At 40.2% G+C, this 106,365-nt stretch carries 102 protein-coding genes, 1 pseudogene and 2 riboswitches; of the genes and pseudogenes, 64 read left to right on the top strand and 39 right to left on the bottom strand.

The window, feature by feature from the left end:
• Window positions 1-144: pseudogene (locus tag H5119_RS20400) on the top strand (IS982 family transposase); the annotation flags it as partial.
• 241 nt (window positions 145-385) lie between these two features.
• Here the strand turns inward: H5119_RS20400 and H5119_RS02605 are convergent.
• Entirely contained in the window at window positions 386-967 is a 582-nt protein-coding gene (locus H5119_RS02605; RefSeq protein WP_077538208.1) for a superoxide dismutase, read from the bottom strand.
• 265 nt (window positions 968-1,232) lie between these two features.
• On the opposite strand from H5119_RS02605, the gene H5119_RS02600 reads away from it, so the two are divergent.
• A complete protein-coding gene (locus H5119_RS02600; RefSeq protein ID WP_004335359.1) occupies window positions 1,233-1,571 on the top strand; it encodes a Grx4 family monothiol glutaredoxin in 339 nt (112 codons plus the stop codon).
• A gap of 76 nt (window positions 1,572-1,647) precedes the next feature.
• Here the strand turns inward: H5119_RS02600 and H5119_RS02595 are convergent, their stop codons facing one another.
• From H5119_RS02595 to H5119_RS02570, 6 genes are all read right to left on the bottom strand, one after another.
• A complete protein-coding gene (locus H5119_RS02595) occupies window positions 1,648-2,961 on the bottom strand; it encodes a PAS domain-containing sensor histidine kinase (protein ID WP_182701101.1) in 1,314 nt (437 codons plus the stop codon).
• A complete protein-coding gene (locus tag H5119_RS02590) occupies window positions 2,961-4,292 on the bottom strand; it encodes a sigma-54 dependent transcriptional regulator (protein ID WP_182701100.1) in 1,332 nt (443 codons plus the stop codon). Before H5119_RS02590 ends, H5119_RS02595 begins: the two co-directional genes overlap by 1 nt.
• Window positions 4,293-4,363: 71 nt before the next feature.
• Window positions 4,364-5,572, bottom strand: a complete 1,209-nt coding sequence (locus tag H5119_RS02585) for an ABC transporter permease (RefSeq protein ID WP_182701099.1) — start codon at window positions 5,570-5,572, stop codon at window positions 4,364-4,366.
• Window positions 5,573-5,583: 11 nt separating this feature from the next.
• On the bottom strand, window positions 5,584-6,897 hold the full coding sequence (locus H5119_RS02580; protein WP_182701098.1) for an ABC transporter permease: 1,314 nt from the start codon (window positions 6,895-6,897) through the stop codon (window positions 5,584-5,586).
• Between the two features lie 3 nt (window positions 6,898-6,900).
• Window positions 6,901-7,611, bottom strand: coding sequence for an ABC transporter ATP-binding protein (locus H5119_RS02575; RefSeq protein ID WP_077538203.1), 711 nt, complete (start codon window positions 7,609-7,611; stop codon window positions 6,901-6,903).
• Between the two features lie 50 nt (window positions 7,612-7,661).
• Window positions 7,662-8,915, bottom strand: coding sequence for an efflux RND transporter periplasmic adaptor subunit (locus H5119_RS02570; protein ID WP_182701097.1), 1,254 nt, complete (start codon window positions 8,913-8,915; stop codon window positions 7,662-7,664).
• 889 nt (window positions 8,916-9,804) lie between these two features.
• Between H5119_RS02570 and gltB the strand changes: the two genes are divergently transcribed.
• From gltB to H5119_RS02555, 3 genes are all read left to right on the top strand, one after another.
• Complete coding sequence (gltB, locus tag H5119_RS02565; RefSeq protein ID WP_182701096.1) at window positions 9,805-14,262, top strand: glutamate synthase large subunit; 4,458 nt, start codon at window positions 9,805-9,807, stop codon at window positions 14,260-14,262.
• A 9-nt stretch (window positions 14,263-14,271) separates the two neighbouring features.
• Window positions 14,272-15,687 (top strand): FAD-dependent oxidoreductase, encoded by a 1,416-nt coding sequence (locus H5119_RS02560; RefSeq protein ID WP_182701095.1) that lies wholly within the window; start codon window positions 14,272-14,274, stop codon window positions 15,685-15,687.
• Window positions 15,688-16,232: 545 nt separating this feature from the next.
• A complete protein-coding gene (locus tag H5119_RS02555) occupies window positions 16,233-17,252 on the top strand; it encodes a GGDEF domain-containing protein (RefSeq protein WP_259398943.1) in 1,020 nt (339 codons plus the stop codon).
• A gap of 19 nt (window positions 17,253-17,271) precedes the next feature.
• Here H5119_RS02555 and H5119_RS02550 read toward each other — a convergent pair whose 3' ends face one another.
• From H5119_RS02550 to nadK, 4 genes are all read right to left on the bottom strand, one after another.
• Window positions 17,272-17,583 carry a hypothetical protein gene (locus tag H5119_RS02550; RefSeq protein ID WP_077538198.1) on the bottom strand — a complete coding sequence of 104 codons (312 nt, stop codon included), beginning with the start codon at window positions 17,581-17,583 and terminating at the stop codon, window positions 17,272-17,274.
• Window positions 17,584-17,714: 131 nt separating this feature from the next.
• Window positions 17,715-19,388: a DNA repair protein RecN gene (gene recN, locus H5119_RS02545; RefSeq protein WP_182701094.1), complete on the bottom strand. Its 1,674-nt coding sequence runs from the start codon at window positions 19,386-19,388 to the stop codon at window positions 17,715-17,717.
• 75 nt (window positions 19,389-19,463) lie between these two features.
• The gene (locus tag H5119_RS02540; RefSeq protein WP_182701093.1) at window positions 19,464-20,009 is read right to left on the bottom strand and encodes a hypothetical protein; all 546 of its coding nucleotides are present in this window, start codon (window positions 20,007-20,009) and stop codon (window positions 19,464-19,466) included.
• 73 nt (window positions 20,010-20,082) lie between these two features.
• Window positions 20,083-20,967, bottom strand: coding sequence for an NAD(+) kinase (gene nadK, locus H5119_RS02535; RefSeq protein ID WP_077538195.1), 885 nt, complete (start codon window positions 20,965-20,967; stop codon window positions 20,083-20,085).
• A 338-nt stretch (window positions 20,968-21,305) separates the two neighbouring features.
• Between nadK and H5119_RS02530 the strand changes: the two genes are divergently transcribed.
• Both H5119_RS02530 and grpE read left to right on the top strand, forming a co-directional pair.
• Entirely contained in the window at window positions 21,306-22,271 is a 966-nt protein-coding gene (locus H5119_RS02530; RefSeq protein ID WP_182701092.1) for an HrcA family transcriptional regulator, read from the top strand.
• A 58-nt stretch (window positions 22,272-22,329) separates the two neighbouring features.
• Window positions 22,330-22,941 carry a nucleotide exchange factor GrpE gene (gene grpE / locus H5119_RS02525; protein ID WP_182701091.1) on the top strand — a complete coding sequence of 204 codons (612 nt, stop codon included), beginning with the start codon at window positions 22,330-22,332 and terminating at the stop codon, window positions 22,939-22,941.
• Window positions 22,942-22,971: 30 nt separating this feature from the next.
• Here the strand turns inward: grpE and H5119_RS02520 are convergent, their stop codons facing one another.
• On the bottom strand, window positions 22,972-24,174 hold the full coding sequence (locus tag H5119_RS02520) for a Bcr/CflA family efflux MFS transporter (protein WP_182701090.1): 1,203 nt from the start codon (window positions 24,172-24,174) through the stop codon (window positions 22,972-22,974).
• Between the two features lie 274 nt (window positions 24,175-24,448).
• Here H5119_RS02520 and H5119_RS02515 point away from each other — a divergent pair, with 274 nt between their 5' ends.
• Both H5119_RS02515 and H5119_RS02510 read left to right on the top strand, forming a co-directional pair.
• Entirely contained in the window at window positions 24,449-25,246 is a 798-nt protein-coding gene (locus tag H5119_RS02515; RefSeq protein ID WP_182701089.1) for a M48 family metallopeptidase, read from the top strand.
• Between the two features lie 105 nt (window positions 25,247-25,351).
• Window positions 25,352-27,253, top strand: a complete 1,902-nt coding sequence (locus H5119_RS02510) for a hypothetical protein (protein WP_182701088.1) — start codon at window positions 25,352-25,354, stop codon at window positions 27,251-27,253.
• A gap of 79 nt (window positions 27,254-27,332) precedes the next feature.
• Here the strand turns inward: H5119_RS02510 and H5119_RS02505 are convergent, their stop codons facing one another.
• Complete coding sequence (locus H5119_RS02505; RefSeq protein WP_077538190.1) at window positions 27,333-28,121, bottom strand: nucleoside-binding protein; 789 nt, start codon at window positions 28,119-28,121, stop codon at window positions 27,333-27,335.
• A gap of 142 nt (window positions 28,122-28,263) precedes the next feature.
• On the bottom strand, window positions 28,264-29,577 hold the full coding sequence (locus tag H5119_RS02500; protein ID WP_077538189.1) for a Na+/H+ antiporter NhaC family protein: 1,314 nt from the start codon (window positions 29,575-29,577) through the stop codon (window positions 28,264-28,266).
• A 372-nt stretch (window positions 29,578-29,949) separates the two neighbouring features.
• Here H5119_RS02500 and dapB point away from each other — a divergent pair, with 372 nt between their 5' ends.
• The 6 genes from dapB (at window position 29,950) to ribB (ending at window position 38,342) form a co-directional block, all read left to right on the top strand.
• Window positions 29,950-30,753 carry a 4-hydroxy-tetrahydrodipicolinate reductase gene (dapB, locus tag H5119_RS02495; protein ID WP_182701087.1) on the top strand — a complete coding sequence of 268 codons (804 nt, stop codon included), beginning with the start codon at window positions 29,950-29,952 and terminating at the stop codon, window positions 30,751-30,753.
• A 361-nt stretch (window positions 30,754-31,114) separates the two neighbouring features.
• A complete protein-coding gene (gene carA, locus H5119_RS02490; RefSeq protein ID WP_182701086.1) occupies window positions 31,115-32,251 on the top strand; it encodes a glutamine-hydrolyzing carbamoyl-phosphate synthase small subunit in 1,137 nt (378 codons plus the stop codon).
• 16 nt (window positions 32,252-32,267) lie between these two features.
• Window positions 32,268-35,486 (top strand): carbamoyl-phosphate synthase large subunit, encoded by a 3,219-nt coding sequence (carB, locus tag H5119_RS02485; RefSeq protein ID WP_077538186.1) that lies wholly within the window; start codon window positions 32,268-32,270, stop codon window positions 35,484-35,486.
• A 48-nt stretch (window positions 35,487-35,534) separates the two neighbouring features.
• Complete coding sequence (greA, locus tag H5119_RS02480; protein WP_007375825.1) at window positions 35,535-36,011, top strand: transcription elongation factor GreA; 477 nt, start codon at window positions 35,535-35,537, stop codon at window positions 36,009-36,011.
• Window positions 36,012-36,145: 134 nt separating this feature from the next.
• A complete protein-coding gene (locus tag H5119_RS02475) occupies window positions 36,146-37,189 on the top strand; it encodes a S66 peptidase family protein (RefSeq protein ID WP_182701085.1) in 1,044 nt (347 codons plus the stop codon).
• Between the two features lie 79 nt (window positions 37,190-37,268).
• Window positions 37,269-37,441, top strand: a riboswitch (FMN riboswitch).
• A 247-nt stretch (window positions 37,442-37,688) separates the two neighbouring features.
• Window positions 37,689-38,342: a 3,4-dihydroxy-2-butanone-4-phosphate synthase gene (ribB, locus tag H5119_RS02470; RefSeq protein ID WP_182701102.1), complete on the top strand. Its 654-nt coding sequence runs from the start codon at window positions 37,689-37,691 to the stop codon at window positions 38,340-38,342.
• Between the two features lie 80 nt (window positions 38,343-38,422).
• Here the strand turns inward: ribB and H5119_RS02465 are convergent, their stop codons facing one another.
• From H5119_RS02465 to H5119_RS02440, 6 genes are all read right to left on the bottom strand, one after another.
• Window positions 38,423-39,076, bottom strand: coding sequence for a nitroreductase family protein (locus H5119_RS02465; RefSeq protein ID WP_182701084.1), 654 nt, complete (start codon window positions 39,074-39,076; stop codon window positions 38,423-38,425).
• Between the two features lie 89 nt (window positions 39,077-39,165).
• Window positions 39,166-39,942, bottom strand: coding sequence for a glycine betaine ABC transporter substrate-binding protein (locus H5119_RS02460; protein WP_182701083.1), 777 nt, complete (start codon window positions 39,940-39,942; stop codon window positions 39,166-39,168).
• Window positions 39,939-40,493: a thioredoxin family protein gene (locus tag H5119_RS02455; protein WP_182701082.1), complete on the bottom strand. Its 555-nt coding sequence runs from the start codon at window positions 40,491-40,493 to the stop codon at window positions 39,939-39,941. The genes H5119_RS02460 and H5119_RS02455 overlap by 4 nt, the downstream gene beginning before the upstream one ends.
• Before the next feature lie 52 nt (window positions 40,494-40,545).
• Entirely contained in the window at window positions 40,546-41,652 is a 1,107-nt protein-coding gene (locus tag H5119_RS02450) for an L-dopachrome tautomerase-related protein (protein ID WP_182701081.1), read from the bottom strand.
• A gap of 211 nt (window positions 41,653-41,863) precedes the next feature.
• Window positions 41,864-42,154: a putative quinol monooxygenase gene (locus H5119_RS02445; protein WP_182701080.1), complete on the bottom strand. Its 291-nt coding sequence runs from the start codon at window positions 42,152-42,154 to the stop codon at window positions 41,864-41,866.
• Between the two features lie 27 nt (window positions 42,155-42,181).
• Window positions 42,182-43,207 (bottom strand): zinc-binding alcohol dehydrogenase family protein, encoded by a 1,026-nt coding sequence (locus H5119_RS02440; protein ID WP_182701079.1) that lies wholly within the window; start codon window positions 43,205-43,207, stop codon window positions 42,182-42,184.
• A gap of 133 nt (window positions 43,208-43,340) precedes the next feature.
• On the opposite strand from H5119_RS02440, the gene H5119_RS02435 reads away from it, so the two are divergent.
• A complete protein-coding gene (locus H5119_RS02435; RefSeq protein ID WP_182701078.1) occupies window positions 43,341-44,276 on the top strand; it encodes a LysR family transcriptional regulator in 936 nt (311 codons plus the stop codon).
• Between the two features lie 93 nt (window positions 44,277-44,369).
• Window positions 44,370-44,714, top strand: a complete 345-nt coding sequence (locus H5119_RS02430; RefSeq protein WP_182701077.1) for a cupin domain-containing protein — start codon at window positions 44,370-44,372, stop codon at window positions 44,712-44,714.
• A gap of 90 nt (window positions 44,715-44,804) precedes the next feature.
• On the opposite strand, the gene H5119_RS02425 is transcribed toward H5119_RS02430, so the two are convergent.
• A complete protein-coding gene (locus tag H5119_RS02425) occupies window positions 44,805-47,954 on the bottom strand; it encodes an efflux RND transporter permease subunit (RefSeq protein WP_182701076.1) in 3,150 nt (1,049 codons plus the stop codon).
• 2 nt (window positions 47,955-47,956) lie between these two features.
• The gene (locus H5119_RS02420) at window positions 47,957-49,135 is read right to left on the bottom strand and encodes an efflux RND transporter periplasmic adaptor subunit (protein ID WP_138585444.1); all 1,179 of its coding nucleotides are present in this window, start codon (window positions 49,133-49,135) and stop codon (window positions 47,957-47,959) included.
• Between the two features lie 168 nt (window positions 49,136-49,303).
• Here H5119_RS02420 and H5119_RS02415 point away from each other — a divergent pair, with 168 nt between their 5' ends.
• Window positions 49,304-49,567: a YkgJ family cysteine cluster protein gene (locus H5119_RS02415; protein WP_182701075.1), complete on the top strand. Its 264-nt coding sequence runs from the start codon at window positions 49,304-49,306 to the stop codon at window positions 49,565-49,567.
• Between the two features lie 160 nt (window positions 49,568-49,727).
• Here H5119_RS02415 and H5119_RS02410 read toward each other — a convergent pair whose 3' ends face one another.
• Entirely contained in the window at window positions 49,728-51,581 is a 1,854-nt protein-coding gene (locus H5119_RS02410) for a TonB-dependent siderophore receptor (protein ID WP_182701074.1), read from the bottom strand.
• Between the two features lie 340 nt (window positions 51,582-51,921).
• Between H5119_RS02410 and H5119_RS02405 the strand changes: the two genes are divergently transcribed.
• On the top strand, window positions 51,922-52,410 hold the full coding sequence (locus H5119_RS02405) for a peptide-methionine (S)-S-oxide reductase (RefSeq protein WP_182701073.1): 489 nt from the start codon (window positions 51,922-51,924) through the stop codon (window positions 52,408-52,410).
• A 380-nt stretch (window positions 52,411-52,790) separates the two neighbouring features.
• Here the strand turns inward: H5119_RS02405 and H5119_RS02400 are convergent, their stop codons facing one another.
• The 4 genes from H5119_RS02400 to H5119_RS02385 form a co-directional block, all read right to left on the bottom strand.
• A complete protein-coding gene (locus H5119_RS02400) occupies window positions 52,791-53,342 on the bottom strand; it encodes a DUF4136 domain-containing protein (protein ID WP_077539042.1) in 552 nt (183 codons plus the stop codon).
• Between the two features lie 140 nt (window positions 53,343-53,482).
• Window positions 53,483-56,257, bottom strand: coding sequence for an ATPase (locus H5119_RS02395; protein WP_182701072.1), 2,775 nt, complete (start codon window positions 56,255-56,257; stop codon window positions 53,483-53,485).
• Entirely contained in the window at window positions 56,254-56,817 is a 564-nt protein-coding gene (locus H5119_RS02390; RefSeq protein ID WP_182701071.1) for a condensin complex protein MksE, read from the bottom strand. The genes H5119_RS02395 and H5119_RS02390 overlap by 4 nt, the downstream gene beginning before the upstream one ends.
• Window positions 56,818-56,822: 5 nt before the next feature.
• On the bottom strand, window positions 56,823-58,094 hold the full coding sequence (locus H5119_RS02385; protein WP_182701070.1) for a hypothetical protein: 1,272 nt from the start codon (window positions 58,092-58,094) through the stop codon (window positions 56,823-56,825).
• A gap of 222 nt (window positions 58,095-58,316) precedes the next feature.
• On the opposite strand from H5119_RS02385, the gene nhaD reads away from it, so the two are divergent.
• Together nhaD and lysC are read left to right on the top strand one after the other, a co-directional pair.
• Window positions 58,317-59,564 (top strand): sodium:proton antiporter NhaD, encoded by a 1,248-nt coding sequence (gene nhaD / locus H5119_RS02380; RefSeq protein WP_182701069.1) that lies wholly within the window; start codon window positions 58,317-58,319, stop codon window positions 59,562-59,564.
• A 101-nt stretch (window positions 59,565-59,665) separates the two neighbouring features.
• Window positions 59,666-59,838: riboswitch (Lysine riboswitch) on the top strand.
• Window positions 59,839-59,913: 75 nt separating this feature from the next.
• Window positions 59,914-61,317, top strand: a complete 1,404-nt coding sequence (gene lysC, locus H5119_RS02375) for a lysine-sensitive aspartokinase 3 (RefSeq protein WP_182701068.1) — start codon at window positions 59,914-59,916, stop codon at window positions 61,315-61,317.
• A gap of 59 nt (window positions 61,318-61,376) precedes the next feature.
• Here lysC and H5119_RS02370 read toward each other — a convergent pair whose 3' ends face one another.
• Window positions 61,377-62,135, bottom strand: a complete 759-nt coding sequence (locus tag H5119_RS02370; protein ID WP_182701067.1) for a 4'-phosphopantetheinyl transferase superfamily protein — start codon at window positions 62,133-62,135, stop codon at window positions 61,377-61,379.
• 141 nt (window positions 62,136-62,276) lie between these two features.
• Between H5119_RS02370 and H5119_RS02365 the strand changes: the two genes are divergently transcribed.
• Window positions 62,277-63,599 (top strand): sodium-dependent transporter, encoded by a 1,323-nt coding sequence (locus H5119_RS02365; RefSeq protein WP_182701066.1) that lies wholly within the window; start codon window positions 62,277-62,279, stop codon window positions 63,597-63,599.
• 95 nt (window positions 63,600-63,694) lie between these two features.
• Here the strand turns inward: H5119_RS02365 and H5119_RS02360 are convergent, their stop codons facing one another.
• Together H5119_RS02360 and H5119_RS02355 are read right to left on the bottom strand one after the other, a co-directional pair.
• Window positions 63,695-64,675 carry a 2-hydroxyacid dehydrogenase gene (locus tag H5119_RS02360; protein ID WP_182701065.1) on the bottom strand — a complete coding sequence of 327 codons (981 nt, stop codon included), beginning with the start codon at window positions 64,673-64,675 and terminating at the stop codon, window positions 63,695-63,697.
• Between the two features lie 81 nt (window positions 64,676-64,756).
• Complete coding sequence (locus H5119_RS02355) at window positions 64,757-65,317, bottom strand: glutathione peroxidase (protein ID WP_138585433.1); 561 nt, start codon at window positions 65,315-65,317, stop codon at window positions 64,757-64,759.
• Window positions 65,318-65,438: 121 nt separating this feature from the next.
• Between H5119_RS02355 and H5119_RS02350 the strand changes: the two genes are divergently transcribed.
• Window positions 65,439-66,320 carry an NAD(P)-dependent oxidoreductase gene (locus H5119_RS02350; protein ID WP_182701064.1) on the top strand — a complete coding sequence of 294 codons (882 nt, stop codon included), beginning with the start codon at window positions 65,439-65,441 and terminating at the stop codon, window positions 66,318-66,320.
• A 969-nt stretch (window positions 66,321-67,289) separates the two neighbouring features.
• Here the strand turns inward: H5119_RS02350 and sbcB are convergent.
• A complete protein-coding gene (gene sbcB, locus H5119_RS02345; RefSeq protein WP_182701063.1) occupies window positions 67,290-68,741 on the bottom strand; it encodes an exodeoxyribonuclease I in 1,452 nt (483 codons plus the stop codon).
• A 138-nt stretch (window positions 68,742-68,879) separates the two neighbouring features.
• Here sbcB and H5119_RS02340 point away from each other — a divergent pair, with 138 nt between their 5' ends.
• From H5119_RS02340 to H5119_RS02315, 6 genes are all read left to right on the top strand, one after another.
• Entirely contained in the window at window positions 68,880-70,106 is a 1,227-nt protein-coding gene (locus H5119_RS02340; protein WP_182701062.1) for a site-specific integrase, read from the top strand.
• A 1-nt stretch (window position 70,107) separates the two neighbouring features.
• Entirely contained in the window at window positions 70,108-70,650 is a 543-nt protein-coding gene (locus H5119_RS02335; RefSeq protein WP_182701061.1) for a hypothetical protein, read from the top strand.
• Between the two features lie 268 nt (window positions 70,651-70,918).
• On the top strand, window positions 70,919-71,113 hold the full coding sequence (locus H5119_RS02330; RefSeq protein ID WP_182701060.1) for a hypothetical protein: 195 nt from the start codon (window positions 70,919-70,921) through the stop codon (window positions 71,111-71,113).
• Window positions 71,114-71,569, top strand: coding sequence for a type II toxin-antitoxin system YhaV family toxin (locus H5119_RS02325; RefSeq protein ID WP_182701059.1), 456 nt, complete (start codon window positions 71,114-71,116; stop codon window positions 71,567-71,569). It begins immediately after the preceding gene.
• Between the two features lie 76 nt (window positions 71,570-71,645).
• Window positions 71,646-72,356 carry a DUF4760 domain-containing protein gene (locus H5119_RS02320; RefSeq protein ID WP_182701058.1) on the top strand — a complete coding sequence of 237 codons (711 nt, stop codon included), beginning with the start codon at window positions 71,646-71,648 and terminating at the stop codon, window positions 72,354-72,356.
• 348 nt (window positions 72,357-72,704) lie between these two features.
• Window positions 72,705-73,532, top strand: a complete 828-nt coding sequence (locus H5119_RS02315) for a hypothetical protein (protein WP_182701057.1) — start codon at window positions 72,705-72,707, stop codon at window positions 73,530-73,532.
• A 3-nt stretch (window positions 73,533-73,535) separates the two neighbouring features.
• On the opposite strand, the gene H5119_RS02310 is transcribed toward H5119_RS02315, so the two are convergent.
• Together H5119_RS02310 and H5119_RS02305 are read right to left on the bottom strand one after the other, a co-directional pair.
• Window positions 73,536-74,534, bottom strand: a complete 999-nt coding sequence (locus H5119_RS02310) for a RelA/SpoT domain-containing protein (RefSeq protein WP_182701056.1) — start codon at window positions 74,532-74,534, stop codon at window positions 73,536-73,538.
• 14 nt (window positions 74,535-74,548) lie between these two features.
• A complete protein-coding gene (locus H5119_RS02305) occupies window positions 74,549-75,169 on the bottom strand; it encodes a LexA family transcriptional regulator (RefSeq protein ID WP_182701055.1) in 621 nt (206 codons plus the stop codon).
• Window positions 75,170-75,357: 188 nt separating this feature from the next.
• Between H5119_RS02305 and H5119_RS02300 the strand changes: the two genes are divergently transcribed.
• Both H5119_RS02300 and H5119_RS02295 read left to right on the top strand, forming a co-directional pair.
• The gene (locus H5119_RS02300) at window positions 75,358-75,576 is read left to right on the top strand and encodes a YdaS family helix-turn-helix protein (protein ID WP_182701054.1); all 219 of its coding nucleotides are present in this window, start codon (window positions 75,358-75,360) and stop codon (window positions 75,574-75,576) included.
• Window positions 75,573-75,818, top strand: coding sequence for a hypothetical protein (locus H5119_RS02295; protein ID WP_182701053.1), 246 nt, complete (start codon window positions 75,573-75,575; stop codon window positions 75,816-75,818). The genes H5119_RS02300 and H5119_RS02295 overlap by 4 nt, the downstream gene beginning before the upstream one ends.
• Here H5119_RS02295 and H5119_RS02290 read toward each other — a convergent pair.
• Entirely contained in the window at window positions 75,796-76,107 is a 312-nt protein-coding gene (locus tag H5119_RS02290; protein ID WP_182701052.1) for a DUF1889 family protein, read from the bottom strand. The genes H5119_RS02295 and H5119_RS02290 overlap by 23 nt on opposite strands.
• 96 nt (window positions 76,108-76,203) lie before the next feature.
• Between H5119_RS02290 and H5119_RS02285 the strand changes: the two genes are divergently transcribed.
• The 7 genes from H5119_RS02285 to H5119_RS02255 all read left to right on the top strand — a co-directional run bounded on the left by H5119_RS02285 (window position 76,204) and on the right by H5119_RS02255 (window position 81,630).
• Complete coding sequence (locus tag H5119_RS02285; RefSeq protein WP_182701051.1) at window positions 76,204-76,497, top strand: AlpA family transcriptional regulator; 294 nt, start codon at window positions 76,204-76,206, stop codon at window positions 76,495-76,497.
• A gap of 9 nt (window positions 76,498-76,506) precedes the next feature.
• Window positions 76,507-76,911, top strand: a complete 405-nt coding sequence (locus tag H5119_RS02280) for a hypothetical protein (RefSeq protein WP_182701050.1) — start codon at window positions 76,507-76,509, stop codon at window positions 76,909-76,911.
• Between the two features lie 9 nt (window positions 76,912-76,920).
• Window positions 76,921-77,517 carry an SAM-dependent methyltransferase gene (locus H5119_RS02275; RefSeq protein WP_182701049.1) on the top strand — a complete coding sequence of 199 codons (597 nt, stop codon included), beginning with the start codon at window positions 76,921-76,923 and terminating at the stop codon, window positions 77,515-77,517.
• Between the two features lie 19 nt (window positions 77,518-77,536).
• Window positions 77,537-77,812 (top strand): hypothetical protein, encoded by a 276-nt coding sequence (locus H5119_RS02270; RefSeq protein ID WP_182701048.1) that lies wholly within the window; start codon window positions 77,537-77,539, stop codon window positions 77,810-77,812.
• Window positions 77,813-77,816: 4 nt separating this feature from the next.
• The gene (locus tag H5119_RS02265; protein ID WP_310737431.1) at window positions 77,817-80,384 is read left to right on the top strand and encodes a replication endonuclease; all 2,568 of its coding nucleotides are present in this window, start codon (window positions 77,817-77,819) and stop codon (window positions 80,382-80,384) included.
• A 39-nt stretch (window positions 80,385-80,423) separates the two neighbouring features.
• A complete protein-coding gene (locus tag H5119_RS02260) occupies window positions 80,424-80,582 on the top strand; it encodes a hypothetical protein (RefSeq protein WP_182701047.1) in 159 nt (52 codons plus the stop codon).
• A gap of 217 nt (window positions 80,583-80,799) precedes the next feature.
• Window positions 80,800-81,630, top strand: coding sequence for a potassium channel family protein (locus H5119_RS02255; RefSeq protein ID WP_182701046.1), 831 nt, complete (start codon window positions 80,800-80,802; stop codon window positions 81,628-81,630).
• An 84-nt stretch (window positions 81,631-81,714) separates the two neighbouring features.
• On the opposite strand, the gene H5119_RS02250 is transcribed toward H5119_RS02255, so the two are convergent.
• A complete protein-coding gene (locus H5119_RS02250; RefSeq protein WP_182701045.1) occupies window positions 81,715-81,957 on the bottom strand; it encodes an ogr/Delta-like zinc finger family protein in 243 nt (80 codons plus the stop codon).
• A 391-nt stretch (window positions 81,958-82,348) separates the two neighbouring features.
• Between H5119_RS02250 and H5119_RS02245 the strand changes: the two genes are divergently transcribed.
• The 3 genes from H5119_RS02245 to H5119_RS02235 all read left to right on the top strand — a co-directional run bounded on the left by H5119_RS02245 (window position 82,349) and on the right by H5119_RS02235 (window position 83,992).
• Window positions 82,349-83,002, top strand: a complete 654-nt coding sequence (locus H5119_RS02245; RefSeq protein ID WP_182701044.1) for a GIY-YIG nuclease family protein — start codon at window positions 82,349-82,351, stop codon at window positions 83,000-83,002.
• 59 nt (window positions 83,003-83,061) lie between these two features.
• Window positions 83,062-83,625 carry a hypothetical protein gene (locus tag H5119_RS02240; protein WP_182701043.1) on the top strand — a complete coding sequence of 188 codons (564 nt, stop codon included), beginning with the start codon at window positions 83,062-83,064 and terminating at the stop codon, window positions 83,623-83,625.
• 118 nt (window positions 83,626-83,743) lie between these two features.
• Window positions 83,744-83,992 carry a hypothetical protein gene (locus H5119_RS02235; RefSeq protein WP_182701042.1) on the top strand — a complete coding sequence of 83 codons (249 nt, stop codon included), beginning with the start codon at window positions 83,744-83,746 and terminating at the stop codon, window positions 83,990-83,992.
• Between the two features lie 65 nt (window positions 83,993-84,057).
• Here the strand turns inward: H5119_RS02235 and H5119_RS02230 are convergent, their stop codons facing one another.
• The 4 genes from H5119_RS02230 to H5119_RS02215 are packed head-to-tail and all read right to left on the bottom strand — an operon-like array spanning window position 84,058 to window position 87,669.
• A complete protein-coding gene (locus H5119_RS02230) occupies window positions 84,058-84,513 on the bottom strand; it encodes a hypothetical protein (protein ID WP_182701041.1) in 456 nt (151 codons plus the stop codon).
• Window positions 84,513-84,839, bottom strand: coding sequence for a phage holin family protein (locus H5119_RS02225; protein ID WP_064435750.1), 327 nt, complete (start codon window positions 84,837-84,839; stop codon window positions 84,513-84,515). The genes H5119_RS02230 and H5119_RS02225 overlap by 1 nt, the downstream gene beginning before the upstream one ends.
• The gene (locus tag H5119_RS02220; protein WP_182701040.1) at window positions 84,836-85,903 is read right to left on the bottom strand and encodes a phage portal protein; all 1,068 of its coding nucleotides are present in this window, start codon (window positions 85,901-85,903) and stop codon (window positions 84,836-84,838) included. Before H5119_RS02220 ends, H5119_RS02225 begins: the two co-directional genes overlap by 4 nt.
• Window positions 85,903-87,669 (bottom strand): terminase large subunit domain-containing protein, encoded by a 1,767-nt coding sequence (locus H5119_RS02215; RefSeq protein ID WP_182701039.1) that lies wholly within the window; start codon window positions 87,667-87,669, stop codon window positions 85,903-85,905. The genes H5119_RS02220 and H5119_RS02215 overlap by 1 nt, the downstream gene beginning before the upstream one ends.
• A gap of 205 nt (window positions 87,670-87,874) precedes the next feature.
• Between H5119_RS02215 and H5119_RS02210 the strand changes: the two genes are divergently transcribed.
• The 23 genes from H5119_RS02210 (at window position 87,875) to H5119_RS02105 (ending at window position 106,007) form a co-directional block, all read left to right on the top strand.
• Complete coding sequence (locus tag H5119_RS02210; RefSeq protein ID WP_182701038.1) at window positions 87,875-88,756, top strand: GPO family capsid scaffolding protein; 882 nt, start codon at window positions 87,875-87,877, stop codon at window positions 88,754-88,756.
• Between the two features lie 43 nt (window positions 88,757-88,799).
• Window positions 88,800-89,837 carry a phage major capsid protein, P2 family gene (locus H5119_RS02205; RefSeq protein WP_182701037.1) on the top strand — a complete coding sequence of 346 codons (1,038 nt, stop codon included), beginning with the start codon at window positions 88,800-88,802 and terminating at the stop codon, window positions 89,835-89,837.
• Window positions 89,838-89,922: 85 nt separating this feature from the next.
• Window positions 89,923-90,651, top strand: coding sequence for a phage terminase small subunit (gpM, locus tag H5119_RS02200; RefSeq protein WP_182701036.1), 729 nt, complete (start codon window positions 89,923-89,925; stop codon window positions 90,649-90,651).
• 110 nt (window positions 90,652-90,761) lie between these two features.
• Window positions 90,762-91,199 carry a head completion/stabilization protein gene (locus tag H5119_RS02195; protein ID WP_182701035.1) on the top strand — a complete coding sequence of 146 codons (438 nt, stop codon included), beginning with the start codon at window positions 90,762-90,764 and terminating at the stop codon, window positions 91,197-91,199.
• Window positions 91,196-91,669 (top strand): phage tail protein, encoded by a 474-nt coding sequence (locus tag H5119_RS02190; protein ID WP_182701034.1) that lies wholly within the window; start codon window positions 91,196-91,198, stop codon window positions 91,667-91,669. Before H5119_RS02195 ends, H5119_RS02190 begins: the two co-directional genes overlap by 4 nt.
• Complete coding sequence (locus tag H5119_RS02185; protein WP_182701033.1) at window positions 91,662-92,294, top strand: phage virion morphogenesis protein; 633 nt, start codon at window positions 91,662-91,664, stop codon at window positions 92,292-92,294. Before H5119_RS02190 ends, H5119_RS02185 begins: the two co-directional genes overlap by 8 nt.
• Before the next feature lie 21 nt (window positions 92,295-92,315).
• On the top strand, window positions 92,316-93,416 hold the full coding sequence (locus tag H5119_RS02180; protein ID WP_182701032.1) for a DUF2586 domain-containing protein: 1,101 nt from the start codon (window positions 92,316-92,318) through the stop codon (window positions 93,414-93,416).
• A gap of 8 nt (window positions 93,417-93,424) precedes the next feature.
• Window positions 93,425-93,874: a phage protein gene (locus H5119_RS02175; protein WP_182701031.1), complete on the top strand. Its 450-nt coding sequence runs from the start codon at window positions 93,425-93,427 to the stop codon at window positions 93,872-93,874.
• Window positions 93,874-94,494 carry a hypothetical protein gene (locus H5119_RS02170; RefSeq protein WP_182701030.1) on the top strand — a complete coding sequence of 207 codons (621 nt, stop codon included), beginning with the start codon at window positions 93,874-93,876 and terminating at the stop codon, window positions 94,492-94,494. The genes H5119_RS02175 and H5119_RS02170 overlap by 1 nt, the downstream gene beginning before the upstream one ends.
• Window positions 94,495-94,496: 2 nt before the next feature.
• Window positions 94,497-94,784: a putative phage tail assembly chaperone gene (locus tag H5119_RS02165; RefSeq protein WP_182701029.1), complete on the top strand. Its 288-nt coding sequence runs from the start codon at window positions 94,497-94,499 to the stop codon at window positions 94,782-94,784.
• Entirely contained in the window at window positions 94,760-94,948 is a 189-nt protein-coding gene (locus H5119_RS20760) for a DUF6890 family protein (protein WP_404936392.1), read from the top strand. The genes H5119_RS02165 and H5119_RS20760 overlap by 25 nt, the downstream gene beginning before the upstream one ends.
• Before the next feature lie 3 nt (window positions 94,949-94,951).
• Window positions 94,952-97,114: a phage tail tape measure protein gene (locus H5119_RS02160; protein WP_182701028.1), complete on the top strand. Its 2,163-nt coding sequence runs from the start codon at window positions 94,952-94,954 to the stop codon at window positions 97,112-97,114.
• Window positions 97,114-97,419: a DUF2590 family protein gene (locus tag H5119_RS02155; protein ID WP_182701027.1), complete on the top strand. Its 306-nt coding sequence runs from the start codon at window positions 97,114-97,116 to the stop codon at window positions 97,417-97,419. Before H5119_RS02160 ends, H5119_RS02155 begins: the two co-directional genes overlap by 1 nt.
• Window positions 97,419-98,570, top strand: a complete 1,152-nt coding sequence (locus tag H5119_RS02150) for a baseplate J/gp47 family protein (RefSeq protein WP_182701026.1) — start codon at window positions 97,419-97,421, stop codon at window positions 98,568-98,570. Before H5119_RS02155 ends, H5119_RS02150 begins: the two co-directional genes overlap by 1 nt.
• Entirely contained in the window at window positions 98,563-99,087 is a 525-nt protein-coding gene (locus tag H5119_RS02145; RefSeq protein WP_182701025.1) for a phage tail protein, read from the top strand. The genes H5119_RS02150 and H5119_RS02145 overlap by 8 nt, the downstream gene beginning before the upstream one ends.
• The gene (locus H5119_RS02140; RefSeq protein ID WP_182701024.1) at window positions 99,084-99,917 is read left to right on the top strand and encodes a phage tail protein; all 834 of its coding nucleotides are present in this window, start codon (window positions 99,084-99,086) and stop codon (window positions 99,915-99,917) included. The genes H5119_RS02145 and H5119_RS02140 overlap by 4 nt, the downstream gene beginning before the upstream one ends.
• Window positions 99,918-101,204, top strand: a complete 1,287-nt coding sequence (locus tag H5119_RS02135) for a hypothetical protein (RefSeq protein ID WP_182701023.1) — start codon at window positions 99,918-99,920, stop codon at window positions 101,202-101,204.
• Window positions 101,201-101,722, top strand: a complete 522-nt coding sequence (locus tag H5119_RS02130) for a hypothetical protein (RefSeq protein ID WP_182701022.1) — start codon at window positions 101,201-101,203, stop codon at window positions 101,720-101,722. Before H5119_RS02135 ends, H5119_RS02130 begins: the two co-directional genes overlap by 4 nt.
• A 139-nt stretch (window positions 101,723-101,861) precedes the next feature.
• The gene (locus H5119_RS02125; protein ID WP_182701021.1) at window positions 101,862-102,560 is read left to right on the top strand and encodes a hypothetical protein; all 699 of its coding nucleotides are present in this window, start codon (window positions 101,862-101,864) and stop codon (window positions 102,558-102,560) included.
• A complete protein-coding gene (locus tag H5119_RS02120; RefSeq protein WP_182701020.1) occupies window positions 102,557-103,039 on the top strand; it encodes a hypothetical protein in 483 nt (160 codons plus the stop codon). Before H5119_RS02125 ends, H5119_RS02120 begins: the two co-directional genes overlap by 4 nt.
• Window positions 103,036-103,731: a hypothetical protein gene (locus H5119_RS02115; RefSeq protein WP_182701019.1), complete on the top strand. Its 696-nt coding sequence runs from the start codon at window positions 103,036-103,038 to the stop codon at window positions 103,729-103,731. The genes H5119_RS02120 and H5119_RS02115 overlap by 4 nt, the downstream gene beginning before the upstream one ends.
• Complete coding sequence (locus H5119_RS02110) at window positions 103,713-104,660, top strand: hypothetical protein (protein ID WP_182701018.1); 948 nt, start codon at window positions 103,713-103,715, stop codon at window positions 104,658-104,660. The genes H5119_RS02115 and H5119_RS02110 overlap by 19 nt, the downstream gene beginning before the upstream one ends.
• A gap of 156 nt (window positions 104,661-104,816) precedes the next feature.
• On the top strand, window positions 104,817-106,007 hold the full coding sequence (locus H5119_RS02105) for a hypothetical protein (RefSeq protein ID WP_182701017.1): 1,191 nt from the start codon (window positions 104,817-104,819) through the stop codon (window positions 106,005-106,007).
• The last annotated feature ends 358 nt before the right edge of the window (window positions 106,008-106,365 follow it).

Genomic DNA, 106,365 nt, shown 5'->3' with positions numbered 1-106,365 from the left:
TCCTTCATTGAACATTCGAGACATCGGAGTATGAACGGCTTTATGTTGAATTTAGTGGCTGGATTGGTGGCTTATTGCTTTAAAGAAAATAAGCCACACCTTAATTTAACTGACGTAGAGCTTAATGCATTAGTTATCGCTTAAGCAGATCTCAGGTTACTTAACCTGAACTCTGGTTAAGGGATTTACCGGGCTTATTGCAAGTAAATTCAACGCAGTTAGCGCTGAATTTACTTGCTTGAGATAGATTTATCATCCAGAGTTCAGGTTACTTATTTCTGTTGGTTTAGATGGCGAATTACGTGAATATAAAAATGGCAGGTAGGCAATTAGAGACAAAAAAAGACGCTGAAGCGTCTTTTTTAAATTAGCGTTTAAAGGCTAATTAAGCGAAGTTAGCGTTCGCGAATTCCCAGTTAACAAGTGACCAAAAACCTTTAAGGTAATCTGGACGCACGTTACGGTAATCAATGTAGTAAGCGTGTTCCCATAAATCCACAGTAAGGATTGGAGTAACGCCATCATCTGTTAATGGTGTAGCAGCGTTAGATGTATTAACGATGTCTAGTGAACCATCAGCAAGCTTAACTAACCACGTCCAGCTTGAACCAAAGTTATTTACTGCTTTGTCGTTTAATGCAGTTTTAAACGCATCAAAAGAACCCCATTTAGCGTTAATTGCATCAGCAACTGCGCCAGTAGGCTCGCCGCCGCCGTTTGGAGATAAGCTGTTCCAGTAAAAGGTATGGTTCCAGATTTGTGCTGCGTTGTTAAATACGCCGCCTTCTGATGAACATACGATCTCTTCTAGAGATTTGTTTTCAAACTCAGTACCAGGGATCAAACCGTTAAGCTTAACCACGTATGTGTTGTGGTGTTTGCCATGGTGAAACTCTAGTGTTTCTTTTGAAATATGTGGCTCAAGTGCGTCGATTGCATATGGTAGTGACGGTAGTTCAAATGCCATTTTTTTATCTCCGTTTTCTTTGGTTGATAGTCCATTTGGTAATACGTAATGCCTGTTGAAACAGAGCACTTATCTATACCAAGCGGTAATATAGTGTTACTATAATTGTTGAGTATTTTACTCAAGTTTAAGCAAACAGCAATGCTATTGCGAAAGACTATTTCAATTGCGGCTTTATTTGCCCATTTAAGTTATATATTTATGGTCACGATGTGTTATTTTCAAGACCTAAGTGTATTTAGCTATCGTTACTTTGAGGTTGTAGATGGAAACCATTGATAAAATTAAACAGCAAATTTCAGAAAACCCAATAATCCTTTTCATGAAAGGGTCACCTAAATTACCAAATTGTGGTTTTTCTTCACAAGCATCACAAGCGTTAATGTCATGTGGTGAACCATTTGCATACGTTGATATTTTACTTAATCCAGACATTCGTGCTGAGCTTCCAGCATATGCTAATTGGCCAACATTCCCACAGCTTTGGGTAGATGGTGAATTAGTTGGTGGTTGTGACATTATTATCGAAATGTTTCAACGCGGTGAATTACAGCCGTTAATTACAGAAACTGCTGCTAAATATAAAGAAGCTGACGCAGAATAATCGATTAAAGGTTATTAAGCTTCTTTAAACACAAAGCCACTTTTAAGTGGCTTTGTTGTTTTTAATTTTCGTGAATTTATGAATAGGGAAGGCTTATCTGCACATTTAAGCCGCCCTCTATTTTGTTATGCAAACTGATATGCCCTTGATGCGCTTCTGCAATTTCTCTGCACAGGGCAAGCCCCAAACCGCTCCCCGTGCTTTTTGTTGAATAAAAAGGCACTAAAGCATTTGCCATTACTTGTTCGCTCATTCCTTTACCGCAGTCACTGACATTAATAACACACGCTTGTGTAACGCATTCAACCTGAATATGTATTTCGGTGATGTTAGAGCCTGACTCATGCGCATTTTTTAATAAGTTTATGAGCAGCTGCTCAAGCTGTGCTTGATCTGCTTGTAACTCATGGTGTGAATTTTTTATTTCGTAGCTAAATTGCCAGTGATTTTTTAAATCATTGAGCGTGGTTTGCCAGTTAATCTGTGTTTTTTGTGGTTGTGGTAACTTAGCAAATTTGCCGTAGCCTTGTACAAACTCAGTTAAATGGCTGATGCGTTCGTCAATCGTTGCAAATACACGAGCAAGACGAGGCTCGTCTACTTTATTTGCTAGCAATTGCGCGCTGTGCAGCATGGATGACATAGGACCGAGAGAATTATTTAGTTCGTGACTTATTATTCGTATTACTTTTTTCCAAACGGCTACTTCTTGGCGGCTGAGTTCACGGGTTAGCTGTTTAAATATATATAAATGATGCTTTTGGTTATTGAGTAAAAATTCTCCGGTGGCTAAATGCCAAGTTTGCGAGTCTTGATTCTCTATTTCTATATTAAAAAGACCATCAACACCGTGTTCGATGGCTGTTGTTAATTGCAGGGGCGAATTTTCGAGTAACTTACTCAGCTGCATACCTTCAAGACGAGTTGCGCTATTAAATAAACTACGGCTAATTAAATTGCTAAATACCACAATGTTATTGTCGTTAACCAGTAGCAGCGCTTGCGGGGAGCTTTGCAATACTTTGTCGAGCATTAATTCGCGTTGATAAATCCATTGTTTTTCTTGGCGAAGCTGTTTAGCCGTTTGATTATAAAGTTGGCACAATTTTCCTAGTTCATCGTTATTTTTATACGCGAGTAAACTAGATAGTTCGCCGTCTTTAAAATTAAGTAGCCCAGTTTCGAGCGATTGCATACCCTGCTTTATTGATTTAGTTAATACCTTAGAAAGTAATATGCTTAAGAATAATGTTAGCAGTATTAGAAGTGCAGTGTGATCCAACGTAAAGTTACTCAATGTAGCAATAGCAGCAACAGGGAGGGTGCTACAAAGTGCACAAATTAGTATAATTTTTTTACTTAGGGACAAATTATTAATAACGTTTAGCATCAATAATCAATCCCCATTTTTTGTAACCGCCTGTAAAGTGCTTGCCGGCTTAAACCAAATTTACGAGCAACCTTTGCGATAACACCTTGATGAGCGCGTATTGCATCTTCTATTTCTTGTTTAGTCGGCTCTGCTTTTATATCTTTATGCGCATTAATCGATGGCTGAAGCGCAAAGTCATTGACCGTAAGTGTGCCGCTGGGTTTTAGGACTGCGACACGTTTACAGGCGTTTTCCAACTCGCGAACATTACCAGGCCATTTGTAGTGTTTAAGTGCCTGCTCTGTATCTATATTAAGTTCTCGGTGCGGTAAAAAGTAACTAATAAGTGCCAAAATATCATCTTGCCTATCGCACAGGGCAGGCACATTGAGCTCAATTACGTTAAGGCGATAGTATAAGTCCTCTCTAAATCGTCCTTGTTGAATTGCTAGTAGTAAGTTTTCGTTAGTTGCTGATATAACGCGTACATTTACTTTGCGTGTTTGTGTTGAGCCTAAACGTTCAAATTCGCCGGTTTGTAGTACGCGTAGTAATTTCATTTGTCCAGAAAGCGGTAAATTACCAATCTCATCTAAAAATAAAGTGCCACCGTCTGCGGCTTCAAAGCGGCCAATGCGTTGTTTGGTTATACCTGTATATGCACCTGCTTCAGCGCCAAAAAGCTCGGCCTCTATAAGCTCTTGTGGCAGAGCGCCGGCGTTCACCTTAATAAATGATTGCGACACAAGCGGGGAGTTTTTTTGAATGATATGTGCAATGCACTCTTTACCACTGCCATTAGGGCCTGTAATTAATGCTGATATATCAGATTTAGCCACTTGCAGCGCCATCGTGATCAAACGCTCCATAGCGGTGCTTTTAAATATTAACCCAGCAAGATCTGCATTTTTAAATGTACCTTCACGTTCTTGTTGATGGCGGTTATGTGTCGCCACGATTTCTTTAGCATGGCCAAGTTCAATTAAGTTATTAATACAAATAAGTAATTTTGTATCGTCCCATGGCTTTGGTAGGTAGTCGGCAGCACCGGCTTTTACAAGCTCAATGGCGGTAGCAAGTTCGGTCCACGCTGTAATAAGTATAATAGGCAGGTGCGGGTTTATTTCTCGTAGTTCATAAAACAAGGTTTTACCTTCTTCGCCTGAGGTTGTGTCGCTGGTAAAGTTCATATCTTGAATTACAAGCGAAATTCGTTGATAACGCACTATTTGCAAAGCATCAAATGGATTTGTTGCCGTAACAACCGAAAAATCGTGAATTTCTAGTAACAATGAAAGTGCGTCGAGTACAGCTTGGTTATCATCAACAATGAGTATTTTATGAGTCATAGGTTATTTTTATAATTTTTTAAATGGCTACACTACTTTATAAGCAGTGTAGCATAGTGATTTACATATTATTAAATAGTACGAGTTGCGATACTTGGCGAAATATTAGCAGCGCGTTTGGCCGGCGCTAATACAGCAAGTAAGCTCATTAAAAATACGGCTATGGCGGTAACGGCTATATAACTTGGCGGCAGTGCTGCTACAGAAAAATACTGCATCAACATTTTTCCAAGCAGTATTGCTGTTACTACGCCTAAGGCTAACCCTAGGCTACAAATTAATGCATTTTCTACTAAAAAGTAGCTAACGATAGCTGATTTTCTTGCGCCAAGCGCTCTGCGTGTGCCAATTTGTTTAGTGCGTTTACTAATATTAAATAAGGTTAAACCAAAAATACCAAGAGCGGTTATAAGTACTAAAATAGTGATTAATACTATAAGCATACGCATCATGAGGCGGTCTTGTGCGGTGTACTCATTTTTTAGTTCATCAAGCCCTCTAATGTTATTAATAACGCGCTTACTGTAATTTGCAAGCATGGCATTTTCTATTTCTTTCATTACAGCTGCTCGCTGACCAGGCTCTGTACGAACGGCAACTTGTGTATAACTTTCTGCTTTAATATAAGGAATAAACGCAAAATTATCGGGTTTAGTGTCTTTGAGCCAAGGGCCTTTCATTTTTCCGATCACGCCAATAATTTTAAGTGGTAGGTCGCCAAAATAAACGATTTTACCTAAACCATCTCCCCCAGGGTAAAGCTCATCAAGTAGGGCTTTAGTGACGATAGTGACGTTGGTGCGCTTTTGTGTAATTTCGTTGGTAACCAGCACTTCATCGTCGGTAAAGTTTCGCCCTGCAATTAAGTTAACGCCATACGTATTAATAGCATGATCGTCTATAAAAATATAAGCGGCCCTGACACTTAAGCCTTCTTGTGGAGCAGGTTTTAAATTAAAGCTAGAGGCACTGCCACTGCCTGATAGCGGGATACTGCTGCTTAGTGCGGCATCGACTACGCCGGGCATTGCTCTGATCATGGTTTCATCAAGCTCAAATTGTTGACTCAAGTTAATATCTGTACCAAAAGTCATTACATTAAACTTAAATATATCTTGTTCAGGATAACCCGTTTCTTGGTTTAAATAACTAATTCTGTCTTGAATAATAAAGGCTGCATTACTGACGATAGCGGTGGTAATTGCAATTTGAATTAGCAGCAATACGGCGCCTACTTTTGAGCGACATAAGGCATTAAATATAGGTTTTATTTCTAACATTGTGACATTCCTTATTGGCTCTTTAGATAAATGGCAGGATTGGTTTTGCACACCAGCCAAGCAGGGTACAAACCAGCTAGAATACAAGTGGTAATAGCAATCAATGGCGCACTTAATAACATGGTTAAATCCATTGTGGCCAAGTTTTCATAGTAGTTGTAGCTTTGCCCAACGCCCATTAAACCTAGTTGCGCTAATACAATCCCTAGCATGCCCCCGATAAAACCAAGTACAGCGACCTCAACTAAGTGTTGTAAAAATATTTGCCTTTTACTGGCACCTAATGCACGCCTTACACCTACTTCTGGTGCTCTGCGCAAAAACTTAGCTAAAAGTAATCCTAAAATATTGGCTAAGCACACACCTAAAAACATGAAACTTAAGCCCACTAAAATTTTGTTGTCCTCGGTAACGACGTTGTTGTATTGCATCCATTGATTTACATCACGTAATTTATACCCCAATTCTTTACGGTTAAATCGCCCACGTTTTTGTTGTTCTTGCATATAGGCTACTAAATGATTTTGATAGGCTTGTTTTTGTTCTCGTGTATTGAGCTCTGCCCAAAACTGGATCCATACTTGCTCCGATTGCAGTTTATCTGCAAAAGTTGGCGTGTTTTCGTGCTTCCACCCATTACTATTGCCCCAACTAACGAGCTCCTTCGCTTTAATTAAACTAAAAGGCATAAATAATTCTTCTATTTTATTAAATGCGCCATTATTTAAGTCATAATATTTAATGTTAAGTGGCCAATGCTTAAGCACACCAACTACTTGATAGCTGGCATCGTCTAAATTGATAAGCTTACCTATGGGGTTTTTTCCTGCAAATAGTTTATCGTTTAGTTCTTGTGAAATAACAACCACAGGTGCGGCTGAGTCTTCTTGTTCTTTGCTCCAAGCCCCGCCGTACAAAAATGACAAATTAAACATGCTAAAAAAGTCAGGCGTTGTCATCCGCGCACTGCCAATAAAGGGTTTTATTTTATCTGAATCTAAATAAACTGAGAAACCGGTACGCATCATGGCAACTTTTCGCTCGGGACTGGGTGCCTTTACTAAATTTACGGCATCTTGGTAGGTCAGTTGTAGTGGTGTGTTATCTTCGGTCCACCATGTACTTCCGTCGTCCATTGTTTGCAATTGTACGCTGTAAAGTTGGTCGCTTTTTTCAGGAATAGGATCAGCCGACATCATGTGATACACACTTAAGCTCGTCATAGTGATGCCAATGCCAATAGCAATTGCCAGTACCATTAAAAAACTCACCAGCGGGGTGCGCTTAAAGCTGCGCCAACTTAAATCTAAGTAATGAATAAACATTGGCTAAACTCCTGATGCGGTTCTAATATTTGGCGCACCCTGATAAAGGGTGAAATCGGCAAGTTGTCCATCGACTACTTGAATATTACGCGGAGCTCGGCGCGCTAACTCGCTGTCGTGCGTTACCATTACAATAGTGGCGCCATCGCGATTTATTTGCTCAAGTAGCTCCATAACTTGGCGAGCCATTAAGCTATCAAGATTACCAGTTGGCTCATCGGCAAGTAAAAAACGAGGTTCTCCGGCAAGTGCACGTGCTATTGCAACACGCTGTTGTTGACCGCCCGACAATTGTTGAGGTAAGTGTTTAGCGCGAGATGCTAAACCAACTTGTTCAAGGCATTGCTCAATTCGACGTTTCCGCTCATTTGCTTTAATCCCTCTGTAGCGAAGAGGGACCTCTATGTTTTCATACAAATTTAAATCAGGGATTAAATTAAAACCTTGGAATATAAAGCCAATTTTTTGATTACGTAAATCGGCACGCTGGTTGTCATTTAAGCTACCGACGTTAACACCGTCAAGAAGGTATTCACCTTCGTTAAAAGGTTCCAGCATACCTGCAATATTTAAAAAAGTTGTTTTACCAGAACCACTCGGGCCTGTTACTGCAATAAACTCACCTTCATTTACTTGTAGATTAAAGTCGCGTAGTGCATGAGTTTGTACCATTTCAGTTTGGTATACTTTACTTACGTTGTTCATTTGTAGCATGGATATTCCTTAATTATTTTTACGTTGGTTGAGAACGTTATTTATTCTGTTTAGTTTAATAAAATCGTGTCGGCTTGTTTAAAGTTGCTGTAACTAGAAATAATGATTTCATCGTTTTCTTTAACACCGCTTAAAAGTTCAACCGCGTTAATGCTGGTGGCACCTGTAGTAATAGGTATGCGTTTTGCAATGTTGCCTTCTACCTTATAAGCAACAATTCCGCCTTGCTGCATAAAAGCGCCGCGTTTTACTTGCATTATGTCTTGGCGGTTATCGAGTAAAATACGTGCTGTTAAACGCTGATTTTGACGAATGTTATTACTAACTCCATCAAAGCGAACGCGCGCTGTGACTTCTCGGTTATTTACCTCGGGTGATATAGCGGATAAAACACCCATCACGGTTTCACTGCCTAACTTAAGCTCTACTTCCATACCGAGTCCTAATTCGTTGGCATAACTTTCAGGTACTTGGAGTTCTGCTTCAAAATTACTTAAATCAACGAGTGTCATTAGTGGCTGGCTTTGTGTTACGGCGGCTTTTTGTTGCACTAATAGGTTACCTACGATCCCTGTAACGGTCGCTTTAATTGATAAATTGCTTACTTTTCGATTTAAATCATCAACGATAAGCTGCTGACGAGTCACATCACTTTTAGCGGCTTGTGACTCGAAGGCGAGTGTATCTTTGGCAAGTGATACCTCTTGTTGTGCATGCTTATAGGTGAGTTTTGCTCGGGATAGATCATCAACTGCTTTTTCAAGATCAATTTGGCTAATTAAGTGCTTTTGTATTGATAACTGCGCTCGACGATTTTCACGTTTGGCTGCGTTTAGTTCTACCTCAGCCATATCAAGAGTTTTATTTAATGCCAGTGTTTGGCGCCTTGCTTGCAGATGTTGTCTTTGTTGTTCACCTTCGAGCCTTTTAAGTACAGACTCTTGTTGCTTTAATTCATTTGTCAACTCTGGACTTTGAAGTAGCGCAAGTGTGTCACCTTCTCTTACGGTATCACCCGCTTTGACTTTTAAATCTATAAATCCCCGTTCAGGGCTATACATTTGGGGGGCATTTGCTGCAACAATTTTACCGCTGGCAGCGATATCCCGTATGAGCGTTTTTACTTGAACTACTGCAATTTGTAATTTTGCGCGACTAATTGATGTGTCTGCACCGTTGCCTGCCATTAGAGTTTGAATACAGACAAAGCCGATTAGCAAGCTAATCACACTAGCAATAATGTATTTTTTATAATTAATAGCTGCTTTTACCTGCACGTCTTGTGCACTCGTGTCTTTAATCATCGTAAATCCTATTTTGTATACTTTTCGCAAAGCAGCACAACCGTCGCGCAGCATATAGCGGCGATAGGCGATACCAAAAATAAACTGAGGGTAAACATAGTTATTCCAATTAGCGAATCTATGGTGTTCTATACCAGTAATATGCCAACATTTAAGAGTTTGAAATATAATAGATTTTTGTTATTTACGAGATTGTTAATACGTACGCGGACATAAATAGTGTCCGCTGCGGACAGTTCGGTAAATAAAAATTCACTATTAAAAGACTAAAATGACACACAAATTAATAACTAACTTGAGCTCAGGTTAAGAGATTTACTAACGTATTGAATCATGGTGATATTTAAATTTATTTTCTCTAGCCAGAGATTTTCAGTGAAAATAAGGCGAATTTACGCGTCAATAGCTGGCCTATTGCAAGTAAATTCAACGCAGTTAGTGCTGAAAATAGTTGCTTGAGATAGATTTATTATCCAGAGTTCAGGTTAGCTATACTAATTACAAGTAAATAAGAGAGATGTTAAGTCGTAAAGTGATGCAAATACCATAAAACTATCTAAATGTTAATTGTATTCGATAAGTTATACTGAATATTTATTCACTGAATGGTTGGTTTACGCTTACGTAAACTGCCGCTTTTTGTTTACCTGTTTTTACAAAATGTTAAACTTGACACCAGTGTCATGAAAAAATAACCGCCAAAACACCGCTAAATGTTAAAAAAATAGATGTAAAAGAAATCTTGCCATCAAGTGAGAAATATTCAAGAATGTGAATATGTATTCAAAGTGCTATTGACTCTATTTAAGATAGAGGCTAGTTTTGACCGGCTGTTAGCAAATCGTCGAGCAGTTCATTCACGCTAACAGTGCAGCAAGGGGAGGGGTCTATGTTATATGACTCAAAGTTAGAAAAAGAAAATTGTGGTTTTGGCTTAATTGCCCAAGTTAATGGTCAGGCTAGTCATCGGCTTATTCGCACCGCGATTACGGGGCTTGATCGTATGCAGCACCGTGGCGGTATTTCTGCTGACGGTAAAACAGGTGATGGCTGCGGTTTATTATTGCAAAAGCCAGACAGTTTTTTTCGTGCTATTGCTGGTGAGCACAACTGGCATTTAGGTAAGAATTATGCTGTGGGTATGATTTTTTTAAATTCAGATCCCGTTTTAGCACAGACTGCAAAACAAATACTTAGCGAAGAATTAGAAAAAGAAACGCTAAATATTTTAGGTTGGCGTGTGGTGCCAACCGACCCATCAATGCTGGGTCCAATTGCTGTACAGCAATTACCAGGTTTTGAACAAATTTTTGTTAGCGCGCCAGAAGGTTGGCGCTCTAAAGATTTAGAGCGTCGCTTATACATAGCGCGCCGCCGTGCTGAAAAGCGCATTGTTGATGACGAAGCTTTTTATATCGCAAGTCTATCTGGTTTGGTAACTATCTATAAAGGCTTAATGATGCCTGCAGATTTACCTAATTTTTATCTAGATTTAGCTGATATTAGAATGACCAGTGCGATTTGTGTTTTTCATCAGCGTTTTTCTACTAATACTCAGCCGCGTTGGCCTTTAGCTCAACCTTTTCGCTATTTAGCACACAATGGTGAAATTAATACTATTGAAGGTAACCGCCAGTGGGCACGCGCACGTTCGTATAAGTTTGCGTCACCGCTTATTCCTGATTTACAAAGCGCAGCGCCGTTTGTAAACGAAACCGGTTCTGATTCATCAAGCCTAGATAACATGCTTGAGTTGTTTTTAGCTGGTGGCATGGATTTATTCCGTGCTATGCGCATGCTTGTGCCACCTGCGTGGCAGAAAAACCGCGCGATGGATGACGATTTACGTGCATTTTATGATTTTAACTCGATGCACATGGAACCATGGGATGGCCCAGCGGGTATTGTTATGTCGGATGGCCGCTTTGCAGCCTGTAACTTAGACCGAAATGGACTGCGCCCCGCGCGTTATGTAATTACACAAGATGGCTTTATTACCCTTGCATCAGAAGTGGGTATTTGGGATTACACAGCCGATGAAGTGGTAGAGAAAGGCCGCGTAGGACCAGGTGAACTGTTAGTTATAGATACTAAGCTTGGCAAAATTTGGCACTCTGATGAAATCGATCAAGATTTGAAATCTCGTCATCCTTATAAGTCATGGCTTGAAGAAAACGTTAAACGCCTTACTCCGTTTGAAGAACTTACAGAGCAAGATGCGGGTAATCGCTCGTTTGATGATCAAACACTGGCTAAATACCAAAAAATGTTTGGTTATACCAACGAAGAGCTTGATAGCGTTATTCGCGTAATGGGTGAAAACGGCCAAGAAGCAACCGGCTCAATGGGTGATGACACGCCATTTGCTGTGCTTAGTGAAGGGCATCGTTCACTTTATGATTACTTCCGCCAAAAATTTGCGCAAGTAACAAACCCACCTATCGATCCACTGCGTGAAAATCATGTAATGTCACTTGCAACCTGTATTGGTAGTGAGCAAAATGTATTTAACGAAACAACAGGCCACGCTAAGCGCCTACAGTTTGATACGCCAATTTTAATGTACGCAGACATGCAGCAATTATTAAATGCTGATGAAGCACATTACAGCTACTGTAAAATTGATATTACGTATACAGTTGACGAAGGCCTAGAAAAAGCAGTATCGCGAATTTGTGATATTGCGCAGAAAAAAGCAGCGTCTGGCTGTATTATGCTGGTACTAACAGACCGTAACTTTGATGATATAAATTTACCTATTCCAGCAGCTATGGCTGTGGGCGCGGTGCAAAACCGCCTCGTTGATAATAATCTTCGCTGTGAATCAAATATTATTATTGAAACCGGTAGCGTGCGTGATGCGCACCAGTTTGCTGTGTTATTAGGTTTTGGTGCAACGGCAATTTACCCGTACCTTGCATATGAGTCGTTAGTTGCAATGAGCGACAGTAAAATTATTGATAAGTCGTATTGCGAAGTGACACTTGCGTACCGTAAAGCCATTAATAAAGGCTTATACAAAATTATGTCTAAAATGGGCATAAGTACCGTGGCTTCTTATCGTTGTTCAATGTTATTTGAAGCAGTGGGTCTATCTGATGCCATTGTACAAATGTGCTTTAAAGGCGTGGCAAGTCGTATTCAAGGCGCCTGTTTTACAGACTTTGATGACGATCAGCAGAGCTTGCACAAACTTGCTTTAAGTAAGCGTAAATTATTAAGCCACGGTGGTTTATTTAAGTACGTTCACGGTGGTGAGTATCATGCTTATAATCCAGATGTTATTCAAACACTGCAAAAAGCGGTTCGCTCAGGTGATTATAAAGACTACAGTGCGTACACTGATTTAGTTAATAATCGTCCAATAGCAACGCTTCGCGATATGTTAGCGCTTAAATTACCTGAACAAGGTATAAGCATTGATAAAGTAGAATCTGCAGAAAACCTATATAAGCGTTTTGACTCAGCAGCAATGAGTATTGGTGCCTTATCGCCAGAGGCGCATGAGGCACTAGCAATTGCAATGAACCGCTTAGGGGGGTGTTCAAACTCAGGTGAAGGCGGCGAAGATAAACTACGTTATGGTACCGAGAAAAACTCGCGTATCAAGCAAGTGGCTTCAGGTCGATTTGGTGTAACGCCACATTATTTACGCAGTGCTGACATCATCCAAATTAAAGTGGCGCAAGGTGCAAAACCAGGTGAAGGCGGGCAGTTACCAGGTGAAAAAGTGACACCTTATATTGCAAAGCTGCGTTATTCAGTACCAGGTGTTACGTTAATTTCGCCACCACCGCATCACGATATTTATTCAATTGAAGATTTAGCACAGCTGATTTTCGATTTAAAACAAGTAAACCCAAACGCACTTATTTCTGTAAAACTGGTTTCAGAACCAGGCGTAGGAACCATTGCAACAGGTGTTGCTAAAGCCTATGCCGATTTAATTACTATTTCTGGCTATGATGGCGGCACAGGCGCAAGTCCGCTTACTTCTGTTAAATATGCTGGTAGCCCTTGGGAGCTTGGTCTTGCTGAAACGCAGCAGGCACTTGTTGAAAATGGCCTTCGTCATCGTATTCGCTTACAAACAGATGGTGGCTTAAAAACAGGTTTAGATATTATTAAAGCCGCTATTTTAGGCGCCGAGAGCTTTGGTTTTGGTACAGGTCCAATGGTTGCGCTTGGTTGTAAATACTTACGTATTTGTCATTTAAATAACTGTGCAACGGGTGTTGCAACACAAGACGAAACACTTCGTCAAAAGCATTACCATGGCTTACCAGAAATGGCGATGAACTACTTTAAGTTTATAGCGCAAGAAGCGCGTGAGATTATGGCAAGTTTAGGGGTTGCAAATTTAACAGACCTAATTGGTCGACTAGATTTACTAGAAGAAATTGAAGGTAAAACAGCAAAACAGAAGAAAATCGATTTATCATCTGTTATTGCTCAGCCGAATAACCCAACAGGTGAAACACTGTATTGTAGTGCACCTAATAGCTCGCATTATTTAGGAAAGCTTAATGAGAGCCTACTTGCTAAGGCGCAAGAGGCAATTGATGCTTCAAGCGGTATTTCACTGGTGAGCCGTATTTGTAATACCGACAGATCGGTCGGTGCAATGCTTTCGGGCTACATTGCTGATAAATACGGTAACCAAGGCATGGCGGCAGATCCTGTAGCAATTGAGCTACACGGTACTGCGGGTCAATCATTTGGTGTGTGGAATGCCGGTGGCCTTGAAATGACACTGGTTGGCGACGCTAACGACTACGTAGGTAAGGGCATGGCAGGTGGCAAGCTAGTTATTCGTCCACCACTTGGCTCGTCTTTCGAAAGCCATAAAGCCACAATTGCAGGCAACACGTGTTTATACGGTGCAACAGGCGGCAAACTGTTTGCTGCAGGTTGTGCTGGCGAGCGTTTTGCAGTGCGTAACTCAGGTGTGCAAGCCGTTGTCGAAGGCGTCGGTGATAACGGTTGTGAATACATGACTGGCGGCGTTGTATGTGTACTTGGCAATGTAGGCGTTAACTTTGGTGCGGGCATGACCGGTGGCTTTGCGTACATTTTAGATGAACGTAATGACTTTGAAAAACGCATTAATCCAGAGCTAGTAGAAATAGTCACACTTGAAAAGTTAACATCGCATCAAGAGCATTTACGCGGCTTAATTGCTGAGCATTTAGAGCTTACGGGTTCGTGCAGAGCAGAGAGCATTTTGGCTAACTTTGAATTGTACTTACCGATGTTCAAATTAGTAAAACCAATATCCAGTGACGTAAAAAGTTTACTCGGGCACCGCGCCCGCAGTAGTGCTGAACTACGTGTTCAAGCGCAATAAGGGGGCCGTATGAGCGAAAATGTATATCAATTTATAGACGTGCAGCGTGTAGACCCGCGCAAAAAACCAATTTCGTCACGTAAAAAGTCTTTCGTAGAAATTTACGAACCCTTTTCTGAAAATCAAGTTAACTCACAAGCTGACCGTTGTTTAGATTGTGGTAACCCATACTGTGAGTGGAAATGCCCAGTGCATAACTACATTCCACAATGGTTAAAGTTAATACGTACGGGCCGCATTATAGAAGCAGCTGAGCTATCTCATCGTACCAATAGTTTGCCAGAGGTTTGTGGACGTGTTTGCCCGCAAGACAGACTATGTGAAGGCGCGTGTACGCTCGATGAGGAGTTTGGTGCGGTTACAATTGGTAATATCGAAAAATATATTACTGATGAGGCATTTAAAATGGGCTGGAAGCCTGATATGTCTTATGTAACATGGACCGACAAAAAAGTAGCCATTATAGGTGCAGGCCCAGCAGGATTAGGGTGTGCTGATATTTTGGTGCGTAACGGCGTTAAACCAGTGGTGTTTGATCGTCATCCAGAAATTGGCGGACTGCTCACCTTTGGCATTCCTTCTTTCAAGCTTGAAAAATCAGTAATGCAAAAGCGCCGTGAAGTATTCACTGAAATGGGCGTAGAATTTAAGTTAAATATTGAAGTAGGTGTTGATATTAAGCTTGAGCAAATTTTAGCTGATTACGACGCTGTATTTGTAGGTGTGGGTACGTATCAAAGTATGCGTGCAGGTCTTGAAAATGAAGATGCAGCTGGTGTACACGATGCTCTACCATTCTTAATCGGTAACACTAACCGCGTGATGGGTTACGACGAGACAAATCAACCTTGTATAGATATGGCTAATCAAAAAGTAGTTGTACTAGGTGGTGGCGATACGGCAATGGATTGTGTGCGTACATCTATTCGTCAAAATGCAGCTAAAGTAACATGTGCGTATCGTCGTGATAAAGAAAACATGCCGGGCTCTAAACGCGAAGTTAAAAACGCGAAAGAAGAAGGCGTGATATTTACGTATAACGTTCAGCCTAAAGGCATTGTACTGAACGATAAAGGGAAAGTAACCGGCGTTAAAATGGTTAAAACTAAATTAGGCGAACCTGACGAAAAAGGCAGAAGCCGCGCTGAAGAGGTGCCTGGCTCAGAGCATATTATTGAAGCAGACCAAGTTATTATGGCGTTTGGTTTCCAACCTCACAAAATGGATTGGTTAGAAAAGTACGATGTAGAGATAAACCACTGGGGCGGTATTAACGCCCCAGAGCACGGTGAATTTACACATCAAACCACTAATCCGAAAATATTTGCAGGTGGCGATATAGTGAGAGGATCTGATTTGGTTGTCACCGCTATTTTTGAAGGACGTAATGCAGCTGAAGGTATTATGGATTATTTAAAAGTGTAATAACGTTATTTATTTTTATGCTAAAGAAAGCAAACCTTAGGGTTTGCTTTTTTGTTTTATAATTTATTTTATACCAATCTGCTTAAATATAGGGTCAATTTAACGACGTTATGGAGGGCTTTAATTCATTTAACTTTTCAAATGGTTATGTCGGTTGGTATTACAAGCTTTATAAATACAAAGAGAGAAATAAATAGCAATAACGGCATAATTTTTTATGTTTATATATTAATTCACTATGTTTATGCCTTGATTTAAAAAGCAAGGGAGTCCAAAATTAAAATTGCTTATTAAACGTTTGTGCTAATCACAAATGTTAATATCATTAAAAACTAAGCAACAAAGAGTAAATTGACCCTAGGCAGAATCCTTCAGGCTGCGCATGTTTGGCATTTATCCTACGCTATCCTATTTATGGGGAATAACCACGCTACATAGGCTCTGCCTTGCCTAAATACCAAATAGTCTGCTGAAAATTTAACCTCGAAAGATAAACAGGCTCTAATATTAAACTTATAATTTAACAAAAGAAAACTCTCTTAATTATGTACGAATATTCAGACAAAACGGAAAGAACACTAATTGTAAGACTGTTTTCATTAATAGGCTTTATAGCGACATTTTCAATGTCTTGCATTGCGTTTACTAATGGCGAACATTTACTTTTTATGATGCTATTGTGCTCATCTTTTATTTATATGTGGGCATTGATTAGTTATATAAACGTTGAAAAATCTGCAAATACAATTCTTTATAATCTATACGTTTTAATGATTTATTTGGTGCTCACAGGGGGGGTTGAAGGGACTGGACCTATCTGGATATTTATTGTTTCTCCAGTCACATTTTCTATTCGAGGATTAAAGCGCGGTACTTTTGATATTGTTTTATTTTTGATTGCGGTAATTTTAGCGTTTTATTTTGCTGACGCCTTTGATATTTATAATTACGAACCTAATCAATATACATATAGAGTACTGTTTTCATTTGTAATTGTTGCGATGTTAAGTGCTTTTTATGAGTACACAAGAGAAAAATATAATGACAAGATTATTGCTTTAAGCCAAAAAAATGAGGTGTTAGCCACAATAGACCCACTAACTAACTTGCCGAATCGACGGTATACAATGAAGAAGCTAGAAGAATTTAAGCTGGCTTTATCACGAGACCAAACCCCTTTTGTTATCATGCTTTGTGACGTAGATAACTTTAAAAAAATTAATGATGTGTATGGTCACGATATTGGTGACGAAGCGCTTACTCATTTAGCGAATACGTTAAAGCAAAATATACCAGATAAAGCACTTGTTTCTCGTTGGGGAGGGGAGGAGTTTCTAATTGCAATACCCAACGCAGTAAAAGAAAAAGGGGTAGAGGTTGCCAATAAAATACATGCTTCGCTTAAAAACAACTCAATATGTGAATTGCCAGAAAGTGTCAATTTGACAATTAGTATAGGTGTTATTCAGTGTCAAGAAGCGCGTTCTATCGATCTTGATATTAAGCACGCTGATGAATTACTTTATACAGCAAAAGAGCAAGGAAAAAACAGAACTTGCTCTTAATCATGTTTTTGGGTGTCGCTTAATCCATAGAAAAATAGTCAAGAGACGGTTTTATTTTAGCTATACGGCGCTTTACGCTCATATAACATAGTAAGTTACAAATTACTTGTGAAGCTAAAATGCTCCAGTAGCCAATAACGCTATTATCAGAAGTATTCATCAGATAGATTACCCCTACAGCTGTTTGTAGTAATAAAACAACATTTAAAAACCGGAATAAATGTTGTTTAAATTTAGTGTGTTTAAAGCGACTAAAGAGAGTTAGAAAAATACTTAATGTTAGCAATAACCAACCCACAACAAAGCACATAAAAAGTAAATCACTTGCCATTTCACTTATCCTTATACCAATCCGTAATAATACTTAATCAATTGAGGGGATGTAACTACGTTAAAAATTTCTTATACAGAACAAATGTATAGAAAAACTTAAACAGAGTGCCCCGTAATTATTTTGTTGGTTTAAGCGTGCGCTTTTATTAATTCTTTTGCGTTTGCTTTGGCTGTTTTACTTACGTTATCGCCTCCTAATAATCTCGCTATTTCATTTACTCGACCATCTTTATTTAAAGGCAACATATTGGTAAACGTTTCGCCTTGTGCAATTTCTTTCGCTACAAAAAATTGCTGGTGCGCACTACTAGCGACCTGCGGTAAGTGGGTGACACAAATAACTTGAGTAGACTTACCCAATTGACGTAAAAGTTTGCCTACAGCCGATGCGGTAGGACCCGATATACCCACATCTACTTCATCAAAAATGAGTGTTGGCGTTGTTACTTTTTGCGCGATGATCACTTGAATAGCAAGGCTGATACGCGAAAGTTCACCACCTGACGCTACTTTTGCAAGAGGCTGGAGCGGCTGACCAGGGTTGGTTGACACTAAAAAAGATACATTGTCGTAGCCTAAATTATTTGGCACACGATCTGTTTCTTGAATTAAAGCTATCTCGAATACACCGTTTTCCATTGAGAGATTTGCCATACTTTCACTGATCAAGGTATTGAGTGTATTGGCATACTCTTTACGGCTTTGACTTAGTTGCTCACTTGTTTGCTGATAGTGTACTAGCGCATTTTCTATTTCAGATTCTAGTTGTTCCAACCGAGAGTTATTATTACTAATTGATTCTAACTCCTGTGAAATAGATTGATGAAACTCAACAAGGGCTTGTGGTTTTATATGGTGCTTACGCGCTAAATCCATTGCACCGCCTAGCCTATTTTCTACTTCAACTAAACGAGCCGGATCTAAATCAGCTTGCTCAGTATAACTACGTACTTCACGGCTTGCTTCTTCTACTTGAACCGCTGCTTCAGCAAGTAAGGCAGCAACACTGGCTAAGCTTTCGTCGTACTGAGCCAGCTCTGTAAATTGTTGAGCACTGTGTTGTAATAACGAACATGCATTTTGTTCATCACTTTCGTATAAATGTTGTAGTTCACGCTGACAGGCTTCTAAGATAGTTTGGCTATTGCTGAGTTTGTAATGCTCTGCTTCTATTTGTTCAAACTCGCCTTCTTGTAATGCAAACTCGTCGAGTTCAGCAACTTGGTATTCTAGGAGTTGTTTTTGGGCTGCCTGCTGTAATTGCTGTTGTTCTAGATGTTTAAATTCTTTTTGTAAACTCGCAAATTGTTTATAGTTTTGACTAACACTATTAACTAGGTGGTGATGCCCTGCATAGGCATCAAGTAGTTGTAGTTGATGTTCGGCTTTCAAAAGGTGCTGGTGCGCATGTTGCCCATGAATAGAAATAAGATATTGGCCAAGCTCTTTTAATTGAGCAGCAGTGACTGCACTGCCATTAATGTAGCTTTTACTACGACCATTTTTACACACCACTCGTCGTAACAAGCATTCGTTATCGGCATTACCTAACATGTGATGCTCTAAAAAAGCTTGTGCAAGCGGAAGGTCACTTAAATCAAACTGAGCGCACACTTCTGCTTTGTCGGTATTGGGGCGAACCGCAGAGGCTTCTGCGCGTTCACCTAAGCACAAAGAAAGCGCATCAATAGCAATAGACTTACCAGCACCTGTTTCTCCGGTAATGGCGGTCATGCCGCTTTGCCACTCTGTGCTTAAATTACTTACGATTGCAAAATTTTTAACTTCTAAACCAATTAACATACTGTTTATCCATCCAGTCAATTAACTGTTAATTTATACAGTGTTTTGGTTTTTTGCAAATTAATTTTTTATTATTTAAGCAGCATTGGCTTCTTGAGCTGATTGTTCTTCATTCGATATTTGCTGTGGCATGTTATTTTCAGCGGGCTCAGCAAGCTCAGCAGTCCTAAGAAGAATAATTAATGAGGGGAGGGTCTCAGTGTAAAAAACTTTGTTGTATAAGATCCCTTGTGGTGGAAGCTCAGATACAAAGTACTGTATGTTATCAGCGAAAGTACTGCTTGATGATGTTTCGTAGGTTTTACTCAATTCATGAGACAAAATATTGATAAGTAAATCGGTGATACTTTCTAATTTTTGCAAGTTTTCGTCTGTATGACCCTGTACCACAAAAAAATTATTTACAATGGCTTGTATTTTAGGGACATATTTAGGGCGGATCACTTTTGCTTCTAATAATTCGTTCAGTTTGAGTTTTAAACGCAGACTTGTTTTGGATACTCGATCATTAAAAAGCTTTTTCTTAGCTTCAATTGCTATACGACGATTTTTTTCTACGACTAAGTAGCTACCAAGTAGCGTTATTAATAATAAGAATGTAAAAAATACAACATACGTCATTACTACTAGTTCCTAAAAGATAATTTATTATTTTAGTATATTTTGCTCGAAAGTATTACGCTTGGCAATAAAATTAGTACAAACGGCTACCCCAATTTAATTTTGTGCGCAAAACGTTATAGTAAGAGTAATTTTTTGGGTGAATTAAACGCAGTTTTTTATCGGCTTTTTTAATTACCACTTCATCACCAGGTAATACCGCAAGTACTACGTGACTGTCGCAACTAACTTGTAAGCTATCTGTATTTTCGAGGCTGAGCTTTAAACGTACTTCGTTATCGGCATCAACAACTAGCGGTCTACTCGACAATGTGTGTGGAAACATAGGTACCAGTGAAATAGCATTGAGTTCAGGCGTTAAAATTGGACCACCGCCTGAAAGTGAATAAGCCGTGGAGCCTGTTGGTGTAGATACAATTAAGCCATCTGAACGCTGCGAAAATACAAAGTCATGATTAATAAAGGCTTCAAACTCAATCATGTGCGCGACTTTGTCAGCATGTAAAACGGCTTCGTTTACTGCTGAATTTGCACTTTTTAGCTCATTATGACGATATACTTCTACTTCTAATAAAAAGCGTTTTTCTTCAATAAAATCACCGCTTAAGACTTGCTCCAAACTGGGTTCAAAGCCTTCAGGGTTCAAATCAGTTAAAAAGCCTAAATTCCCTCTATTTACACCAATTACAGCGACATCAAAACGGGCCAGCACGCGAGCAGCCCCTAGCATGTTGCCATCGCCGCCTACTACAATAGCAAGATCAGCTTGCTCACCTAAATCAACTAACTTAACGAGCTTATTATTAGGCACATCCACTAATTGTCCGCCAGTGCGTTTTTCTACAATAACTGCAAAACCAAGCGCAAGTAAAAATGTATGCAGGCGTTGTAGTGTTGCCGCAGCCCCTGGGTGATTTGGTTTGCCAATAAGGCCAATGGTTTTAAAAGGAGAGTCCATAATGTACACACGGTAAGTTTTAGTCTTTGTAGAGTAACCCAAAAGAGAAGTGTTTGAAAATACAGATTTTAGCTAAATTAATACGACTTAATTACACCACTAACGAGGGCGTGTTGATCTTTGTGGATTGAAATTTGTTTAATCTAGGGGTGATTTAATCGCGGCGCGAGATTTGTAACCTAGTGGGCTCGGTAGTTGCTCCTGCGTTTCTCTAATGGCTGACATCAATGTAAAAATCGCGCAAATCTTCCGCGTCCTGCTAACACGCCCTAATTATGTTACTAGGTTGCAGCAAGCTATGGACTTGAAATAACAGTAAACGCCCCGATATATCAATCATGCAACAAGATGTAGATAACATGAAACTAAATCCACGAGATCAGCAAATTTTTTCAGCTGTTATGAATATGTACTGTAATGGTGAGGGGTTACCCGTGCCATCAACAAAAATTGCCAAACTTAAAGGCATGGCTGTGTGTTCGGCTACGGTACGTAACGCTATGGCTCGTTTAGAAAAAGTGGGCTTACTGTATTCACCTCATACATCCGCAGGCAGAGTGCCTACAAATGAAGGGTTTGACTATTGGTTTGATGAGTTTTTTACCCTTGGCGACATCGCTAATTATTGGCAACCAGAGCAAGCCCAGCTTGTTGAACTAGCCCATGGGTTAAGTCAAAAATATCAAGTGTGTTGTTGTGTTGGCTTACCACAAGCAAGTTCGCAGCAAGTATTTAGAGTAGAAGTGCTTGATTTTGATTCAACCGATTGGCTAATTTTATTAATAGACAGAGCAGGGCAGAGCCACAATATTTGTATTGATAAACCTCACGATTCATCAGACTCTGTTCGTTTTCAGTTTGCAACATGGCTGAATACTGTATTTAGCCAACAAACCTTAATGGAAGGCTTGTATCGTATGCAAGCTATGGCCAATACGGCTCCCCGTAATTGTCATGATTCACTTAATCAATGGACACGCCAGCTAAGTCAAAAGCTAGGTTCAGATAACAGCATAGTCGTAGGCGAAAACTATCTTTATAAACAAATTGATTGTGAACAAAGCTTAAATGTTGGCGTTTCATTTTTAAATTATGTTGAAGATAAGCTGGCTTTTAAAAACGGCTTATCGGTACTTAACAGCGAAAAATTACCTTTTACTGAGTGCGATGAATTAATTGTAATAAGTGTGCCGTATTTTCAAAATCAAGAATACCAAAGCCGCTTTTGTATAATTTGCCCTAAATCAGCGCAAATTGAAGAAATAATTCAAGAATTTAAATTAATTGAGACATCTAACTCTTGAATCTTTTTATTCAATCCCCATAATTACCGCAGATGAAAAGAATTGGAGCACGTATTTTATGTCTGAGCAGACACAAAACCCTGAACAAGAAGTAGAATTGAACGAAGAAATCTCAAAAATGCAGGCTGATGTAGAAGCTGCTGTAGAAGCCGCCGAGCAACATGCAGAGCAAGAGCAAAGCCCTGAAGCTGAGATTGCAATGCTGTATGCAGAGCTTGAAGCCGCTAAGCAAACTATTGCTGATCAAAAAGATGGTGTTGTTCGCGCAGCCGCTGACGTAGATAATATTCGTCGTCGTGCAGCACAAGATGTAGAAAAAGCGCATAAATTTGCACTAGAAAAATTTGCTAACGAATTACTACCTGTAATTGACAACCTTGAGCGTGCTATTGAATTTTCTGATAAAGAAAACGACACGTTAAAGCCGTTGCTTGAAGGCATTGATATGACAGTTAAGAGCTTTAATGACGCTGTATCTAAATTTGGTGTTGAAATTGTAAACCCACAAGGTGAGCAGTTTAATCCAGATTTTCATCAAGCAATGTCTATTCAGCCAAGTAATGATGTGACACCAAATACAGTGCTTGCTGTTATGCAAAAAGGTTACACATTAAATGGTCGTTTATTACGCCCTGCGATGGTTATGGTTTCTAAAGCGGCTGATGCTTAATTTAGCCCTTTAATGAGTTTATAAAATGCCTCATAACGAGGCATTTTTTTTGTCTTTCAAATAGTGGAACCACTGCACTAGAATCGTTAAAACGACTGCGCTGAACATCAGGCTCGAAAAAGGCACAGCACTTTTTGCATGCATAATGGCCAATAGTGGGCCAACTAGGGCACCACTCCCAAAGCGCAGAGTGCCAATAACCGCTGTAGCCGTCCCTGTATTTTTCTCAAACTTCATTAAAATTAGTGAGTCGGCATTACTTGCCGTGATACCTAAACTCATCATTAGCGGTGCAATGCTTGCCACAATGTAATAAAGCGGCATGTGCAGTAAGCTAAATGTTAACAACGCACCACCTGAAAGCAATCCACATATTAGGCCGTAGTAGAGCATTTTACGCGAGCCAATACGCGGCACTATACGCGTGTTCAAAAAGTTACCAAACATAAGCGCCATTACGTTAAAAGCAAACAATACTCCAAATAATTGCTCCGATACTTTAAATAAATCAAGGTATACAAAAGGCACTGAAGTTAAAAAGCAAAAAAAGCCGAACGATACAAACATAGAGCTTAAAATATCTGCACGAGCTTCTTTATTGCTTAATATTATTTTGTAACTATCGAAGAAAAGCGCTAAACCTTTTTTTTCATTTGTGTGGATTGGAATATCGATTAAATACACTTGTACAAAGGCTAAAATAATAAAGCTATATGCAGCTAGCACTAAAAAAATAGTCGACCACAAAGAAACCCCTAAAATTAATGAACCAATAGAAGGCGCAAGTAATGGGGCTATCATCATGATCATAGACACATAAGACATGCCCTTAGCCGTATTTTTCTGATACATATGCCTAATAATGCCAGGGACAACCACTGTGGCGGCTGCACCTGTGAATGCTTGTATTGCTCTTAGTATCCAAAAAGCGTGTATTTCGGTGGTAAATGCGAGTGCAAGTGAGCTTGCACCAAATAACGTTAAACCTATTTTAGCAAGTTTACGACGACCAATTTGATCGGCTATAGGCCCAAAAAAGAGCATACCTAATGAATAGCCCGCTAAATAAATGCTTAGAGAGATTTGCACATTTGGCATGCTTGTTTGTAAATCGTTTGCAATGACCAACATTGCTGGTAAGTACATATCAATAGCCAATGGGGTAATTGCTACAATACTGGCTAACAAAGGCAATAAAATACGGGTATTAAAAGACGAGACCGCGGCGTCCATGTATAAACTCAATCATTACTAAAACAAGGCTTATAGTGTAACAGGGCATTGTATTTTGATAAACTTAGTTTGCCTGCTAAGTTTATCATTTCATCGTGTATTGTCAGTATTCATGTGTTGTTATTGCTTTTTTTTGGCAAGAACATTCAACAGAGCCATGATTTATTAAAAGCCAAATGCACCCTAATGCAGCCACTCGCAAAGCAAATATTTAAAACGGGCACTGCGTTTGCTATTCTACAAGTAATAAAAAATAATGAGTTGGAAAAATACAATGAAAAAATTAGTACTTGCCGTACTCGCCACGGCGGTTTTAGCTGGCTGTAAAACATCACCGACAGGGCGCACACAAATAGCACTTTACTCAGATCAACAGATGAGCGAAATGGGCACTGCGAGTTTTGCTGATATGAAAAAAAATCAGCCAATCAATAAAGATTCAAAAACAAATGCTTATGTAAATTGTATTGCTGAAAAAGTAGTCGCCGTATTACCTAAAGAATATGCATCTCAAAATTGGGAAGTGGTTGTATTTGAAGACGAGTCAGCCAATGCGTTTGCATTGCCTGGCGGTTACATTGGCGTGCACACAGGCCTATTAAAAATAGCCACGAATCAAGATCAATTAGCAACCGTGCTCGGACACGAAGTAGGTCACGTTATTGCTGAGCATTCAAATGAACGGGTCTCACAAAGTTCTATTTTACAAACAGGTATGCAGCTTGGTAGTGCAGCACTTGAAATGGGTAACATACAATACCGTAATGAAATTATGCAAGGTTTAGGCTTAGGTGCGCAGTACGGTGTTGTTTTACCATTTAGTCGCTCTCATGAATCAGAAGCGGATGAAATTGGTTTAGATTTAATGGCACAAGCAGGTTTTAACCCTCAAGAGTCAGTAACACTTTGGCAAAATATGGGAAAAGCAGGCAGTGGTGCAACACCTGAGTTTTTATCAACTCACCCTGCACCAAGTAATCGTATTAAAAACTTACAAGCGCAAATGAGTAAAGCACTCGGCGAGCAAAGTACAGCTAAAACACAGGGTAAAAACCCGCAGTGTAAGCTTTAACAAAACCTTATAAGCTCGTTTAACATTAGTTTGCGGGCTTAATCAAACTAACTTGAAAATGAAAATATGTCGTTTGTAACAGGCTAAAAATAGGAAAATCCAAGGATGAAAAAAATAGTAGTAATCACTAGCGTTGTTTTGGTAAGTCTAATTACGGCTTTTAGTATATTATCCAGTAAGCATCAAAATTCAACCCCACTTACACAAGCAGAAGCTAAGGTTGATATTAAAAAACTAAAAGCTAATTTCGGGAATAACACAAACGGCAAAAATATTTATTTTAAACAACCATTTCCTACTGATATCCCGACTGATGCTCAATGCGAAGAGCTAAATTATACACAGTATCAGCTACGAGATAATAATAAGCGTGATATTGAGTTCAAAGCTTTACAAGCATTTAAAAATGGGTATACGGCAAAGCAGGTAGCCGAGGCTATATGGTTTTCGAGTCACTGGTCAGTAGCTAAAGACTGGTATGATAAAGCGGCATTAGCAGAGTCAGTTGAAAAGTTGCTGCCTATTTTGCAATCAATACCAAATAGCGAAAGGTTAATCTCTCAATACAGTTACGTTAACGCACCTGACACAAACATAACAACAGTTGTCGATTACACAGGCTCATTAGATATACTTTGGAAAAACTTACCTACAGATACGATTTACAAAAAGGTCAACTCAACAAATACCCCTGCAGTAGAAATTTTTAACGAAATTGAACGGACTTTTTCAGAAATTCCATATGAGGTACTTAATAATAATCAACTTTCTCCTTTAAATTCAATTTTAAATCTGTTGTTGACTAAACAGCAGCTACAATCCGCTATTCTGCTTTTGCAGCGTTACCCTGATTTAATGTTATCTGATGTAAACTTCGATAATAAATTAGCATTAACTTTTCTCACTATTATAGGTAGTGAAGATTATGAAATTACTGATCTAACAGAGCATCAATTGTTCTTCACTCTTTTAGGGTTATTAAAGAAGCAGGTTTTTTATCAAAAAGTTACACACCCTTGGTTTAGTAACGAAGAAGTCAATAAGGGCGTTGAGAAATTAAATGACGAAGGCATAGTTATTAAAATTGTTTTAGTCGATGATATAGAGAAACCGAATCCTATATTGCAACTAAACATAAAAGAATCTGAATTAACTGCCGAGCAACAACTGAGCCTCAAAAAGTGTCAATCAACGAAGGATTGGTTTACAAGCCGTGAATTAACACTCAATGAAATTGAAACATTTATAGACCAACCTTTTATTGCAAAGATTAAATCTTCACCTGAGTTTGAGCACTGTAAAAATAAAAAAGTTTTACAAAACCTACCGTTAATAAAAAGTCAATTTGCTGCAGTGAGTAAGGTAATTAATCAAGCAATTGGTAATCAAAACTCCTCGTTGGAAGAACTCGATTTAGAATCCTTAGATTTACCTGTTTTGTTACCTGAAACAAAATCTATTTTAGCCGTTTTTATTGCTCGAGATTACCTACAAGCAACTAGCTTAAATGAGCAAGAAATTATAGCTAGACTAAGTAATGTAGGTTTGAAACCGGTAAGTAGCCATTCTGAATTGTTAGGAGAATTTGCAGGATTAAAAGGAGTAACTTTGTGGCTTAATTCATTAAATTTTGAGCAGTTAAAAGATGCGCAGGTTTTATTGAATAGATTTGCAGCTGAAGGCGTTTTTGAGCCCTTCGCGATATTAAACACTAGGCTGGGTGGCGTTGTTTTCAATGATAATGAACTGGATCCTCTTTATTTCTTTATCCAAAATTATTCAGCACTTTCTATTCATTCCGGTGATCCAATTACCTATGAAAATAAGAAAAATAAAGCATTTATAGACTTTTTTAATCGCAATGGAGTTCACATTGAACCGCAACACCTTCGAGCTGCATTTGCTCTCAAAATCCGTTATAGAGAAAGCTATAATCGTCTGATAAATTACTTTCCTGAGTTAGAAGTAAAGAGTGGGGAAGACTATTTCTCAGTTAATTGCCGGTAGGTTAATACTTGGATAAGATATATAGTTTTGAACTTAAAAAAGTGCGAAATGGTTCGCACTTTTTAATTTACTTTGTTATTTAAAATGTCCACTCTACATGTATTTGCGGAACCGACTCGGTCACTTCGGTACCTAGCTTGTTGTGCCAGTATTGCAGCTCCATACCAAGCAGTAAGGTATTCTCTTTCATTGCTAGGGCATGGCCCATATCCCAGACCAAAATAGGCTGGGCGAGTATCCACGCTTCTACGTTGTTACCAAACTCATCTTCACGCTTTGCAATGTATTCGGCATGCCCTTTAAAACTAAACTTATGAGAGCCAATAGTGAAAGGGTATTCAAAAGCGACATCAAACATCCAGCTATTTGTTTCAATAGGTGCGCCGCCTTTAGCAACACCCTCGCTGTCGTCAATATAGGCTGTAACAAGTGTAGATAAAAAATTAAATCCAGGTACATCCCAGCTTAGTTTTACACCGGGTAAGTATTTGACTACTTTGGCATCGTGCGCAACATTAATTCCAGCCGTTAAACCAACATCTAACAAGCTACCGGTGCCTACTCTTTCATCATAAAGTGCAGATAAACTGACGGTTGAGTATCCCTCGCCGTAAAAATCATCATCTTGGTAGCCATCGTCCTTTACGTCGTTACTGTAATCAATAAAGAAAAAATTATCACCAAACTCATAGCCAGAAGCATGCTGAATAGAGTAAACGGTTGTGTTTGATTTTTTCTTAGTAAAAGGGTTTTTTTGAGCGCCATTATTAACGTGTAATGCAGTACTGCTCCAACTTGCAGCCAAAGCAGACGATGTTAATGCAAGCGAACACACGCTAAGCAGAGGAAGTAGTGTTTTAAATTTCATAATGATTTATAACTATAATGTTAGGTTATCTGGTAAGCGGCAATTATAGCAGAGGTGATTGATTTGTTGAGTGTTAATTTAACATATGTTGCAGCTACCGGTAATGCTGCAACATAATTACTCGTTAATATATTACGCTTTATTACGCTTTATTACGACGCAAGCAAATAATAGCAATGGCAGTAAAGGCTAGAATAAAACAGTAATAAGAGGACGTTGATACTTCCCACGGACTAATTTTAAAGGTAGCACCTAACAGAAGTGCTTGCGCGCCATAAGGCAGTGAGCCCTGTGTTACACAAGCAAATATATCCAGTAAACTCGCAGAGCGTTTACCGCTTATTTCACCGTCATCAGCAAGCTTTTTGGCAATAGGTCCCGCGACAATAATCGACACTGTATTATTCGCAATACACACATTACTTGTCATAACGAGAGCTGCAATACCTAATTGATCTGCCACTTTGCGGTGCCATTTGGCAATGATTTTTGTAATTGCTTGAATTTTTTGAGCGATGTAATCAAGGCCACCATTAATACGAATAAATTCAGATAAGCCACCAATAAACATAGAGAGTAAAAATATCTCCTGCATATCGGTAAAGCCTTTGTAAATATCTTTTACAAAGCTTGCGCCTTCATAACTTCCTGTAAAGCCCATAAGTGCAGCGAAAATAATACCACTAAATAACACCACAAATACGTTCAAGCCAGCAACTGCTAACACTAAAATAAAGGCATACGGAAGTACTAACCAAATATCGTAATCCTTGGTTTCAACAACTTGAGCAGCAGGTGTTAAATAAAACAACAAGCCAATAGTCAGTATTGCAGCAGGGACTGCAATTTTAAGATTTTCTTTAAACTTGTCTTTCATTTCACAGCCCTGTGTACGTGTGGCTGCAATAGTCGTGTCTGAAATAATCGATAAATTGTCACCAAACATGGCGCCTGATACGATTGTACCGGCCATAAGAGCAGGATCGATACCTGTTTTAATTGATACCGCATAGGCAATCGGACCAATGGCACCAATCGTTCCCATTGACGTTCCCATTGCGGTAGAAACAACGGCCGCAATTAAAAACAAACCAGGGAGTAATAAAGCTGGCGGAATAAGCGATAAGCCAGCATTAACGACCGCATCTACACCACCTGTTGCACTTGCAACGGCAGAAAATGCCCCAGCAAGTAAGTAAATCAAACACATGGTAATAATATTGTTGTGGCCTGCGCCTTTTATAAAGGTTTCGACGCATTGATTAACCGTGCCTTTGTTTAAAATAAAGGCCAGCATAATGGCAGGGAGTATAGCCACTGGAGCAGGAAGCTGATAAAAAGCGTAATCAACCCCTTGTGATTGCAAATATAAACCTGAGCCTAAAAACAGAGCGACAAAGGTTAAAAGGGGTAGTAAAGAAAGTATTGCTTTGTTTTTGTTAAATGATGGCTGCATCATAATCCTCGAAACCAGTTAATTTACAACAGCCAAAAATTTCTCTTTTAGCTGAATTTAGCAAACCGCCTAACTGAGTTAATCAATAACAAAGTTAGATGAATGCAGCGCCCGCAAGCCAAAGACCAAATCGACGCGAAAGAGAAGTTTAAATGTATAGATGGCTAAAGTAAACTGGTATTGTTATTATTATTTAATTAAAGGCTTACCTGACTATTGCATGACTTTTAGATAATATCTACAAAGCAACGCGATTTTCAGCGATTAATATTTATCCAACTGCATAAAAATGCCCAAGCGCGTATTTGCGATGCTCCGGATATATACTCAGATTAGTAAAAAACGGATTCAAATTTAAATTAGGTAAAAACAATGACTACAAATCGAATAGGTGTTTTTGGTGCTAATGGCAGAATGGGCTTAGCTCTATTAGAAGCCGCGACAATTAAAGAGCAAACACAACTTACAGGTGCATACGTTCGCAGCAGTTCATCGTTATTAGGCATTAATGTAAACCAGATAAATAGTGCAGCCGATAAAAATATAAGCTTTAGCGATGAAAGTACAATAGATAATGTAGATGTTTTAATCGACTTTACGCTTCCAGCTGGAATGAAAAACCATTTAAAAATTGCTTTGACACACAAAATTCCTATGGTTATTGGTACAACCGGTTTAACAAGCGATGATATGGCGCAATTACACGATGCAGCTAAGCATATTCCTATTGTATTTGCGCGAAATTACAGTGTAGGCGTCAATGTATTACTGAACCTTGTGCAAACAGCTGCAACTAAATTGGGTGATGATTTAGATATTGAAATATTTGAAGCACATCATCGGCACAAAATAGATGCGCCGTCGGGTACAGCACTCGCAATAGGCGAGTCAATCGCACACGCTAAAGGCTGGGATCACGACGAAGTTGCTGTATACGACCGCAGCCAAGTGGAAACTGCTAAATCGCAAAATGAGATTGGTTATTCGGTACTAAGAGGAGGCGATATAGTAGGAGAACATACCACCTATTTCGCTACAATGGGCGAAAGGCTCGAATTAACCCATAAAGCGAGTTCAAGAATGACCTTTGCACTAGGCGCTATAAGAGCTGCAGGCTGGTTGAGAAATAAACCTGCAGGACTTTATGATATGCAAGATGTGTTAGATTTAAAGTAGTTTAGTTACTTTTTTAGCTGTTTGGAGTCATTTTCACCTGAAGCCAGTTATTTGTTACAATTTACCAAATAATGTTAGACCTAAATCACAACTTAATGTAATATACAGCCAATTTGCCAAAAATTACTAAATGCGTGTTTCCAATTATACCCAAGTGGCTAGTAAATCCTGGGGTTCAGTGGGAATGAAAATAGTTTTAGGCAAGAAAAAATGTTGAAGGTTTAGTGGTTTACATCGGCTTCATTTAAGACTGCGTAAAACAATTTAAGCTCACAGAAATCTGGTTTTGACGATCCCTCTGGGTATTGGCGGGGTGTTAAGCAATTGCTTACTCCCGTTTTTTACTGTTAGGAGGTTTAACTTGACTAAATCCGCTCTGTTAGTCCTAGAAGACGGCACAGTGTTTCGCGGTACTGCAATCGGCGCTGACGGCATGTCAGTCGGTGAAGTAGTATTCAATACGTCTATGACTGGTTATCAAGAGATTTTGACTGATCCATCATACGCGGAACAAATCGTAACTTTGACGTACCCACATATCGGTAATACGGGTACCAACAGCGAAGACGAAGAAGCGAATCAAATTTGGGCTAAAGGCCTAGTGATCCGTGATTTGCCACTGCTAGCGAGTAATTTTCGTAACGAGCAATCGTTAGATGATTACTTAAAAGAACGTAATATTTTAGGTATTGCGGACATCGACACCAGAAAGTTAACTCGAATTTTGCGTGATAAAGGCGCACAAAACGGGTGTATTATTGCTGGTAGCGAGCTAGACGAAAATAAAGCGCTACAAGCCGCGCAAGCCTTCCCAGGCTTAAAAGGTATGGATTTAGCAAAAGTTGTCTCAACCAAGGAAAATTTTGAGTGGCGCGAATCAAGCTGGACATTAGGCGAAGGATTTAAAACCCTTGATGCTGCTGATGAAAAGTTTCATGTTGTTGCCTACGACTTCGGTGTAAAGCGTAGTATTTTACGTATGCTTGTAGACCGTGGCTGTAAACTTACAGTCGTACCCGCGCAAACCTCTGCCGCTGATGTACTGGCTTTAAACCCTGATGGTATCTTTTTATCTAATGGCCCTGGCGATCCTGAGCCATGTACTTACGCTATTGATGCAATTAAAACCTTTTTAGAAACCGACACACCTATTTTTGGTATCTGTTTAGGTCATCAGTTATTAGCGCTTGCCTCAGGTGCTAAAACAGAAAAAATGAAATTTGGCCACCACGGCGCTAACCATCCAGTTAAAGATCTAGATCGCAATGTAGTAATGATCACCGCACAAAACCATGGTTTTGCTGCGCAAGAATCAAGCCTACCAAGTATACTTCGTGCCACGCACAAATCGTTATTTGACGGCACGCTGCAAGGTATTCATCGCACAGATAAACCTGCGTTTAGTTTTCAAGGCCACCCTGAAGCTAGCCCTGGTCCGCACGATGCAGCCCCATTATTTGACCACTTCATCGATTTGATGCAAGCGCGTAAACACTAATTTAACTGGAGTAATAATGCCAAAACGTACCGACATAAAAAGCATTCTTATCTTAGGCGCAGGCCCAATTGTAATTGGTCAAGCGTGTGAATTTGATTACTCTGGTGCTCAAGCGTGTAAAGCACTTAGAGAAGAAGGCTACAGAGTTATATTAGTTAACTCAAATCCAGCAACTATCATGACCGACCCAGATATGGCCGATGCGACGTACATCGAACCAATTCATTGGGAAGTGGTAGAAAAAATTATTGAAAAAGAAAAACCAGATGCGGTACTGCCTACAATGGGTGGTCAAACAGCATTAAACTGTGCACTTGATTTAGATAAGCACGGTGTATTGGCCAAGCACGGCGTTGAACTTATTGGTGCAACGGCAGATGCAATCGATAAAGCAGAAAACCGTGAACGCTTTGACATTGCAATGAAAAACATTGGTCTAGAATGCCCTCGTGCTGAGATTGCTCACACAATGGCAGAAGCTAAAGACACAATGACCCGCATAGGTTTGCCATGTATTATTCGTCCATCTTTCACTATGGGCGGCACCGGCGGCGGTGTTGCTTATAATATGGAAGAGTTTGAAGAAATTTGTGAACGCGGTTTAGATCTTTCACCAACAAGCGAATTGTTAATTGATGAATCGCTGATTGGTTGGAAAGAGTACGAAACAGAAGTTGTACGTGATAAAAACGACAACTGTATTATTGTTTGTACGATTGAAAACTTTGACCCTATGGGTGTGCATACAGGCGATTCAATCACTGTTGCACCTGCGCAAACGTTAACCGACAAAGAATACCAAATTATGCGTAACGCCTCTATGGCAGTATTGCGTGAAATTGGGGTAGAAACGGGCGGTTCTAACGTGCAGTTTGGTATTAATCCTGAAGATGGCCGTATGGTTATCATTGAGATGAATCCACGTGTATCACGCTCATCGGCACTTGCCTCAAAAGCAACGGGTTTTCCAATTGCTAAAATTGCAGCAAAACTAGCCGTCGGTTACACGCTTGATGAACTTCAAAACGACATTACTGGCGGTAAAACACCTGCGTCGTTTGAGCCTTCAATTGATTATGTTGTAACAAAAATTCCTCGTTTCAACTTTGAAAAATTTGCTGGTGCGAACGATCGTTTAACCACGCAAATGAAATCGGTTGGCGAAGTAATGGCGATTGGTCGTAACCAACAAGAATCATTACATAAAGCATTACGTGGTCTTGAAGTGGGCGCAACAGGTTTTAACCCGATAGTTGCACTTGACGACCCTAAAGCGAAAGAAAAAATCATCCGTGAACTACGCGAGCCAGGTGCTGAGCGTATTTGGTATATTGCCGATGCAATGCGCCATGGTATGAGCGTTGATGATGTTTACGAGCTGACTAAAGTTAACCGCTGGTTCTTAGTGCAAATAGAAGACATTTTAAAAGACGAAGCTAAAATTGCGGAAGTGGGGATGGCAGGCTTAAATGCTGATTTCCTTCGCAAACTTAAACGTAAAGGTTTTGCAGATCCGCGTATTGCCGAAATTGCGGGTGTATCTGAAGCTGAAATTCGTAAAAAGCGTCATTTATTAAATATCGTGCCAGTATATAAACGAGTTGACACGTGCGCCGCAGAGTTTAGCTCAGACACGGCTTACATGTACTCAACTTACGACGAAGAGTGTGAAGCTAATCCAACAGATCGTGACAAAATCATTGTTATTGGTGGTGGACCTAACCGTATCGGTCAAGGTATTGAATTTGATTACTGTTGTGTACACGCCTCGCTTGCGCTTCGCGAAGACGGTTATGAAACCATTATGGTTAACTGTAATCCTGAAACGGTATCGACCGATTACGACACATCTGACAGGTTATACTTCGAACCAATTACACTTGAAGACGTGCTTGAAATTGTACGTGTTGAAAAGCCTAAAGGCGTTATCGTGCAGTATGGTGGTCAAACACCACTTAAACTAGCACGTGAGCTTGAAGCCAACGGTGTGCCAGTGATCGGTACTTCACCTGATGCGATTGACCGTGCAGAAGACCGCGAGCGCTTCCAACAACTTGTTGAGCGTTTAAATTTACTTCAGCCAGAAAACGCAACAGTAACATCAACGGAAGAAGCATTACTTAAATCGGTTGAAATTGGCTTCCCATTGGTTGTACGCCCTTCGTATGTACTCGGTGGCCGAGCAATGGAAATTGTATACGACGAAGACGATTTACGTCGTTACATGACCGAAGCTGTGCAAGCATCAAACGAAGCGCCTGTATTATTGGATCGTTTCTTAGATAACGCGATTGAAGTTGACGTTGACGCTATTTGTGATGGCGAGCAAGTAATCATCGGCGGTATTATGGAGCATATTGAGCAAGCGGGTGTTCACTCGGGTGACTCAGCGTGTTCATTACCCGCGCATTCTTTATCGCAAGAAGTGCAAGACGTAATGCGCAAGCAAGTAACCGATATGGCGCTTGAGCTTGGTGTTGTAGGTTTGATGAATACACAGTTTGCAGTAAAAGACGGCAAAGTGTATTTAATTGAAGTCAACCCTCGTGCAGCACGGACTGTACCGTTTGTATCTAAAGCAACGGGTGTGGCGCTTGCAAAAGTAGCTGCTCGTTGTATGGCAGGGCAGTCTTTAGCAAGCCAAGGTATTACTAAAGAAGTGATCCCTCCTTACTACAGCGTCAAAGAAGTTGTACTGCCATTTGCTAAGTTTCAAGGTGTGGATCCAATCCGTGGACCTGAGATGCGCTCAACAGGTGAAGTGATGGGTGTTGGCGATACTTTCGCCGAAGCATTCGCAAAAGCGCAATTAGGTGCAAGCAACACTTTACCACGCGGTGGTCGCGCGTTATTATCTGTTCGTAATAGCGATAAGCCCCGTATTGTTGAATTAGCCAAAATCATGACCGACTTAGGTTTTGAACTTGATGCAACAGGTGGCACAGCTGCTGCTCTTGAAGAGGCTGGCATTGAAGTACGACGTGTAAACAAAGTATATGAAGGCCGCCCACATATTCTTGATTCTATAAAGAATAAAGAGTACAGCTATATCGTCAATACCACCGAAGGTCGCCAAGCGATCGAAGATTCGAAGGTGTTACGTCGTGGTGCATTGCAAAATAAAACCAATTATACGACAACCTTGAACGCGGCATTCGCTAACTGTACTGCTAACAAAGCAGATGACCGTAGTAAAGTGACGTCAGTTCAAGAGCTACACCTGCGATTGAACTAAGGAAATGTGCCAAGGCCAACTAGGGCCTTGGTGTTAAGTGAGAAAAGTATGCAATCAATTCCGATGACAGTTCGTGGCGCAGATTTACTGCGCAAAGAGCTTAACGAATTAAAAACAGTTACCCGTCCAAAAATTATCGCCGACATTGCTGTTGCGCGTGAACACGGTGACTTAAAAGAAAACGCTGAGTACCACGCTGCACGTGAGCAACAGGGTTTTTGTGAAGGTCGTATTCAAGAAATTGAAGCTAAACTTTCAAATGTTCAGATAATCGACGTAACTAAAATGCCAAATACGGGCAAAGTTATTTTTGGCACCACAGTGACTATAGTCAATGTAGATACTGATGCTGAAGTAAAATACCGTATTGTAGGCGATGATGAAGCGGATATTAAAAATAATTTAATTTCTGTTAATTCACCGATTGCACGTGGCTTAATTGGTAAACAAATGGACGATGCAGTGTCTATTGAAACGCCAAAAGGTATCGTTGAGTACGAAATCATTGAAGTTGAGTATCTTTAACGCATAACTCACTTTAACGTTTTAAATAAAAACCGATGTAATTACATCGGTTTTTTTATGCCTTTAATAATCTCGACTTTGTTAACTTAATTGGGTACGTTAAGCTCAATATGTCTTAATAATTGAGGGTACTGATGTCATCGATTAACTTTCCTGAGCCGCTTAAGCCTAATGCTAAAATTGCAATTTGTGCGTTTTCATCTGAGGTTGAAAAGCACTTTCAAGCGCGTTTAGATATCGTATTAAATGGCTTAATATTGCGTGGTTATCAAATAGTAGAGGGCGATAGCGTAAGGCAAAATACGTGCGATCAGCAGCGTGCCAGTGAGCTAATGAACTTTCTAGTTGATGACAGCATAGCGGCTATTATGCCTCCATGGGGAGGAGAGTTAGCACTAGGAGTTTTACAGTATATTGATTTTAATGCAGTGAAGGCTGCTAAACCTAAGTGGTTGGTCGGGTTTTCAGATGTGAGTACGTTAGCTTGTGTGCTTACATCTCATTGTGGTTGGGCAACACTTCACAGTGCCAACTTAATGCAGCTACACCCAAACGAAATAGAATCTAATTGTTTAAACGTTTTTCATGTTTTAGCCCTTACTCAAGGTGATCAATTTGAACAAGTGCCTTCTGATTTATACCAAAGTAAGGACATTGATTATGTAAACAATCCAGATGCATTATTTGAATTTACAGAACCGACCCAGTGGCAATGCTTAAATTACAACGATGCTCGTAAATTAGAGATAACTGGACGGCTTTTTGGTGGGTGTTTAGATACCCTTACTTTACTGTTAGGCTCGCCTTACCTTGATTTACTTCACTTCAAACAAGCATATGCACCCGAGGGAATAGTACTTTATTTAGAAAATGCAGAGCTAAGCCCAACAGCCGTTGCACGCAGCTTGATTACCCTGAAATTGAATGGCGTATTTACTGGTGTTAATGGTATTGTGTTAGGTCGCAGCGCCGTTATTAATAGCCCACACAAAAAGATTGATTATTACCAAGCAATAGAACTTGCATTAGGAAAATGTATATTTCCCGTTCTTTTTGATGCAGACATAGGGCACGTTGCCCCTAACTTAAACTTAATAAATGGCGCTACTTGTACAATCACCGCTGAAATAAATGAAGGTAAAGTAATCAAAGCCTCATTAAATACCGAGCTTTGTTAGAAGTGCACTCCTTACCTTTGATAAGTAATTAGGTTAAAGGGTATAATAAGCCCGCTTTTATAGCGCTCTAGTTATAAAAGTAAATTCTCAGGGCGGGGTGAAATTCCCCACCGGCGGTATGTTTAATGTTACTTGTAACTCAGACGAGCCCGCGAGCGCTTTATTTAACTTATTTTTAGGTAAAGTAAAGGTCAAGCAGATCTGGTGAGATGCCAGAGCCGACGGTTACAGTCCGGATGAAAGAGAATATGGCTTATTATACTAATACCAATTTTATTAAAGACACGATCATTGTATTGCGTTAAGTGAGCTGTTTTTTTAGCACTATAATTAATCACTAATTTAATGCGGTTGGTATAACAGTGTGCGCTGCTTTTTGCTGCGTGCTTTTTGTTATTTTATTTAAGCTATTTTGGTAGTGATCGTTTTAAATTTAAAGCGATGTATTACTGATCCTTTCACAGTCCTGAATCTATTATTTTTTATTTGGAATATAATGATGATTCAGTCTCTACTTACTCAATTCGGCGAAAGCCATATCCGCGTACAAAGCGCAATTACTGCACTACAGCAAGGGCAAGGCGTACTTGTTGTTGATGACGAGAACCGTGAAAATGAAGGCGACTTTGTATTTTCAGCTGAGCATCTAACGACCCCTCAAATGGCTGAAATGATCCGCGAAGGCAGCGGTATTGTTTGCTTGTGCATGGGGGAGGAGCGTATTAAACAGCTCGACTTACCGCAAATGGTAACCCACAACACGAGTCAAAATAACACCGCTTATACAGTCACTATTGAAGCTAAGCATGGTGTTACAACGGGCGTGTCTGCTGCTGATAGAGTAACTACTATAAAAGCAGCGACAGCCGATAATGCAAAACCAAGTGATTTATCGCGCCCTGGGCATGTATTTGGTTTAAAAGCACAAACGGGCGGAGTATTAGTGCGTCGTGGTCATACCGAAGCATCCGTTGATTTAATGCAGCTTGCCGGCTTAAAACCATTTGGTGTCATTTGCGAACTAACAAATCCCAATGGTTCAATGGCGCGCTTACCTGAGGTGAGTGATTATGCTAATAGACATAATATGACCGTGGTTTCTATTGAAGATTTAGTGCAATATGTTCAGGCTGCACAGCGCAAAGTAGGTTAAACCGCTTTAAAGCAAAAAACCACTTATTTGAATAAGTGGTTTTTATAATATTGTTATCATTTAAGTGTATAAAGTATTGCTTATAAAACCTGAATAACTTGCTCTTTTGCCAAGCGAGATTTAGGTAGCTTAGCATTATAATCTTCAGAGTTATCATGGTAGCCAAGCACTAAAGCTACATCACAAATATATCCATCTAGCTCTTTTTCAAAGATTTCACCAATAAGTTCAGCGTCTACGCCTTCCATTGGGGTTGAATCAATGCCTAAACGTGCTGCTGCATGCATGGTGTTACCTAGCGCAATGTAAGTTTGTGCTTTAGTCCATGTTGCATTGTTACCTTGCTCATCGGTATTCATATCAACAAAGGCAAATGCGCCAAATGATTGTTCGCGGTTTTCTACTTTTGTACGACCATTTTTAATGTCGGCATCAATAACTTGTGCGTAATCTTCGCGTGTATATTTAGGGTTGTAAGCAAATAAAATAACGTGCGACGCCGTTTTAATATGAGGCTGATTAAATTGAAATTTATTAGCAAAGGTATTATGCATACGTTCTTTAGCTTCGTCAGACTCAATAACAATAAATTTCCAAGGTTGTGAGTTAATAGATGAAGGAGAAAGACGCATAGCTTCAAAAACTACGTCTAGGTCATCTTGAACAATACGCTTGGTTGTATAACGTTTAGTCGTGTAACGTTTTTCTAAATCACTAATAATTGGGTGAGTCATTTGTTTCTCCGTTAAGTGGCCTGTTTGACCGATGTTTACTATATTGAGCCGTTTTATTAAAAACAAAGCCCGTATAACTATTTAATTACTTACTTGTTGAGCCACTGGCGCGTTACGTCATCAAGTACTTGTCGCTCTTTGCTAACTTTATAATCAAGTGCGGCAATTATGTCGTTTGAAAAGTGTAACTTATCAAGAGTGTCTAATTGAGCTTGACTAAAGAGCGCTTGTTTATCATCACGCAGCAATAAAACGGCTCTATCAACGCTGCCAAGTAAACCTTGTGGATCGGCAAGTTCACGTATTTTATGTTTATGGTGTAAAAATTGAGGTTTCCAAAGGGGAACTACGCACCATGTGTGAGTTGCAACGGCGTTTTCAAAAGCGCTAAAGCAATCATCTTCTGTGCCAGTTAAAAATTCATAGCCAGCTTGAGATAACCCGTACTCTTTCATCATGTTAATTGAAAAGCGAGTAATGCCAGCACCGGCATTTATGCCCTGAATCGTTTTTTGCATTTTGGCAAGGACATCAGGTTTCAGTAAGTCGCTAATTTGACTTACGGCATGCTCTGGTATGTAATCGGGTACGCCCCAGTGAGCATAAGGTTGGTAATGTAAGCCAAGTTCAATAAGTGGCATTACCAGCTCCACATCCGCTTTATAAATACCGTGGCTTGACGGAAGCCACGCAGAAGCGAGTAGGTCTATCTCACCTGATTTTAAATTTTTAAAGTTATCCTGATGCGGCGCGTAAATACGCTCAACGCTAAAGCCCATATCAGTTAAAACATGGCTGATAATTGAAGCGGTAACTCGATGAAATGATAAATCGGTTACACCTAATTTTAAATGTGGTGTACTCATAATGTATTACTCCATTTAATAGAGCAGCCCATGCTAGGTGTTTGCTGCTGAGGGCCTTTGCCTGTTGCGGCAATTTGGCGCATTGCATTAACTAACTCAGGGGTACGATGTGTGGTGCCATTCATTTTTGTATCGTCTAAGCGGCCACGGTATTGCAGTTGCCCATGATTGTTAAAACCAAAAAAGTCAGGTGTGTATACCGCGCCATAGGCTTTGCCTACGCGCTGGTCTTCATCAACCAAATAGGGAAATAAAAAGCCATGTTGTTTAGCAAATTTTTCCATATTGGCAGGAGAGTCTTCTGCTACATATTGGTAGTCGTTTGACATGATAGCTAATACATTAATGCCTTCACTAATAAGTGTCTCTGTGTCTTTGCTCAAGCGATTGGCTATGCGTTGTACATAAGGGCAGTGGTTACAAATAAACATAATGAGTAAGCCATTTTTACCCAGATTATCGACTAATGAAAACGACTCACCTAATGGGCTTTTTAGTGTGAAGCTAGGGGCTTGCCAGCCAAAATCACAAATTGGTGTATCTAATAACATACGTTAAATCCTATAAAGCCAGCCCGTATGGCTGGCTTATAAAAATAATTAATTATTTTTGATTAAAGCGAAAACGCGTTAATACGTAAGGCGGCTTTGCATTACCAAAGCCTTGGCTAAATGCAGGGTGCTGGTGGAGTTGATCTTGTGTTACATAAATCCAACCATTGCTTACTGCTAGACTGTCAGGCCATGATAATCGTTTATCTTGAACAATTATTTCGTAATGGCCTTTAGTGGTTAAGCCAATCGCATTGTTTTCAAGGTCGGTTACCAAAATGCCGCCGCCAGGAGCGTAGGTCATGCCATCGCTTGGATTTTTAGGGCCAAACACTTCAATATTCTTTGCTTTTTTAGTGTCGGAGTAACTGTTATTAGCCAATACTTTTGCTGGGATACGGTAAACCTTAGTGCCAGTAAATGAGCCAAAGTAAACCCATTCGTTATTGTCATCAATCGTTATTGGGTTTAAGCCAAAGCGAAGGTTATTGGTTTTTCCTTCAGGTGATTTAGATGCAACTGGTGACGCTTCAATAATGATATCGCGCTCCTCCGGCATTAGTGTGGCACTGCCTTCGAGTACGCGAGTAGACTCACCTGTGTTTAAATCAACCACAATAAAGGCGGGCTTGGTTGCGCCCATAAAATTACCAAATGACATATCAGCTATGTAAATTTTGTTATTAAGTTCATCAATCACAAAGTCTTGTAAAAATGAATTAGCAAGTACCGCTGATTCATTTAGTTTTATTGTGTTTACTAAGCTGTTATTTACGCTATCCCAAGCAATAAGTTTAGGGGCTACTTTTTCGCTCCCCATATCTAAAATCCACACAACGCCTTTACTGTCGCTGTGAATGCCGATAACTGCCGCAAGGCCTACCTTGCCAATTTCTGGGCCGTCTGCCCAATCGGTAGTTGGAAACGGTTGCTGTACGCCATTAGCCATAATTTCAACAACGCGTGTTTTTGGGTTATCTAGCGGATGCATACTTACTAGCATCCTGCCTGCCGGTGTAATCGTAATACCTGCACCGCGATATTTAGTAAACGTAGTGACGGTTTCAAGTGGGCCGACTTCTACGGCATTAGCACTTGTTAAGGCGCTTGCTACTAGTGAAAGCGTTGCTATGGCTAAAGTACTTTTGAATTTTTTCATCTTTTGCTACTCGCTGTATTTATCTGAATTTGAAGTGGTATAAATCACTTGCTCATTTATGAGCAGTTTTATTGCTTGAGGAAATAATAAGCGGGTATTGAAAGGCAATAAACAGCATAATAATTGAATCTTTATCAAATAATAATAGATAATGAAAGTAGCTAATAAAAAAACACCAATCTAAATTGGTGTTTTTATTAAAATCGCCACTTTAACGAATAGCGGTTAGTTCATTAATAGTAAAAGATGCAATGCAGCCTTCAACTTTTGCTAAGTAGTTTTTAATGCTTTGTGCTTCCATATGTTGTTGCCAAAGTTCATAACTTTGCCAGTTCTCATAAAACACAAAGTGAGCATCATCTTGATTATTTTGATGCAAGGTATATGTAACACACCCAGGCTCTTTATGTGTTTGTTCAACAAGCAACAAAAGTGCACTTTTTACCGTGTCTATTTTATCGGTGTTAGCAAAAATATTAGCGATTATAGTAAGCTGAGTCATAACTTCCCTTATAATGAAAAATGGTATTTAAAAGCCTTCAAGTACAATTTTACCGATTGATTTACCCGCTTCTAGCTCTTCGTGAGCAATACGTAAATTAGCCGCATTAATAGTGCCTAAGTTTTTACCAATCGTGGTTTGAATGTAGCCTTGGTCAATCAAATCGGCAACATGATTTAATAACTTACTTTGCTCAATTAAATCTTTGGCATTAAACATTGAGCGGGCAAACATAAATTCCCAATGTAGAGATAAACTTTTCATTTTTAATTTGCTAACATCTAATGACTCAGGATCGTCAATCATTGCAATTTTACCAAATGGTGCAAGTACCTCTGTATACGCTTCAAAGTAAGTATCAGTACTATGCAGGCTTGCTACATGTGTTACCGAGCCAATGTTTAATGCGTCAATTTGAGCAGGTAATGGTTTTGTATGGTCAACGACATAATCAGCACCTAGTTTTTTAACCCACGTTTGCGAGCTTTCACGCGATGCAGTGGCAATCACCGTTGCGCCAGTAATCGCTTTAGCAAGTTGAATAAAAATAGAGCCAACGCCGCCTGCGGCACCTGTTACTAAAATAACTTCGTCTGATTTTGTTGTTGCATTAGCAGCTTGTTTTACAATGTTTAAATGCTCAAATAATAATTCGTACGCTGTTATTGCAGTAAGGGGCAATGCAGCTGCTTCGGCGTCGTTTAAGCTTTGTGGTTTGAACCCTACAATGCGCTCATCCACTAATTGAAATTCTGCATTACTACCTGGGCGAGTAATATCACCTGCGTAATAAACCGCATCACCGAGTTTAAATGCCGTTACAGCATCGCCGATTGCAACAACTTCACCAACGGCATCCCAACCAATAACTTTTACTTCACCCTCAGCAGGGGGCATAGATGCACGCACTTTGTAATCTGCTGGGTTAACTGCAATAGCTTTAACTTTAATTAATAAATCGCGACCTGTTGCAACTGGCTGTGGTAATTCAACATCAATTAACGACTCAGGATTAGTAACAGGAAGAGATTTTTTATAACCAATGGCTTTCATAATAAATGTCCTAATTTGTTTACGTATAAGATGCAAGCCATGCTTTGGCTAGCTGATGGATATATAGTAGACCTTGATTTAATATAGATAAACCGCATAATCGTTGAATCATTATCAAATATAAATAGATAATATGAACATAGAAGATTTAAAACTTATTTTAAAAGTCGCTGAGTTTAGAAGTATTACGCTCGCAGCTGCTAAGTTAGATATGCGTACAGCCACAGCAAGCGCCGCTATTAAACGCGTGGAGTCAGCGCTTGGTAGCGAGCTGTTTGTTCGTACAACACGTCATTTAAGGTTATCGGCTGCTGGGGAGCGCTACATTCCACAATGTGAACAGGCTTTGGCAGTACTTGAGCTTGCAAAGCAAAATCTAAAAGGTGAGCACGACGAAATAGAGGGGGAGTTACGCGTTGCGCTTTCATCTGACTTAGGGCGTAACTTGGTGATCCCATGGATTGATGAACTCATGGACACTTATCCAAAGCTAAGTTTAAGAACGCATATAAGTGATAGTAATATCGACTTTTACCGTGACTCAGTTGATATAGCACTTCGTTATGGCTCGCCTAATGATGCAAGTATTTATGGTTTTAAAATTTGTAACGTACCGCGCTTATTATGTGCAACTGACGAATATCTTTTACAAAACGGAACTCCCGTGCATCCTGACGATTTAGCGTCGCATCAAGGTTTGTTTTATCAGTTGCAGGATATTATAAATAATACGTGGGAATTCAGCGATGGTGAGGCAAAATATAAAGTTAAAATGGATGGCAGGCGCGCCTCAAACGACGGCGATTTAGTCAGGCGCTGGTGCGTTGCGGGTAAAGGCTTGGCTGTAAAATCAGCCCTTGATATGGCTGACGATTTACTCAATGACAGGGTGATTACTGTGATGCCAAAATACCAACATATTGATGGTGAACTTTGGCTTATTTGCCCAAGTAGGCAGTCAATAACCCCTGCGGTGCGTCTACTACGTGATGCTTGCAGAGCAAAATCCCAAGCTATTTTAAAGCAGTTGGTCAATAAAGGCATTATTGATAAGTGTGTTTTAAACTAAATAACCTGAGCTCTGGTTAAGAGGTTTACTAACGCATTGAATTATGGAGATAGATTCATTATCCAGAGTTCAGGTTAAATATATGGAGATAAAATGGATAAAGTAAGCACTAATAGCAAAAATCACTACAGATGGGGTAATAATTGTGATGGTTGGCATCTAGTTAAATCGGCTTCTTTAAGTGTGATTCAAGAACGTGTGCCAAAGGGGGAGAGTGAATTAAGGCATTTTCATCGCTATGCAGAGCAATTTTTTTATATTCTCAGTGGCATTGCAACAATAGAATGTGAAGATGTTATACATAAGCTACATACACACCAAGGACTTCATATCCCTGCCACCAAAAAACACACGCTTAGTAATCAACAAAATGAAGACTTAGTCTTTATAGTAACGTCCACACCTCCAAGTCATGGAGATAAAATATTTTGCGAGTAATAAATTTAACCACCAAAGATCAACGCACCCCAAAAATAAAAAGCTCGGCATATAGTATGCCGAGCTTTTTTGGTTGGGGTTTTACATTACTTAACTTTCAATAGGCGCTGGTTGGGCATCTACGTGTGGTGGCTTACCACGCATTTTACGTACTAATCGCTTAGCATCTTCTAGTGCAACATACTGACACGGTATAAGTATCAGTGTAATTACTGTGGCAAATAGCACACCAAAAGCAAGTGATACAGCCATTGGGATAACAATTTTAGCTTGTAAACTCGTTTCAAAAATAATCGGCATTACACCAATAAAGGTTGTGATTGAGGTGAGTAATATCGCTCTAAAGCGACGAGCACCGGCTTGTACTACTGCATCTTTAATCGCAACACCTTCAGCGCGGGCTTTATTTACAAAATCAACCATAACGAGGGAATCATTTACGACCACACCCGCTACAGCAATAATGCCAAACATAGATAAGCTGCTCATGGTCATACCTAAAATCATATGCCCAAACATCGCGCCCACTACGCCAAACGGAATAACCGACATTATAATAAGTGGCTGCGAGTAAGAGCGAAGTGGAATCGCTAACAAGGCAAATATAATCATCATTGATATACCAAAATCACGAAGCTGCTCTGAAGCACTATCCATCTCTTCTTGAATGCGCCCAGCCACGTCACTTGTCACGCCAGGGTAGCTTTTAAGTAGTGTTGGTAAATATTCATCACGAATTTCTTCTGCAATAGCAAATGGTTCGGCTTGGTCGGTATTTACCGCAGCCCATACGTTTACAGTACGTTTAGAGTTTTCGCGGCGAATACGGTTTACACCGTCAACTAATTTAACTTCGGCTACTTCACTCAGTGGTACTTCAGCGCCAGAAGGCGTAATAATACGCACACTTGCGATGTCACTTATTGAGTTACGTTCGTCTTCTGGGTAGCGGATCATGACTTTAATTTCTTCGCCTTCACGCAATATTCGCTGCGCTTCTAAGCCGTAGTAACTAAAGCTTACTTGCGATGCTACATCAGCAAGCGTTAAACCCATACTGTAAGCCAGTGGTTTTAAATCAAGCTGTACTTCATCGGTGGCACTTTGCATTGAGTCGTTTACGTCGCCAACACCTTCCATTGTTTGTAATTTAGCTTTTAATTTACCGGCTACTTCTTTTAGTTCGTCAGCATTTTTGCCTTCAAGTTTAAAGCTAACATCGCCATCATCTCGACCGCCATTCATTATGCTGTCTTGAATGGTCATGGTTTTAATACCAGGTAGAGCGGGCATTTGCTCGCGCCATAATGCACTTAGAGCAAAGGTGTCAATAGGGCGTAAATCAGGCTCTACTAAAATAGCCATAATATTCGCTTGAGTACGGCCACGTAAGCTTACCGATAAATCGCGGATCATCGGTTTACCGTATTGCTCTTGTAGTTGCTGATCGACCTTTAATAACACGCTTTCTATTTTACGCGCTGTTTCAAGCGTTGCTTGCTCAGATGAAGCAAGGTTCATTTCGATATCAATACGCGGAAAGTCGTGTGGTATTTTAGGGTTGGGTACAAACTTAACTAAACCACCTGCAAACATACCTGCACTTACAATAAGCAAACACATAAAGCCAACAATTACGGTATAGCGGTAGTGAATGCAGCGACTAACAAAAGGAAGGTAGTAGTTATTCACAAAGCCTTTTAAACCACTATCAATCACCATGCGTAAGCGATGTAATAGGTTTTTAGGGTTTGGTTTACGTGGGTTCATTGCTGCAATGTGGGCAGGTAAAATAAGTTTTGATTCAATGAGTGAAAAAATCAAACATAAAATGATTACGCCACCAATCGCCTTAGAAAAAGCAGCACCAGGGCCGGTTGCGAGTGTTTGCGGTAAAAATGCCGCAATGGTCGTTAGTACACCAAAGGTTGCTGGCATGGCAACACGTTTTACACCGCGTACAACGTTATCAAGTGTGTGGCCGTATTTTTCTATTTCGGCACTGGCAGATTCTCCGACAACTATGGCGTCATCAACAACAATCCCGAGTACAAGTATAAAGGCAAAAAGAGAGGCTAGATTAATTGTTACATCTAAAAAGCCAATAGGCATAAACAAAAAGGCGCCCAGAAAAGACACCGGCAAGCCCATCATGACCCAAAATGCTAAGCGTAGCGGTAAAAATAGTGCCAGTACTATCATTACTAACAAGCCACCCCAAATCATGTTATCGACCATCATATCGAGTCGACCTTCAAGGTAGTAAGTTAAATCAACAATAGGGGAGAGCTTAACGCCATCAGGTAAAAGTGGCTCCTTAGTTGCCATGTAGCTTTTAAGGACTTTTGCTACATCGGTAATGTCTTGATCTTTTGATGCATTTACTTCAAAGGAGAGTGAATTTTTACCATTATATTTAGAATACTGTAGGCCTTCTTCAAAGCCATCATTAATGGTAGCAACATCGCCTAAATAAATTTGTGCGCCATCAGCAAGGGTAATAAGCGGCAGCTTTTCAAACTCAAAGCCTCGGTAGGCTTGTTTTTCAACACGCATCGAAATATAACCGTTTTCAGAGCGTATTTGCCCCGCCGACATATTGGCTGAAAAGCTTTGCACAGCGCCTGCAATATCTCTAAATGTTAAGCCATATTCGCGTAGTTTATCGGGGCTGACTTCTATACCAATTTCGTATTCTAAGCCGCCATTAAAATTAACAAGGTTAACGTGAGGTAGGGCTTGGAGTTCATCTTTTATATCGTTGCCAAGCTCTTTGAGCTGGTAGTTACTCATGTCGCCGTAAAGCGCGAGTATCATTACCTCTTGCTCAAACTTATCACGACGTACAACAGGGCGCTCCATTCCCGCAGGAAAGGTGTTTATTGAATCAACCTGTACTTTAATTTCATCAAGTACTTCTTGTGGATTATATTGTTCTTCTATTTCTATCCAGGCTTGCGAAAAACCTCGGTTAGAATAGGTAATGAGGCGTTTAATACCTTCAAGACCTTCAAGATTTTCCTCAACTTTTATCGTTATTCCTTCTTCAACCTCTTGCGGGGCAGCCCCCGGATAAACCGCTTGTACGCTTATCCAGTTACTTTCAAACTGTGGGAACATTTGTTTACGAATGGTCATCGCCATTAAAAGACCGCCCACTAATATAAATATCATTAATAGGTTAGCTGCAACGGGATTACGGGCAAACCATGCTATTAACCCTGTTTCACGAGTGTTCATGGTTACTCCTCCTTAAGTGCAAGTTGAGTAATGTCACTGTTATTAGGTGCTACGTCTTCAATTTTTACAGCCATACCTTCGGTTGGATATTCAAGCGCTGAGGTGACAATTTGCTCGCCATTTTTTAACCCTTGGCTGGCGATAATCATGCCGTTTTGTTCGCGTATAATATTTAGGGTTTTAAACGACAATGTTAAATCGTCATTTAAAATTACAATTTTATTATCTTTAACTAAATGGTGCGCAACAATAATCGCGTTATCAAGTGGGCGGCCTTCAATTGTCGCATTAATGTATGAACCAAAACGAAGAGGGCGTGTTTTATCGCCATACGGTGTGGCAAGTTGTGCTACTAGGTAGCTCATGCGGCTTTTTTGATCAACCACACCTTCGGTGCGAATTACTTTGGCTTGCCACATTGTTTGTTTGCCCGCGTATTCTGCATTAAATGTAACGTTTGAACCGACGCCACCATTTTCTAAATATTGCAGTTCTTGGTCGGCAACCGGTAGACGAACCTCTGCAACAGATGTCGCACTTAATGCGCCAAAACTATTACCAGGATTAACTACTGAACCCAAGCTAATCGTGCGCTCGTTAATAATCGCATCGTATGGGGCCTTAATGTAAGTACGTTCAAGATTACGACTAGCGCGTTTTACACTGGCTTGAGCTGAGCGATAGCGTGCTAGTTTTTCAGCTAATTGCGGTTTACGTAAATAAAGCTCTGAGGCAATAGCTTCGCTTGAATCTGACTTAATACGTTCCCATTCTGCTTTTGCTACATGCGCTTGCGCACGCTCTATTTCAAGTGCCGAACTTGCTTGCGCTAAACCCGCTTGCGCTTCAATAAAGTCAGCCTCATAATCATTTGCATCAATCCGTGCTAAAATATCGCCTTGCTTTACAAACGCGCCTTCGACAAATTGATCTGATACCGAAATAACTTGCCCGCTTACTTGCGCTATTAACTCGGTACGGTCTTTTGGTTTTACTATGCCGTACGATTTAACATCGAGCGTGATAGAATCTAATAGTATGCTTTGGGTTGCCACTAAAGGGCGAATGTCTTGCTCAGGCTTTTCTTCCGGTGGCTTTTTCATAGCCATAAAAGCGATAGCTAATGCTATGCCACCTGCTAAAACTGCAATTGGGAGTATTATTTGTTTTTTAGTAGCCACAAGGCATTCCTCATAATTGGTGGTGACACAGTAATAATACGCAATAAAGTGTTTACAAGCTGTTTTAAGATGTAACAAAGCATTACATATGTACATTACAACTAAACGTGTGATTAATTACGTTCCTGAAAAAGAATTAAAGACGTTACTTTTTATACAGAGGATATTATGAAAACTGAATCGATGGAGTGTAGATTAGGCTGTGGTGCATGTTGTATTGCGCCTAGTATTAGTTCGCCAATTCCAGGTATGCCAAATGGCAAAAAAGCCGGAGAGCGTTGCATTCAGCTAGATGAACGTAATTTGTGTAAATTATTTGGCGATTCAAGCCGCCCAAAAGTATGCAGTGATTTTAGCGCCACGCTCGATGTGTGTGGGTCAACAAACGCACAAGCTCTAGCACTTATTACCGAGCTCGAAGAGCTCACTTAGTGAGCTATTAAAATACACATATATTTACACTTATCTATTACTGAGTATTTATTTTAAGTAATTAAAAGCTGCGCTTTTCACGTGAGCAAGCTCTACGTCTACCGCCAAAGCGTATGTTTGTGAGTGTTTTTGTAGACGTGAAGCTTGCTTACGTTACTAGTTACCAGCTATACGTTGCGCTTAACGTATATTGCTCACCGCGTCCTGGTGTACCTGGTATTTCTTCAAACGACTCATCCCATAAGTTATCTGCCGCTAAGGTGATAAATAAATTACTCAACTGTGGCGGGGTTATTTTAAGCGTTAGCTGGGTAAATAACGCGTTGTCATTGCCGTTTCTAAGTGCATTTTTGTGTTGTGTACGCCATTCGTTATCTATTCTAAATTCTAAAATATCAGTTGGGTTGTACACAGCGCCGAGTGTTAAACGGTGATCAGGAAAGTTTAATGCGTAAAAACTGGCATCAATATCGGCTACGCCGTAGTTTTCTGATTTATGTAAATAGGTGTAGCTTGCTATAAGTTTTGCTGTATCAAAGTGCTTAGTCGCTAAGAATTCAACCCCTGCAGTATCAATATCAACTGGGTTTGCAAAGCGCGCTGAAGTTGAATCAAAATTAAAGGTCCAATCGGTCAAGTTATTATCTTTGCGATAAAAAATAGCCGAGTTTAACTGCCAGCTTTGTTCTTCAAGTAATAAACCTAGCTCCAAGTTTGAAGTGGTTTCGCGCTTAAGGTTGTAATTACTTCTAAATAATCCACCAGAATCACTGCCGCCAATGGCGGTATAGCCTGCAACTTGGCTTGCTTGTGCATAAGATAAATAAAACGTGCGCTCAAAACCTTCGCTGTTTTGTGTATTTAGCGTTACATCACCAATGAGTGACAGTTCAGAGTCGTCTCTATTTGTATCGTCAAACGCAGCACCTAAACGAAATGTAAGTTGTTTATTATCCTCAAGCACCATTTGGTATTCAGGCAATACGCTTAATTTATAATACTTTCGTGAGGTAAAGTTGTTTTCAAGTGTTGTTGATTCAATCGAGTCATCAATAAATTGTGCTGAGTAATTTATTGCCAGTGCATCGCTTTGTGCATGGCGACCCGAAAGTCCAAGCGATTTAACTTCGCTTTTATGAAAAGCTTCAAATGCACTTGGATTTTCGCGCGAGTAAATATAGTGATCGTCATGGGTACGATAATAAGCAGATACTTCAAAGTGACTGTTATCAGCGTAGCTTTGCTTGTGATTAAGCATCCAAAGACGGGTTTCTAAATCTTCAGTTTCGTTAACGCCAAAAGGGGTGTACAAGTTAGGCCAGCCAAAAAACTTATCTTGTGAGCCAAAAAATAAATCGGTTTGGCTGTGCTCGCTAGCTAATTGCACGCGAGCTGAGGCGCGCGAAAAGTCATGATCGCCATTATCAATGGTTCCATCACTTTGCGAATGAGAATACTCACCTTCAAAGCCCAGAGTATAGTTAGCTAAGCTATCAAGTTGTGTGTTTTTAGCAGCGTGAATACTTTGCAGATTAAAGTCGTTTGTACCAGTACCAAGCGATATACTACCGCCTGTAATAATTGGTTTCCAGCCAAACGAAACTGTACCTACAGAGCTATTCATACCGTACAGTGCGTTATCGGCACCGGTTAAAACATCCGGACCGCTTAGCATTTGCGGTGCAATGGGGATTTCAGCAAAATAATGCCCAGATTGCGGGTCAAGTAAAGTCGCACTGCCGACTCTAAAACCGGTGTTTTCAAAAATACCGCCGCGAATAGTTACATCAGCTTGCGCTTCAGCCATATTACGCGATTGAAGATCAACACGTGGGTCGTACTCTAAATTAGAAATAGGCGAGTCAAATGTACCTACTGGCAACTTATTTGCAGTAGGTGAAGCCTCAACGGTTATCTGTTCTATTGTTGACTCATCAGATAGCGTATTAGCATTAGCAAATGCAGTCACGCTGCATAATATTGCAGGTATTATAAGGTGTGGTGTGCGATTCATGTGTTTCTCATCATTTTTTATTTGTAGCTGCGGTTACAATTAATTTCAAAGCTTATATTTGAGCATGATAAAATAACTAAATGTAACAGCAGTCATTTTGTGCGCGATTGTACATTAATTTGCTAATAACTGCATTTGATAACCATTTACGTAATACCGACTTTATTAAAAACATGGTCATTCTATCGTATTAAATAGCGCACTCACTGCGTTAAAAATTATTTATATAGAACAACTATATGTCATAATTTTCGCCTTGTTATTGCGCTATTTTCTTGGCGCTATAATAGAACACTATTTTAATGCAATCGGTATAATTACTTATTAGGTAACATTTATAATGGATACTAAAGAATATAATACTATTTACTTTGCTGGTGGCTGCCTGTGGGGTGTACAAGAATTTTTAAAGCACTTACCTGGTGTAATAAGTACTGAAGCAGGGCGGGCTAATGGAACAAATGATAATACACAGGGCGAATACGACGGTTATGCTGAGTGTGTAAAAGTAATATTTAGTACAAAAGTGGTTAGCTTAAACGAGCTGATTGGCTTCTTTTTTGAAATTATTGACCCGTATAGTATTAACAAACAAGGGGATGACGTAGGCCCTAAATATCGCACTGCCGTTTATAGCAAAGGCCAAGATCATTTAGAGGTTGCTAGCAATTATATAAGCCAGCGAAGTGATGCCGATAAAATTGTGGTAGGGGTAGAGCCGCTAACTAACTTCGTGCCAAGCGATCCTGAGCATCAAGACCGTTTAACTAATCATCCTGATGACTATTGCCATATACCGCTTGAGCTATTGCATAAGTATAAATCGTAATTAAGAGTGGAGTAAGAACATAAAGATAAGTAATTAGAAGCTATCGCTTCTCACGCAAGCAAGCTTAGCGCCTACAGGTAAAGTTTGACACGGTGTTTTTTTGTAAACGTGCAGCTTGCTGACGTTACGAGCGTAGCTCGTAATTTAGAATTGAATATAGCCCTATAAAAGTAAGTAATTAGAAGCTGTCGCTTCTCGCGCAAGCAAGCTTAGTGTCTACAGGTAAAGTTTAATTCGGTGTTTTTTTGTAGACGTGCAGCTTGCTGACGTGACGAGCGTAGCTCGTAATTACTTAAGTCTGTAAGCCCCAAAAACAATCACCCACAAAAAAGCTCACATTACGTGAGCTTTTTTAAAACTTACTTATAGCTAATTTTAACTTATTGCTGCTTTTGCGGCGGGAAGTTACTTAAAATTTCGCTGACTGTTTTATTAATTGATGCTTCACGTTGTTCTGGCGATTGATTTTTCTTTAATCGACCTTCTTTTGCGCCGCGCCATACTAGCTGGTTTGACTCACGATCTACAATATCAATAATCAGTGTACCCACTTCGTATTCACGCGCGGTTGTATCGCGCTCAAATCCAGTGCCCCAGTAACCCCAGTTGTGGCGGTAACCTACGTTAAAGGTATCTATTTCAAGCTCTTTATCTACCGATGCATGATAGTTAACAAGTACATCAGCTTGCGCTGCATCAACTAAACTCATACCTAGTGTTTGGCTCAATTCTGCATTAACGGCAGTGCGAACACGCTTTTCCATTAGGCCATTAATTTGATAGTTATTTGTGTCTTTAGTTAGGCTGGCGTTTTCTACCCAAGCAAATGTTTTAAAATTACTAAAGTTAGCTGATTTATCGTAATCCCAATCTGGGGTTTGTGTACAGGCTGTAAGAAGTGCTAGCGCTGCAACAATAAGTATATTTTTCATTACGTTTGCTCCAATAAAATGCATTAATTTAAAATAACACACATAGTTTAAATGTGTATTATTTAAACGTCCTAAATATTAGTCTAATTGTTAGGGCTGAACGACTAATTAACCTCTGTTAATTAGTCATCAGTAAAAGTTTAATGTTCAACTTCTATCCAATCTTTTTCATCCACCCAGTTTTGTGCGCCGTCTTTTACTGAGCGAATAGGCACAATATAGTCACAACTTATTTGTGGTTTAACTGAGGCAAATATAGGCACAAAACCAAAGCTTAGTGCGGTTTCTATAATCGCTTTTTGATTTTGTGGATCGATATCAGCCGCTTCATCTATATAGATTGGTATACGGTATAGGTTTTGTTCTTGGTCACTTAATAAGTAACGAATAAACAACATGCCACACAATAACTTAATAGTAATTCGTGTGCCGTTTGAACCCGCCGAATCTATTTTTTCAAAGTGTTCTGTTTCACCTGCGCGGTTAACTACTTCAAATCGAATATCAAATAAATCGGTAAGCGTTAAACCCGCTTTATCTGAGGCGAGTTTAATTAAATGATCTTTCGCTTCGTTTACCGCGCTTTCGCTGTACGGTTCTTGGCTCAGTAAATCAAGCGTGTCACCTTGTTCAAACTGATGCGACGTGCTGATAATGGTATCTATACTATCAACCAGCATTTTGCGCGGTATGACGTTAATCTTAAACGCTTGCAGGTTTGAAATACGGTGCTGGCTTATGCCTTTATTAAAGCTGTTCATTTCGCGGCGAAGTCGGTCTAAATCTTCTCGTAAGCCTTTAATGGTTGCAGCCACTTCGGTAAGTGCAACACGCGCTTGGCGTTCAACAGCATCGCGTTCATTATCAATATTATGAAACGCGCTGATCAGTTTTTGATATTTAGTAAACTCGTCGTTTTCGTTATCAAATTTAGTAATACCCGCGTTGTACACATGCAAATAGGTGTTGTGTACGTTTATGTCAAAATTACGCAGCTCTTGGCAGTCTTTATTAAAGTGATGAACAAGGTCGCTTAAGTTATCAAAGTCGACTGTTATATCAATCATGTACGGGGTTACTTTGCCGCTGTATAAATCAAGGGTATGGTCAATTCGCTCGCTTTTAACTTGGCGCAGACGCTCAGTTTGGCGATTAATTTGCTCTTGTTTAGATTTAATTAACGAGCGACGATCGGCAATTGAACCACTATTTTTTTGAATATCTTGTAGGTAGTCGTCAACTTGTTCGCGCTCAGCTAATAACTGCTCTTTTAGCATGGCTTGCGCTTCAACCGACTGCTGCATTACATCAAACTGCTCTAAGCGTTTTAGCGCGCGCTCTGCGCTCATTAGCTCATCGTATAATTCGTCTTTTTCTTTTTGTTTGTCGGCAACGTTTGCAGCAACATCACGTTGTTGCTTAAACTCTTTAAGTGAATGCTCAAGTGCATTTAGCTGAGCGGTTAATTGCTCTTTGTTTTCGCCGCTTTGCATTTGCACCGGCGAGAGCTTCTTAAGCTTAATGCTCGCACCTGGCAGAGTTAGTACACCGCCTTTAACGTTTTCGCTAAGTAGCGATAAAAATTCACCAAACGCATCTTCGTCATCAATGGTTATATCGCCATTAGTGGTGGTTGCAAACGAGAGAATATCTGGGTTTAAAATCCGCGATATTTCTTCTACTTCTTTTAACGAGAGGTCTTCGCGCATACGGGTAAACAAATTAAACTCAAGGTTTTTAAGTTGCAGCTTTAAGCTCTTAATTTGTTTTTGTGTTTCGCTAATGCGGTAGTCAAGCGTATGTAGGCTTTGCCCTTGTGCGCTGGTTATAGAGTGCGAAAGCGACTCGTAATCTTGCTTTAACTGAGTCAGGCTGGTTTTAAGGGTGGCTTTATTTACCAGCTCAAATTCGCTTTTAAGCGCATCGTAATCTAAAAACCACTGCTCAATTTGAGTTTGTCTGCGCTCTATATCGCGCGATTGCTGTACATATAGGCTTTGCTTTTGCTCAAACTCGTGTTTTTCGTGCTCTATATCTTCAAGGGCTATACCGAGCTCGTTAAGTTGCGACTCTTGATAGGTATCAAAATCAATCAGTGCTTGGTCAATTTTAGGCGCGTACGCCGCTAATTTACCTTTAAGCACGGTTTGGTTTTCAAGCATTGATTCAAGCGCGGCTATTGGCTCTTGCATTGATTCAAGGGCTTTTAGTTCGCGTTTTGAGCGATTTACTTTATCAAACGAGCGGCGCCATACTTCATAAAAGTCGACCTTAGAGTTTGACATATGGCGTTCAAACACGCGTAGCATAAAGCGTTTTACATCGCTTGCGCCTAATTTGTGTAAGTTAAGAATACGTCTAAATATTTCTTTATAAATAGCGGAATCTTGCACATTATTTAGCGGGATCATTTTTAAGTTAATGTCGCTGTCAAACGGGGTTGCACCGCCAGTCAATAGCGCGTTTAGCTCTTGTGCTTTAAGCTCAATAGGATTGTAGTTAAGCGATTTTAAATGGTTGAACAGTTTGGTAAATTTAATAATGGTTTTACCTTGCGTGTACTGCTCTAAATCAAGCTTTCCTTGGTAGCAAAAGTACTGATGCGCGTAACCGGCAATTTTACCAAGTCCTGCAACGCCAATGACTACCGAGCCATGGGGCAGGTTAGCTTCTAGTAAAATGTACGACTGATCGGATGAAAAATAAAACTTACGGGTTTCATCTAAATCGTGTCCGTCCCATTCTGTTAAGCGTAAATCGTTAATAAGTGGAAACTGCAGGGCGTTAATAACCGAGCTTTTACCTGTGTTATTGGGCGCGCAAATAGAGCTGCTTTTATCAAGCGGGATCACACATTTTGCATAGCCTGCGGTGTTAAGTAGGGCGAGTTTACTTAGTCCGTATAGATTTTTCATTCCTCGTCCTCTGTAATGTAGGTTTCTTCGTTTACTTCCATGAGTGCATCTATGTAGCGGTGAATTGGCGCTTGTAGCATAAAGCCGCCTTCTACTTCACGGGCTAAACCTAAGCGCACCATGCGCAGGTAAACATCTTTGCGCAAATCAGATCCTGAAAATATCTCAAGCTGATCAAACAAATGTTTGTTAATTTGCACCAGCGTTTGCATAAGCTCTAAATCGTTTATGTCGTCAAACAATGCGCGCATTGGGTCTTTACCCGTATTGGCGTAGTGCTCAATTAAAATGTAAATGGTGAGTGCGATAGCACGAGATATTTTGCCCATATTGGGTGTGCTTTCGTCGCTACCAAAATAATAAAAGCCACGGCTATCGCGTTTTAAATCGTGACCTAAAGCGGTAAATAGGGCGGTGTAGTCTTCTATGTGTTGGTCAAGCTCTTGCCACATTACGTTGTCTTGCTCGCAAATGTGATAACCCGCTACTAATTTTTTATTAATGGCTTGTAGATGAGTTAGCTCGTTTAAGTTTATGTGTGTTGTAGTGGTTTCTATCATAAGAGTTACTTATCTGCCTTTGTATCTAACTGAGGCTCTGAATTAAATGGATATAAAGAAAAGTACTGACCGGCAATGTTTACGCGGGCTTTTTCATCGCTTTGAATTATTTTAATATCGCTGTCGCTGACTAATTTTTGATACAAAAATAGCATTTCGTCGGCATCGAGATCTGGGTAGCTTTCGTCTAAAAATTGCAGCAAGGGCTGCGGCTTTTTGCGTTTTTTATTAAAGCGCTTAGCAAAGCTGGTTTTAACATCGTTGTAGTCAGGAATATTAGGCGTTACAAATGCAGGCACATCTTGTTGATCGGGTAACTGGTATTCTTCGTGCTCAAATTCAACCAAGCTTGCCATGTAAGCCACAATATGGCGTTGCTGACCAAGCGAGTATCGCTGTGCATCGCTCACAAAGTGTGGCTGTACTGCGCTTAGCATGTTGTCTACGCCATTTTTACGCACAAGCCCAAGTACTTTTGATGCTTGGCGAGTAATTAAGTTATTACGGCGTAGCTCTTCGCGCAGTGGCATAAGCATGTCGGCACTTTTACGTAAACTTTCTCTGCCCATTAAATGCATTTCGAGTATACGAGTACGCAGTTGCTCAAGCATACGTTTGTCGTTGTAGGCTTTACCTGAGCGCTCAATGTGTAGTATTTGCTTACTTATTTGCTCTTCAATGAGGGTAAAACACGCATGAAAATCACCGCGAATATCAACCATTTCAAGCATTGGCTCTATGTATTCGTCAAACGCTTCTGTTACCGCTTTATAACGCTTTTGCAGCGATTGCACGGCATTGTTAGATTTAGCTTGTTCAACAATGTTTAAAATCGCATTTTCGTTGTGTGCGTATAGCTTCATTATTTTACGCACCCGATCATCCATAATACGGCTGTAGCGGCGTAAATCGTCAAAGTCTTCTATTTCGCCAGCGTTATCTAGGCGGTTACCTAAACGAGCTAGATCGTCAACTAATACGCTAATTTCTTGCGCTAAGCCTAAGTGCTCTTCTTGCAGTAAAAAAGTGGCAAAATCGGCAATGGCACGATTTATTTCAAGTTGTGAGGATTTAGCCAGTGGAATTAAAATATCTTGGTTTAATAAACGATTTGTTTCTTTGTAAATGCGCTCGTTTGACCATGTAGGCTGCTTTTGCTTAATCGCGTTTTGTACGTCTTTTAGGCTAAAGTCAGCCATTTTAAAACGTTTAAATAACAGCTCTAATACACCCCAATGTTCGGTTAAGGTATTAAGTAGCTTTTTTGCTGGGATCATAAGGCGTTACTACATCCTAGTATTTTATTATTGAGTATCGAGTTTATACTCATTATTACGTGTTTTTAATTAACCTTGTCTGTATATAGTATTCGTTTTTAAGACCATTTAATAATAGTTTTTGCACGGCGGCAGTGCTAAAATCCGCGCCGAAAACAGACACATGCGAAAGGTTCTGTTTTGCGTGTTCTTTAAAACTATATCAAAGGTTGTTTATCTACCATGGTTTCCTCGACTATTCTAACCCTGATAGCGATTGCATTTTTGCTCATCGTTATAGAAGATATAATCCATGTCAACAAAGCTAAAACTACATTATTTTTTGGTACGCTTTGCTGGATTCTTCTTTTTATCTACCCTCTTCACGGACAAAGCTCCGATTCAGTTCAACACCTCCTTAACGAAAATATTTTAGAAATTGCCTCATTATGGCTATTTTTAATGGCTGCAATGACCTTTGTCGCGTATTTAAATTCAAAGGGGTTTATAGAAAATATTGTTCATCGTGTTATGCCAAAAAGCATTAGCGAGAGAAAGCTCATGTTTTTGGTGGGTGGCTTTGCGTTTTTGTTTTCGTCGATTTCAGATAATGTAACGGCTACGCTTATCTCTTTAGCCGTTGTAATGTCGTTAAAACTTGAACCTAAAAAACTCATTAAATACGCCACGCTTATCGTGTTTGGGGTTAACTCAGGTGGGGTATCGCTAATAACCGGTGACGTAACCACACTGATGATATTTTTAGATGGCAAAGTAACCATAGGTCATTTATTACTACTTATAGCGCCAGCACTTGCAAGTGTTATGTTACTAGCCGCGTTGCTGTCTATAGGTATGAAAGGGCGTGTTGAGTTTGCTCGTGCGGGTAAAACCCGAATAGAAAAAACCGACATAACCATTGCCGTGATATTTTTATCTACCGTAGTGAGTACATTAACGCTGAGCGTAATTTACAGTGTACCGCCTTTACTCACCTTTTTGTTTGGCTTATCAGTGATGTTTTTAGTAGCGCAATTTTTAATGCGCAAAAAAGACATAAACAAAGACATAATTGACTTTGTTCGCGATATAGAATACGACACATTATTGTTTTTTGTAGGTGTACTGCTGCTTGTTGGCGCACTTAAAGAAATTGGTATGTTGAGTAAATTTACCGACCTATACACGGTAATGGCACCCGAGTACGCAAACTACTTAATGGGCATATTATCAGCAGGGGTCGATAACGTACCGCTTACCGCTGCATTATTAAAAGCCGATATAGTAATGAGCCAACAACATTGGTTGTCGTTTACGTATGCAACGGGCGTGGGTGGTTCAATGCTTATCATTGGGTCGGCTGCGGGCATTATTGCCATGAGTAAAGTTAAAGCGCTTACCTTTATGAGCTACTTGCGTTTATCGCTGCATTTATTAATTTGCTACACGGTTGGATATGCGGGCTCGTATTACATGGGCAGTTTTATTTAACTCATAAATTATTAAATGCTTGACAGCTAGACGTCTAAACGATAACTTTCAAAGCCCCGCTACTTAGTGGGGTTTTGTTTTATTAGCCACTGGTTAATAAAGCATTCAGAAGAGGTGCGATACTTAGGTACTTAATGTTAGGCGACGAAAGCCGATGATCATTAAGGAGGGAAGTACTCGCCGAGGAAAATAATGATACGTCGTCATTGTTTTTCGGTTTATGGGGCTGAATCCTCAAAACTGTCACCAATATAGGTGGAGAGCTTCTGGCAGTGGACTTATCTTCAAGCATTCCTTTGCCAAGTTCTTCTTGTTTTATTGCGATTTGGATATCGCGAAAGGAGACTAAATGACTACCCAATCAGCGCCACAAACAGTGCCTCAAACAGAGTTAAGCGCAAAATCAGATTACATCGTTGCCAAATTTGGCGGAACCAGTGTTGCAAACTTTGAAGCGATGAGTCGCTGTAGCGAAATTATTGTTGCAGATAAAAGCGTACGTATTGTTGCCGTGAGTGCCAGTGCCGGCGTAACTAATCATTTAGTCGCACTGTGTAAATCAAGTATTACCTCAAGTGAGCGCCAAGAGCACATAAACGGCGTGCTTGCTATTCAACACACTATTTTAGATGAGTTATCGCTAGATGCCGATTTAGCGGTTGGCTTTAACGAAACCCTAAAAGCATTTCAAACATTGGCTCAAGAGTCACTAACAACCGCTCAACAACACGACGAGCTCCTTAGCTTTGGTGAGCGTTTGTCGTCGTATTTGTTTGCTCAGGTGCTGCGTTCACAAGGTTTAAACGCCGATCGCTTTGATGTGCGCAAGGTGCTTAAAACCGATAGCCAATTTGGTAAAGCAACGCCCAATGTTGCAGCCACAGCGCAAGCCGCTAGAGAACATTTAATCCCGCTGTTAGATGCTCAAGTAATTGTGACTCAGGGCTTTATTGGCAGTGACGAGTACGGCCAAACCACAACGCTAGGACGAGGTGGTTCAGACTACAGTGCAGCACTATTGGCTGAAGCAATTAATGCTAAAAGCGTGCATATTTGGACTGACGTTGTGGGTATTTTTAGCACCGATCCGCGTTTGTGCGCAAAAGCGACGCCCATTGCACGCTTAAGCTTTGACGAAGCCGCTGAAATGGCGACCTTTGGTGCAAAAGTATTGCACCCCGCAACTATTTTACCCGCAAGCCGTAGTCACATTAACGTATTTGTTGGTTCGAGCCGCGAGCCAGAACGTGGTGGTACATGGATTGAGCGCGAAAAGTCGCAACAACCAGGTATACGCGCAGTAACACAACGTAAAAACCAAATTTTGCTTACTCTTAAAAGCCCAGAAATGCTCCTAGCAAGCGGCTTTTTAGCCCGCGTATTTACGCTATTAAGCGAATATAATATATCGGTAGATTTGGTAACCACCTCAGAAATCAGCGTAGCCATAACGCTTGATAACGCGCAAAACGCCTCGCGCCCAGAGCTTGATCAAGAATGCCTAGATAAGCTTGCAGAGTTTTGCCATGTGTCGGTAGAAAATAACCTAACATTGGTGGCACTTATTGGCTCTGAGATTCAATTACGCCAACACGAAATGAACTTAATGAGTGTACTAAAAGACTTTAATATTCGATTAATTTGTCACGGTGCGAGTAAACACAACTTGTGCTTTTTAGTAGAGCAAACTGAGTCAGATAACGTAGTGCAATCTATTCATAGCCGTTTATTAGAAAATGATTTTGCTGCGTAAGTAACGGTTATTCAGGAAAATTACCTAGTAACATCAGTTAATAAAGAAACTTAACAAAATTAATTAACAAAATCAGTTAATAAAAAGCATCGCCAGCCGATGCTTTTTTTATGCACCACACTTACATCAAAACAAACATTGCTGTCACTGCTATCAACTACAGTAACGCGATTACTGCAAGCCCCCAGCTTTGCTCTATGTAATTCGTCAAACACATTGGGGCTAAGTAACTTTGCAATAGGGCGGCTGGTGGCTTTAGCAAGTGACTCTTTTAGTGTCCAAATTCTAAAAAACGTATCTGCTTGGGCTTGGGTATTAGTAGGCTCAGTGATAAGTGTAATTTCATCATTATGATAAAAATGCTTAGCAAGCTTTTCAAATGGGCGCTTTAAGCTTACTTTTTCAATATCAAAACCAAACTCACTTTTATCAAAATTTAGCGCGACCCCAACTAAACCATGCGAGTGCGAAATACAGGTATTAATAACATCACCCTCCACATGTATTTGCAGTTTTGAGCTTGTCTCGTCAAATTCTGTACTCATTTTATTAAGCGCTACGTGCGCATGTTGCGGCTGCGTTACTTTAATAAGGTGTTTTAATAATAACCGCGTAGCTAAATACTCCTGCTTAGCTTGCGGACTTTTGCGGCGGTATATAATGGTTAACTCAAACGGGCTTAAGCAATCAGGCAAATTAAAGTCACTAAGCTCAAGTGTTTTAGCATTAAAGAGTAAAATACTGTGATTAGCTAACGGTAACTTTGCCAATTGAGTTGAAGTAATACTCAAGGCATTTTTAAAATAGTGTTCAGTCATAAAAGCCCTAAAGCAAAAGAAGTCGCTGATATTGTGAGCGGTTAGTGCCACTAATAAAGGCTGGGTACAATTTTATTACTCAGCTGGCATGAAATATGGTTTAATTCACAATAATCAAAATAATAACAGATTTGTAGATGTATGGCACAAGTGCGTGATGGGTTTCAAAGCCGACTTGGTTTTGTTTTAGCGGCTGCTGGCGCAGCAGTCGGTTTAGGTAATATTTGGGGTTTTCCTACGCAAGCAGCCAATCATGGTGGCGGCGCATTTTTATTGGTTTACTTTATTGTCATATTTTTACTTGCGCTTCCGGCGCTGTATACCGAACTGTATTTAGGGCATAACGCGCAAGCTAATCCGGTAAGAGCGTTGGGCGATGCATGGCAAAACACTAATCGCAAAGTAGGCGCAGCAGCAGGGTATATTGGGCTTGCCGGTGCGGTTGTTATGCTCAGTTTTTACTCAATAGTAGCAGGGTGGATGCTCTCGTACGCTATTGAGCCCATAACCACCTTTTTTGGGTTTACAGGCACAAGCGAGTTTTTACATGGTGACTCAGTGCTGCGTAATTTTGTGTTTACGCCGCTTATGCTTATTTTAACCGCCAGTATTATTTTAAAAGGTGTTAAATCGGGAATAGAAACTTGGTCGCGCCGTTTGATGCCGCTGTTACTTGTGCTGCTTGTTGGTTTAATTGCCTACATTGCAACGCTAGATGGCGCAAGCGAAGGCTTTGCTGCGTATTTAATTCCTGATTTTAGCCAAATATTCGACCCCAACTTAATTATTGCGGCAATGGGACAAGCGTTCTTTTCGCTCTCATTAGGTGTTGGGTGCATGATGATTTACGGCTCGTATTTACAGCCAGATGCCAACTTACCAAAGCTTACCGCAAGTGTTGCTTTGCTTGATACAAGTGTCGCGTTTTTAGCGGGGTTACTTATTATTCCTGCTATTTACGTGGCGCAGCACAATGGTGTTGAAGTATTTAACGATGGTAAACTGATTGGCGAAGGACAACTTATTTTTGCTATTTTACCGCAGCTATTCAGTGCGATGGGCGAAGTTGGCTTATTAGTGGGCTTATTATTCTTTGTATTAATGTCGATAGCATCGGTTACGTCAACTATTTCAACCACTGAAATTCCGGTAGCATTTTTAGTCGAAAATCACAGTGTTAGCCGCAGCAAAGCTACATGGGCAGTTAGCGCCGTTGTGCTTGTGTGTGCAAGTGCGATTATATTAAATTTTGACTGGTTATTTGGCTTAGTCATTATGCTATTCACTCAATACCAATTGCCGCTTATGGGCTTGTTTTACTTTATTACAGTAGGGTGGATGTGGCAGCGTGGCAATAAATTACATCAAGCAACAACTGGTGTACATTATTGGTTTGCTCAATATATACGTTTTGTTTGCCCAATATTAATGACTTTAGTGTTTGCAAACGTCGCGTTTGGTTGATTTTATCTAAGCCCTAAAATAAATTAATAAAGCGAAGTGAGTTTAAAACGCACTTCGCTTTTTTTGTGCCTGTTATTTAGGTATAGCCAAGGTCTTTATAAAACTTCATTAGTTAGAGGTTTACCTTCATTTACTTCAAGCGCGTTAAGTAGGGTTGTATTTGCTATTTCGGTGAGTGCTTCTTGGGTAAAAAAGCCCTGATGACCTGTTATTAAAACATTTTTAAAACTCACTAAGCGCGAGAATATATCGTCTTGGTTTATTTCGTCGCTGTGATTTTTAAAAAATAGCTCTGATTCTTGCTCGTAAACATCGAGCCCTAAGTAACCTAGTTTTTTAGTTTTTAGCGCATTAATACACGCTTTGCTATTTAGTAATGCGCCGCGAGAGGTGTTAATGAGCATAACGCCGGGCTTCATTTTATTAAATGCTTCATCATTTATTAAATGGTGAGTTTGATCCGTTAGTGGGCAGTGCAGTGAGATAATGTCGCTTTGAGTTAGCAGCGAATCTAAATCGGTAATGGTGTAATTGCCAGGTTGCGCGCAGGGATCGCACACTAGTACTTTGGCACCAAAGCCATTTAATATGTTACACAACGCAAGGCCAATTTTGCCGCAGCCAACAATACCCACTGTTTTATTGTGCAAGTTAAAACCAAGCAATCCGTTTAAATCAAAGTTGTCTTCGCGTACGCGGTTATACGCTTTATGCGTTTTGCGGCTAAGTGTTAGCATGAGCGCGATACAATGCTCGGCAACAGCTTCGGGGCTGTATGCTGGCACGCGCAATACATTTAAGTTATGTGCTTTTGCTACTGGTAAATCAACATTATTAAAGCCAGCACAGCGCAGCAAAATAGTATTTATGCCCAAGTTTGCCAACTGCTCAATAACAGCGGCGTTTACGCAGTCGTTAACAAATACGCATATGGCATCAAAGCCTTTTGCTAAAATAGCCGTTTGCTCGCTCAGTGCTTGCTCAAAATACGTTATTTTTATAGCGCTATGAGCGCGTGTACTTTGTTCAAAAAAAGGCAGTTCGTACTTTTGAGTACTAAAAAAAGCAATATTCATGGTAATAGCTCCAGCGCTTAAGAAAGATCATAGTAACATTAAACTACTTTACAAAAACGTGCCTAATTAACTCTGTTGGTATTAAGCCTTAAGCGAAGTGAATAAAGGAATTGAAGCGGATGGTTTTTTTTCATTTTTTGCTGCGCTTAATTTCCCTGCTTGATGTAAATTGCTTTCGATGACTTGCTTGAGCGTTTCTGGCTTGGTGCGGGGTGCGTAACGTGCTACAAGTTGTCCTTGCGAATTAATTAAGAACTTAGTGAAGTTCCATTTAACAGCACGGTTTTGTGAAATACCGCGCGTATGCGATTTCAAATAATTAAACAACGGATGGGTTTCAGGTCCGTTTACCATAACCTTACCAAATATTTCAAACGACACATCAAATTGTGCTTGATAAAAGTCTTTAATCGCTAAGTTATCAAGGGGCTCATTTTGACCAAATTGATTGCATGGAAATGCCAATACGGTAAATCCGCTGCTTTTATATTGTTGATACAGCCTTTCAAGCGCACTTAATTGCACTGAAAAATTACATTTACTTGCTGTATTCACAATAAGGATGGTTTTTCCCTGTAGCTGGCTAAGAGAAAAATTTTCGCTGTTGTAAAGTGGTGCATTGAATTGATAAATACTGTCCATAGGTTACCTGCTTACCTTTCCAATCAAGGAAATTTTATAAAGACTTTCATTCGCTTTTTTATCAGCCGGTTGACATAATCGAGGCCTAGTTTCTAAGTTATCAGTTAAATAGGTCATTTTTATGTCAATGAAAGTCGCATTTATAGGTTTAGGCGTAATGGGTTACCCAATGGCGGGGCATTTAGCAAAAGCAGGGCACAGCGTATGCGTTTATAACCGTACTCAAGCTAAAGCACAAGCGTGGACTGCAGAACATTCAGGAAGCTTTGCACCAACCCCGCGCGAAGCTGCCAGCAATGCCGACATCGTATTTATGTGTGTTGGTAACGATGACGACTTACGCTCAGTAGTGTATGGCGACGACGGCGTGTTAGCGGGCATGTTGCCGCACACTGTTTTGGTTGATCACACCACAACCTCTGCTGAAGTAGCACGCGAAGTTGCTGCAAAAGCTGAACTACAAAATATCGACTTTATAGATGCACCAGTTTCGGGCGGGCAAGCTGGCGCCGAAAACGGCGTATTAACGGTTATGGCGGGTGGTAGTGAAGCCGTATTTGCTAAAGTGCAGTCAGTTATGGCGGCGTTTAGTCGTTTTAGTCAATTACTAGGCGGCGTTGGCTCGGGTCAATTATGCAAAATGGTTAATCAAATTTGTATTGCGGGCGCAGTACAAGGGTTAGCCGAAGGCTTACATTTTGCCAAACAAGCAGGGCTTGACGGCGAAAAAGTAATAGAGACAATATCTAAAGGCGCAGCCGGTTCGTGGCAAATGGAAAACCGCTATAAAACAATGTGGGCGGGTGAATATGAGTTTGGTTTTGCCGTAGATTGGATGCGTAAAGATTTAGGCATAGCACTCGATGAAGCTAAAAACAACGGCGCTACTTTACCAATGACCGCAACGGTCGATCAATACTACGCCGACGTACAAGCACTCGGCGGCGGCAGATACGACACCTCAAGCTTGTTAGCACGTATTGAAGCATTGCATAAAAAGTAACGCTGTAGACGCCAAGCTTGCTTGCGTATAAAAACACAGTTTTTAAAATGATAAAGATATTAAAAGCTGCGCTTTTCACGTGAGCAAGCTCTACGTCTACCGCCAAAGTGTAGCTGTGATTTTTACTTGTAGACGCCAAGCTTGCTTGCGTATAAAAACACAGTTTTTAAAATGAAAAAGATATTAAAAGCTACGCTTTTCACGTGAGCAAGCTCTACGTCTACACTCAAAGTGTAGCTGTGATTTTTACTTGTAGACGCCAAGCTTGCTTGCGTATAAAAACGGAGTTTTTAAAATGGTAAAGATATTAAAAGCTACGCTTTTCACGTGAGCAAGCTCGACGTCTACCGCCAAAGTGTAGCTGTGATTTTTACTTGTAGACGCAAAGCTTGCTTGCGTATAAAAACACAGTTTTTAAAATGGTAAAGATATTAAAAGCGGCGCTTTTCACGTGAGCAAGCTCGACGTCTACCGCCAAAGTGTAGATATGAGTTTACTTGTAGACGCGAAGCTTGCTTGCGTATAAAAACACAGTTTTTAAAATGAGAAAGATATTAAAAGCTGCGCTTTTCACGTGAGCAAGCTCGACGTCTACCGCCAAAATGTAGCTGTGAGTTTTACTTGTAGACGCAAAGCTTGCTTGCGTATAAAAACGGAGTTTTTAAAATGACAAAGATATTAAAAGCTGCGCTTTTCACGTGAGCAAGCTCAACGTCTACCGCCAAAGTGTAGCTGTGATTTTACTTGTAGACGCAAAGCTTGCTTGCGTATAAAACACAGTTTTTAAAATGGTAAAGATATTAAAAGCTACGCTTTTCACGTGAGCAAGCTCAACGTCTACCTCAAAATGTAGATATGAGTTTACTTGTAGACGCCAAGCTTGCTTGTGTATAAAAACAGAGTTTTTAAAATGGCGAAGATATTAAAAGCTACGCTTTTCACGTGAGCAAGCTCTACGTCTACACCGAATTACATGCTTTGTGCGTAGTTATACAGCGCCTTTAAAATTGTAAGATTTTTTTCGCTGTCGTCATGTTCATGCGCTAGGTTTTCAAGGGTGATCATAAAATCTTGCGCGTTAATCGATGGTTGATCTTCGCCGTGCATTAACTTGTTTTGGCAATATTGGCGCCATTGGTCAAGCTCTTGCTGGTTTAGCGTTTCAGGCCAGTTACGGGCGCGGTATCTAAACAATAACGTATTAAACTTTTTATCTTCAAAGTCTAACTTCAACCCGGCTAATTCATCTGGTTTTGCATCACGAATAATCGCAAACTTAGCTTTATCGGCATGGCTTGTAAACCCATCGTAAAGTAAGTAGTCAACGTTAGTGGTTGCGCTGTAATCGCCTTGCTCGTTAAACACTTCGGTTACTTTATCGCGAAGGTCGGTATTGGCTTTTAAAATAGCTAAGTTAGCTAAGCACTGCTCGCGATCAATCCCAAGGCGCGCGGCGTTTTCAGGCAATAATGTTTTAGCGGGGGCTAAAATAGGGCACTTGTTTAAATGCACCAGCTTTAAACCAACAGGTAAATCACCCTCGGCTAAATCTACACGTTTGGTGTATAAACGTTTGCGTAACTCTTCTACGTTTAAATCAATGAGTACTTGCGGGTTTTGGGTTAAATCAAAACAAATAACCGCGTTTTTATTAACCGGATGAAAACTCATTGGTGCAACCCAGCTTGTACAGCCTTGTGTTGCTGGTATGCGCGACGTGGTATGCACCAGCGGCGTCATGTTAAATACATCAACCAATTCAGCAAGAGCTTTTTTATTACGCAGCCCAAAAAAGAAGTTATACAGCTTTGGCTGTTTTTCTTTTATTAGCTTAGCCAGTGCAATAGTGGCGGTTACATCGCTTAGTGCATCGTGCGCTGCGGCGTGTTCAATACCATTGGCTACGGTTAAATGCTCTAGCTTAAAGCTTGGGCTGCCATCTTCTTTTAACGGCCATTCAATGCCTTCAGGGCGCAGTGCGTAACAAGCACGGACCAAATCAATAATATCCCAGCGGCTATTGTTATTTTTGTATTCGCGCTCGTACGGGTCGTAAAAATTACGGTAAAAGCTATAGCGACTTACTTCGTCATCAAACCGAATACTGTTATAACCGGCAACACAGGTGTTTGGCACGCTAAATTCGGCATGAATTTTTGCTATAAACTCAGCCTCAACCAAGCCTTTTTTCATCGCCACTTGTGGCGTAATACCCGTAATTAAACACGCCTCAGGGTGAGGCAAGTAATCCGCTTGCGGCTTACAATATTCAATAAGCGGCTCGCCAATAATATTTAAATCAAGATCGGTACGAAGACCCGCAAACTGGCTGGGTTTATCTTTTTGGGGGGTCGCCCCCCAAGTCTCAAAGTCGTACCAATAGATTGTTGCTTGGTTTTCGTAGTATGTAGGTTCGCTCATTCTGTATCTTAGCCCTTTGTTTATGCGGGTTTTAACTGCGCTTTTATTTGTTGTTGTATCTTTGGCTATATTGTAATCCGCGCATTGTGTGTATAGTATCGTGTATAAATTTTTTGCTAACTGTGTATAAAAAATTAAATGGCGATCAGTGACACCAAATTAAGAAAGCTGCTAGGTAAAAATCAAATACCGTGCATATTATCGCATAGAGATAGTTTAAGTGTAAGGGTATCTGCAAAGGGCACAATTACATGGCAATACCGTTGCCGTGTTGATGCTAAGCAGGTAATTATCACGCTAGGGCGTTATCCTGGGCTAAGCATCAAAGAAGCACAAGACTACATACCGCTGTTTCAAAATTGGTTAAGCCAAGACAAAGACCCACGCCTAGAGCTTAAGCTCATGCGTAACAATGCCAAGGGCTTGCCCACAATGGCAGAAGTTGCAGCAAAGTGGTTAGATAAAAAAGTACCTGACCTAAAAGAAAGAACCCAAACGTTATACACAAACCAAGTTAGCAAATGGATTGTGCCAATCCTTAATGATAAAAACATGCCAATTGATTTAATGACCATTAAAGATTGGATAACCTACTTTGATGACGTAAAAAAATTAGGTAGCGCAAAAACAGCCGGCACAATATTAGTACGCATAAAATCAATAATAGGATGGGCTGAAAAACGCGGTGAAGTAAAACCATTTAACCCCGTACTAACTCTAAATATAAACGATGTTGGCGAACAAGCATCGGTAGGCCAGCGAGTAATGCGCTTTGATGAAATTGCAAAACTATGGATTCAAATTGAAAGCTCAAAAGCTACACCCGCAACTAAAGCATGCCTTCAGCTAATTTATATAACAGGGGCTAGGCAATCAGAGGTTCGTTTAGCCAAGTGGGAACATTTCGATTTTGAAAACAACATTTGGACGGTACCACCCGAAAACTCAAAAACAAATAAAGCCATTCGCAGGCCAATATCAACCAAGATGAAAAGCATTTTAAATACGCTTGCAATGGTATACGGCCGTAATGGATATTTAATACCAGGTAGCAATCCACACAAAGCAATGACCACCCATAGTATTAATCGCTATTGCTGTCGAATGTGGGATCACCTATTTGAAAAATACAAAATACCCAAGTTCCTACCGCACGATGCCCGTCGTTCTTTATCTACATTGCTCAGTGAAAATGGCGTAGCACCACATGTAACGGAAAAAATGTTAGGCCATACAATGCGAGGAGTAATGGCTGTATATAACAAACATGATTGGATAAAAGAACAGGCAGAAGGGTATGAGTTATATTGTCAGCTTATTGATGATGCTATCTTAGAAACACTGAACAAAAAAGGGCAAAATTAAAATGGAAGAAAGCAAAGAAATCATTAAATTTGTTTTTGATTGGAGCACATTTATTGCGTGCTTAGCGTTTTTTGTTGCTGTGCATCAAGCTTGGATTAGCCGTAAGCATAATAAGTTATCCGTTCAACCATTAATCTATGATTTTATGGAGGAGGGTGATAAATGGTTCACATACTCAATCAGAAATAAAGGTCATGGCGTGGCTAAAATTGAGTCTTTTAAATACCACTGGGCAGGTCAAGAAATAACTGACGAAGAGCTAAGAAATAAAGTAAACCCATATATTAAACATAAAGATCATTTTAAAATAACTAATCTTGGCAGTGGTTTCGGCATGTCAAATGACGAAACATTTAAATTGATAGATTTAACAGTAGTTTCTGACGGAATAAGCGATATACCAACAGATAGGTTTAAAAAGATAATTAATCTAATTGTTACTAATTGCAGGGTGGAAATTAAATATAAATCATTATACAACGAAGAGTTTTCATTCGAGACCAGTACATCAGCTATTGATTTGAGTCTATATAAAGTGGAATAAAATTAGCAGGGGAAATACATAGGTCATCAAATATTGAATGGAATCATAAACTGACCTTTGATGTGTACAGTTATCACCGTTGTCTCTTGTAGTCTCCTAGTGTCTCTTGCTGTTTTGTGAGCCAATATGCTACTATTTGGTTGTGGGTACAATTAATGACACCCAGAGATTTGGTTGTGGGTACAGTTAATGGGCTCCCAACAATGTAATTAATAGGCTTTTTATTAAACTAAAATGGCTTTTATTTATAGCTAAGAATGGAGCTGTAATGAAAAATAAAGTTATCCAATTAAGCGAAGTAAAAAAAGAGAATGAAGCAACAGAGCAGTTCTTAAATTTACTTGATGCTGACATTAAAGCAGGAAATGTAAAAAAAATTCCTGATTCTGTATTTGATCGTATCGCAGCAATCAAGCACAAAGCACTTGTTGCACGTCAAAATAACGAATTAATAGAGATGTAAATGTACTGGGAAAAGTATTGGCATACTGTATTTGAGAATAGATACACGGAAGTATTGGATCAGGTCGAACGCGAAGCCAAAAAAGACCCAGAACACTTTTACGAATCTGCAATCTACAAATTATTTGAATGTGTTACAGATTGCATAGAAAATCGCATATTTATAGATCCTCAAGCACCAGCTTTTATACTGGGCAATACATTAGGTAAAAGTAACCGTGATTGGCGAAGAGCCAAAAAGGGTATGCCTAATCGATATCGTTTGTTTTTTAAGTTTTCGAGTACAAATAAAGCTATAGTTCTTGCTTGGTTTAACGACCAGTCAACACTTCGTAAAGATGGTAGTAAAACAGATGTTTATGAAGTTTTTAAAAAAATGCTATTAAAAGGGGTAATACCCAGTAGCATTGAAGAGCTGATAGAGCAATCAACAGAATTTAATAAACAAGCCCGCTAATAGCGGGTTTTTTGTTACTTCGTTGCTTATCTATTATTTATAAAATAAATATTGTTCAGATGGAAGAAGAATAAAGATGCTTAAATCTGTTTTACACATAAATATAGGCTTTTTAATGGGGGTTGCTGTTACATCTTTGTTTTATGTAGGTATGCCAATAATTTTAAATGAAAAGTTTTATCCTTTTGCATCAGCAATTGCTGTAGTTTTTTCTGCGGTGCTTGCTTTTACTTCAGCATTTTATACGTTACGAATTAATAGCAATAAAGCAATAGAAAAAAATACTATAGAGGCTATTGAAAATGGTAAAGGTAAAATAGGTGCTGAATTTCTATTTATTACAAGTTATTTGAAAAAGCATCAATTATGCGAACATGAGGCTTTAAGTGAATTGGCCCAACGTTATACTGAATATGAAGAAATAGCTGGAATAACAAAGACTTTAAATGAACTTGAAAGTATATGTAGTAATGCATTATCTGGATATTATGATTGGAATATAATTGTAAAAAATAGGGGCGCAACAATTATAAACGTCTGGGAAAAACTAAAGCCTTACTTAGAGGAGCGTAGAAGAATACAGAAAGCATTAATTTCAAAAGATTACCCCACATTAAAACACGACAAATTTTTACCATTTCACTCTATAGAAAAAGCATATGATCATTTGAGAAAAGATCCATATAATAATCGAAAAGAAGCCAAACTTTTAGCTTTAGCGTCTTTATGCTTACTTATACCTTGTTCACCAGCTCTAATAGCTATTTATTTTAATTTATTTTTGTAGATGTTTATTAACAGTAATTTACATAATATACCTCTCATAAAACAAGTTACTAAACTATCTAAGAAATTAAAAAACTAGAATTGTATTGTATGCATTAATAGGTAAGTAAATATTGGGACATAAAGCCCCAATGTTCTCTATTGTTTATATTATGTTAAGTATCGATAAAATTTCACAAGATATTTTTATATAAAAATAAAATAGCGCTGCTTGTAAATTTAAGATTTCTAGTTGTAGTTTATAGTTCATTTTATAGCTTCTCCTTTGTTGGTTAAACGGTGAAGCTATTTTGACACTATACCGAAAAGCAGTTAATTTGATGAAATATAAATATTTAAGGAAAATACGGTGAATCACAAGCCACTATCAAAGAGCTGGTTATTTTGGTTGATTTTCATTTTTGGAGTCGTAACAGCAATTGTAACTACAGTTGTTATTACTAGTAACAATAACTTTATACGTTGCGCTGATGTTCAATGTTTCTCGAATTTTTTAGAGTATTTTGTAATTCCAATAAAAATCCTATCCGCCACTTTTTTTGTAGCTGGTTTTGTCGCTGTTATTCATCGAAGCAAACAGACATATCATCAAATTGAGATTTCTTTAAAGCAAAATTCTTTTAAAAATTATTTAGATCATAAAGCAGAGCTAGCTGAGGTACTTAATGCTTTTGAGGAAGAATTCCAAGTCGAGGTAAAAGGAAAGCACAGTCTTTATAGGAAGTTATTTCCAAGGAACAGTACGCAAGAGGTTTCTTTTCTTACTCACGCTGATAATGATGGAGATATTTTTATAGACAATACAATTACAAACTTCCATAAATGTATTGATAAATACAATGAGTTTGGCAAGGTTTATTCGAGTAAAAAAGATATGACGCCTAATCAATACTTTTCACGTTGGTTGGCAGACTATTTTCTTTTAACTATGGAATTAGGTTTTTATGAAAAGAGTACAAATAAAACTCATAGTGATTGGTACGGACATTTATCACCAGACTTATTTAAAGGTATTCCTAAAGATATTGAAAAACATATTTTAACGCTTGGAAAACTATTATTAGAGCTTCAACATTTTTGTTACCCAACAAAGAATGAAAGAGTGGAAATATATTTCCCCACTCATTATCACAAAATGAAAGGGTTAGTTCACTTATATAGCCAGCCTAAAAATTAAAAATTATAAGTTTTTGAGTTTAGACTTTCTAAGTGCTCTTTTCAGTAAAATGTTCGAATACGAGAGATTATCTTGATTTAAGTACATTTCAATCCCAACTTTACCAAGAGCAGGGTAAAGGTGACTGCGCATTTCAGATTCTAAATCTTCTACGAGTTCACTGACCTCATCTGATTGAGATTTCTGTTTTAGTTTATCTAGCAAACTTTTTACTTTCTCTTGGTACTCAGCATTTTCTACTTCAAGAGTCTTTAATTCAGTCTCTTTACTTTCAATCATTGTACTTAAAGATTTAACAAACGAGCCCATCTCATCGGCGCTGCCAGCTAACCGATTAAAAATATCTAAAAAGGCGGCGATATCCTCATTATCAGAAAAGTTAGGATATCTAATTTTATGGTCAATCTCACTCCAGCCTTCCTCAAAAATAGTACGTACTTGTACCTCGGTGAATACTTTTGATTTATAAGGTGACGTTGAAAAAACAAAGTGTATTGAGCGGTAACCAGCTTTATGTTCCTTCACCACCCAAGAATTTTCTTTTTCATCTTCTTCACTATCGCCCTTGCGAATATAAGCGGTTATTGCTTCAGCTTTTTCCCATGTGTTTTCTAAAGCTTTAAGAATATCTTTAGAATCTTGCTTAAATAAATGAAGTGCGCGAATACCAATTAAATCAGTCACCATTTCAAAGTAGTTATTTACAGAAATTTTAAGGTAGTCTTTATTGTATGAACCAGAGCGTTGTGTAGTTTTACGTACTATTTTTTCCATCAAATGCTCAGGGTCTTTAATTCTCCAGCGCACAGAATGAACTTTAGCAAAGCGTTGGATTGTTTTTGCGTATGATTCAGCTAAATTTTCAAGGTTATAGATTTTAGATTGATGATCAGCACCAATTGATTGTATTAGCTTCCAGTCTAGTGCGCATTTAGTGAATTCTTCTTCAGTGATGTTATTTCTAGATAGAAAATCGTTTAATTCCATTTCTTGAATATTCATGTTATTTCCTTATTTTAAAGCGACTTACCTGTAAATATAACTTTTCCTACCAACGTGCAATTGCCGTTTATTGGGATTAGTTGTTCAGGCCAGTTGGGGTTGGCGGCTTTTAAGAATTTGTGGCCACCTTCGATTATTAGTTGTTTGAACGTGGCTTGGTTGTCGTCGTCTAGGCGGGCTACTACATAGGAACCATGGATACATTCGGCTTCTGGGTCTACAAAAATTAAATCACCCTCATCAAACTTTGGCTCCATGCTAATGCCTTGCACTTTTAATACAAACGTAAGATCACTGCAATTAACAGGGCACATAAAACGTTCTGCGTCATACGCTTTAATTTCACTTATTTCTGACCAAGCACCGGCTTGCACCCAGCTGATTAGTGGGGCTGTATTTTTAATTGTTGGCCCTGGCATAACGTTATTATTTTTATTTTCACTGATACCAAACTGTAAAAATTCAGGGGTGCATTGAAGCGCTCGCGCTAACGCTTCAATGTTACGTGGGTTTTTGGTGTCACCCTTTTCTAGTTTTTGTATAGAGTTTTGTGCAACACCTACCAACTCGGCTAATTGATGCTGAGTTAAATCTAATGCTTTCCTTAGCTTTTTAACACGATTTGCAATATCCATATTATCTCCAAAAGGTTTATTTTTAACACTTTAAGTGTGGTTGGAATAGATTATCACAACTTTAAGTGGTTTTAGTCAAATCGCTATTATTGGTTTTAATTTCATAAATACAACCAAAAGTGGTTTACAAACCAATAAAAGAGATCGTATTATAGAAAAAAGTGGTTAGAAGCTATCGGAGATAAAAAATGTCAGCCATACAAAAGGCGGTAAAAATAATTGGTGGGCAAACCAAGCTCGCTAACATTCTAGGTACTAAGCAGTCAGTTGTATTTCATTGGCTCAGTCGCCACGGTCAAGCCCCAGCGAAATACATTCCACGTATTTCAGAACTAACAAACGGTGAAGTATCGGTAAACGATTTACTGGCCGATCATCAAAAAAGCAACAAGGAAGATGCAGCATGAGTACAGAAATTGAAGTAGACCCAATTGATGTAATGGATATTAGCGAGCGGACAGAAGCGTTAATGGATGATGAGCGTTTTACTATGTCAGAAAAAGTGGCAATGGCAGCTTTAGATTATAAAAGTGCGTTAAGCCACGATTACTTTGCCGCTGCGCATGGTGGAGTTGATAAGTTTAAAAACCAGCTTTTTACACTGGTAGATAAATGGTTTGAAGATTTTAACCCCGGTGAGATTGAATGATTTTATCAGCGGTGGTTTCACCCCAGCTTGTTGAGCGAACAATATTAACACTGCGGCCATCGTTAATGCGTTGCGCTATGTCGGCTAGCTTTTTGGCGTGTTTTTCAGGCCAGTTGTTTTCGATAGCGAGCAAAAGTACTTCATCTTCACTTAAGGCAATGCCTTTTTTGTGGAGCGCTTTAAATAAGCATTTTGCTTTTGAGTCGTCAACTGGATGGGTGAGCCCATTTGCAGGCGTAAGACTGCTTGAAAGCGCTTTTATGCAGTCGCTCAAGATTGGGTTTGGCATAGGTTTTTCCTCTTTGTTTTGGTTGGTGGTTTTTCGCACTTACAACTTACCAGAACAAAGAGGGATTTTAAATAAACAGGTACAGGAGTGTGCAGCATGAGCACTGAACAACAAATTATTTTATTAGATATTCACCCAGACGCAAAAGCAGTGTTGTTTGCATTACTGCAAGAAAACATTCAGTTGCGCACGGAGCTTGAAGAGCAAAAAGACCGCTTAGTAAACACCCGTGAGGCGATGGAAGTGATGGGTTGTGCCCACGCTAAGTTTTGGAAGCTTAATAAGTTAGAGAACTTTCCTAAGCCGGTGCAGTTTGGCAAAAGCAACTATTACCGCATAAACGAGCTAATAGCGTTTAGAACACAGCATCAAAAAAGCGTAAATAACTAGGAGCAAACCATGACAAATGCATTAGTTAAACAAACCAATAACGCACAACCAGCGCCATTAAAAGCAGTAGAAGGGCGTCACATACCAAAAGGCTTAGCTGAAATAAAAGCATTAATGAGCGATAGAACGCGCACACCAGGTTATGTGTTTAATGCCGTTTTAACTGAGCAACAACGAAAGTTAGTGTGCTTTGCTGCGGGGCTTAAACAGCGTCATGTAGAAATGAGTTTTTATAAATTCAGCATTCAAGAACGCAATGCAGTGCATAAAGCAATTTTAGCATTACAAGATATTGTTGCTGCTTTTACTGACGCTAACGTTCTTGGCCGCGAAAACTTCGAAAGAACCCCGCCTAAGTTTGATGTTGTTCCGCATTTAGTTGAACAGTCAAAAACTGATTCACAACCACACTAAGGATTGAACATGAGTTCACGAAATCGCGGTACGGTTAGCAACAAAGACGATTACTACGTTACACCTCATTGGTTAATTAGTGAGTTTTTAGACGCAGTAAACCCAGCAAGCCCACACGCTAAAACGCCCCTTGATTTAGGTAACGACATACTCGACCCAAGCGCCGGTGGGTGTGATAAATACGCAATGAGTTACCCAGCGGTATTAAACATACATGGTTATTTTAATGTTGAAAGTTGGGATATTCGCACCGATAGCCGCGCCAGTAAAAAAGGGCACGACTTTTTAAGTGTTAAAGGCAAAGAGCAATACGACACCGTGATCACTAATCCACCGTTTAGTATTTCTGAAGAATTTTTAAATAACGCGCTTACGTATGTTAAACCACACGGTTTAATAATCATGCTGCAACGTGTGAATTGGCTAGGCACACAAAAGCGTTTTGAAATGTGGCAAACCATGCCGTTACATTCTGTGTTTGTTCACCACAAACGCCCAGGCTTTGATCCTGAAAAGCCAAGTAAAACCGACTCAATAGAATACGCCCACTTTGTATTTTGCAAAACTGCAAAAGAAAACCTCACACCAAACCTGTTTGTAATTTAACCCCTAAGGAATATTAAAAATGACCACTATCAAAGACCAAGATCTATCTAAAAAACAGTTAATACTCAATATAGTTTTACACGCTATTGAGCAAGCCAATTTTACTATTCGACTTTTAAACAAGCGCAGCACGGTGCACATGCTTATGCAGTGCGAAGACACGTTGACTGATTTACTACCAATCGTAAAAATGATTGCTGACGATGACGTTAATTTTGAACGAGCATACAGCCTAATGAGCATTGCATTAAATGCCGTACAAACTGGTGGCGAACCAATGGAAATAGAGCTGTAACGCCGTGGCTAACCCAATCCCGCTCGACCTTGAAACCCTTAGACTATCTGGTATAGCTAAGGGTTTAATTTCGTCTATAAACGATATTGATGACCGTAACTTTTTAGCGCGTGGTTTACAGAGCGTACCAGTGCCTTTGCAAAGCCGAATGGCCCGTAAGTATATTGACCGCTACAACCAGAACAAGGCGGGTAGCCAATACCGCGCTAATACATGGCTGCGCCGCACCATTGCCCGTTTAAAACCGCGCTTTGGTGTGCTGTTTAGTATTACTCAAAATATGCCATTGCCATGGCATATTTTAAGCAGTATTGAAAAAACCAAAAAACACGCAGGCACACTCGCTATGGAGTGTGTGCAAATTACCCTTGACGTAAGCGAAGAACACCAACGTTTAAGCTATGAAAAATTAGTACGTTTGACGTATGAAGCCGTAAGCGATCATGCAAAGTCGTTTGGTGTGAACGTACCATTTTATAGCATGCGTGAAGACGACCTACCGCAAGAATGCTTTGAAATTGCGTTGCTTAAAATGCAGTGCGATAAGTGGTGGGCCCGCCAGTTAAAAACCCTACGTAAGCAGTTTTTAGAATTACTAGAAATTGCCACAGGCCAAGTAGGGCGTGATTTATACTACGACAAAAAAAGCAAAAAGCCTAAACGCCGAGGTATTAGCCCGTATTCATCAAAACAAGCACAACGCGAATTTAGCTTTGCCCAAGCAAGTGGCCGCCAGTTTTTAGAAATGATGGAACTGCAAAGCAGTGACGGCGATGTAATTGACCTAATTGAAGCCGTAAAAAGCGGCATGGCAAACCCTGCTAACCGCCGCAACGAATTAATGTTACGCATCCGTGAAACCGAAGAGCTAGCCGACGAAATGGGCTATGTTGCTATGTTTTATACTATTACTTGCCCTGCGCGTTTTCATGCCAATGCAAGTACGTGGGACGGTTCAACACCTAAAGATGCCCAAAATTATTTAACTACTACGTGGGCACGTGCACGCTCCAAATTAAACCGCCGCGACCTTAAATACTTTGGTGTACGTGTAGTAGAGCCACATGCTGACGGTTGCCCGCATTGGCACATGATGTTATTCATGCCAAAAAATAAGCTTCAAGAAATCAACGCTATTTTGCGTTGGTACTTTATTCAAGAAGACAAAGCCGAGCTTTACGATCGTTACGGCCCTGAACTTACTCGAGCAAAAGTGTTTAACAAATTTGTAGATATAAACACCCACGGCACGCACATAAAAACGGTTGAGGCGTGTGTTAAGTACCGTGCGCACACCGAGAAAACCCACTTATTTAAACTGTATAAACAAAAGCGCAGTGATTGGGGCTTTGCAAAAAAGAAGGCTAACGAAGTAGCGATACAACGCAATAAAGAAGAAGCCGAAAAAGCCAAAGCTGAAAAAAGAGAACCTAAAAAGTTTAAGGCGAAAAATCACAAAGCACCTACCAAATTTTACCGCACATTTAGCCCACGCTTTGACGCTGTAAAGCTAGATAAAAGCAAGGGCAGTGCAGCGGCCTACATTGCTAAATACATCAGTAAAAACATTGATGGCTATATGCTTAGCGATCATGTTGACGCTGACACAGGCGAAAACCTGCAAGAGCAAGCTAACCCTGTTTTAGCCTGGGCTAGCACATGGAATATTCGCCAGTTTCAATTTCAGGGGTCGCCAAGCGTTACGGTTTGGCGAGAGCTTCGCCGTATGCGTACCGTTGTGAAAGACGAAATTATAGAGCCTATTCGTTACGCCGCAGATAACGCTAACTGGAAAGACTACGTAAAACTACAGGGCGGTATGTGTATTGGCCGCGCCGCTAATTTTAAATCAATGTATGAAGCTACCCCAATGGGCAATGACTACGCCGAAGTAGTACGCCGTATTAAGGGTGTTGTAACCAACGTTGATTACAAAGCCGTGCTTACGCGTTTGTTTAACAACGTGCATAACGTAACGGATGCAACCAGCTTAAAAACCCGCCTTATCGAATGGACCAGACAACTCAAGGGTACAGCAGAAAAACTCGCAGCTAAGGCTAGCTCCAACGTCGGCGCAGCCGACCTATCTTGGTCTAGTGGTAATAACTGTACGCCTATAGCCGTGGGCTCTAGCGCCGAGTTAATACTCGATATGGTGGGGTGTGATGAAAAACAGATCACAGAGGTTAAAAAGGATCTAAATAGCGGTAAGAGGATCGCCAGAGACGGCCAAATTTACCAAATTAAAAACGGCCAACTTCATGTTTTAGACGAAACCGCACAAATAAAACACAACAAGCACCTCGCTATTGAATACCGAGCAAAAACACTCGCCCAAAAATCGGCAAGCTGGCATGTAACAGAGAGTCACTGGCAGCAAGCCCGCCAATTAGTAGACCTAGCTTACCAATACGCACAGCTAGACGGGCGCGAAACACTTAATGCAACACGCAATGAACTCGGTGAGTTACATTATGGCGAGCCTAAAAACGGCCTTATCAAAATTGGCGATTGGGACTTAGCAATTTTAGTAAACAACGGCAGTGCATCAGCAATCAGCAATCAGCGATAACGATTTGTGGTCACTGGATTTAATGGCGTAGGAGATATTATGAATAACCAAAAAGCAGAAGAGAAAATGCTAGAAACAGGGAAATTTTATACCGCGCTTCAGATCAGAGAGAGTTTGGGGTATCAGCAAACCGTGGAAGTGGCTGGCTGTATAATATCTGTATGGGTTCTCGCTATGAAACGGTTGAAACGGAATTAGCAAATCGACGGGTGAAAATCCCCTATATTGACGGCAGTATTCAAATATCAGAATTTACCTAAAAAATGCGTTTAATCACACGTGTTGATTTATCGAAACAAAAATGACTTTAGGCCAGATTTTATAGGTGTTACATAAAGTGTGATAGGAACACTTATTTTGACTCTAATAACAATAAAGGTAAACTACACAAGCTATTGTTTTGGGATGTTAATTTATGAGTTTTATCGTTTGTGTAAAATGTGATAAACCACCCTCTATGTTTGGAAAGAAAGGTGTTGAATGCTGTGATTGCAAAAAACCTCAAATACAACTAGTAAGACCTAAAGCTTTAGCGAGGATTATAGATTGTCTTGATAATCAAATTAAACGTCAGCAAGATTTGAAAAAAAAGCTAATACCTAATTATAAGAATTGGACTGGCTCAAACGGGGAGCCAAAATTTCATATGTTTTCAATGTTTTTTAGCTTCATCACTACTTGTATACCATTTTTCTTTATATTTCTGGGAATACATTTTAATTACTTCTACTCAACCGTGGGAGCTTTTACGTTGTTAGCTATGTTGATTTTTCCAATGTGTATTTTCCCTCTTGGTAATACATCTAATTTACATCGAGAGTTAGAGCGTTTCAAATCAGAAAACTATCCATTAGTACTTGAATACAATAAACTTCGAGACCAAAGCCAAAAAATAAATGAGAAAAAACAGGAAGCATATACTTCAGTGATGTCTGAAGTGCAAAGTTGTTCTAATTTTTTGTATACAACCAAACTAATAGGGCTAACAAGTACATTTACTTACTACACTTTATGCACGCTCGCATTTGCATATCATTACTTTATAAACAAGACAGCTATAGCTGGCCTTGAAACACCAATTGATGCAATTTATTTCAGCCTGGTAACCTGGACCACTTTAGGTTACGGAGATATGTTACCTTTGACAGACTCTATAAAGCTTATCGTTGGGTTAGAGGCAATTTTTGGTCAAGTTATGCTTGCTATACTAGTCGCAAAGATCTTAAGTCATTATCAGAATACTTAGAATGTCGGGCTTCCTCACTATTAACGGTTTACCGCCAACATTAGAAACGGCTAAAAATTAACATACTATATTTGAATAGGGTGTTTATAAGCCAATCAACTCTAATTGCTGTTCACGCGGTAAGTTTTTAAGTAATGATGCGGCAAGTTCTACCGTTGTTTGGCGTGGTGGGTTTAGGTAATGCTTAAATGCTAAGGTACTTACAAACGTTGCTCCACAGTTTTTAACGTTACTACATGAAATATAGAGATCAGCTACATGGGTTGATTGATTTTCTCTTGATGAAATAGTCGCTTTACTTCCACAACTCGGACACATTACCCGCATAACCGCACCAATATAAAGCCATAAAAATTAACTGTGATTATATACAGTATTAATTACCCTGACAAATAAGCATCGAGCTACTAGCTGAGAACTCAAAGGCCAAAAAATTCACTCCTCCTCGCCTTCCGCTTTCGTGCAAAAAACGCGTCAAATTGACAACCCCAGTGACATGCTATTAATCGCCAGCCAGCCCAGTAAAAGGATCTGTAAGTAATTTTAAAAAGATCGCATTGTCAAAAAGTGACAATGTTTGACAATAAAGTGACAACAAAAGATCAAATAGCTGGTGAATAACTCCCACATAAATTATATAGCTTGATATAGCGCAAATTGTTAATCTACTCTGACAATATAATAAAATTATACCCGCACAAATCTTAGAGCCATACTCATGAAAGTTATAATCACCAAAAACTTAAAAGAATCTCATGTTCGAACCGCGAAACACATAATTTATGCTCATCAGAATTTAAATGGTGATGTATATATCGGACAGGCTAAATGTATGGTTAATCGTTGGAATGAGCATATGCAATTAGCCAAATCATTAACTCACCCAGAGAGTATGCAAAAATTTAAACAAGCGTTACGACATAATAAAAATTGGCATCACTATATTATTGCAACTGCTAGCAATCAGGAAAAAGCAGATAAAGTGGAGGCCGCAGCAATTGCTTTTTACAAGCCTAAACTAAATTCCCACCCTGGTAGAAGTTGTGATAAAAGCACTAAGTATGATTTTCAATTATTAGCTCGAGGTGGTAAAGAAGTGGAGCTAGAAGCAGCTAAAATAGATAGATACAAAACTCAAGAGCGATTTACAGATAGAGAACGTAAAACGATTCACTGTAAAGCTATCCTTAAAAATGGGAAGTCGCATATTAGTTTTGAATGTATAGATGATGGTTTTCGCGTTAACGTATCCCATCAAAAGAGGGTCGGTTTTAAAGAAGGGGACATTGTGACTATTTCTTTTGCAGCAAAAGGAAAGACTTTTTATACTACAACGGACTATAGTGATATTAAGTTAGCAGCTAAAAAATAGCGGACTTTGTACTTTTCAAAATACAATAGTGGACTTCAAATAGTTTTGTTAGGTAATAAATGAATATCAGAACAGATAGAACACCAATACACTGGAATTATTTCTTAGCCATAGAAGAAGATATTGCAGATCTTACACGTTGGATTGAGTTTCATGAATCAAATTTCAAGTGTTTTTCGATTCAGCTAGCGAGAGTTCTGATGGTTGCCTCTGCTGAAGTTGATGTAATAGCAAAAAAACTAGCTGATAATATTCAACCAGAGAGCGGGGCTAAGAATATAAAGGATTACCAAAGAATAATCATGGCTGCTTACCCGGAATTTAATACTCATACAATTAAAATACCTAGGTACGGACTATCATTTACTCCTTGGTCTGATTGGGAGCTGCCTGGTACTTCACCGTCATGGTGGCTGGCAAATAATAAGGTAAAACACGACCGGTCAAATTGTTTTGATCAAGCATCATTAGAGAATGTATTAAACTCTGTTGCTGGGTTATTTGTATTAATTGCCATTTATTATCAAGGGCAAACCAGTAGCGTGACACCGGCTCCTTCATTATTTGAGCCATCTCAGTTTGCCCATTTGGATGGGGATTGGCTGGCTTTTCACGGAGGCTAATAAAAGGAAATAACACGAGCGTTGACGTTATTGGATAAAATTTATAAGTCATCTAAAAAATAGAGCTGTTTTTTATTTTAGAAATTTAACAGTTTTACTATTTTCAATAGGAATTTTCATGAATATACAAGAACTATTAATTAAAATATCTCAAGGCGTTATGTCTTATAAACCAGAGTCAGACTCTTTGGAAGATCTTAAACCCTTTCAAGAGATAGTGGGTTTATTAAAGTTTGCTGAAAAAGAAGGCTACATTGTAAGTACAATAACTCAAAAAGAGTGTAGATACCCTGGGGGGTTGATTTGCAATATAGTAGTTAGAGGTGGGTTAACGGATAATGGTAAATCATTCATTAGTAATATTTAGCTGCTTATTATTTATCAAAGCATTTTAATCTGCGTAATTTGCAGTAATAGCTAAAACGCTAGCTTTTAACTAGCGTTTTGCTTATTGTTGCTACGACCACCCCAAAACGCTCTAAACAATCGCATTAACCCAAGGGTTGAAACCGCAATACCCACAATCACAAACTCAAAGTACCAGGGCGCGCCTTTATAGCCCATTGCTTGCCAGCCTTTTTGCATATACGGTTGCATGGCGGGTACAAAATGACACACAAACAACCCCAAAAAGAATAAAATAATGATTTCATCCATAATGGTTTTATCGCGGTTTTTTAAAACCAGCAAGTCATAATCAGCGTCGTTTTGCTCGGCTTGCATACAGCGCTTTGCTTTTGCATTGAACTGAGCAATCTTAAAATTGTTTTCAGCGCGTGCGACATCAGCGGCCATTTCAGCCGCAATGCGTTTACGCTCAACATAGCCGCCGGTTAAATCGGCTATTGGGTCTGTGATGAATGAAACCAGTGTTTTTAACCATCCCATTATTTTATCCCCCTGATCAATTTAATAAATGCTTTTGGGTCTTTGCTAAAGGCTTTAATTAGTTTGTCGAACCCTTCGAGTAAATGCGGGGCCGCGTAGGCGGTTACCCCAATCACGCCTGTTTTTAGGTTTTCATCAAACCCGCGCCATTCACAAAACATGGCTGATAGGTAGGCTGCAAATATCGCAATCAGCACACTCATAAAGTAATGAAAAAACGTAAACTGCCGTTTGCTCAAATACATTTGAATTGCGGCTGCTAAAAAACTCAACATAAGTAATCGCCCCCATTGTTTAATAAATTCGATAACATCTATCCAGCTCATGCGGCTTCCTTGGTAGTTGGGTTTAAGTCTGAATACTCAGGCTCTTTAAATTCAATATGCTGCGCGGCAGGTAAGTAGTTATTAATGCCTAATACGTCTTGCTGCAGGGGCACAACTTCGTTGTTGTAATAAGCGCGGGTGATTTTGTCTAAATCACCAAAGCCTGGGCTGTCGCCAGATGATTGGCCGCTCAGTGCTTCTTGCGCACGGTGCATGCTAAGCATGTCGTTAAGGGTAATCTTTTTAATGCGCTCAAATTCGTCTTTTGTTGATATGTCGCCCACCGGTGTAATGTTTATCGCTTTTTCAGCATCGGCTTTATTACTGCGAAAATTAAAAAACAAACTTCTAAAGTTGCCCACGCCTTTGCTGTCGCGTATGGCATTTTTAAGGGCGGTTTCATCATCAGCGCTTAAATTAGGGTCGGCCATTGAGAATATAAAACCCATGTGCGCTCCGTTCTTGTAATAGCGGCGGCGAAATAACGTGGCATCTTCATTGAGTAAAGCTGATTGAATACCGCCGTAATATTGCGGTATGCCATAAATACCTTGCCCGGGGTCGTATTCTTTTACGTGAACTATTTCGCCCGCATTAAAGTAAATAGGTTCATGACTGTGGTTACTTAATTGTGCATACACACCGCGTTTATCGGTATAGCGCATAGTCAACGCAGGCAAATGGCGCAGCTTAATAACCTGTCCAAATGAATTTTTAATAATCTGCAAATAGGCGTTGCCGCTCCACAGTAAATCAAATGCAAACTTGCTAAGCGCTTGATGGCTTAATAGCGGGTTAGGCTTATACCACTTTAAAATCATGTTGCGTTTAAAGTAGAGAATGGGCCCGTGTTGGGCATTTACTCGCAGCAGTTTAACCAAGCCTTGCAAATTAATGGGCGGTGCGTAAATGCCGTTACTGTCACTAAACACCCCAACGTAATCGGTTAGACGGTTGTCTAAACAAGGCTCCGGATCGCCAAAGCTAAACGTATCGGTTACCGCTGTGCGTTGGTTGTAGTTTGGCGCTTGGCCGTTACTTACTTGTAATCGTGGTTTACTCATTAAGCTGCAATTCCTACAGATGTTTGACGGCTATGGGCATTACCGTCGAGTGGTTCAAATAACATGGCGTGCATAATTGCCCACGCAATATCGGCATGGCCTGTTGTAGCGGTTCGGTTTGTGGCATAAGTAATTTGGTCGCCCACCACTTTACGGCGAATATTAATAAACGAGCTGGCAATGTTTACCGCGTCCTGGTCAAACTCAAAGCGGCGGTTTTGAATAACGTTAATGGCTTTAATTACCATGCGGTTTTTAATAATGGGGTTGTAATGAATTGGCTCGGCATTAGGGTAAAACTTAGTAATAAGCTCCCACACACCATAGCCAATGCCGGTGGTGTCTACGCCAATATGCACAACGTTGTATTTTTCGGTGAGGTGTTTTATCTCGTTTGCCATTGCTTCAAAGTCGTTGCCGCTTAAATCAAGCGCTTCAAGCAGTAAAAACTTTTCGCCTGGCTGCATGGGCGCACTTAAAATGGCAACACTTGCTTTATCGCCAAAGCGGGCAGGGTCAAAACCAATTACAACAGGGCGCAGGCCAAATGGGCGCTCATAGTCTAAATCAAAGTCAGCCCATTTGGTTGAGTCGCCCACGCAGTTCATAAGCTGTTTAAGATTAAACGCACTGTGTGCATCATCAATAAACTTACACATAAACAAGTTATTAAACTCATCTACGCTGTATTCGTTTTCAAGTACGCCAATATCTATACGGTCAAAACCACTGGTTACTACATCGTAAACCGTGAGCATTTGACGCCAAATACCGTCGTCACACAGTTGGCCGTTTTTTAAGTTTTTGTGGCTTACATCTATGGCAAATTCAGGATCGTTACACGCTTTTGTTTTTCGGTACCATTTACCGTTCCAATGGTCGTAGGCTTCGTGGCTGGTAACCGATGGCGTACTAAAATAGGTAATACGTAAATGTTTATGCGTTGCCATAGCCTGCGCCAAACCGCGCAACGACTTATATTTAGGTATCCAAAACACTTCATCTATATATAAATCACCGGATTCAGATTGTGCAGTACGGGCATTGGTACTTTTAAATATTAGTTTAACCGTTTTACCGCCGGCTAAATTAAGCACCATTGGCGAGCCACTTAATTCAATATTAAAATGCTCACGCACCAACGCCACAATATTGGCTTTAAATACCTCGGCTTGGTCGCGGCTCGCGGATATAAATATTTTATTACGGCCATTTACAACCGCATCGTAAAACGCTTCAAAGGCAAAATAAAATGTAGCGCCAATTTGGCGCGGTTTTAATATAAAGCGGGCGCGGTGGTCTTGGTTATCAAACCAATGTTTTTGGTGCGGGTAAAGTAGTGTGTCTTTAAGCGTGTTGAGCATTTCAAGGGTAATGCCAGAGCAATCGTTTTTCTTGTTCTTCTTTGATTTTTTATCGTTGTTGCTATGACTGTTGCCACCACTGTAATTACTTGCGCGCTGTTTTGGGGCTGGGGCTAATTTACTTTTATTAAGCGCGCACAGTTGGCGTGTGCAAAAGTCGAGCTCTTTATAGTCAGCATCGTTTTTATCGTCTTTATCGGCCAGTACATTAATGCGTTTGCTAAAGGCCATTTCGGCATTATAGCTTGGGCACATATCTTCCCATTTGCCAGCCTCAGCCCAGCGGCGAACACTACGCGCACTGGGCATATCGTCAAGCTCGGCTATTTCGTCAACCGTGTAACCCTCAACCACATACAAATCTTGTGCTTTTTTGCGTATTTCTGGTCCGTAGTTCGCCATCTAATGCACCGCGTTAATTAGTTCATAGCGGCAGTGTATTCGTAATAAAGCGCTTAATCTGTCAGTCAAAAACCTAGCCATTCCTAAAAGTTAAATATAGGAATTTCAAAAAGTTAAACCGTTGGAAAGGAATAAAAAGAGGGTGCAAACTGCAATCACTTTAAAGCAATACGCTTAATTTGCACATATTTAAAAAGGGTTGTTTATGCCAGGTCAACTACGTACTAAACCGTTATCGATTGCCGCTGTAGGTATGACCGTTGACGGCCGCGAAATATCAGAGCAAGACGTAGCCGACATTGTAGAAACCTACAACCCACGTAAATACGGTGCACGTATTAATGTTGATCACGAATTTAACTGGTCGGGCTGGGCCGCTAAAAATCTTCATAACGTAGATATTCCCGGCATGTTGGGCGATGTAGAAAGCGTTGCAGCCTATGAAAACGAAGAGGGCGTTGTGTGCTTATACGCAGTGCTTGCGCCCAATCAAGGGTTTGTTGAGCTAAATAAAGCAGACCAAGCCGTTTATTTTAGTATCGAAATTAGCCGCGATTTTATGGGCACTGGTAAAACCTACCTAACCGGTTTAGCCGTGACCGACTACCCAGCCAGTTGTTATACCGACCGTATCCATTTCAGTAGTAAGAGCAAGCCAGATGACACGGACGTCTCTTTATTAAAAGTTGATTTAGGATCATGTGAGCCTATCGACGCCGCCCCTAAAAAACCCTTTTTTAAACGACTATTCGCAAAGGAAGAATCCGATATGAAACCAGAAGAATTAGCCACCGCATTAAAAGATGCCCTCGGCACACCGCTTAGTGAGTTTGGCCAAAAGCTAGATGGGCTTGCCACAAAGCTTGATTCATTCTCAACCACAAAAGTGGAAGGCGAAGAAACCCCGCCAGTTGATGATGAAAACACTGAATTAGCTCAAGTTAAAGAAGAGCTACTAAAAACAAAAACAGCATTAGGTGAACTTAACGACAAGTTTACCAAAGCGTTAAAAGCACCTGCGGGTGATACCACTGACGCCGACGAAGAGCACGAAGGCGAAGAGGGTAAGTACAATAATTTGTACTAATTGCACTCCACCTAACTCAATTTAGCTAAACGCAGGAAAGAATATGAAAACCAGAACTAGAGAATTATTTGTCGCCATTATGGCTGGCATGGCCGTTAATTACGGCGTTACCTCAATGAGCGAGCAATTCAACGTTGAGCCTACAGTAGAGCAGCATTTATATGATGCGGTCTACGAGTCAGCCGAATTTTTACAGATGATCAACACCGTACCGGTTGATGACCTCGTTGGTCAATCGGTGATCATGAGTGTAGACGGTGGCATAACAGGGCGCGCCGGTGTAGAAACTGACGACACAAAAGAGCGACAAACCCGCGATGTATCAAAGCTCGCTAAGCGTGAATACCGTTGTTATCCCGTTGAATGCGACATTCATATCACATGGGTAAAAATGGATCAGTGGTCTAAGTTCCCTGATTTTCATAATCGCTATCGGAACCACGTACGCCAGGCTATTGCACTCGACATTATTAAAATTGGTTGGAATGGAACACATGTAGCCGATACAACCGATATTACAGCCTACCCAATGATGAACGATGTAAACATTGGTTGGCTTGAGTTAATTCGCCGCGATGCACCAGAGCGTGCCATTAGTGAAGGCGCTACCGAAAACGAAATTCGCATTGGTAAAGGCGGCGATTACGAAAACCTAGACCAAGCGGTACACGATGCATTGCAAGGTATTCCAGAGCACAAACGTGCAAACATGGTGGCTATTATTGGCGACGAGCTTTTAGCGCAAGATAAAAATAAGCTGTACGCCAAGCAAGCACATACCCCAAGTGAAAAAACCAAGATTGAATTGCAACAGGTGATTGATACCTACGGCGGTTTGATGACTTACAAAATCCCGTTTTTCCCCGCTCGCGGTATTTTAGTCACCAGTTTTGACAATTTAAGTCACTACGTGCAAACGGGCTCAACGCGTACCAGTGTAGAAAACAACGCCAAGAAAAAGCGCGTTGAGGACTACCTATCACGCAACGATTGCTACTACGTAGAAGACCTTGAAAAAGTCATGTACTTCGAGTCTACCAGTATCAAGTTACCCAATGCCACTGGCGACGCGTGGGCATAACAGCCTGATTATTTAGCAGCAGTTAGCCGCCTTTTTCCCTAGTTTCGGGGCGGCTTTTTTTAACCAAATTAAAGAGTGTTTTTAAATGAGCTTAGTCAAAAAATCATTAGCAAAAGCAGCAAGCAGCGTACCAACAAGCACTAAACCTAATGCGCCAACGGTGGTGGCAACAGCCACAAACACCCATGCGCCAAGCAACGTTAATAAGCAAACCGAGTACCAGCTTTATGCAGCCGCCATTGAATCTGACTTAGCTCAACTAAAAACATTTACCGACATAGCAGACAAAGCAACATATAAATCAGAAGCATTAGAGCGCCAAGATTATTTAGCTTACATAAATGAATACCGGTTAAGCGGTCAATGCCACCCAAACACAGTTTTAGCATGGGTGTTTATTTGGCTAGTTGACTTAAAACGCTGGGATGCAGTGCTTGAATTATTGCCATTTATGATTGAGCAAAAGCAACCGCTACCCACAGTATTTAATACCAAGCATTGGCCTGCGTTCGTTATCGACCAACTCTACGATGATGCTAATTACTACTTAACAGAATCAAAGCAACAAGGCTTGTTTGATATTAGCTACGTACTGCGCGGCCTGATCAATACCGTAAAAAATCAAGATTGGAACGGCCTTGAAGTCGTGGGCGGTAAATTGTTCGCCATTGCTGCCAAGGTTGATGCAGCCCAGCACAACTATGGTAATGCACTGTTATTTGCAGAGCACGCTCAAGCGATTAACGACAAAGCAGGGGTTAAAGGTTTAGTCGATAAGCTAACGAAACAGTTAAAAGGGATCGTTAGCGAATAACAGCTCCAACGCCAGCGGGCAACTTAGCACGTCGTCAGTATTCGTTATTTGACGCCCCGTGACTAAGTGGCGCCCGCACCTAATTTAACGTGTGTTTTTACAGGTGCAATATGAACTTAAGTGGTATGCCAAAAGCAGATTTAAAAGACGTTGATGTAACCATTGAAGGCAATGGTTATTACCCAGCATTAAGCACCGCGTATTTTATTGAGCACTACGCAATTGCCCAAGAGTACGCCAGCAAAAGTGAGCTGCTTGTTGAAAAGCTGCTTTACGCACAGGCCGAAATTAATCAGGAACTAGCAAGTGCAGTGCTTACTAATGGTACGGCATTAAACGCGCAACACGTCTTGTTTTACAACACCGCGGTTTATAGCAAAGCAAAAGCTAAATTACTCGTATCAAAACTTAGCAGCACACACCGTGAAAACGCCACAGCACAAAGCCAATCAGCGATTGATAACCACGACTATTGGGTAAACGAAAGCATCAACGCACTGCGTTTATTGCAAACCCTAAGCCCTAACTTGTCGGTAGAACTGTTATGAGCCAAAGCAAAATTGAGCAGCTTAAACAGCATTTAGTAAGCGTTGAATACCAAGGCCATAAGCTAGCGCTCAATACCCAATTTGATAGCTGGATAGAAGGCGGGCGCATAGAGCCAAGCAGCAAAACCATTAATGGTAACGGGCTATTAGCTGCGCGGTTTTATTACTCAGGTGTGATCAGCATTAATCCATGCTCAGCACCTGCCGCGCTTATCTGTGCCTTTGCTGGGTTTTGGCTGCAAAACAATGGCGGTAGATATGACAGCACCGACATTGAATTTAGCGCCGATGTTAACGACGACAACAGCAATGAAGTAGAGCTGACTATTAACCAGTTGTGCGAAGACATAGAACTTATTCAAACAGATAACGGCCCCTTTGAATTAAACGGTCAGCGTTACGACTTTGGCGAGCAAAGTTTGTGGATAGCCGAGGAATTTATACTGCAAGGCCAAGTAAGCCGTGCTTAACGTCAAATTTGATGAAGGCCAAAGCAAAGCACAATTAAAGTTTTTACTGCTTACTCCAAATAAGCGCCGCAACATTTTACGTGGTGCCATACGCGGGGCAAATAAAAGTAGTAAAGAGCGCATTACCAGGCAAACAGATTTAACAGGCAAAACATGGCAAGGCCGCGCAAACGGTAAGAAAAAGAAAATGCTTACCAAGCTAAAACGCAATATGAAAGTGCGCTACGGCGCAGATAGCGCAGGTGTTTATTTTAGTGGTGGCAATAGCGGAAAAATAGCCCGAGCTCATCAAGAAGGTGTAAGTCTCGATGCTGGCAAACCAAAAAATAAAGCCGCACAAAATAAAGAAGGGCCCGCTACGCGCAATTTAGCCCGGGCATTAATAGCCGAGGGTTACACAATTCCGCGCGGCAAAGGCAAGGGCAGTAAACGCCCCAGCATTAAATGGATAACTGAGCATTTAAGCATTAACCAAGCAGGGTTTTTACTGCGCGATTTAAAGGGCAGCTCAAGCAAGAGCGCGTGGCAAATTGACTTGCCAGCCCGCTCATTTTTAGGGCAAACCGTTAGCGAGCAAAAACAGCAGCAAAGTTTTATTTTAAACAAGGCTATGCACGTGGCGTAGCGCAAAGCAAAAGGAACGATCATGGCACAAGGTAAAGTAACCGTTGCCGCCATACAAACAGGCAGCGGCGCTACAAAACAGGTAGAACGCAGCGTGTTGTTTATCGGTCAAGCGAGCGAGAACAATGGCAAAATTTTATCTATTAATGCACAAAGCGATTTTGATGTTGAGTTTGGCGCTGCCGACTCGCCATTAAAAACGCAAGTGAAAGCATGGCAACGCAACGGCGACGATTTAGTAAGTGGTTATGCAATCCCGCATAGCGCAGGCGACAACGTAATGGCCTTGATTGATAAAGCTATGGACCAAGACGTAAGCCCTGAAATTATTGTTATTTGTACGCCGGTTACAGGCAAAGCCGAGATTGAAAGTTATCAAGCAAAAGCGCTTGAAATTCTATCAAGCCTTGCGCGTCGTGTTCGCATTTTAATAGCTGCCCCAGGTTTAACAGCTGAGCAAAACTGGCCTGATTTAGTGACTTCATTGCAACCGTTAACCGATGGCGTAGTAGGCGATCGTGTGGCTGTTATCCCGCTTTTATTCGGTGACGAACTTGGCGCGGTAACAGGGCGTTTATGTAAACGCTCAGTGACGATTGCAGACAGCCCAATGCGTGTACTTACCGGTGCAATGTCACTCATGCCATTACCCAATGATGCCGCCGGCAATCCGCTTACCAATTCAACTACAGCCGCGCTGGATGCACTGCGTTTTAGTTGCACTCAGTTTTATGCTGATTTTGATGGAACGTATTTTGGCGATGTAAACATGCTGGATGCTGAAGGCGGCGACTTTCAGCAAATAGAATTTGGTCGCATTGTTGATATGGCAGCACGCGCCGTGCGCATTATTGGTATTCAGCACGTTAAAAACCGCCGTCTTAATAACAGCACGAGTGGTACTGAATTTGGTAAGCGTGTGATGGGTAAACCCCTGCGCGAAATGGCACGCTCTATTAATATTGGTCCCGACAAGTTCCCTGGTTTAATTGATCCACCAAAAGACGACAGCATCAGCATTACGTGGCTTAACAAAAAGACCATTCAAGTCATGCTTAAAGTTAAACCCATTGACTCACCTAGCACCATTATCGTGGGCATCATGTTAGATAACGAAGAGTAGGAGCGAGAATGCAAAAAGTATTAGGCGGTAAAGACTTCGACATATTCATTGGTGATTCAATGGTGCATGTAATTGAAGCAGCGGTAAAAATCACTGATGGCCGTGTAGCAAAAATGGTACGTGGCATTCCTAAAGGCTTTGTTGATGGCCCTGTATCGGGTGAAGTCACGCTAAAACTCGACCATGAAAATTGGTTAATAGTGCAGGCGCAAGCTGAAAAAGCAGGTAGCTGGAAAGGCATTGAGCCATTCGATGTGGCGTTTAATGCCGAAGTAACCGCTGGCAAAAAGAACATCGAAGCGTTTGGTTGTCTACCTCAACTAGAGGATTTACTCAACATTAAAGCCGAAGGCGGGGAAGAAGATATCACATCAATTAAGTGCCCAATCACCAGCCCTGATTTTGTAAAAATCAACGGTGTACCGTATCTAACTGACGATGAAGTGAGAGATTTGTAATGACTAAAGCCATTAGTAAGCTCACTGCAACCGTATTACTAAGTACCCTGCAAGCTTGTGGACATACCGTATTTGAAGGGGAACTTAACCTAAATATTATAGGTATTCGTCATGCAAATACCCGTGCTAACACGTTTAACGATGTTATTTGTGTGTTGTATCAGCAAAAGGGCGAGTGGCAATTAAAGCAGTTTAAAGCCACCACAGATGCAGGCCATTATTGGCGTAAACACCCAATGAACATAGATGGCACGGCAGTACTTATTGCAGGGCAGCATAAAAGTTTATGGACGCTGGGTTATCACCAGGGCAAGTACCGCGCCCTTGTTCAACATAAACCCGTTGTCGTACTGCGTGACAACAACAAAGACACCGAGTTAGACACTGACGTCACACCAGAGGCTCAACTACAGCAAGGTTATTTTGGTATTAATTGCCACCGTGCAAACAGTCAAACCATATCAACCCAAGTTGATAAATGGTCTGCCGGTTGCCAAGTGTTTGCAAGCCCGAATGACTTTGATGAGTTTATTGCTTTGTGTGAGCAATCCGCTGCCAAGTATGGCCCTTATTTTACATACACCTTGCTAGAGCAAGCCGACATTAAAGAGAGTAATTGATCATGGCGTTTGAGAAAAATATCACCATTGAAACACCGGTAGGCGAAATCACATTTAACGTAAATGGCGCCGACTACAACAAATACATTAATTCGAATCAGCCTAACAACAAAGTGCAGCCAGCCACTAACTTTGCTTTGAATACCGTTGTTGAAGCAGATGCTAAAAAGTTAAAAGAGCTGGTGCAACAACCAGGCGCAGCTTTGTTTTTAGCCGCTGCGATTGTTGAAGAATATCAGCCTGAGTTTAATTTTACGGTAAAGAAATCGAAAGCCGAGCCAAGCAAATAAGCAAAAGCCGGCTGGATCAGTTACTGGCGTACCACGTTAAATATTTTAGCAACCTGCCAGTAACCGACGAGAGCTTAGCCCAAGCGCTTTACCTTGAAACCCAACAGCAAGAAAACTTAGCAATAGCGGTAAACAATGGCATATGCCAAGCACTCAGCGAGTAATGAATGGCGACACTCAGTAAATTAGACAAACTTACTTATTCAATCGGTATCATTGACAAAGTCACTGGGCCAGTTAATAAAGTCATGGCTAAAATTAATCAGCTAAGTCAGCAAACAGCCGCTGCGCAAGACCAAATGATGCGCGGTGCAGCAACGGCTGTTGGCGGTGGTTATGCCCTGGCAAAATCATTAGCGCCCGCTATTGATCATGTTGCTGCGTTGGGAGAAGTTCAATCGCTTGGCGTTGCCGACGACGCACTACAACAGCTTACTAAAACATCTTATAAATTTGGTTTTGAATTTGGCGGTAACTCGGCCGAGTTTGTGCGCAGTGCTTACGATATTCAATCAGCCATTGCGGGGCTCAGTGGGTTTGAGTTATCTGAGTTTACCAAGTCCTCAAATATACTTGCTGTAGCAACCAAAGCCGATGCCGGCACTATCACCAGCTATATGGGCACCATGTATGGCATCTTTGAAAAAACCGCCAATAAAATGGGTAAGTCTAATTGGGTAAACCAAATAGCAGGGCAAACGGCTACCGCAGTACAACTATACAAAACCACTGGTGCAGAAATGCAAGCCGCGTTTTCAAATCTGAGCAATACAGCGACTAGTGTGGGATTAAGTTCAGCGCAGCAATTTGCAATGGTCGGGCAGTTACAATTGGTTGCTAAATCGGGCTCTGTTGCGGGTACTCAAGCTGAGAAGTTTATCCAAGGTATTGGCAAAGCTGAAAAAGTATTAGGGCTTAAATTGACCACCGATAACGGCGACATGCTCGCCGTTGACGCTGTGTTAGATAAAATTAACAGCAAAATATCGTCGTTAGGCTCTGTTGATAAACTCGGTGTACTTACTGAAATATTTGGGGCACAAGGTGCTAAAGCGGTAAACGTTCTTAGTGAAAAGGTACAAGGTCTTAATGCAGATATTACAAAGTTTGAAAACGTACAAGACAGTTCCAAAGCAATCGAAATGGCAAAAATTATTGCAAGCCCGTGGGATAGATTAGGTGGCTCGTTTAATGCGGCGGCAACAGCAATGGGCAGTCGATTATTACCCGTTGTTGAACCGTTCGTTGAATTACTGGCTGCAGGCTTTGCGGGCATTGTGTCGTTAACTGAGCGCTTTCCTATTTTATCCAGTGTTATTGCAACACTTGTAGTGGGCATTGTGGCGCTTATCTCTATTTATGGCGTGGTCATGTTTACGATGGGCCTATACAAAATGGCGCTGGTAACAAGTGGTGCGCTCACGATGGGTTTAACAGTTATAACTAAATTATGGCAAGGCGCACTCATCGCATTACGTGTGTTGGGCTTTTTGTCATTGATTGCCACCGTTGGTGCAGCTGCAATTGCCTTTGGTGCCTTTAAAGGCGTTATGCTCGCAGGCCAAGCCGCCACGTGGTTATTTAATACCGCATTATTGGCTAACCCAATCACCTGGATTGTATTAGGTGTTATGGCATTAGTTGCTGCAGTAGGGGCACTTATTTATTTTTGGGATGATTTAGTCGCTGCGTTTCAAAACACCGCATGGGGTAACGCGCTCATGCAAATCTTTGCAGGCGTAAAAGCCGCGTTTAATAGCGTGATTGATAGCGTTAAATGGGTGCTTGAAAAGCTGGGTTTAATTGACGACACCGAAGCAAAAATAAAAACAGAAGCGCTTACAACTCACGAAAATATTAATCGTGCGCAGCCTAAAAATTTAGTGATGCAAAATGCAGATCAGGCATTTAGCCGCGACTATGGCCAAAGCGTTATCAACAAAGCCGCACAAGAGCCAATCAGTTCAACTAATGATTTTACTAACGCTGCAAACTCGCCTGTATTTAGTCGCACACAAACGCAACTCACCAGTATTAATACGAGTACAGGGCAATCAAATGCATTACCTGCGGCTAAAACAGATCAGGCAATTACCAACTTAGCGAATACCAGTGCCTACAAAGTAGAGCAGCTAAGCACCGAACAGCAACAACAAAGCAGCTATAAACCAAAAGTACAAAAGTCAGCTTACTTACAAAGCTTAACCAACAACAGTAATACACAAAATAGTAATCGCGATCATAGCAAGCGCGTGTATATCGACAACTTAACCGTTAAGTCAGACGACCCAATAAACAGTATTGAACAACTGATGGAGTTAGCAGGCTAATGGCAACGATAAATATTGATTTAAACATCATAGATAACGACATAGCGCTTGATGGCTTTGCAGTGCCAAGCCAGTTAACCAATAGTGACGTGATTGCACAAGACGTAAAGCACCGCATTATCGAAAGCCGAAAACTCACTGAACTTATTGGTCTGCGCAATAAAAACATTGTTGCAAAAGTACTTACCGAAATAGAACTGATCGTTGAACAAGACGAACGATTAATACCCGGTACCATAAAAGTAACTAAGCAGCTAACGGGTGAAATAAGCGTAACGGCCCACACCATTGAAGGGGCAATTTAATGGACTACACCCATATTTTTAAGCAAGAACTAACCAATGCTGGCATCCCTGTAACCAATGATGAACTGCGAGCGCTTTGGCAAAAGCATGTAGACCAGGGCGAATTTACGGTAAGTAATACGAGTACGTTTAGCCCGTTTTTTCGTTTGCAAAAATCAATCATGGTTGAACCGGCAGAGCAGCTTATCAATAGCTTAATTACTCACGTAATGCCTAACTCGTTTGTGATGCTTGCAGGCGGTGAATGGCTCAAGCAACACGGCGAGTCACGTAAAACACCAAAGCTACCTGCAGTTAAGGCGCAAGGGGTTGTTGAATTTACTCGAACGGATATTGATACTGAGCTTGTTATACCTTCAGGTACAGTCGTTGAGAGCTTACCAATAAACGGCCAAGTGTATCGGGTGTTCACCTTATACGACCAAGTTTTTGCAATGGATGAAGCAACGCACAATGTGCCTGTACAAGCAGAGCAAACAGGACAAAGCTACAATTTAGCCGCCGGCTATTATGTGCGTGTTATTTCAGATATTGAAAACCTAACCGCTACAAATAATACCGATTGGCTGACCACTGCAGGGCAAGATATTGAAACCGACGATAACTACCGTTTGCGTATACGTGATGCGTTTTCGTCATTAGGGAGTTATCACGTTGATGCTGTATATCGCTCTATTATTTCGGCCTTTACGGGCATATCAGTCGACAACATTGTATTTGAAAAAAACGCACCACGGGGACCGGGCAGTGCCAACGCCTATGTATTTTTAAATGTAGGTGACATTAGCCCAGCGTTACTCAACCAAATTAATAATTATATTGCGGCGGGAAATCATGGCAGCGGCGACGACTTACAAGTATTTGCTATTAATAAACAGCCATTTGATATAGCGGCTAACTACCAACAGCACCCAAATACCCAAAATCGCAGTGCCGATATTGAGCAATTTATACGTGCCGCATTTAGACAAAATGCAGCTTATAAAAGCGTAACTAAATGCGCGCCTAACGAGCTGTTTAGCTTTAGCCAATTAGCCACCGAGTTACACACACAATTTAGCGAACTTAAAACAATTCGTTTTGAAAACGACGATATTAACTGCGAACTGTGGTTGCCGGCTATTAGCAGTATGGTGCTAAACAATGAGTAATAACTTAGCGCCCGAACTACCTATTTGGCTTACAGAGAAAAATGCAACAGCGCTTGCAAGCGTTGCCCAAAGCTATTGGCAAGAAATAGAAAGCTATTTGTTTTGGTGGTTAGCACAGCAGCACAGCGAGAATGCACAAACCGCTATTCTAGATTTACTGGCATGGGAGCGCAGCATTAACCGCCTGCCAGGTGAAAGCTTAGAGCTTTATGGTATGCGAGTAAAACACGCGTTCGCAAATGCAACCGATGCGGGTTCAAACGTGGGGATGGAGCAAATATTTAAACGCCTGGGCTGGGGCTTTATTCAAGTTAACGAACGCGTGCCCGGCTTTGATTGGGACATGGTAGAAATTGCCATGCTAGAAGATCAGTTCAGCGGTAAAGAGCCGTTAATAAGCGAAATAATTAAACAGTACGGTCGTACGTGTCGCCGTTATTACTTAACCGCATTAACAGCAGTAACCACTACACATGCCAGTGGTCTAATTGAATTTGATAAAGAGGTGATAGGGTGAGCCAATTACAAATAACTAACGCGGGGTTAGATTATCGCAACGCCGTATTTGCAGGGGATGAAGTACAAAACATCACACATTTTGTGTTTGCCAACATTAGCGGGCAAGACGAAAACGCACCGATTGATCCTAACACTGTGATACCCGCAAATATTGTGCATAGCCAGCCGGTTAAAGCGGTATCAAAAGTAGATGGTAACGCCATTGTTATAAGCGCGGTGCTGGGCTATGACATTGGTGATTTTGAATATAACTGGTACGGCGTAGTGGCAACCAAAGCAAACAACGAGCAAGTACTTATTGCGGTAGTAACCACCGCGATACAAACCAAAACTAAAACACGCGATATTGTTGTGGGTAACTACAGCGTAAAAAGTGTGGTTTGGCGCAGCCAAAACGTTGCCGATGATTTAAGTATTACGCTGAGCGCGTTGCCGTGGCAAGTGCAAGACGGCGAGTTTGTAAGCGCCGCTGATTTTGATGTGCATACGCATGATCAGTACCTGCAAAAAACCGAGTTTAATGCGCTATTAGAGTTTGTTACCCAACCAACAATAACGTTGTTTAATCGCCATAACATTATTGATAGCAACCAATATTTAGCGTCGCTTATAGGAGTTGATGAATTACCACTCAAAGGTAACGAATGGTTCTCAGTGCGCGCAAGTAACGGCGAGCCAGTTATAAAACAGGCTAATGCTGATGAATCAACAGCTAAGTTTAAGCGCTTGGCCGATGGCGCAATTGATACCCAAGTAACTATAGTGGCAGATGATAAAAACGAGCGTGTATTTGTGTATAACGCAGTTGAAAATGTATGGGAGTTTTAAATGGATAGCTTAGTTCGTCAGTCAAATGAAGAAATAGGTAATATAGTTTTCACAGTCAATACAAAAACTGTAGATGGTAATAGCTTATTGCCTTGTGATGGGTCGAAGTACTTAACGAAAGACTATCCCGTCTTATCTAGTGTTATAGATGATAAATATAAAGAAGTTGGTATCGAAGGAATTGAAAAAAACGCCATAGATTGGTCTGATTATATTAATGCTAATACGACAGTTAAAGTGATTGGTTCAAATATTTATATCTTTGTTTCTACAAGTTCAACAATAGGCTTAATTACTTCAAACGATTCGGGTAATAGCTTTTCTGAGTTAGTGCCTTTCAATAACCTATTAGCTAGCAGCAATGCACCTCTAGGTAGTGAAATAAAGTGTAATGATGCCGCTGATATATTGCTTGTTTGTAAAGGTTGGTATTCGTTCGTGTCGAAAGACCGAGGAATTACTTGGGAAGAGGAAAATCACTACTCTGGCGGTGTTAGTTCTTATTCTGAAATCGAGCATTACGATGTGTCCCCAAGCGGACAGAATATGCTTATACAATCAAAAAGTTATAATACAAATGTGTTTCACATGCGCTCATATGACGGCGGTAAACTTTGGCAGAATGATATTACTGTTGACAATGTGTTCAGTCGTGGGAGTCTTAGCAGTAGGTTTGGCTTTACTGGCGAATCAACATTACTTGTTGAGTCAGGTGTAAATAGCGAAGGAACAGTTGTTAAAGTAGATTTTCACACGCTTAATTCAAGCGCTTCATTAGAGGGGTATCTTAGTGGCGGGCATTATAACCTTAAAACGAAACCAGAAGGAGCAATATATCACTTAGGGCATTTTACAAGTTCTAATTCTAATCATGATTCAGACCGTTTTTACTTTACGACTAACGGTGTGGATTGGAAATTACTGCCCCGCTTGCTTTCTGGGGGTAGGATTTGGAGTAGTTATAACCTTCACCTTTTTGGGACGCTATACGATTTTTCAGTATCTAGTGATAATTTTTTATACGTGTGTACAGAAAGCGGGGTTTTTAGGGTAAGTCTTAATGACGACGCTGATAACTGGGTTAAGGTGTATGACGGAGGTGGTACAGGTCTACCTATAAACGGAATAGCTAAAGCAGGCTTAATTGGCGGAGACGTTGGCATATTTTCACACGATGGTTTGATTTATAACTTTGCAAATAAGATAAGTGAATTTGAGTTTTTTACACCATCTTTAGCAGATGATGCCTTTGCTGATTTTAGTAAGATAGTAGGTGATAAAATATGAACATGTATTTATTTGACAGTGAAGGTGTGTTTCTAAGAGTTCATAAATATATAAAAGGGGCATCAATACCAACAGAGTTTTACACACTAAAAGCTCCACCGACATCAAATTACGATGAAATTTGTATATTCAAAGAAGGAAGCTGGGCTGTTCAACGCATCGCAGCACCACCAGAAATTAAAGAGCTAACAAACGTAAGCGTAACTGGTGAGCACGTAACGCTTGGCGCAGGTGGCATTTGGTGGCTACCGATTAATGAGGGTTTTACGCTTACTGCTAACGCTCAGCTACAAGATATGGAAATGATGATAATTATTGAACGAGTTGTTAGCAACAATGTAATAGACGATTTACGCGCTAAAGCAAGTATTGTTGACGGCTTAATTACAATCAATTCAAAGTTTACGCAATCGGGTAATTATCAAATTACAAGTGAGCGTTTAAACGCAGGGCTTGAAGCCGTTGATGCACCATTTCGTTTAGTGTTCGATAACGTAGAGTTTGACGCTTATGTTTAGCATTAAACTTAATTTTATAAGCGCAGGTAAAGCGCGGCTATTAGAGCCATTAAAAACCCAATTTGGTGAAGTGCATAGTGGTTTTTTGTATGGGCTTACGCTCAGTACAAAGTACTGATAATAGGGTGAGCGCTATAGCATGCAAATATCACATTCATTTAATACCCAAAGTAGGGAAGCACTTAACGCGGCGTGTACGCAAGTAAATATTATTGCACTTAATAGCTACCAAACACCCAGTTTAATAACAGCCGCAGCGGGTAGCACATTACTAGCAACAGCTATAAACGACGCGACACGCCAACAACGGCCAAGTGCATTTAATGCAGTAATACTCAGTTGCAGTGCAAGCTCCCCCGCACAACTTGCCAATAAATTAGCCGAGTTTAACCAACATTGCCCCTTAGCAGTATTTACCCATGCGGCCGATCATGCATTGAGTTTATCAACACTCGATACAGACAAAATGCGCTTACCCACTATCGAGCAATCAATAGAGTGGCAACAAATAAGTAATTGCTGTGCACTGCCGGCACTTGCTAATGCTTTTAGCGATAAAAGTTTAGCGTTAGTTAATGACGAAGGTGCAAACCTAATTACAGATATTGATACAGCCTTGGCACTTACGGCGCAATTAAAAGCAAAGCGGGATCAGCGTTTAACTAACTCGCTATTTTTAACCTGTGACAACTTAACAGTAACGAACAGTAATGCACAAAGTGCTAGGGGTCTTGCACAGCAAATAGAGACACTGGGTAATAACGACAAGCATTGGGCTTACTGTGTATTTGTAGGCAGTAGCGAAAATATAAAAACGATTAAAGAGCTATTCGCATGATCACACTTAATGGCTGGCAAGTACCAGGCTACGAAACGCGTATAAATTGTGGCATAAAATTACCCAGCGACGACTTAAGCGGCTTGGGCTCATTTACATTATCAAACGATAAGGGCATTAAGCCAGGCGTTGTTTCAATCACCACCAAAATACCGTTTGTTAATGCCAGCGAATTGGCCGAGCTTGTGAGCAATGCAAAGCATGTGGATGAAAACGGCGCGCGTTTAATATTTACCATTAACAGCGACGTGACCGAGGCATATAAAATACGTAAAGCCAAATTCTATGGGGGAATAAATACCACTGAACTAGAAGACGTTAAAGCCTGGCAAGTAACATTTAAATTACTAGAAGTACTTTCTACTGCAGAGCGTAATCAGCAGCAAATTGATGGCAAAGCAAAAGAGAATAGCCAAACCCAAGCGGTAGACGGTCATGCCACAGTACAAAACGCATTTGATAAAAGCGAAGGGCCATGAGCAGCAGCCGGCTAATTAAAACCCTCACTATTGGTGGCGAATCGGTCATTAATTTAGTGAGCGATAATATTCAACTCGACTTGTACAGTACAGGCCGTGCAAGTTTTGTTGTAGTTGTAGAGCAAGAGCCACAAGGTTTAGTTGAGTTACACATAGGCTACGCCATTGACAACATGCAACCGTATTTTTTAGGTGTAATTGAAGCAAAGCACCAAAGCAATGGCCGCTGGTTTTTAACCTGTCGTGAATTGATTGGCGCATTATCGTTCCCTCATAATTTTGCAATACGCCACGCCACATTAGCTAACGTGTGCGATGCACTTAGCACCATCGGTATTGAATTTATTTACCCCGACGCTAGCTACACACATACACCCGTGCCCGCGTTTTATCACCAAGGCACTGGCATTGAAGCACTGCGCCAGTGCGAGCATGTATTTAGTATTCCTGGTTTTATATTTCAGCAACGCCCCGACGGTAAAGTATACGTTGGCAGTTGGCACGACTCACGTTGGCCGCAAAGCGAGATAACCGACTTTGAAGAACACCCAATAAAAGTAACCGGCGCAAATACAGGCTCGATAGTAGCAACCCCCAAACTAAGACCAGGTATAAAATTAAATAACCGCTTCATAACCGAAGTAACACTTAGTGAAAACAAACAGGTGATCAGATGGTCAAAAACGCTATAAAGCGCTTAGTGTTGCGCTACTTTCCAGAGCTAGGCCAACGCAAACACTTACCACAACTCGCGCGTATTGAACGCATTTACGATATACCCGCGACCACAACAATTAGCAGTGCCTTTAGGCCACTAAAAGCCGCTGACGTACAACTATTAAACCCGCTCACAGGCGAGCCATTAGCTGTGCCTATATTTCAGCAAGTAACACTCGGCACAGGCCAAGCGCCCGATCACGGATTACTAAACGAGCCAATGCCAGGCATGCAGTGTTTAATACAGTACATCGATGGCCTAAACAGCCACCCCGTGATCACCAGCTTATTACCTTGGCAAAGCTTAGTGCCAGAACACAAACGTACCGACGTAACACTTCAACAAAACAGCCGCAGCAAACTACAAGGCCGCGACGGCAACTGGCATATAAAAACCGACGGCGACATAACCCAATCAAGCGATAGTAGTAAAATAAAAACGCGCAACCGCGAAGAAATTTACCATCAACGCACCTGCAGCATAGCCACGCACGACATTGCAAAAATAGACGGCAACCAAATAACCGAAGTCATGGGCGCCCTAAAAACAGTAGTCGGTGAAAAAGCCTTAATCGTTGCACTTGAAGGGTTATTGCTAGGCAGTAAAAAACAGGTAGATGTTGAAGCCACCGAAAACATGAACCTAACCACACTCAAAACCTTACACGCCAAAGCCACCAAACTGGCAAAGATAGAAGGTAAAACAGTGTGGTTGGGTGACAGCTCAGTAAACGTAGCGCAAGTACTGCTTGATTTAATAAGCCTGGTCGAGCAAATGAACCAGACTTTATCAACGCATACGCATAATTCACCACTACCAACACCAACAGAAAAGACCGATTTTGTTGGTTATAAAGCTGAAGCTAAAGGTTTAAATAGTAAGCTAGAACCGATAGTTGAGTAGTTGTATTAGTTTTAAATAGATTTTACATTTTTAATTCATAGGCTTACATTATAATCGGGCGAAGTATCAGTGAGCAAATATGGAGCACATTTTATCCTTAATATCTTTGCCTCTTGACTGGATGTAATGCTCTATTAAACTTTAAAAGGTAAAAAGATGGATAATACCCGTAATAAATTAACGATGTTAGCTAATAGGTATAAAAGATTACTATCCAAAAAATACAATCATATATGTTTAACTAATGGCTGTAACGAACAAGCGATTCTATCTCACTCGATATCAAAATCTACATTGAAAAAAATAAGTGAAGATCAGCATGTAATAAGTCCAATTTTTAACTTGGGTGTAAATAAAAGTTACATGTCTAATGCTATTGTTAGCGAAAAAAATGTAGGATTTAAAAAAATTGGAATAAATAAAGCTAGCGCGTATAAAGTTTTTTGTAGCAAATGTGATAATTCTATTTTCGCTAATTTAGATAATAATGGAATACTTTCATATAGAGAACTTTTTCTACAGCTTTATCGATCTGTATGTACGAAGAAATTTCAAAATGACGTTGTGAAAAAATCAGAGATAGACATATTAAACTATGAATTTAATTCCAATACTGAGTTTGAGTTGAGTTCAGAGCTTTCAATAGATAACTTGATATTACTTTCTGAAGATCTATTGATTGATTTTCCTGATTTTGATCAAAAAATTGAAGTTCCACCTGGTCACACGATGGTGAGTGAAGCGTATTCCGATAATGTCGATTTAAGAGTTTCTTTTATTCATAAAAAATTACCCCAATACTTTAACTTTTCACTTCAAAACTGTGTACATTTAACTTTGGATGGCGAAAATCATTATTGTATATTTATATTAATCCCACATTCTGATCACTCAAGTTTAACAATTTTTTGTCATAAAAATGCAAAAGAACAATTCCTCTATTATATGAGAGATGAATTTAAAACTTTAAATTTACTGGAATCTATTTTAATGCTTGATTCTGAATTTTATTTACCACCATCAGTGTTGTCTGAATGGAGCGAGGAGAAAAAGAACTTAATTGAGACTGATTACTATTTCGTTAATGAAAGGAAATTTTTACAAGAGTATGAAGTTTCAATATTTGATGATTTGAGAAAAATTGTGTGTGAAAAGTTTAATGGTGAATCAGGAATATATACAAATGATGAGAAATCAACTCTTTTGAATAAAGAGTATCAGAAATTGTATAACTTGCCTGAACGTCCATCATTTAGAGATAGGATTAAGGACATTGAGATTTACAATAGGGAACAAAGAATTAAAAAATTTGATTTATCCAAGAAAAAAACACAACAAAACGTTTAAGCGTACATTAAATTGCTCACAACTTTTACAAGAAAAAGGGAGAAATAGCTTTTAATTTCACAGGGGATTACCAGGGTAACTACGTTAAAAATTCCTAATATAGAATGAATAAATACGAAGTTTACGTTGTTATTGATACGATTTTATTACTTAAAAATAGAACGCTTAATTAATAAAAATGGAATTACTCACTTAATAATGACCAAACTTATTATGTAACTCATGCTGTAATAATTGAGTATAAACTTGCCATAAAAATACTTAAATTAAGTTGAACTGTAACTTGAGGCACTTCATCAATTGATTAGCTATTTCCAGAGTGATTATTTAAGGAGGAGTAAGTAATAGTGTGTATATA

The organism is Pseudoalteromonas sp. SG45-5 (genome assembly GCF_014164085.1).
Classification (GTDB): Bacteria; Pseudomonadota; Gammaproteobacteria; order Enterobacterales; family Alteromonadaceae; genus Pseudoalteromonas; species Pseudoalteromonas aliena.
Note: the sequence above shows the minus strand (reverse complement) of the source record. Positions and strands in the feature narration are given on the sequence as shown.

Bases quoted from the DNA above. Each gene is read 5' to 3' on its own strand.
- H5119_RS02195 (WP_182701035.1), top strand. From the start codon at position 90,762: ATGAACTTAAGTGGTATGCCAAAAGCAGATTTAAAAGACGTTGATGTA.
- H5119_RS02605 (WP_077538208.1), bottom strand. From the start codon at position 967: ATGGCATTTGAACTACCGTCACTACCATATGCAATCGACGCACTTGAG.
- H5119_RS02595 (WP_182701101.1), bottom strand. From the start codon at position 2,961: ATGCTAAACGTTATTAATAATTTGTCCCTAAGTAAAAAAATTATACTA.
- H5119_RS02330 (WP_182701060.1), top strand. From the start codon at position 70,919: ATGAAAAATAAAGTTATCCAATTAAGCGAAGTAAAAAAAGAGAATGAA.
- H5119_RS02290 (WP_182701052.1), bottom strand. From the start codon at position 76,107: ATGCCAAACCCAATCTTGAGCGACTGCATAAAAGCGCTTTCAAGCAGT.
- greA (WP_007375825.1), top strand. From the start codon at position 35,535: ATGCAATCAATTCCGATGACAGTTCGTGGCGCAGATTTACTGCGCAAA.
- H5119_RS02260 (WP_182701047.1), top strand. From the start codon at position 80,424: ATGAATAACCAAAAAGCAGAAGAGAAAATGCTAGAAACAGGGAAATTT.
- nhaD (WP_182701069.1), top strand. From the start codon at position 58,317: ATGGTTTCCTCGACTATTCTAACCCTGATAGCGATTGCATTTTTGCTC.
- H5119_RS02255 (WP_182701046.1), top strand. From the start codon at position 80,800: ATGAGTTTTATCGTTTGTGTAAAATGTGATAAACCACCCTCTATGTTT.
- H5119_RS02155 (WP_182701027.1), top strand. From the start codon at position 97,114: ATGGCAACGATAAATATTGATTTAAACATCATAGATAACGACATAGCG.
- H5119_RS02370 (WP_182701067.1), bottom strand. From the start codon at position 62,135: ATGACTGAACACTATTTTAAAAATGCCTTGAGTATTACTTCAACTCAA.
- H5119_RS02150 (WP_182701026.1), top strand. From the start codon at position 97,419: ATGGACTACACCCATATTTTTAAGCAAGAACTAACCAATGCTGGCATC.
- gpM (WP_182701036.1), top strand. From the start codon at position 89,923: ATGAGCTTAGTCAAAAAATCATTAGCAAAAGCAGCAAGCAGCGTACCA.
- H5119_RS02215 (WP_182701039.1), bottom strand. From the start codon at position 87,669: ATGGCGAACTACGGACCAGAAATACGCAAAAAAGCACAAGATTTGTAT.
- H5119_RS02505 (WP_077538190.1), bottom strand. From the start codon at position 28,121: ATGAAATTTAAAACACTACTTCCTCTGCTTAGCGTGTGTTCGCTTGCA.
- H5119_RS02175 (WP_182701031.1), top strand. From the start codon at position 93,425: ATGCAAAAAGTATTAGGCGGTAAAGACTTCGACATATTCATTGGTGAT.
- H5119_RS02275 (WP_182701049.1), top strand. From the start codon at position 76,921: ATGAGTTCACGAAATCGCGGTACGGTTAGCAACAAAGACGATTACTAC.
- H5119_RS02590 (WP_182701100.1), bottom strand. From the start codon at position 4,292: ATGACTCATAAAATACTCATTGTTGATGATAACCAAGCTGTACTCGAC.
- carB (WP_077538186.1), top strand. From the start codon at position 32,268: ATGCCAAAACGTACCGACATAAAAAGCATTCTTATCTTAGGCGCAGGC.
- H5119_RS02280 (WP_182701050.1), top strand. From the start codon at position 76,507: ATGACAAATGCATTAGTTAAACAAACCAATAACGCACAACCAGCGCCA.
- H5119_RS02210 (WP_182701038.1), top strand. From the start codon at position 87,875: ATGCCAGGTCAACTACGTACTAAACCGTTATCGATTGCCGCTGTAGGT.
- H5119_RS02325 (WP_182701059.1), top strand. From the start codon at position 71,114: ATGTACTGGGAAAAGTATTGGCATACTGTATTTGAGAATAGATACACG.
- recN (WP_182701094.1), bottom strand. From the start codon at position 19,388: ATGTTAATTGGTTTAGAAGTTAAAAATTTTGCAATCGTAAGTAATTTA.
- H5119_RS02390 (WP_182701071.1), bottom strand. From the start codon at position 56,817: ATGATAGAAACCACTACAACACACATAAACTTAAACGAGCTAACTCAT.
- H5119_RS02220 (WP_182701040.1), bottom strand. From the start codon at position 85,903: ATGAGTAAACCACGATTACAAGTAAGTAACGGCCAAGCGCCAAACTAC.
- H5119_RS02360 (WP_182701065.1), bottom strand. From the start codon at position 64,675: ATGAATATTGCTTTTTTTAGTACTCAAAAGTACGAACTGCCTTTTTTT.
- H5119_RS02445 (WP_182701080.1), bottom strand. From the start codon at position 42,154: ATGACTCAGCTTACTATAATCGCTAATATTTTTGCTAACACCGATAAA.
- H5119_RS02310 (WP_182701056.1), bottom strand. From the start codon at position 74,534: ATGAATATTCAAGAAATGGAATTAAACGATTTTCTATCTAGAAATAAC.
- H5119_RS02340 (WP_182701062.1), top strand. From the start codon at position 68,880: ATGGCGATCAGTGACACCAAATTAAGAAAGCTGCTAGGTAAAAATCAA.
- H5119_RS02555 (WP_259398943.1), top strand. From the start codon at position 16,233: ATGTACGAATATTCAGACAAAACGGAAAGAACACTAATTGTAAGACTG.
- H5119_RS02395 (WP_182701072.1), bottom strand. From the start codon at position 56,257: ATGAAAAATCTATACGGACTAAGTAAACTCGCCCTACTTAACACCGCA.
- H5119_RS02540 (WP_182701093.1), bottom strand. From the start codon at position 20,009: ATGACGTATGTTGTATTTTTTACATTCTTATTATTAATAACGCTACTT.
- H5119_RS02410 (WP_182701074.1), bottom strand. From the start codon at position 51,581: ATGAATCGCACACCACACCTTATAATACCTGCAATATTATGCAGCGTG.
- nadK (WP_077538195.1), bottom strand. From the start codon at position 20,967: ATGGACTCTCCTTTTAAAACCATTGGCCTTATTGGCAAACCAAATCAC.
- gltB (WP_182701096.1), top strand. From the start codon at position 9,805: ATGTTATATGACTCAAAGTTAGAAAAAGAAAATTGTGGTTTTGGCTTA.
- H5119_RS02425 (WP_182701076.1), bottom strand. From the start codon at position 47,954: ATGAACACTCGTGAAACAGGGTTAATAGCATGGTTTGCCCGTAATCCC.
- H5119_RS02320 (WP_182701058.1), top strand. From the start codon at position 71,646: ATGCTTAAATCTGTTTTACACATAAATATAGGCTTTTTAATGGGGGTT.
- H5119_RS02365 (WP_182701066.1), top strand. From the start codon at position 62,277: ATGGCACAAGTGCGTGATGGGTTTCAAAGCCGACTTGGTTTTGTTTTA.
- H5119_RS02385 (WP_182701070.1), bottom strand. From the start codon at position 58,094: ATGATCCCAGCAAAAAAGCTACTTAATACCTTAACCGAACATTGGGGT.
- H5119_RS02250 (WP_182701045.1), bottom strand. From the start codon at position 81,957: ATGCGGGTAATGTGTCCGAGTTGTGGAAGTAAAGCGACTATTTCATCA.
- H5119_RS02415 (WP_182701075.1), top strand. From the start codon at position 49,304: ATGAAAACTGAATCGATGGAGTGTAGATTAGGCTGTGGTGCATGTTGT.
- H5119_RS02305 (WP_182701055.1), bottom strand. From the start codon at position 75,169: ATGGATATTGCAAATCGTGTTAAAAAGCTAAGGAAAGCATTAGATTTA.
- H5119_RS02145 (WP_182701025.1), top strand. From the start codon at position 98,563: ATGAGTAATAACTTAGCGCCCGAACTACCTATTTGGCTTACAGAGAAA.
- H5119_RS02225 (WP_064435750.1), bottom strand. From the start codon at position 84,839: ATGAGCTGGATAGATGTTATCGAATTTATTAAACAATGGGGGCGATTA.
- H5119_RS02190 (WP_182701034.1), top strand. From the start codon at position 91,196: ATGAGCCAAAGCAAAATTGAGCAGCTTAAACAGCATTTAGTAAGCGTT.
- H5119_RS02405 (WP_182701073.1), top strand. From the start codon at position 51,922: ATGGATACTAAAGAATATAATACTATTTACTTTGCTGGTGGCTGCCTG.
- H5119_RS02135 (WP_182701023.1), top strand. From the start codon at position 99,918: ATGGATAGCTTAGTTCGTCAGTCAAATGAAGAAATAGGTAATATAGTT.
- H5119_RS02205 (WP_182701037.1), top strand. From the start codon at position 88,800: ATGAAAACCAGAACTAGAGAATTATTTGTCGCCATTATGGCTGGCATG.
- H5119_RS02120 (WP_182701020.1), top strand. From the start codon at position 102,557: ATGATCACACTTAATGGCTGGCAAGTACCAGGCTACGAAACGCGTATA.
- grpE (WP_182701091.1), top strand. From the start codon at position 22,330: ATGTCTGAGCAGACACAAAACCCTGAACAAGAAGTAGAATTGAACGAA.
- H5119_RS02580 (WP_182701098.1), bottom strand. From the start codon at position 6,897: ATGTTTATTCATTACTTAGATTTAAGTTGGCGCAGCTTTAAGCGCACC.
- H5119_RS02600 (WP_004335359.1), top strand. From the start codon at position 1,233: ATGGAAACCATTGATAAAATTAAACAGCAAATTTCAGAAAACCCAATA.
- H5119_RS02165 (WP_182701029.1), top strand. From the start codon at position 94,497: ATGGCGTTTGAGAAAAATATCACCATTGAAACACCGGTAGGCGAAATC.
- H5119_RS02560 (WP_182701095.1), top strand. From the start codon at position 14,272: ATGAGCGAAAATGTATATCAATTTATAGACGTGCAGCGTGTAGACCCG.
- H5119_RS02460 (WP_182701083.1), bottom strand. From the start codon at position 39,942: ATGAGTACACCACATTTAAAATTAGGTGTAACCGATTTATCATTTCAT.
- H5119_RS02335 (WP_182701061.1), top strand. From the start codon at position 70,108: ATGGAAGAAAGCAAAGAAATCATTAAATTTGTTTTTGATTGGAGCACA.
- H5119_RS02575 (WP_077538203.1), bottom strand. From the start codon at position 7,611: ATGCTACAAATGAACAACGTAAGTAAAGTATACCAAACTGAAATGGTA.
- H5119_RS02270 (WP_182701048.1), top strand. From the start codon at position 77,537: ATGACCACTATCAAAGACCAAGATCTATCTAAAAAACAGTTAATACTC.
- H5119_RS02475 (WP_182701085.1), top strand. From the start codon at position 36,146: ATGTCATCGATTAACTTTCCTGAGCCGCTTAAGCCTAATGCTAAAATT.
- lysC (WP_182701068.1), top strand. From the start codon at position 59,914: ATGACTACCCAATCAGCGCCACAAACAGTGCCTCAAACAGAGTTAAGC.
- H5119_RS02115 (WP_182701019.1), top strand. From the start codon at position 103,036: ATGAGCAGCAGCCGGCTAATTAAAACCCTCACTATTGGTGGCGAATCG.
- H5119_RS02550 (WP_077538198.1), bottom strand. From the start codon at position 17,583: ATGGCAAGTGATTTACTTTTTATGTGCTTTGTTGTGGGTTGGTTATTG.
- H5119_RS02180 (WP_182701032.1), top strand. From the start codon at position 92,316: ATGGCACAAGGTAAAGTAACCGTTGCCGCCATACAAACAGGCAGCGGC.
- H5119_RS02355 (WP_138585433.1), bottom strand. From the start codon at position 65,317: ATGGACAGTATTTATCAATTCAATGCACCACTTTACAACAGCGAAAAT.
- H5119_RS02430 (WP_182701077.1), top strand. From the start codon at position 44,370: ATGGATAAAGTAAGCACTAATAGCAAAAATCACTACAGATGGGGTAAT.
- H5119_RS02235 (WP_182701042.1), top strand. From the start codon at position 83,744: ATGAATATACAAGAACTATTAATTAAAATATCTCAAGGCGTTATGTCT.
- H5119_RS02170 (WP_182701030.1), top strand. From the start codon at position 93,874: ATGACTAAAGCCATTAGTAAGCTCACTGCAACCGTATTACTAAGTACC.
- ribB (WP_182701102.1), top strand. From the start codon at position 37,689: ATGATTCAGTCTCTACTTACTCAATTCGGCGAAAGCCATATCCGCGTA.
- H5119_RS02510 (WP_182701088.1), top strand. From the start codon at position 25,352: ATGAAAAAAATAGTAGTAATCACTAGCGTTGTTTTGGTAAGTCTAATT.
- H5119_RS02300 (WP_182701054.1), top strand. From the start codon at position 75,358: ATGTCAGCCATACAAAAGGCGGTAAAAATAATTGGTGGGCAAACCAAG.
- H5119_RS02585 (WP_182701099.1), bottom strand. From the start codon at position 5,572: ATGTTAGAAATAAAACCTATATTTAATGCCTTATGTCGCTCAAAAGTA.
- H5119_RS02230 (WP_182701041.1), bottom strand. From the start codon at position 84,513: ATGGGATGGTTAAAAACACTGGTTTCATTCATCACAGACCCAATAGCC.
- H5119_RS02570 (WP_182701097.1), bottom strand. From the start codon at position 8,915: ATGATTAAAGACACGAGTGCACAAGACGTGCAGGTAAAAGCAGCTATT.
- H5119_RS02450 (WP_182701081.1), bottom strand. From the start codon at position 41,652: ATGAAAAAATTCAAAAGTACTTTAGCCATAGCAACGCTTTCACTAGTA.
- H5119_RS02515 (WP_182701089.1), top strand. From the start codon at position 24,449: ATGAAAAAATTAGTACTTGCCGTACTCGCCACGGCGGTTTTAGCTGGC.
- H5119_RS02465 (WP_182701084.1), bottom strand. From the start codon at position 39,076: ATGACTCACCCAATTATTAGTGATTTAGAAAAACGTTACACGACTAAA.
- H5119_RS02455 (WP_182701082.1), bottom strand. From the start codon at position 40,493: ATGTTATTAGATACACCAATTTGTGATTTTGGCTGGCAAGCCCCTAGC.
- H5119_RS02500 (WP_077538189.1), bottom strand. From the start codon at position 29,577: ATGCAGCCATCATTTAACAAAAACAAAGCAATACTTTCTTTACTACCC.
- H5119_RS02245 (WP_182701044.1), top strand. From the start codon at position 82,349: ATGAAAGTTATAATCACCAAAAACTTAAAAGAATCTCATGTTCGAACC.
- H5119_RS02130 (WP_182701022.1), top strand. From the start codon at position 101,201: ATGAACATGTATTTATTTGACAGTGAAGGTGTGTTTCTAAGAGTTCAT.
- sbcB (WP_182701063.1), bottom strand. From the start codon at position 68,741: ATGAGCGAACCTACATACTACGAAAACCAAGCAACAATCTATTGGTAC.
- H5119_RS02110 (WP_182701018.1), top strand. From the start codon at position 103,713: ATGGTCAAAAACGCTATAAAGCGCTTAGTGTTGCGCTACTTTCCAGAG.
- H5119_RS02295 (WP_182701053.1), top strand. From the start codon at position 75,573: ATGAGTACAGAAATTGAAGTAGACCCAATTGATGTAATGGATATTAGC.
- H5119_RS02105 (WP_182701017.1), top strand. From the start codon at position 104,817: ATGGATAATACCCGTAATAAATTAACGATGTTAGCTAATAGGTATAAA.
- H5119_RS02240 (WP_182701043.1), top strand. From the start codon at position 83,062: ATGAATATCAGAACAGATAGAACACCAATACACTGGAATTATTTCTTA.
- H5119_RS02530 (WP_182701092.1), top strand. From the start codon at position 21,306: ATGCAACAAGATGTAGATAACATGAAACTAAATCCACGAGATCAGCAA.
- H5119_RS02520 (WP_182701090.1), bottom strand. From the start codon at position 24,174: ATGGACGCCGCGGTCTCGTCTTTTAATACCCGTATTTTATTGCCTTTG.
- H5119_RS02285 (WP_182701051.1), top strand. From the start codon at position 76,204: ATGAGCACTGAACAACAAATTATTTTATTAGATATTCACCCAGACGCA.
- H5119_RS02125 (WP_182701021.1), top strand. From the start codon at position 101,862: ATGCAAATATCACATTCATTTAATACCCAAAGTAGGGAAGCACTTAAC.
- H5119_RS02440 (WP_182701079.1), bottom strand. From the start codon at position 43,207: ATGAAAGCCATTGGTTATAAAAAATCTCTTCCTGTTACTAATCCTGAG.
- dapB (WP_182701087.1), top strand. From the start codon at position 29,950: ATGACTACAAATCGAATAGGTGTTTTTGGTGCTAATGGCAGAATGGGC.
- H5119_RS02400 (WP_077539042.1), bottom strand. From the start codon at position 53,342: ATGAAAAATATACTTATTGTTGCAGCGCTAGCACTTCTTACAGCCTGT.
- H5119_RS02435 (WP_182701078.1), top strand. From the start codon at position 43,341: ATGAACATAGAAGATTTAAAACTTATTTTAAAAGTCGCTGAGTTTAGA.
- H5119_RS02350 (WP_182701064.1), top strand. From the start codon at position 65,439: ATGTCAATGAAAGTCGCATTTATAGGTTTAGGCGTAATGGGTTACCCA.
- H5119_RS02160 (WP_182701028.1), top strand. From the start codon at position 94,952: ATGGCGACACTCAGTAAATTAGACAAACTTACTTATTCAATCGGTATC.